102 protein-coding genes and 1 tRNA gene (1 of these 103 only partly in view) are annotated in these 115,343 nt (G+C 65.4%); 41 read left to right on the top strand and 62 right to left on the bottom strand.

Annotated elements, in window-relative coordinates; all coding sequences use genetic code 11:
- The 3 genes from IT430_06420 to IT430_06430 form a co-directional block, all read left to right on the top strand.
- Positions 1–1,046, top strand: the 3' portion of a protein-coding gene (locus IT430_06420) for a PRC-barrel domain-containing protein (GenBank protein MCC6907554.1). The gene continues 271 nt to the left of window position 1, outside the view; 1,046 of the gene's 1,317 nt are visible here — the last part of the coding sequence; the start codon falls outside the window, past its left edge; its stop codon occupies positions 1,044–1,046.
- 236 nt (positions 1,047–1,282) lie between these two features.
- Positions 1,283–1,399 carry an entericidin A/B family lipoprotein gene (locus IT430_06425; GenBank protein ID MCC6907555.1) on the top strand — a complete coding sequence of 39 codons (117 nt, stop codon included), beginning with the start codon at positions 1,283–1,285 and terminating at the stop codon, positions 1,397–1,399.
- Between the two features lie 636 nt (positions 1,400–2,035).
- On the top strand, positions 2,036–4,111 hold the full coding sequence (locus IT430_06430) for a site-2 protease family protein (protein ID MCC6907556.1): 2,076 nt from the start codon (positions 2,036–2,038) through the stop codon (positions 4,109–4,111).
- Positions 4,112–4,259: 148 nt separating this feature from the next.
- Here the strand turns inward: IT430_06430 and IT430_06435 are convergent, their stop codons facing one another.
- Positions 4,260–5,267, bottom strand: coding sequence for a hypothetical protein (locus IT430_06435; GenBank protein ID MCC6907557.1), 1,008 nt, complete (start codon positions 5,265–5,267; stop codon positions 4,260–4,262).
- Positions 5,268–5,676: 409 nt separating this feature from the next.
- Between IT430_06435 and IT430_06440 the strand changes: the two genes are divergently transcribed.
- The gene (locus tag IT430_06440) at positions 5,677–7,929 is read left to right on the top strand and encodes a DUF2092 domain-containing protein (GenBank protein ID MCC6907558.1); all 2,253 of its coding nucleotides are present in this window, start codon (positions 5,677–5,679) and stop codon (positions 7,927–7,929) included.
- Here IT430_06440 and secY read toward each other — a convergent pair whose 3' ends face one another.
- The 22 genes from secY to IT430_06550 form a co-directional block, all read right to left on the bottom strand.
- Positions 7,930–9,330: a preprotein translocase subunit SecY gene (secY, locus tag IT430_06445; GenBank protein ID MCC6907559.1), complete on the bottom strand. Its 1,401-nt coding sequence runs from the start codon at positions 9,328–9,330 to the stop codon at positions 7,930–7,932.
- 88 nt (positions 9,331–9,418) lie between these two features.
- Positions 9,419–9,916 carry a 50S ribosomal protein L15 gene (gene rplO / locus IT430_06450; protein ID MCC6907560.1) on the bottom strand — a complete coding sequence of 166 codons (498 nt, stop codon included), beginning with the start codon at positions 9,914–9,916 and terminating at the stop codon, positions 9,419–9,421.
- An 87-nt stretch (positions 9,917–10,003) separates the two neighbouring features.
- Positions 10,004–10,696, bottom strand: coding sequence for a 30S ribosomal protein S5 (gene rpsE / locus IT430_06455; protein MCC6907561.1), 693 nt, complete (start codon positions 10,694–10,696; stop codon positions 10,004–10,006).
- Between the two features lie 66 nt (positions 10,697–10,762).
- Positions 10,763–11,125, bottom strand: a complete 363-nt coding sequence (rplR, locus tag IT430_06460; protein MCC6907562.1) for a 50S ribosomal protein L18 — start codon at positions 11,123–11,125, stop codon at positions 10,763–10,765.
- Positions 11,126–11,176: 51 nt separating this feature from the next.
- Positions 11,177–11,731 (bottom strand): 50S ribosomal protein L6, encoded by a 555-nt coding sequence (gene rplF / locus IT430_06465; GenBank protein MCC6907563.1) that lies wholly within the window; start codon positions 11,729–11,731, stop codon positions 11,177–11,179.
- 66 nt (positions 11,732–11,797) lie between these two features.
- Positions 11,798–12,196, bottom strand: a complete 399-nt coding sequence (rpsH, locus tag IT430_06470) for a 30S ribosomal protein S8 (GenBank protein MCC6907564.1) — start codon at positions 12,194–12,196, stop codon at positions 11,798–11,800.
- A 75-nt stretch (positions 12,197–12,271) separates the two neighbouring features.
- Positions 12,272–12,457: a type Z 30S ribosomal protein S14 gene (locus IT430_06475; protein MCC6907565.1), complete on the bottom strand. Its 186-nt coding sequence runs from the start codon at positions 12,455–12,457 to the stop codon at positions 12,272–12,274.
- A gap of 51 nt (positions 12,458–12,508) precedes the next feature.
- Positions 12,509–13,102, bottom strand: a complete 594-nt coding sequence (gene rplE, locus IT430_06480) for a 50S ribosomal protein L5 (protein MCC6907566.1) — start codon at positions 13,100–13,102, stop codon at positions 12,509–12,511.
- Positions 13,103–13,157: 55 nt separating this feature from the next.
- A complete protein-coding gene (rplX, locus tag IT430_06485) occupies positions 13,158–13,649 on the bottom strand; it encodes a 50S ribosomal protein L24 (protein ID MCC6907567.1) in 492 nt (163 codons plus the stop codon).
- Positions 13,649–14,035 carry a 50S ribosomal protein L14 gene (gene rplN, locus IT430_06490; protein MCC6907568.1) on the bottom strand — a complete coding sequence of 129 codons (387 nt, stop codon included), beginning with the start codon at positions 14,033–14,035 and terminating at the stop codon, positions 13,649–13,651. The genes rplX and rplN overlap by 1 nt, the downstream gene beginning before the upstream one ends.
- A gap of 61 nt (positions 14,036–14,096) precedes the next feature.
- Entirely contained in the window at positions 14,097–14,417 is a 321-nt protein-coding gene (gene rpsQ / locus IT430_06495) for a 30S ribosomal protein S17 (GenBank protein MCC6907569.1), read from the bottom strand.
- The gene (rpmC, locus tag IT430_06500; GenBank protein MCC6907570.1) at positions 14,414–14,620 is read right to left on the bottom strand and encodes a 50S ribosomal protein L29; all 207 of its coding nucleotides are present in this window, start codon (positions 14,618–14,620) and stop codon (positions 14,414–14,416) included. Before rpmC ends, rpsQ begins: the two co-directional genes overlap by 4 nt.
- Before the next feature lie 51 nt (positions 14,621–14,671).
- A complete protein-coding gene (gene rplP / locus IT430_06505; GenBank protein MCC6907571.1) occupies positions 14,672–15,091 on the bottom strand; it encodes a 50S ribosomal protein L16 in 420 nt (139 codons plus the stop codon).
- Positions 15,092–15,165: 74 nt separating this feature from the next.
- Positions 15,166–15,864, bottom strand: a complete 699-nt coding sequence (gene rpsC, locus IT430_06510) for a 30S ribosomal protein S3 (GenBank protein ID MCC6907572.1) — start codon at positions 15,862–15,864, stop codon at positions 15,166–15,168.
- Between the two features lie 2 nt (positions 15,865–15,866).
- Complete coding sequence (gene rplV, locus IT430_06515; protein ID MCC6907573.1) at positions 15,867–16,352, bottom strand: 50S ribosomal protein L22; 486 nt, start codon at positions 16,350–16,352, stop codon at positions 15,867–15,869.
- A gap of 88 nt (positions 16,353–16,440) precedes the next feature.
- On the bottom strand, positions 16,441–16,731 hold the full coding sequence (rpsS, locus tag IT430_06520; GenBank protein MCC6907574.1) for a 30S ribosomal protein S19: 291 nt from the start codon (positions 16,729–16,731) through the stop codon (positions 16,441–16,443).
- Between the two features lie 11 nt (positions 16,732–16,742).
- A complete protein-coding gene (gene rplB, locus IT430_06525; GenBank protein MCC6907575.1) occupies positions 16,743–17,597 on the bottom strand; it encodes a 50S ribosomal protein L2 in 855 nt (284 codons plus the stop codon).
- Positions 17,598–17,645: 48 nt separating this feature from the next.
- Positions 17,646–17,921, bottom strand: a complete 276-nt coding sequence (gene rplW, locus IT430_06530) for a 50S ribosomal protein L23 (GenBank protein MCC6907576.1) — start codon at positions 17,919–17,921, stop codon at positions 17,646–17,648.
- Positions 17,922–18,596 carry a 50S ribosomal protein L4 gene (gene rplD, locus IT430_06535; protein MCC6907577.1) on the bottom strand — a complete coding sequence of 225 codons (675 nt, stop codon included), beginning with the start codon at positions 18,594–18,596 and terminating at the stop codon, positions 17,922–17,924.
- A gap of 205 nt (positions 18,597–18,801) precedes the next feature.
- Entirely contained in the window at positions 18,802–19,488 is a 687-nt protein-coding gene (gene rplC, locus IT430_06540) for a 50S ribosomal protein L3 (protein MCC6907578.1), read from the bottom strand.
- 186 nt (positions 19,489–19,674) lie between these two features.
- Positions 19,675–19,983 (bottom strand): 30S ribosomal protein S10, encoded by a 309-nt coding sequence (rpsJ, locus tag IT430_06545; protein ID MCC6907579.1) that lies wholly within the window; start codon positions 19,981–19,983, stop codon positions 19,675–19,677.
- Positions 19,984–20,207: 224 nt separating this feature from the next.
- Positions 20,208–20,585 carry a hypothetical protein gene (locus IT430_06550; GenBank protein ID MCC6907580.1) on the bottom strand — a complete coding sequence of 126 codons (378 nt, stop codon included), beginning with the start codon at positions 20,583–20,585 and terminating at the stop codon, positions 20,208–20,210.
- A 143-nt stretch (positions 20,586–20,728) separates the two neighbouring features.
- Here IT430_06550 and IT430_06555 point away from each other — a divergent pair, with 143 nt between their 5' ends.
- Both IT430_06555 and IT430_06560 read left to right on the top strand, forming a co-directional pair.
- Complete coding sequence (locus IT430_06555; GenBank protein MCC6907581.1) at positions 20,729–21,961, top strand: hypothetical protein; 1,233 nt, start codon at positions 20,729–20,731, stop codon at positions 21,959–21,961.
- A 526-nt stretch (positions 21,962–22,487) separates the two neighbouring features.
- Positions 22,488–22,871 (top strand): DUF302 domain-containing protein, encoded by a 384-nt coding sequence (locus IT430_06560; protein ID MCC6907582.1) that lies wholly within the window; start codon positions 22,488–22,490, stop codon positions 22,869–22,871.
- Between the two features lie 91 nt (positions 22,872–22,962).
- Here IT430_06560 and IT430_06565 read toward each other — a convergent pair whose 3' ends face one another.
- Entirely contained in the window at positions 22,963–23,832 is an 870-nt protein-coding gene (locus tag IT430_06565) for a hypothetical protein (GenBank protein MCC6907583.1), read from the bottom strand.
- A gap of 205 nt (positions 23,833–24,037) precedes the next feature.
- Positions 24,038–24,961, bottom strand: a complete 924-nt coding sequence (locus IT430_06570; protein MCC6907584.1) for a class I SAM-dependent methyltransferase — start codon at positions 24,959–24,961, stop codon at positions 24,038–24,040.
- A 173-nt stretch (positions 24,962–25,134) separates the two neighbouring features.
- On the opposite strand from IT430_06570, the gene IT430_06575 reads away from it, so the two are divergent.
- Complete coding sequence (locus IT430_06575; GenBank protein ID MCC6907585.1) at positions 25,135–26,607, top strand: hypothetical protein; 1,473 nt, start codon at positions 25,135–25,137, stop codon at positions 26,605–26,607.
- A 13-nt stretch (positions 26,608–26,620) separates the two neighbouring features.
- Here IT430_06575 and IT430_06580 read toward each other — a convergent pair whose 3' ends face one another.
- The 3 genes from IT430_06580 to IT430_06590 form a co-directional block, all read right to left on the bottom strand.
- The gene (locus tag IT430_06580) at positions 26,621–27,457 is read right to left on the bottom strand and encodes a DUF1573 domain-containing protein (GenBank protein ID MCC6907586.1); all 837 of its coding nucleotides are present in this window, start codon (positions 27,455–27,457) and stop codon (positions 26,621–26,623) included.
- A gap of 162 nt (positions 27,458–27,619) precedes the next feature.
- Entirely contained in the window at positions 27,620–28,795 is a 1,176-nt protein-coding gene (locus IT430_06585) for a hypothetical protein (protein MCC6907587.1), read from the bottom strand.
- Between the two features lie 94 nt (positions 28,796–28,889).
- Positions 28,890–29,291 (bottom strand): hypothetical protein, encoded by a 402-nt coding sequence (locus tag IT430_06590; GenBank protein MCC6907588.1) that lies wholly within the window; start codon positions 29,289–29,291, stop codon positions 28,890–28,892.
- Between the two features lie 327 nt (positions 29,292–29,618).
- Here IT430_06590 and IT430_06595 point away from each other — a divergent pair, with 327 nt between their 5' ends.
- Positions 29,619–30,395: a prepilin-type N-terminal cleavage/methylation domain-containing protein gene (locus IT430_06595; protein ID MCC6907589.1), complete on the top strand. Its 777-nt coding sequence runs from the start codon at positions 29,619–29,621 to the stop codon at positions 30,393–30,395.
- 193 nt (positions 30,396–30,588) lie between these two features.
- Here the strand turns inward: IT430_06595 and IT430_06600 are convergent, their stop codons facing one another.
- Both IT430_06600 and IT430_06605 read right to left on the bottom strand, forming a co-directional pair.
- Positions 30,589–31,767 (bottom strand): hypothetical protein, encoded by a 1,179-nt coding sequence (locus IT430_06600; GenBank protein ID MCC6907590.1) that lies wholly within the window; start codon positions 31,765–31,767, stop codon positions 30,589–30,591.
- 98 nt (positions 31,768–31,865) lie between these two features.
- Positions 31,866–32,228: a FliM/FliN family flagellar motor switch protein gene (locus IT430_06605; protein ID MCC6907591.1), complete on the bottom strand. Its 363-nt coding sequence runs from the start codon at positions 32,226–32,228 to the stop codon at positions 31,866–31,868.
- Between the two features lie 217 nt (positions 32,229–32,445).
- On the opposite strand from IT430_06605, the gene solA reads away from it, so the two are divergent.
- Positions 32,446–33,648 (top strand): N-methyl-L-tryptophan oxidase, encoded by a 1,203-nt coding sequence (gene solA / locus IT430_06610; GenBank protein ID MCC6907592.1) that lies wholly within the window; start codon positions 32,446–32,448, stop codon positions 33,646–33,648.
- 12 nt (positions 33,649–33,660) lie between these two features.
- Entirely contained in the window at positions 33,661–35,679 is a 2,019-nt protein-coding gene (locus IT430_06615) for a VWA domain-containing protein (protein ID MCC6907593.1), read from the top strand.
- A gap of 4 nt (positions 35,680–35,683) precedes the next feature.
- On the opposite strand, the gene surE is transcribed toward IT430_06615, so the two are convergent.
- Positions 35,684–36,499: a 5'/3'-nucleotidase SurE gene (gene surE, locus IT430_06620; protein ID MCC6907594.1), complete on the bottom strand. Its 816-nt coding sequence runs from the start codon at positions 36,497–36,499 to the stop codon at positions 35,684–35,686.
- A gap of 119 nt (positions 36,500–36,618) precedes the next feature.
- Here surE and IT430_06625 point away from each other — a divergent pair, with 119 nt between their 5' ends.
- From IT430_06625 to IT430_06635, 3 genes are all read left to right on the top strand, one after another.
- Entirely contained in the window at positions 36,619–37,083 is a 465-nt protein-coding gene (locus tag IT430_06625; GenBank protein ID MCC6907595.1) for a RidA family protein, read from the top strand.
- Positions 37,084–37,224: 141 nt separating this feature from the next.
- Entirely contained in the window at positions 37,225–37,560 is a 336-nt protein-coding gene (locus tag IT430_06630; protein ID MCC6907596.1) for a ferredoxin family protein, read from the top strand.
- A gap of 94 nt (positions 37,561–37,654) precedes the next feature.
- On the top strand, positions 37,655–38,038 hold the full coding sequence (locus IT430_06635; protein MCC6907597.1) for a hypothetical protein: 384 nt from the start codon (positions 37,655–37,657) through the stop codon (positions 38,036–38,038).
- A 71-nt stretch (positions 38,039–38,109) separates the two neighbouring features.
- On the opposite strand, the gene gap is transcribed toward IT430_06635, so the two are convergent.
- Positions 38,110–39,132, bottom strand: coding sequence for a type I glyceraldehyde-3-phosphate dehydrogenase (gene gap, locus IT430_06640; protein ID MCC6907598.1), 1,023 nt, complete (start codon positions 39,130–39,132; stop codon positions 38,110–38,112).
- Positions 39,133–39,302: 170 nt separating this feature from the next.
- Here gap and IT430_06645 point away from each other — a divergent pair, with 170 nt between their 5' ends.
- The 8 genes from IT430_06645 (at position 39,303) to IT430_06680 (ending at position 46,847) form a co-directional block, all read left to right on the top strand.
- On the top strand, positions 39,303–40,523 hold the full coding sequence (locus IT430_06645; protein MCC6907599.1) for a pyridoxal phosphate-dependent aminotransferase: 1,221 nt from the start codon (positions 39,303–39,305) through the stop codon (positions 40,521–40,523).
- A gap of 116 nt (positions 40,524–40,639) precedes the next feature.
- The gene (locus IT430_06650) at positions 40,640–41,233 is read left to right on the top strand and encodes a hypothetical protein (GenBank protein ID MCC6907600.1); all 594 of its coding nucleotides are present in this window, start codon (positions 40,640–40,642) and stop codon (positions 41,231–41,233) included.
- 109 nt (positions 41,234–41,342) lie between these two features.
- Positions 41,343–42,932 carry a DUF2330 domain-containing protein gene (locus IT430_06655; GenBank protein ID MCC6907601.1) on the top strand — a complete coding sequence of 530 codons (1,590 nt, stop codon included), beginning with the start codon at positions 41,343–41,345 and terminating at the stop codon, positions 42,930–42,932.
- Between the two features lie 207 nt (positions 42,933–43,139).
- Positions 43,140–43,850, top strand: a complete 711-nt coding sequence (locus tag IT430_06660) for an ATP-dependent Clp protease proteolytic subunit (protein ID MCC6907602.1) — start codon at positions 43,140–43,142, stop codon at positions 43,848–43,850.
- An 81-nt stretch (positions 43,851–43,931) separates the two neighbouring features.
- Complete coding sequence (locus IT430_06665) at positions 43,932–44,549, top strand: ATP-dependent Clp protease proteolytic subunit (GenBank protein ID MCC6907603.1); 618 nt, start codon at positions 43,932–43,934, stop codon at positions 44,547–44,549.
- 114 nt (positions 44,550–44,663) lie between these two features.
- A complete protein-coding gene (locus tag IT430_06670; GenBank protein ID MCC6907604.1) occupies positions 44,664–44,915 on the top strand; it encodes a hypothetical protein in 252 nt (83 codons plus the stop codon).
- Between the two features lie 163 nt (positions 44,916–45,078).
- Positions 45,079–45,741 (top strand): N-acetylmuramoyl-L-alanine amidase, encoded by a 663-nt coding sequence (locus IT430_06675; protein ID MCC6907605.1) that lies wholly within the window; start codon positions 45,079–45,081, stop codon positions 45,739–45,741.
- 236 nt (positions 45,742–45,977) lie between these two features.
- Positions 45,978–46,847, top strand: a complete 870-nt coding sequence (locus IT430_06680; GenBank protein MCC6907606.1) for a serine/threonine protein kinase — start codon at positions 45,978–45,980, stop codon at positions 46,845–46,847.
- Between the two features lie 70 nt (positions 46,848–46,917).
- On the opposite strand, the gene IT430_06685 is transcribed toward IT430_06680, so the two are convergent.
- On the bottom strand, positions 46,918–48,342 hold the full coding sequence (locus tag IT430_06685) for an undecaprenyl-phosphate glucose phosphotransferase (protein ID MCC6907607.1): 1,425 nt from the start codon (positions 48,340–48,342) through the stop codon (positions 46,918–46,920).
- A gap of 407 nt (positions 48,343–48,749) precedes the next feature.
- Between IT430_06685 and IT430_06690 the strand changes: the two genes are divergently transcribed.
- Complete coding sequence (locus tag IT430_06690) at positions 48,750–49,868, top strand: hypothetical protein (GenBank protein MCC6907608.1); 1,119 nt, start codon at positions 48,750–48,752, stop codon at positions 49,866–49,868.
- A 12-nt stretch (positions 49,869–49,880) separates the two neighbouring features.
- On the opposite strand, the gene IT430_06695 is transcribed toward IT430_06690, so the two are convergent.
- On the bottom strand, positions 49,881–51,566 hold the full coding sequence (locus tag IT430_06695; GenBank protein ID MCC6907609.1) for a hypothetical protein: 1,686 nt from the start codon (positions 51,564–51,566) through the stop codon (positions 49,881–49,883).
- Between IT430_06695 and IT430_06700 the strand changes: the two genes are divergently transcribed.
- The 3 genes from IT430_06700 to IT430_06710 are packed head-to-tail and all read left to right on the top strand — an operon-like array spanning position 51,565 to position 54,159.
- Positions 51,565–52,131, top strand: coding sequence for a zinc ribbon domain-containing protein (locus IT430_06700; protein MCC6907610.1), 567 nt, complete (start codon positions 51,565–51,567; stop codon positions 52,129–52,131). The genes IT430_06695 and IT430_06700 overlap by 2 nt on opposite strands.
- 2 nt (positions 52,132–52,133) lie before the next feature.
- Positions 52,134–53,552: a hypothetical protein gene (locus IT430_06705; GenBank protein ID MCC6907611.1), complete on the top strand. Its 1,419-nt coding sequence runs from the start codon at positions 52,134–52,136 to the stop codon at positions 53,550–53,552.
- Positions 53,553–53,586: 34 nt separating this feature from the next.
- The gene (locus IT430_06710; GenBank protein MCC6907612.1) at positions 53,587–54,159 is read left to right on the top strand and encodes a cob(I)yrinic acid a,c-diamide adenosyltransferase; all 573 of its coding nucleotides are present in this window, start codon (positions 53,587–53,589) and stop codon (positions 54,157–54,159) included.
- Positions 54,160–54,213: 54 nt separating this feature from the next.
- Here IT430_06710 and IT430_06715 read toward each other — a convergent pair whose 3' ends face one another.
- The 4 genes from IT430_06715 to IT430_06730 form a co-directional block, all read right to left on the bottom strand.
- Entirely contained in the window at positions 54,214–55,089 is an 876-nt protein-coding gene (locus IT430_06715; protein MCC6907613.1) for a tetratricopeptide repeat protein, read from the bottom strand.
- Positions 55,090–55,208: 119 nt separating this feature from the next.
- Entirely contained in the window at positions 55,209–57,659 is a 2,451-nt protein-coding gene (locus tag IT430_06720; protein ID MCC6907614.1) for a von Willebrand factor type A domain-containing protein, read from the bottom strand.
- 39 nt (positions 57,660–57,698) lie between these two features.
- The gene (locus IT430_06725; protein MCC6907615.1) at positions 57,699–58,280 is read right to left on the bottom strand and encodes a sigma-70 family RNA polymerase sigma factor; all 582 of its coding nucleotides are present in this window, start codon (positions 58,278–58,280) and stop codon (positions 57,699–57,701) included.
- A 226-nt stretch (positions 58,281–58,506) separates the two neighbouring features.
- Positions 58,507–60,474 (bottom strand): sodium:alanine symporter family protein, encoded by a 1,968-nt coding sequence (locus tag IT430_06730; GenBank protein MCC6907616.1) that lies wholly within the window; start codon positions 60,472–60,474, stop codon positions 58,507–58,509.
- Positions 60,475–60,687: 213 nt separating this feature from the next.
- Here IT430_06730 and IT430_06735 point away from each other — a divergent pair, with 213 nt between their 5' ends.
- Positions 60,688–62,457, top strand: a complete 1,770-nt coding sequence (locus tag IT430_06735) for a sodium-dependent transporter (protein MCC6907617.1) — start codon at positions 60,688–60,690, stop codon at positions 62,455–62,457.
- Between the two features lie 99 nt (positions 62,458–62,556).
- Here IT430_06735 and IT430_06740 read toward each other — a convergent pair whose 3' ends face one another.
- From IT430_06740 to IT430_06750, 3 genes are all read right to left on the bottom strand, one after another.
- Positions 62,557–63,441, bottom strand: a complete 885-nt coding sequence (locus IT430_06740) for a hypothetical protein (GenBank protein MCC6907618.1) — start codon at positions 63,439–63,441, stop codon at positions 62,557–62,559.
- 175 nt (positions 63,442–63,616) lie between these two features.
- Positions 63,617–64,513 (bottom strand): hypothetical protein, encoded by an 897-nt coding sequence (locus IT430_06745; GenBank protein ID MCC6907619.1) that lies wholly within the window; start codon positions 64,511–64,513, stop codon positions 63,617–63,619.
- Between the two features lie 151 nt (positions 64,514–64,664).
- A complete protein-coding gene (locus IT430_06750; protein ID MCC6907620.1) occupies positions 64,665–65,030 on the bottom strand; it encodes a 6-carboxytetrahydropterin synthase in 366 nt (121 codons plus the stop codon).
- A gap of 124 nt (positions 65,031–65,154) precedes the next feature.
- Between IT430_06750 and IT430_06755 the strand changes: the two genes are divergently transcribed.
- Both IT430_06755 and glmM read left to right on the top strand, forming a co-directional pair.
- The gene (locus tag IT430_06755) at positions 65,155–66,567 is read left to right on the top strand and encodes an HD domain-containing protein (protein ID MCC6907621.1); all 1,413 of its coding nucleotides are present in this window, start codon (positions 65,155–65,157) and stop codon (positions 66,565–66,567) included.
- Between the two features lie 42 nt (positions 66,568–66,609).
- Positions 66,610–67,995 carry a phosphoglucosamine mutase gene (gene glmM, locus IT430_06760; protein ID MCC6907622.1) on the top strand — a complete coding sequence of 462 codons (1,386 nt, stop codon included), beginning with the start codon at positions 66,610–66,612 and terminating at the stop codon, positions 67,993–67,995.
- Positions 67,996–67,999: 4 nt separating this feature from the next.
- Here the strand turns inward: glmM and IT430_06765 are convergent, their stop codons facing one another.
- The 3 genes from IT430_06765 to IT430_06775 all read right to left on the bottom strand — a co-directional run bounded on the left by IT430_06765 (position 68,000) and on the right by IT430_06775 (position 72,204).
- A complete protein-coding gene (locus IT430_06765; GenBank protein ID MCC6907623.1) occupies positions 68,000–69,439 on the bottom strand; it encodes a hypothetical protein in 1,440 nt (479 codons plus the stop codon).
- A 126-nt stretch (positions 69,440–69,565) separates the two neighbouring features.
- A complete protein-coding gene (locus IT430_06770; protein MCC6907624.1) occupies positions 69,566–71,431 on the bottom strand; it encodes a CRTAC1 family protein in 1,866 nt (621 codons plus the stop codon).
- Between the two features lie 11 nt (positions 71,432–71,442).
- Positions 71,443–72,204, bottom strand: a complete 762-nt coding sequence (locus IT430_06775) for a hypothetical protein (GenBank protein ID MCC6907625.1) — start codon at positions 72,202–72,204, stop codon at positions 71,443–71,445.
- A gap of 143 nt (positions 72,205–72,347) precedes the next feature.
- Between IT430_06775 and IT430_06780 the strand changes: the two genes are divergently transcribed.
- The 3 genes from IT430_06780 to IT430_06790 all read left to right on the top strand — a co-directional run bounded on the left by IT430_06780 (position 72,348) and on the right by IT430_06790 (position 76,822).
- Positions 72,348–74,156, top strand: a complete 1,809-nt coding sequence (locus IT430_06780) for a hypothetical protein (protein MCC6907626.1) — start codon at positions 72,348–72,350, stop codon at positions 74,154–74,156.
- Positions 74,157–74,280: 124 nt separating this feature from the next.
- Positions 74,281–76,095, top strand: a complete 1,815-nt coding sequence (locus IT430_06785) for a hypothetical protein (GenBank protein MCC6907627.1) — start codon at positions 74,281–74,283, stop codon at positions 76,093–76,095.
- 37 nt (positions 76,096–76,132) lie between these two features.
- Positions 76,133–76,822, top strand: coding sequence for a TrkA family potassium uptake protein (locus tag IT430_06790; protein MCC6907628.1), 690 nt, complete (start codon positions 76,133–76,135; stop codon positions 76,820–76,822).
- 25 nt (positions 76,823–76,847) lie between these two features.
- On the opposite strand, the gene IT430_06795 is transcribed toward IT430_06790, so the two are convergent.
- Together IT430_06795 and IT430_06800 are read right to left on the bottom strand one after the other, a co-directional pair.
- Entirely contained in the window at positions 76,848–78,725 is a 1,878-nt protein-coding gene (locus tag IT430_06795) for an ABC transporter ATP-binding protein (protein ID MCC6907629.1), read from the bottom strand.
- Positions 78,722–80,635 carry an ABC transporter ATP-binding protein gene (locus IT430_06800; GenBank protein MCC6907630.1) on the bottom strand — a complete coding sequence of 638 codons (1,914 nt, stop codon included), beginning with the start codon at positions 80,633–80,635 and terminating at the stop codon, positions 78,722–78,724. The genes IT430_06795 and IT430_06800 overlap by 4 nt, the downstream gene beginning before the upstream one ends.
- A 146-nt stretch (positions 80,636–80,781) precedes the next feature.
- Between IT430_06800 and IT430_06805 the strand changes: the two genes are divergently transcribed.
- On the top strand, positions 80,782–81,849 hold the full coding sequence (locus IT430_06805; protein MCC6907631.1) for an NAD-dependent epimerase/dehydratase family protein: 1,068 nt from the start codon (positions 80,782–80,784) through the stop codon (positions 81,847–81,849).
- Positions 81,850–82,324: 475 nt separating this feature from the next.
- On the opposite strand, the gene IT430_06810 is transcribed toward IT430_06805, so the two are convergent.
- From IT430_06810 to IT430_06825, 4 genes are read right to left on the bottom strand one after another with little or no spacing between them, the layout of a single operon-like run.
- Positions 82,325–82,513 (bottom strand): hypothetical protein, encoded by a 189-nt coding sequence (locus IT430_06810; GenBank protein ID MCC6907632.1) that lies wholly within the window; start codon positions 82,511–82,513, stop codon positions 82,325–82,327.
- A gap of 55 nt (positions 82,514–82,568) precedes the next feature.
- Positions 82,569–83,450 (bottom strand): metal ABC transporter permease, encoded by an 882-nt coding sequence (locus IT430_06815; GenBank protein ID MCC6907633.1) that lies wholly within the window; start codon positions 83,448–83,450, stop codon positions 82,569–82,571.
- On the bottom strand, positions 83,447–84,256 hold the full coding sequence (locus IT430_06820) for a metal ABC transporter ATP-binding protein (protein MCC6907634.1): 810 nt from the start codon (positions 84,254–84,256) through the stop codon (positions 83,447–83,449). The genes IT430_06815 and IT430_06820 overlap by 4 nt, the downstream gene beginning before the upstream one ends.
- Positions 84,249–85,250: a zinc ABC transporter substrate-binding protein gene (locus IT430_06825; GenBank protein ID MCC6907635.1), complete on the bottom strand. Its 1,002-nt coding sequence runs from the start codon at positions 85,248–85,250 to the stop codon at positions 84,249–84,251. The genes IT430_06820 and IT430_06825 overlap by 8 nt, the downstream gene beginning before the upstream one ends.
- A gap of 184 nt (positions 85,251–85,434) precedes the next feature.
- On the opposite strand from IT430_06825, the gene IT430_06830 reads away from it, so the two are divergent.
- The 4 genes from IT430_06830 (at position 85,435) to IT430_06845 (ending at position 89,505) form a co-directional block, all read left to right on the top strand.
- Positions 85,435–85,507 (top strand) — tRNA-Ala (locus tag IT430_06830).
- A 75-nt stretch (positions 85,508–85,582) separates the two neighbouring features.
- Positions 85,583–88,606: a proline dehydrogenase family protein gene (locus tag IT430_06835; GenBank protein MCC6907636.1), complete on the top strand. Its 3,024-nt coding sequence runs from the start codon at positions 85,583–85,585 to the stop codon at positions 88,604–88,606.
- Between the two features lie 18 nt (positions 88,607–88,624).
- Positions 88,625–88,957, top strand: a complete 333-nt coding sequence (locus IT430_06840) for a hypothetical protein (protein MCC6907637.1) — start codon at positions 88,625–88,627, stop codon at positions 88,955–88,957.
- 59 nt (positions 88,958–89,016) lie between these two features.
- Positions 89,017–89,505, top strand: coding sequence for a DUF1569 domain-containing protein (locus tag IT430_06845; GenBank protein MCC6907638.1), 489 nt, complete (start codon positions 89,017–89,019; stop codon positions 89,503–89,505).
- On the opposite strand, the gene IT430_06850 is transcribed toward IT430_06845, so the two are convergent.
- Positions 89,502–89,903 (bottom strand): SRPBCC family protein, encoded by a 402-nt coding sequence (locus tag IT430_06850; GenBank protein MCC6907639.1) that lies wholly within the window; start codon positions 89,901–89,903, stop codon positions 89,502–89,504. The two genes, IT430_06845 and IT430_06850, sit on opposite strands and share 4 nt — an antisense overlap.
- A 267-nt stretch (positions 89,904–90,170) precedes the next feature.
- Between IT430_06850 and IT430_06855 the strand changes: the two genes are divergently transcribed.
- Both IT430_06855 and IT430_06860 read left to right on the top strand, forming a co-directional pair.
- Positions 90,171–92,696: a S9 family peptidase gene (locus IT430_06855; protein MCC6907640.1), complete on the top strand. Its 2,526-nt coding sequence runs from the start codon at positions 90,171–90,173 to the stop codon at positions 92,694–92,696.
- Between the two features lie 45 nt (positions 92,697–92,741).
- On the top strand, positions 92,742–93,995 hold the full coding sequence (locus IT430_06860; protein MCC6907641.1) for a pyridoxal phosphate-dependent aminotransferase: 1,254 nt from the start codon (positions 92,742–92,744) through the stop codon (positions 93,993–93,995).
- 100 nt (positions 93,996–94,095) lie between these two features.
- Here IT430_06860 and IT430_06865 read toward each other — a convergent pair whose 3' ends face one another.
- On the bottom strand, positions 94,096–95,070 hold the full coding sequence (locus IT430_06865; GenBank protein MCC6907642.1) for a hypothetical protein: 975 nt from the start codon (positions 95,068–95,070) through the stop codon (positions 94,096–94,098).
- Positions 95,071–95,331: 261 nt separating this feature from the next.
- On the opposite strand from IT430_06865, the gene IT430_06870 reads away from it, so the two are divergent.
- From IT430_06870 to IT430_06880, 3 genes are read left to right on the top strand one after another with little or no spacing between them, the layout of a single operon-like run.
- Complete coding sequence (locus IT430_06870; protein ID MCC6907643.1) at positions 95,332–95,928, top strand: sigma-70 family RNA polymerase sigma factor; 597 nt, start codon at positions 95,332–95,334, stop codon at positions 95,926–95,928.
- Complete coding sequence (locus IT430_06875) at positions 95,925–97,538, top strand: serine/threonine protein kinase (protein ID MCC6907644.1); 1,614 nt, start codon at positions 95,925–95,927, stop codon at positions 97,536–97,538. The genes IT430_06870 and IT430_06875 overlap by 4 nt, the downstream gene beginning before the upstream one ends.
- Before the next feature lie 41 nt (positions 97,539–97,579).
- Positions 97,580–98,542: a nuclear transport factor 2 family protein gene (locus tag IT430_06880; GenBank protein ID MCC6907645.1), complete on the top strand. Its 963-nt coding sequence runs from the start codon at positions 97,580–97,582 to the stop codon at positions 98,540–98,542.
- Positions 98,543–98,556: 14 nt separating this feature from the next.
- Here IT430_06880 and IT430_06885 read toward each other — a convergent pair whose 3' ends face one another.
- The 10 genes from IT430_06885 to IT430_06930 form a co-directional block, all read right to left on the bottom strand.
- Complete coding sequence (locus IT430_06885; protein MCC6907646.1) at positions 98,557–99,552, bottom strand: sulfatase-like hydrolase/transferase; 996 nt, start codon at positions 99,550–99,552, stop codon at positions 98,557–98,559.
- Between the two features lie 259 nt (positions 99,553–99,811).
- On the bottom strand, positions 99,812–101,425 hold the full coding sequence (locus IT430_06890; GenBank protein MCC6907647.1) for a M28 family peptidase: 1,614 nt from the start codon (positions 101,423–101,425) through the stop codon (positions 99,812–99,814).
- Positions 101,426–101,432: 7 nt separating this feature from the next.
- Entirely contained in the window at positions 101,433–102,821 is a 1,389-nt protein-coding gene (locus IT430_06895) for an amidohydrolase family protein (protein ID MCC6907648.1), read from the bottom strand.
- An 11-nt stretch (positions 102,822–102,832) separates the two neighbouring features.
- Positions 102,833–104,179 (bottom strand): amidohydrolase family protein, encoded by a 1,347-nt coding sequence (locus tag IT430_06900; GenBank protein MCC6907649.1) that lies wholly within the window; start codon positions 104,177–104,179, stop codon positions 102,833–102,835.
- Between the two features lie 113 nt (positions 104,180–104,292).
- Positions 104,293–105,507, bottom strand: coding sequence for an amidohydrolase family protein (locus IT430_06905; protein ID MCC6907650.1), 1,215 nt, complete (start codon positions 105,505–105,507; stop codon positions 104,293–104,295).
- A gap of 110 nt (positions 105,508–105,617) precedes the next feature.
- Complete coding sequence (locus IT430_06910) at positions 105,618–108,422, bottom strand: amidohydrolase family protein (GenBank protein ID MCC6907651.1); 2,805 nt, start codon at positions 108,420–108,422, stop codon at positions 105,618–105,620.
- Positions 108,419–109,921, bottom strand: coding sequence for an amidohydrolase family protein (locus tag IT430_06915; protein ID MCC6907652.1), 1,503 nt, complete (start codon positions 109,919–109,921; stop codon positions 108,419–108,421). Before IT430_06915 ends, IT430_06910 begins: the two co-directional genes overlap by 4 nt.
- Before the next feature lie 43 nt (positions 109,922–109,964).
- Positions 109,965–111,023, bottom strand: a complete 1,059-nt coding sequence (locus IT430_06920) for an amidohydrolase family protein (protein MCC6907653.1) — start codon at positions 111,021–111,023, stop codon at positions 109,965–109,967.
- A gap of 607 nt (positions 111,024–111,630) precedes the next feature.
- The gene (locus tag IT430_06925) at positions 111,631–112,677 is read right to left on the bottom strand and encodes an amidohydrolase family protein (protein ID MCC6907654.1); all 1,047 of its coding nucleotides are present in this window, start codon (positions 112,675–112,677) and stop codon (positions 111,631–111,633) included.
- Between the two features lie 122 nt (positions 112,678–112,799).
- Positions 112,800–114,287, bottom strand: coding sequence for an amidohydrolase family protein (locus tag IT430_06930; GenBank protein MCC6907655.1), 1,488 nt, complete (start codon positions 114,285–114,287; stop codon positions 112,800–112,802).
- Between the last annotated feature and the right edge of the window lie 1,056 nt (positions 114,288–115,343).

The raw sequence follows: 115,343 nt of genomic DNA on the forward strand, positions 1-115,343 counted from the left end.
GCAACGGCCGTATCCTGTACGCCATCGTGGATACCAACGAGATTCTCGGCAGCGAGGACAAGATCGTGGCGCTGCCCTACGGCGCGCTGGCGTGGGACGCGGCAACGAAGACTTATCGCATCAACGCCAGCACCGCCCAACTTGCGGCTCTGCCCAACTTCGACGAGGACAACTGGAAGAACCTCCAGAGCGACTCGTGGTGGAGTTCGCTTCGTGGCGCCTTCGGCGATCGCAGCGAATTCCGGGACGCCCGGGACCAGAAGGGCGATGAGTACACCATGTTCTTCCATGATGGACGCGCCGAGACCATGAAGGGGCACGTGGTGTCCGTCGATCGCCAGATGCCCTCGACCCGCGATTCGAAATACTGCGCCGTGGTGCTTAGTTCGCCCGAGGATAATCAGCGCCACGTCGTGCTGTTGGCGCCGGTCGAATACCTCGACCAGCAGTCGGTCGCCTTGCCCAAGGAAGGCAGCGAGATCAACGTCACGACCATCAAGGGCTACAACGCCAAAGGCGAGCCGATCCGCGTGGCGCAGCGCGTCACCATCGACGGCAAGACCGTCGAGTTGCGCGATGACAAGGGCGTTCCCAAGTGGAAGGCAGTCAACGACCGCGGCCCGTTTTACCTCGAGCGTGTGAGCGCCCTGACGGACGGCTCGCTCATGATCGAGGGCGAAGAGTTCGGCGACGTGAACCAGGTCATCTTCGAGCCGCAGAGCGGTCAACTGGCGTTCTACATCATCTCGGTCGGCGGCGTGCTGGGCATTGATGACACGCTGTACCCCGTGCCGGACGATGCGGTAACCATCGGCCAGGAGGACAACCTGTACATCGACATGTCCAAGTCGAAGTTCCGCCTCGCGCCCAAGCTCTCGGGCAAGGGAACCGACGACCTCAACGTCGCCGCGTTCGCCTCGAGCGTCTACGACTACTACGGCGCGAAACGGCCCGACTTCGACCTGAAGCGCTCCGAGAAGTGGTGCGACGAAGACGAGAAGGCGCGGGACAAGGACGAAGATCACAACGAACACCCCGATCGCTGATTGATCACGATTACGCCGCACCGGAGCCTTATCGGTCGCCCCCTCGTCTCGAAAGCTCCGGCGCGGTATTTGAGCGTCTTGCCGCCTGACCGCGGCAGGACGCCTTCGGATGAAAGAAGTAGGTTTCAGTCGGCGCCACCCCGGCGCTGACTGGCAGTGTGGCGCCTGGATGACAACGAACCTGCTGGAAGGAGGACGTGAGGACGTCATGAGACGTTGCGCAGTGAACACAATGGCTGGCGCTCATCGCAGCCGCCGCGCACCTCATCCTGCTGGCCGGCTGCAACACGATCCACGGCGTTGGCGAAGACGTCGAAGCCGCAGGCGACGCCCTGCAGGATGCGGCAGATTGAACCCCGCAGTCATCCCAACTGAGCGAAGCGAGCATGACTTTCACTGCTTGAGGCCGTACTGGATGGAGACGGGCGCCTCACCGGCGATGCGCTCGATGCGAGCGCCGGAACATCCGAGGGAGGGTGAGTCAGCCTGCTGACTTGCCCATGAAATGGGCCGTACGGTGCCGGCCAGTCGGTGCCGCTCCGGCCGATCGAGTCCCGCTCAGTGATCATCCGGGCGGGATTCTTTTTGCGCAGGAGCGAAGCGACAGGAGCCGGAAGAAATGTGCAATGTTATCCACAATCATGCGGAGATAAGGCGAATTTCATCCGGCGTTTAAGTGGCATTCATACGTGCCGGTTACTGTCTTGGCGTTGACTCGGGCGAGTCGGCAAACCGGTCCACCACCTCCGCGCGGCGAGTCGTCCTCGCAGCCTCGAACTCGCCATTGAGCGGAGCCCATCGCGTTTCGTCGCCTCTAAGGCGGCGAAATGCTTTTTTCTGCTTCCGCGTCACGCCTCGGGCGGCTCCCTTCGCCGCGGCAAAAGGCCGTGGAGCACGTCCCGGCGAACTGCCGGTCCAGCGCGCGGCCTATCCTTGTCCGACGCCCGGGCTCCTCGACAGGGGCAAAACCGCCGATAATCTCCAATCACATGTCCACGTTCTTCGATTTTCTGCTTCTGCTGCTTGGCTTCAGCCTCGTGATCTTTGTGCACGAGCTGGGCCACTTTGCCGTCGCCAAGTGGGTCGGCATCAAAGTCGAGCAGTTCGCCATCGGCATGGGCCCGGCGGCACTGTCATGGCGCAAGGGCATCGGCTTCCGCTCGGGCAGCACGCAAGGGGCCTACGACGCGGCCCTGCGCAAGGGCGTACCCGCGTCGGAGTTGGGAGAGACGGAATACCGCCTGAACTACCTGCCTCTGGGCGGATACGTCAAGATGCTCGGCCAGGAAGATCTCGACATGGCCGCCATCGTCGATGATCCGCGCTCGTACAGCAGCCGGCCGGTGTGGGCCCGGATGTGCGTGGTCTCGGCGGGCGTGGTGATGAACCTCATCTTCGCAATGGTGCTGTTTGTCATCTGCTTCATGTGGGGCATCAAGACACCGCCGCCGATCGTCGGAGGCGTTCAGCCCGAGAGTCTCGCCGCCGTCACGATGCCGCAGAATGCGCAGGACCACGGCATCGTCACGCCGGGCATCCAGCCGGGGGACCGGGTGGTTTCGATCAACGGCGAGCCGGTCAAAACCTGGGAACAGGTGCTCATGTCGGCAGCGCTCGCCAAGCCCGGGCAGTCGTTGCGCGTCGTCGTCGATCGCGGCGGCGTGGAGTTGACCTTCGATCTCATGCCCCGCGAAGACCAGCAGACGCAGTTTCTCGCGCTGGGGCTGACGACCACGCAGAGCAACCGGATCATCGACTTCAAGCCCGGCTCGGAGTCGGCAGAAGTTGTGAGCGCGACCTTCAAGCGTGCCGGCCTCGACGACGTGCGCGTCGAGCCGGGCATGGTGCTGAGCGAAGTGAACGGCAGGCCGGTCGACGCTGTCTGGCAATTGAGCCAGGCCATCGACGAGTCGAACGGGCAAGACATTGGACTGACGTTTACGAGCACCGGCGGTGACGGCTCGCAGCACGCGTCGCTCCGGCCCGATCCTGATTTCATGATCGCCCAGGTGCAGCACGATTCGGCGTGGTACGCGCTGCGGCACGTGCTGGGGCTCGTGCCCGCACCGAGCATCATGGCCGCGGCGCCCGAGCGCGAAGGGAAGGCCGGCCCGCGCGCCGGCGACATCATCAAGCGCATCGGCGACATTCGCTGGCCGCGCGTTGACGAGGTCGGGCAGGTGCTCGTGCCTCATGCCGTGGCGCCGATGGTGGTGCTGCGCGGCGGCGAAGAAGTCACCTTCGAAGTCAGCGTGCGCCGCAATGGCGCTGTGGGCTTTCAGTCCAGTGACATGCCCGCCACGTCGCCTCCGATCGTGGCCGACACGCTGAGCACCCTCCCCGCCGGCGAGGGCGAGGCCGTGTCGGCTGCCCCCGCGGCGGCGCTCAATCTCATGCCCGGCACGCGGCTGGTATCGATCGATGGCGCCACGGTGCCAACCTGGCGCGACCTGTTCATTGCCCTGCGCGCCGCCGTCGATCCGGATGAGCCGACGACGATTTCGCTCACGTACGAGCTGCCCGTACCCGGCTCGCCGATCGAATCGACGAAGTGGACCATCAGCCCCGAGGCGGCGCGGTCGCTGTTGGCGCTGCAGTGGCACAGCCAACTCGCGGTGAACGTCTTCGAACCGATGCAGGAAGTGCAGAAGGCCGCCAACCCGATCGAAGCCGTGCAGATGGGCTTCGATCGAACGTGGAGCATGATCGTCACGACCTACCAGACGCTCGATCGGCTCGTGCGCGGCACGGTGGATGTGAAACAACTCAAAGGCCCGGTGGGGATTGCCGAGATCGGCACACAGTTCGCCGGACAGGGTTTACCTTACCTGTTGCTCTTCCTGGGAATCATCAACGTCAATCTCGCGGTGCTCAATTTCCTGCCCATCCCCATCGTCGACGGCGGGCTGATGGTCTTTCTGATCATCGAGAAGCTGAAAGGCTCGCCCGTCAGCGTGCAGGTGCAGAACGCGGCGACGGTGGTCGGCCTGCTGCTCATCGGCAGCTTGTTCCTCGTCACGTTCTACAACGACGTGCTGAACCTGATCGGGAACCTGGCAAGCTAATTAGAGCAGGCAGCAAGGCGGCGAGGCATCGAGGGGCACTTGCGGCCCTTGTGTGCCCGAGCGCGGCCCGGCTTATGGTCCAAGCACAGCGCCCCGCGATGGGGGTCGCGGGGCGCTGGCGTTGAGATTCAGTCAGTCGCGGTCGCGGTTACGGGATCTGACCGACGTTGCTGGTCGTGCACGGGTTGGCATCCACGACGACGAGTTGGAGGTAGCCGCCGCAGGCGCTGGTGCCAACGTTGCCGCTGACCGTGCCCATGCCGCTGCCGGTTGACATGGTGCGGACGAGTTGCAACTGCATTGTGCCCAGGCCGAGCATGGTGCCGGCGCACGGCCCGCCGCCGACGGTGAACGAGCCGGTGTTGAGGGCGAAGACGATGCCCATGGTGCTGCTGGGCGTGGCGTTGGACCAGTCGAGGTTGATCGTGCCCGGGCAGGCGCCCGAGACGCGAAGCCGGAACGAGCCACTGGCGCCCATGACATAGTTGAGGGCGTTGGCCATCATGACGGCGCCGTCGGTGTTCGCGTCCCAGAAGTCGCTGCGTGAGAGACTCGACGGGGCGTAAAAGTTCAGCCCGACGATCCCTGCCGCAAAGCCGGGCATCTCGACGACCAGCGGCCGACCGTTAGACCAGTCGGCGATGAGAATGGCGCCTGAGGAGATGCCGCCGGTGTTGTGGTAACTCGAAGTTCCGCCTGAGAAGTTCGACACGCCGGCCATAACGTCGTGGCTGGGGTCGTGCACGGTCCCGAGGGTGAGCGGCGTGCCTTGAGACTGGCTCGCGGTCTGCAGCGGCGAATAGCCGCCCGAGAACCATCGCCCGCCGGGACCGACGTTCCATGAGAACGTGGTCTGCACCACGCCGCCGCCAGAGTCCACGAAGTCAGCCAGAGCGTTGCCCCACGCGGTGGGGTCGATCGGACTGGCGTCGGTGAACGAGAGCACCGCGTCGTAGGCCGAAAGATCAGGCGTGCCGGTCGTGAGATTGAACACATCGACATTCTGCCCGCCGAGCAGGCCCGTAGCGACAATCGTGCTGCGGACCTCGTCGATCCACGTGCCGTTTGCAGCGCCGGCGATGAGAATGTCCGCCTGCGCGCCGCCTGCGCATGCCAGAACCGCGGCGCAGAAAGTTCCAAATCGAAGTGATGCCATGCTGGTCTCTCCTCTTCTTGCTCTGTTGGAGCGTTTTCGTCTCCCTCGCCGCCGACCTTCGACGGCGAACCACCTCTCAAGTCCACGCGGCGGCACACGGCGCCGAGTGGGGTGCAATCCCGCGGATTGCGGATGCGGGAACATCATACCAGAATCCTGCCCCGTTTTTGGGCACAACGAGGAGATTCGCAGGCGATAGAACGGATTGCCCGGCGTCCAGCGGGGCACCTGAGCGGAACCGGTGGGCGGTCGAAATGTCGCCCCAGGCCAGTTTCGGGACCTGCCGGAGCCGGGGGCCTGCCGTACCGTAATAGAAGCGGAGCCTTCCGACCTGAAGGCCGGAGGTCCGAGAACGGCGAGATCGTCGGGTCATCGGGTCACATTCGCAGCAGCGAGAAGGAGAGACATCATGTGGCAACGGATCGCAACGGGGTTCGTCGCGCTCGCGTCAAGCACCAGCATCGTTCTTTCCCAGCCACCTGATGCGGCTACGGGGGACGCGCGAGTGCAATGGCAGCGCATGATCGAGTATCTCGAGAGCCTTCCTGCGTATACATTCGATCTCACCTCGCGCAACGTCACGACTGCCGATGGGCTGCTCATGGACTACTCCATGCGCTACGCCGTCTCGATCGAGCGGCCGGGCCGCTACGCGCTGCGCTGGACGGGAGGGATGAAGGGTCCCGAGTACATCAGCGACGGCGCGAACCTCACGATCCACCTGCCGGTGGCCCAGCAGTACCAGGTGATCGACGCGCCGCCGAACGCCATCGACGCGCTCGATCCCGATCGGCTCGGATACCTCGGGGAGTTCTACGGCTCGTTCCTCGCCGACGCGCCGGGGATGCGCACGCTGCTGAGCGAGCTTCCAGCGGAATCAGCCGCGGCTCTCGCGGAGCAACTCGTCTACGTCGGCCTCGAGGCGATTGATGGCGTCGATGCCCATCACCTTCGAGTCGACAACTCAGCGCGGGCCCACGACGTGTGGATCGCTGCGGGCGATCCGCCGCGACCCGTGCGCTTCTCATTTGAGCCCGAGTCGCCGATGTGGGATGCATCGGACTACTGGGAAGAGCCGAAGAACGTGACCAGCATCACGCTGACCAACTGGAACGGTTCGCCGGTCCTCACGGATGAGTTGTTCGCGTTCGCGGCGCCGGAGGGAAGCGAGCAGGTGGACGATCTTTCGGAGGCGATGTTCAACATGGACATGGGTGAAACCGCAGGAGGCGAGGCCGAGCTGCTCGGCACGCCCGCGCCGGAATTCGAGCTCGAGTCGCTCGAAGGCACGAAGGTGCAGCTCGCCGGCCTGCGCGAGGGCGGCCGTATTGTCGTGCTCGATTTCTGGGCGACGTGGTGCCCGCCGTGTCGCGAGGGTCTGCCCGTCATCACCGAGACCATGGCGAACTACCCCGAGGACAAAGCCGTCTTCTACGCCATCAACGTCATGGAAGACGCCAAGACGGTCCGCACCTTCCTCGACGACCAGAAGCTCGATATCCACGTCCTGCTCGACAGCGAAGGCACGGTCGGCGACCTGTACGGCGTGACGGGCATTCCACAGACCGTCGTCATCGGCGCGGACGGCACCATCCAGTCGATCCACGTCGGTTTCATGCCGGGCGTGGGCGATCAACTCAAGGAAGAGATCGATACGCTGCTGGCGGGTGAATCACTCGTGGAAGCACGTGAGCGCCGCAGCGCCGAAGCGCTGGAGCTGGCGGACATGGAACAACTCTGGAGCGTGCCGGGCAACTGGCAGAGCGTGGCGGCAGATCCATCGGGCGTCGAGGTTGCGGTGGGATTCAAAGGCAATCGGCTGGCGAAGGTCAGCGCAGATGGCAAGGTGCTTTCCGAGGTGCCGGCTCAGTGCAGCGCGGGCGTGCTCCGCCTGGCCCGGCTTGTGCCCGGAGCAGTGGACCCGGCGGCAGTCGTGTTCAGCCAATGGGGTCAGACCGTCGAAGCGGTTGCCGCCGACGGCTCGTCGCTGTGGGACTACAACCTCGGCGACGGCGTGGATGACGTGTGGGCCGCCGATCTCGACGGCGACGACCTCGACGAAGTCATCATCGGCTACAACGGCTTCACCGGGCTGCACGTCCTCTCGAACGAAGGAGAACTCCGCTGGAAGAACACCAGCATCGGCAACGTATGGCACGTGACCGCTGCGGATGTGGACGGCGACGGACTGCCCGAAGTCATCACCACCTCGGCGGAGGGCAAGGTGCACATCTTCGACAAGGACGGCAAGCGCATGAAGAACTTCTCGCCCGGCGTCTACGCGAACATGGTCCGGGCCGTATCGCCGGGAAATGGCGCAGGCGGCGCCATTTATGTGGGCGGCTCGGCCCGGAATGGATCGGAGGCGGTCGTAAAGATGTCCATTGACGGGCAGCGGATGTGGTCGGTGGATCTGCCGGGAGAAACCTCGGCGTCGATCGACGCGATGGCCGTCAACGGCTCGGCGGCTCTGCTCGCGGTCACGACGCGAAGCGGGTCTCTTTACCTGCTCGACACGGACGCGGGAGAAATCCTGGCGCAGTATCCGGGCGTCGAACCGCTCAGCCAGATCGCGTGGATCAATGGCGACGGATCGCGGCCGACGCTGCTGCTGACATCGAGAACGGGGTTGACGGCGATCGCACGCAGCGTCGACGAGTGATCAGCCTCTTCGCCCGCGAATGCGATCTCCGCTGCCGCCGCCGAGGAAGCCGGAGTAGTTGCGCATGAGCAGGTTCGCCTCGATCCGCTGGACGAAGTCGAGCCCGACGCTCACGACGATGAGCAGGCCCGTACCGCCGAGGAAGCTCGAGACGACAAAGGGGATCTGCATCGAACTCGCCACGACCGAAGGGATGACGGCGATGATCGCAAGGAACCCGGCGCCGACGTAGGTGACGCGCTCGAGCACGGTTTCGAGGTACTCAGCCGTGCGCGGACCGGGTCGCAGGCCGGGGATGAACGAGCCGTGATCGCGCAGCTGCTCGCTCATCTCCTTGGGGTTGAACTGGACGGTGGTCCAGAAGTAACTGAAGAAGTAGATGAGGATGATCTCGCAGACGACGTAGGGGAACTTGCCCATCGTCATCGAGTCACCCAGGAATCGCGTGAAATTGATCCACCACGTCTGTTCGCTGCCCGAAGACATGTTGGCCAGGCTCGAGAAGCCCACCGAGGGGAAGATCATCAGCGACTGGGCGAAGATGATGGGCATGACGCCGCCGTGGTTGATGCGCAAGGGCAGGAAGGCCTTTTGCCCGCCGTACACCTTGCGGCCGCGGGTGTGCTTGGCCTGCTGTATGGGGATGCGGCGCTGGGCCACGGTGATGACGATGGCGCCGGCGGTGACCGCCATGAACGAACAGATGAGAAAGACGACCGCGAGCGGGCCGTAGCGGGCGTCGCTGGTGGCGTCGAGGCTGAAGTCCTGGGCGACGAGGTTCACCGCGGTGGGCATCTGCGCCAGGATGCCGGCCGTAATGATGAGCGACACGCCGTTGCCCAGGCCGTATTTGTCGATCTGCTCGCCGAGCCACATGAGAAAAGTCGTGCCCGCAACCAGCGCCAGCACGCCTTGGATGCGGAACGACCAGAGCAACCCGGTGTTGTTGGCGATCGTGGGATAGATGAACCCCTGCGACTGCATGTAGGTCATCCACGCGAAGCCCTGGACGACGCACAGCGCAATGGTGGCGTAGCGCGTCCACTCGGTGATCTTCTGGCGACCGGTGGGGCCTTCCTTCTGAAGATCCTGCAGCGGCTTCCACGCCGAGGCGAGGAGCTGGAAAATGATGGAGGCGGAGATGTAGGGCATCACGCCCAGGCCGAAGATCGTGGATTGGCCGAGGTCGCCGCCGGTGAACGTAGAAATGTAGAGAGCCAGCTTGGTCGCCGCGTTGCTGTCGGATTCCCTCTGACTGAAGAACTGCTCGAGTTGCGACTGATCCACGCCAGAGAGAGGAATCCAGAAACCGATCCGGTAGATCGCGAGCATCGCGATCGTGAAGAGCAGTTTGTTCCTCAGCTCGGGGATGCGAAAGACATTGATGAAGGCCTGGAACATGGTGAGCAAGCCAATCTGCGAGTCAATCCTGATCGGTCAGCAGAGCCGCCCGTCGGGCCCGGCGGCACGCGAGGCGCGAGCGAGGCGATTACTTCTTCTTCGACTTGGCGCCGGCGGCCGGCCGCTTCCACGTGGTCTTCATACTCAGTTCGATGCTGCCACCGGCCTGCTCGATCTTGGCGCGGGCCGTCTCGGAGACTTTGCCGGCCGAGATCGACAGCTTTTTGGTCAGATCACCGCTGCCGAGCACTTTCACGGGAAGTTCGGTGTCGCGAATGAGCCCCTTGGCGATGAGTGAATCGGCGTTGACGGTTTCGCCGGCGCTGAAGTGCTTCTCCAGGTCACGGACGTTGACGACGTAGAACGTCGTGGCGAAGGCCTTATTGGAGAAACCGCGCTTGGGGATTCGCCGGAAGTAGGCGAGTTGTCCGCCTTCGCGGGCGAGTTTTTCGCTCCAGCCGCTGCGGGACTTGGCGCCCTTGTGTCCGCGTCCGGAGGTCTTGCCGTGCCCCGAGCCACGACCGCGCCCGATGCGCTTGCGTGCTTTGTAGGGTTCGACGAGGCTTGTGATCTCGTGGATCATCATGATGCGAACTCTCTTTCGAACAGCCGGTCGCCATCGCGGCGGCCGCGTTGATCATTCCTGTTGCTCCGCGCGGATCGCGGAGCGAATTCAGCCTGCGGGCTGCTCGGTCTGGCCGCCGCCGTCGGTCGAGCCGGTGCCGGAAGACCGGCCGCGGCGCGGTCGGCCGCGACCTCCGCCATCTCCTCCGCCGCGCCGTCCGCCTCGGCCGCCGCCCTGTTGCTCGGTCTGCTTGGGTTCCTTGCGGACGTATTCGACTTCGGGTGCGTTGGCGGTGAATTCTTCGACGTGGGTGGTTTCGATGCTCACGCCGCGCAGTTCTTCGATCTTCTTCTTGGAGCGGAGTTGCTTGAGGCCTTCCATCGTGGCCTTGACGAGATTCTTCTTGTTGGTTGAGCCGTAGCACTTGGTCAGGCAGTCGCGCACGCCGGCAAGTTCCAGGACGGCGCGGACGGTGCCGCCGGCCACAACGCCGGTGCCGGGGCTGGCCGGCAGCATGCGCACTTCGCTGGCGCCGTAGCGGCCCAGAACGGTGTGCGGGATGGTGCCCTTGATGAGTTCGACCTTGGTCAGGCTGCGGCGGGCGTCCTTCTCGGCCTTCTCGATCGCCGGGGGCACTTCCTTGCCCTTGGCGTAGCCGTAGCCGACCCGGCCGCGCCGATCGCCGACCACGACGAGCGCGCCGAAACTGAAGCGGCGACCGCCCTTGACCGTGGCGGCCGTGCGGAACACGCCCACGGTGTTGGACTCAAAGCCTTGTGATTCGCTGGATTCGTCAATCATGTTCGTTGATCCGATTCTCTCAGCCGCGTGCGTCGCGGCGATTGGTTGCTTTCCTGTCCAGGCCGATCAGAACTGAAGCCCCGCTTCACGGGCGGCGTCGGCCAGGGCCTTGACCCGGCCATGGTAGCGAAGCCCGTTGCGATCGAACTGCACCTGCTTGACGCCGGCCTGGCCGGCGCGCTGCGCCAGCAGGGCGCCGACGGTCTTGGCCGCGTTGATGTCGCCAGTCGATTCACCCTTAAACTCGGCGTCGCGCGAGGAGGCGGCGGCGATGGTGCGGCCGGCCACGTCGTCGATCACCTGGGCGTAGAGGTAGCGCAGCGAGCGGTAGACCGAAAGGCGGGGCCGATCGGGCGTGCCGAAGATCCGCTTGCGCATGCCGCGCCTGCGGCGCTGGCGGCGGAGAACTCGATCCGATGTGCGACTCATGTCCGTATCCTCCCGGGACCTGGCCCGAGTGTGTCAACTCAGCCGTCGGCATCAGCGGCCGACGACGGTCTTGCCTTCCTTGCGGATGATCTGTTCATCCGTGTACTTCACTCCCTTGCCGTTGTACGGCTCGGGCTTGCGCTTGGCGCGGACGGTGGCGGCGAACTGGCCGACCAGTTGCTTGTCAGCCGACGAGAGCGTGATGATCTGCCGCTCAACACCGACCTTGAGCCCGGCGGGCACAGGCACTTCAACCGGCTTGGAGTAGCCGAGGTTGAGGACGAGTTTGTTGCCTTGCAGGTTGGCGTTCCAGCCCACGCCGACCACTTCGAGCTTCTTCTCGTAGCCCTTGGTCACGCCTTTGACCATGTTCTGGATGAGCGAGCGCGTGGTGCCCCAGTAGGCCTTGTAGGCCTGGTCGCGCATCCGGTTTTCCGGAATCGTGCAGACGACTTCGCGCTTGGTCGAATCCCACTCCACCGCGACTTCGGGGCGGTGGGTGAAACTGAGCTTTTTGTCGCCCTTTTCGATGGTGACGTCTCGATTGTTGATCGTGACGTTCACACCGGCGGGGACGGCGACTGGTTTTTTTCCGACTCGAGACATGATTCAGACTCCTGCTGGGCTTGGCCGTAACTGCAGCGCGCCAGGCGCTCTCTCCGGCGGCGCGGGTCAATCGACCGTGGCCAGCAATTCGCCTCCGACTTTGAATTCACGACACTTTCGATCGCTGAGCACGCCGCGGCTGGTGGACACGATGGAGATGCCCAGGCCGTCGAGCGGCCGCTTGAGGTTGTCCACTCCGGTGTAGACGCGCTTTCCGGGTTTGCTCTCGCGGCGGATGTTGTGCAGGATCGTCTCGCCGCGCGGGCCGTACTTCAGGTGCACGCGGATCAGGCCGCCAAGGCCGTTGTCGATCACGTCGTAACTCTGGATGTAGCCCTCGTCGCGCAGCACATCGCACACACCCCGGCAGACGCGGCTGTTGACGCAGTTGACGGTCGTCGATTGGTTGCGCAGACCGTTGCGGATGCGAGTGAGCAGATCGGAAACCGGGTCGTTGAATGACATCAGTCAAACCCTCGTGTAGTCGTTCCATCAGGGGCCGCCGCGCGCGCCTGGGCGCTCGGAAGCGGCCGGTGTGTATTACCAACTGGCCTTGCGCATGCCGGGAATGAGCCCCTGGTGCGCGAGTTCGCGCAGCATGATGCGACTCACTCGAAACTTACGGTACACCCCGCGCGCGCGGCCGGTGATTTCGCACCGCCGCACCTTGCGCGTTGAGAACTTCGGGGGCCGCTTCAGTCTTGCCATTTGCGCTTTGGTTGCCATCGTCGATTCCTTCGCGGTCGCAGCCGCGTGCGTTGCGGATACGGATCCTGTTTATGACTCTTCCCGCTTGAACGGCCAGCCGAGTTCGGCCAGAACGAATCGGCTGATCTCGGGCGTCGAGTTGCGGAAGGAGATGTTGATGTGCATGCCGTGCGAGAAGTTCACCTTGCCCATGTCGATCTCGGGAAAGACGGCCTGCTCGTTGAAGCCGAAAGAATAATTGCCTTGCCGGTCGAAGGACGTGTCCTTGAGGCCGCGGAAGTCCTTGACGCGAGGGATCGCCAGGTGAATGAGCCGCGAGAGCAGGCCCCACATCCGCTCGCGCCGCAGCGTGACCATGGCCGCCGAGGTCGCGCCCTCGCGCACCTTGAAGTTCGCCACCGACTTCTTGGCGGTGAGCAGCACGGCCTTCTGGCCGGAGATGGTCGAGAGCGTCGAGAGCACGGTGTCGCGCACTTCCGGCTTGAGTTTGTTGTTTTCGAGTTGTTTGCCGACGCCGGTGTTGATGACGACCTTCTCGATGCGCGGCAGCGCCATGGGATTGGTGATGCCGAACTTCTCGCTCACCTTGGGGAGAACTTCGCTTTCGAACTTCTCCTGCAGGGCGGTCTTTTTCGTCGCCGGGGCTGTTGCTGCTGGACTCATGGCGTGATTCCGATTCTCGATCAGGTGCGGGCGAACGACGGTCCGCCGCGATCAGTTATTTCTTGGCCGTCTTCTTCTTGCTCGTCCGAGTCGAGGCTTTCTTGGCGGGCTTAGCCGGCGCCTTCTTTGCGCTCTTGCCCGCGACCTTCTTCTTTGTCGTCTTCTTCTTGGTGGTCTTCTTGCTCTGCGCGGCTCGCGCCGGCTTGGCGACTGCTCCGTTACGCGGGCCGTGCACGGCGCCGAGTTCCTGCCCGCCGCGGGCTGCCACGCGCACCTTCGAGCCGTCGGGCTTGACGGCGAAGCGGACGCGGGTGGCGCGGCCATCGACGACGGGGCTCACGTTGGAGATGTGAATAGGCATCTCCTTGGTGATCACGCCGCCCTGCGGATTGGTCTGCGAGGGCTTGAGGTGCTTGGTGCGGGTGTTGAGGCCCTGCACGACGACCTGGCTCTTCTTGGGGATGACCTTGAGCACGGTGCCGGTGCGGCCCTTGTCGGACCCGGCCGTGACGATCACGGTGTCACCGCTGCGGACATGGGCTGGCATCAGAGCACCTCCGTGGCGAGCGAGACGATCTTGAGGTAGTTCTTCTCGCGCAGTTCGCGAGCGACGGCGCCGAAGATGCGCGTGCCCTTGGGATTGCCGTCGTCGTTGATGAGCACGACCGCGGTGTTGTCAAAGCGGATGACCGATCCGTCGGGGCGGCGGGTCGGATAGGCGGTGCGCACGACGACGGCCTTGACCTTGTCGCCGGCCTTGACGTCCCCGCCGGGCAGCGCCTTCTTGACCGAGCAGATGACGCGATCGCCCACGCCGGCGGTGCGGCGGGTAAAGCGACCCTTGGAGGTTGAGCCGCCGAGCACGCGGATCACGTAGGCGATCTTCGCGCCCGTGTTGTCCGCCACCTCGACTCGTGATTCCTGCTGTATCATGACTTGATCCGTTCACCTCTGGTCCGCGCCGGCCGGGGCCCCGCGGCAACGTGTGTCTGCTTCAGGCGACCGACGCCGGGCTCTCGTCGTGCAGCCGGACTTCTCCGACGGCCTTGGCGAGCACCTGAACCACCTTCCACTGCTTGGTCTTGCTGACCGGCCGGCAGGGCATGATCTGCACCTGGTCGCCCACGCCGCTGACGTTGTTCTCGTCGTGCACGGTCAGGTACGAGCGGCGCTTGATGAACTTGCCGTACTTGGGATGCCGCACCTGGAACTCGATGCGCACGCGGCGGGTCTTGTCGGTCGAAGCGCGATCGACGATGCCCACTTCAACGCGGCGGTTGCGCTGGCGCGGCTGACTGGTCGCTTGCGTGCTCATGCCTGGTTCTGCCTTTCGATCTCGCGGCGGCGGCGCTCCGTGAGCAGCCGGGCCACGTCCTTGCGGGTCTTGCCGAATTGCGATGAATCTTCGATCTTCTCGGTGACGGCCTGCGTGCGCAGGTCGAAGAGATGCCGGCGAATGCGGCTGACTTCGACATCCACTTCTTCGTCGCTGAGTTTGTGTACTTCTTTGGCCTTCATTTCATCATCCCATCTGCGGGCGGCCCGGAGCCGGACGCCGCGACTCGTTCATCAGACGCTCAGTCGCCTCGTGATCATGCGGCAGCGCACGGGCATCTTCATCGCCACGCGGGCCAGGGCGCCCTGGGCCGCGGCGTGCGGCACGCCGGCGATCTCGAAGAGCACCGTCCCGGGCTTGACGCGCGCTGCCCAGTAGTCCGTTTCCGCCTTGCCCTTACCCATTCGCGTTTCAATAGGCTTCTTTGAAATCGGCTTGTCGGGGAAGACGCGGATGAAGACCTTGCCTTCGCGCTGCAGGTAGTGAGCGCAGGCGACGCGGCCGGCCTCGAGCTGGCGAGCGCTCACCCACGCGGTCTCGAGCGCCTGCAGGCCGTAGTCGCCGTAGGCGACGTAGTTGCCCACCGTCGCGTTGCCGCGCATGCGGCCGCGCTGCTGCTTGCGGAACTTCATTCTCTTGGGCATCCGAGGCATCGGAATTCATCCTCTCGTTGCGACCCGCGACCCAGTGGCCGCGGCGAAACCACTCACGTCATCTGCCAACCAACTCAACGGCGTCCTCTGGCGCGGGCCCGTCCGCCGGCCGCGGTGGACTCGGCTTCTTCACCCGCTTCGTAGAGGCCCTTGTAGACCCACACCTTGACGCCGATCGTGCCGGATTTGGTGAAACTCGGTGCGAAGCCATACTCGACGTTGGCCTGCAGCGTCTGCAGCGGAATCGAGCCGAGGCTCACGGTGAGGCTGCGGCTCATTTCAGCGCCGCCCAGGCGACCGGAGACACTGATCTTCACGCCCTTGGCGCCGGCCTGCATCGCACCTTCGGCGCGCATCTTGAGGATGCGGCGGAAACTGGCGCGCTTCTTGAGCTGTTCAGCGATGCCCTCGGCAATCAGCTTCGCGTTCGTGTCGGGGCTCTTGATTTCGACGATTTTGATCGACACCTGCCGGCCAGTCATCGTCTGCAGGTCCTGCTGCAGCTTTTCGACTTCGGCGCCGCGCGGCCCGATGACCAGGCCCGGGCGAGCCGTCTTGAGCACGATCGAGAGTTCCTGGCGCGTGCGTTCGATGTGAATCTCGGAGACGGCGGCGAACGGCGGCGTGCGGTTAAGGCGCTTATCGACGTACTCGCGGATGCGGTAGTCTTCGACGAGCAGCTCGCCGTACAGCGCCTTGGGCGCGTACCACCGGCTGCGGTGCGGCTCGGTGATGCCGACGCGGAATCCAAGTGGATGAGTCTTCTGTCCCATGGTTACGCCACCTCCACCGCCACGCGAACGTGGCTGGATCGTTTCATAATCGGGTGCGCCCGCCCGCGGTCCTTGGGCTGGAAGCGCTTCATCGTCGGGCCTTCATCGACGCGCGACTCGCTCACGACCAGGCGGCTGATGTCCGCCTCGTTCTCTTCCGCACAAGCGATGGCCGACTCGAGCGCCTTGCGGACGAACACGGCGGCCCGCTTCTTGCTGAACTTGAGCATCGTCAGCGCCGTGTCGATGTCGCGGCCGCGGATGAGATCAGACACGAGCCTGATCTTGCGCGGCGAGATGCGGGCCCACTTGTGCGCGCCGTCGAAGCACACGATGTCGCTGACGGGCACGTTGAGCGCGGCGGCAAGCGATCGGAGGTCTTCGCGCCTGGGCGCGGGCTTGAAGTTGCCCTTGCTCCAGTTGCGCAGCGCCGAGGTCGCGTTGATGCCGGGCCGCTTGATCTCGGAGGCGAGATCTTCGGGCTTCATACCGGCCGCCTTGATCCGGGCATTGAACTTGGATGCATTGAGATTCATGGTGCGTCAACCTCTTGGCAAACCGCGGTGCGCGGGGTGCTCACCTCTTGGCGCCTGCCGAGATGCCTTCCTTCTTATTGGTGTGGCCGCGGAACATGCGCGTCGGGCTGAACTCACCCAATTTGTGTCCCACCATGTCCTCAGTGACGAACACGTCGAGGAACGAACGGCCGTTGTGCACCTTGAACGTGTGACCGACGAACTCGGGCACGATGGTGCAGCGGCGGGCCCAGGTCTTGATCGGCTCGCGCCGGCCGGTCTGGGACATCCGCTGAACTTTGACGAAGAGGTGCTCTTCGACGAACGGACCTTTTTTCAATGATCGGGCCATGATCAAAATCCTCAGAGAGTCAACTGGCCGTAACGCTTGCTGCGGCGACGGCGGATGATGCGCTTGTTGCTGGCGAGTTTGCGCTTGCGGGTGCGGCCGCCCTTGGCGAACACGCCGGTCTTGCCCGCCGGGGCGCGGCCGCCCTTGGACTTGCCTTCGCCGCCGCCCAGCGGATGGTCGTAGTGGTTGCGGACCATGCCGCGCGTCTTGGGCTTGCGCCCGCGGTGACGGCTGCGGCCGGCCTTGCCCAGGCGAATCTGCTGGTGGTCGGCATTGCCCACTTCGCCGATGGTGGCGCGGCACTCGACCGACACCTGCCGGATTTCGCCCGAAGGCATCACCAGCGTCGCCCACTTGTCTTCACGGTTGGTCAGGCGGGCTGACATGCCCGCGGCGCGACAGAACTGGCCGCCCTTGCCCGGCACCATCTCGACGCAATGCACGTTGAGACCGGTGGGGATGTACTTGAAGGGCATGCAGTTGCCGACCTTGGGCTCCACCCGGCCGCGACCGCTCATGAGCACGTCGCCGTCCTTGATGCCCTTGGGCGCGATGATGTAGCGTCGCTCGCCGTTTTCGTATTCGAGCAGCGCCAGGTGTGCAGACCGGTTCGGGTCGTACTCGACGCCGATGACCTTCGCGGAAATGTCATCGAGGTTGCGCTTCCAGTCGATGGCGCGATAGCGGCGCTTGTGCCCGCCGCCGCGACCCCAGACGGTGATCTTGCCCTGGTTGTTGCGCCCTGCCTTCTTGCTGTAAGGGCGCAGCAGCGTCTTCTCCGGGGCGGTCTTGGTTACCTCGGCGTGGATGTTGACGGAGGAGTTCCTCCGCCCCGCGCTCGTTCTCTTGTATACTCGAATCGGCATGATTCAATCCTCGCAGTCCGGACGCCGGCCGGGGGCCGACGCGCTCATTCAGAACAGTTCGATCCGATCGTCAGGATGCACGCGAACAACGGCCTTTCGCAGGTCGGGTGTTTGCGTGTAGCCGAACCGCGTGCGGCGGATCTTGCCGATGCGATTGCTCGTGTTGACGCTGATGACGCGCACCTTGTAGAGATCCTCGATGGCGCGCTTGATGTCGGGCTTGCTGGCGCGGCGATCGACTTCGAAGGCGTAGCGGTTCTGTTCGGCCGCAGCCGTGTTCTTCTCGGTGACCAGCGGCCGGCGGATGACGGTGGCGGATTCCATTTAGCGGCCTCCCTTGCTGCCCGCGGCGGCGCCGTTGCCGCCCGTGCAATGCTGACTGTCGATGAAGGCCTGGAGGTTGGCCTTTTCGATCACCAGGTAACGGTGGTTGAGCAGTTCGAACGCGTTCAACTGGTCCCAGCGGATCGTGTCCACGCTGTCGAGGTTGCGGGCCGAGAGGCGGGCGTTGACGTTGCCCGAGTCCAGCGCAACCAGACAGGTGCGATCGACGCCGACCTTGTCGAGCATCGTCTTGAACTCGCTGGTGCGGGGCGTCTTGAAGTCGATCTTGTCGATGACCTTGATTTCCTGGTCAACGGCCTTGGCCAGCAGCGCGTTGCGATTGGCCAGGCGGCGCATCTTGCGGGGCATGTCCTGGCGGAAGTCGGCACCCGTGCGGCGCTTGGCGAAAGCCACGCCGCCGCCCTTCATGATGTTGGTGCGCACGGGACCGCGGCGGGCGTTGCCCGTGCCTTTTTGCTTGAAGAGCTTTCTAGTGGAGCCTTCGACGGCGGCGCGATTTCTGGTGCGGGCCGAACCCTGGCGCCGGTTCGCGTGCGAGCGAACGTAGGCCTGCTTGAGCAGTGCGGGGCGGATCTCGCCGCCGAGGAGCGCTTCGTCGACTTTGAACGTGTCGACCTGCTTGCCTGTTGAATCGTAAATGGGCAGTTCAATCATGGTGCGTTTACCTTTCGCCTATCCTCCGCCGCCGTCTGTCAATGCTCTGGCGTGGCAGGAATCGACTCGGTTCTCTGATGCAGCGCCTGGCCGCACTCCTGAATCTGTCGTCGCCGGGCAGTTCCCATTGGAACGTCGGGCTTTCCCGGCCGAGGGGGCGGTTCGCCCCGCTCGCGTGTCTCCGTATCAACTCACCTCGTTGGGGTTATTTCTTCTTACTGCTGGCCGCGAGTTGCTTGGACCGGCCCAGCCGCGTCGAAGTGCGGACGAAGAGTAGGCCGCCGTTCGGGCCCGGGACAGCGCCTTTGACCAACAAAATGCTCTTCTCGGAAAGCACCTCGATCACGTCGAGGTTGCGGACGGTGACCTGCTCGTTGCCCATCTGGCCCGCCATGCGCTTGCCCTTCTTGGGCTTGGGGCCGGTGCCGCGGTTGGTGGCGTGCCCGGCGATGGAGCCCGGCGAGCGGTGCTTGCGTTCGGTACCGTGGCTGGCGGTGAGGCCCTTGAAGTTGTGCCGCTTCATGGTTCCCTGAAAGCCCTTGCCCTTACTGATGCCGATGACATCCACAAACTTCGTCTCGGCAAAGACTTCGACGGTCAGTTCCTGACCGGGGGCGAAGTCCTTGCCATCGTCCTCGAGCCGAACCTCGCGATGAAACTTCTTGGGTGAAACGCCGGCTTTGGCGTCGTGGCCGATGAGCGGCATGGTGGTGCGGCCGGCCTCGACGTCCTCAAAGCCGATCTGGATAGCGCTATAGCCGTGCGCATCCTTGTTCTTGACCTGCGTGACGAAGCAAGGTCCAGCCTGGATCACCGTTACGGGCACATTCTTGCCCTCTTCGGTGAAGTAGCGTGTCATGCCGATCTTGCGGCCCAGCAGTGCGGTGGTCATGGCGACTTGCTCCGTTCATGGTCAGAGGTCATCGGGGCGTGTCGGTGAACGTTCACCGCCGGTCTCCCGCGACGTGGCCGTTGCGAATCCTTGTTTTCAGGGACCTTTGGCGACCGGCATTCCGATCGCAGCCCCCACCAATGCAAACGGCCGCCCTTTCAGGTGGCCGCTACAAACTCTATCTCACTACGCCTTGATCTTAACGAACACGCCCGCGGGGACGACGAGGCGGTTGAGCGCTTCGACGGTGCGGGCGTTGGGTTCCTGGATGTCGATGATGCGTTTGTGGGTGCGGATTTCGAACTGCTCGCGCGACTTCTTGTCGATGTGCGGCCCGCGCAGCACCGTATAGCGCTCGATGCGGGTCGGCAGCGGGATCGGGCCGGACACGCGGGCGCCGGTGCGCTTGGCGTGATCAACGATCTCGCGGGCCGAGGCGTCCAGCGCCTGGTGGTCGTAGGCTTCCATTCGAATGCGGATCTTGGCTTCGGTCATTGAGTCACCTGGATCAGTTCAATCGTTCAATTGCGACACCCGAAACGACACGGTTTGTGCCGTCCCGCGGCCGCTGGCATGTACACCTGCTTGGCCCACCACCGACTTGTGTCGCCCGCCGCGTGGCGAGCGCGCGATGAAAAGCCCGTCAGTATATGGTTGGTCCTGAGCCGGTCAACTCAGGCAAAGTCCCGCTCGAGGCTCCCGGCGCTGCGTCGCTCCATTCAGGGCTCCAGCGGCAAGCCACATTCCGGGCACCGGCCGGGCGAGGCGGCGCCCTGGGGCGGCGCCACCGCGTAGCCGCACTGCGGACAGCCGGTGGGCGGCATGGCGACCACCCACGCGGCCAGGCGGCGCGACAGCGCCGCCAGCACGCCGCCGACGAGCATCATGGCAATCCCGCGGTACATCGATTGCTCTTCGCCGGTGCTCTGCCATGTCTGGAAGATCAACTGGAGGTCGAAGTTGTTGCCAACCCCGAGCGCCAGGCGCTTGAGTGAGAGATACGCGCCCGTCGCGATGAGAATCAGCGCCGCGGCGCGAATGGTCCAGGTGACGATGCCGCGCACCGCGTTGACCTGCTGCGTCGAAAGTCTGCTCACGAACATCGGACCTCCGCAGATTGGGCCGCTCGCACGGGAGCGGCGCCGCCGTCGGCCGGACAGCTTGCTGGATGAAGCGGGCCGACAGTTGTGTCTCGAAACGGTAAGATGCCAGCGACCATCGCTCGCACCGGAGGCCCACCATGCGTTCCAGGATCATCCTCGTTGCGTCCCTGCTGCTGGCCGTCGGATGTGCAGGCGACTCAGCCCAATGGTACAAGGGCAACACCCACACGCACACGCTCTGGAGCGATGGCGACGGCGCGCCCGAACTCGTCGCCCAGTGGTACGTCGAGCACGGCTACCACTTCCTCGTCCTTTCCGATCACAACGTCCTCTCGAACGCCGAGAAGTGGTTCCCCGTCATCGATGCGCCCAACAGCAGCCTGACAACCGAGCGCGTCGATGACCTCGTCGCCCGCTACGGCGCTGACCACGTCGAGACGCGCGACGTGGACGGCAAGCGACAGATGCGCCTGCACACGCTTGACGAACTTCGCGCCCGCTACGAGCAGCCCGGCGCCTTCATCTTCATCCAGGGCGAAGAGATCACCGACCAGTTCAACCGGCTGCCGGTGCACATCAACGGCATGAATCTCGTGGATCTCGTCAAGCCCCGCAGCGGAAAGAGCGTGCGCGAGGTGATGCAGAACAACATCGACGCCGTGATCGAGCACGGCCACGAGCACGACCGCCCCACTCTCGCCCACATCAATCATCCAAACTTCGGCTGGGGCCTGAGCGTCGAGGACATCGCCCACCTGCGCGGCGAGAACTTCTTCGAGGTCTACAACGGCCATCGCAGCGTGAACAACTACGGCGACACGACCCATCCCGGCACCGAGCAGATGTGGGACGCCGCGCTCACACAGCGACTGACTGATCTCGATCTCGGCCCGCTCTACGGCCTGGCCACCGACGATGCGCATAACTACCACCAGGCGCCCGAAGGCCACTCGAATCCCGGGCGAGGTTGGATCATGGTTCGCGCCAAATCGCTCGACGCCGAGTCGATCATCGACGCCATGCATCGCGGCGACTTCTACGCCAGCAGCGGCGTGATGATCGACCGCATCGAAAGCGGCAAGAAGAAACTAACGATCCACATCCGCGCCGAACCCGGCGTGGCGTACACGACGCGCTTCCTCGGCACGCGCTGGATGCCCGATGCGGACGGCGACGGGCAGCGCGAAGTGGGCCCGGCCGGCGAGGTGCTCGACCAGACCATGGACACCCCGGCGACGTACACGTTCACTGGCGATGAGGTCTATGTGCGGGCGGTGATCATCTCGTCAAAGCCGCATCCAAACCCGTTTGCGAAGGGCGATCTCGAAATGGCATGGGGCCAGCCGGTGGTGCCGGAAAAAGGGAAGTGAACAGAAGTCAGGTCGATGAGAGTGCTTGCTCAGGCAGCGGCGTCGAGTACTTCCCGGCGAGCCAGAGCATCAGTGCTGCCGCCCAGGCTACCAGCAGGAGTTCGGTCCACCCGGACGCATTGGGAGGTAGGAATCGAGGAGACCATAGAGCGACGCGAATGAACGCTGCTGGCGCTCTCACTCAGGTCATAGCCGCATCTAGCGCACTATGCGCGTGGACCGCAGGTTGGATCCGTGAGAGTCGCATCCGCTCCCTGACTGTCCATGAGCATCATCTCCCGGGCGTGACGGTATGTTATGCTGGTGCCCGCTCACTGCGCTCGGAGCGAGGATGCCTCGAAGCGTCTTTCATGCAGGCGAACTAAGCGAATCTTGCGATGGCCTGAGAGCTGCACCAAAACGGGGAGGAATCCCCGTGGTGCTCTGGTGCGCTCATCCCGCGGGGTTTACGTATTCTCCTGTTGGCGAGTGGGCGCGGCGTTGTGCGCGTAAATCGGACATCAAATGAACCACCATGGAGCCCGACATGCTCTACACCAGGGAATCCACGCGAACCGTCAAAGAAACCGGGGAGCGCATCGCCGCCGCGGCTGCAGACCACAAGTTCGGCGTACTCGGCGTCCACGATCTGCGCCAGAAGATGGCTGACAAAGGCGTCAGGTACGATCACGAGTGTCTCGTCTACGAAGTCTGCAGTCCGCAGCAGGCCAAGAAGGTGCTCGACGCCGAGCCATCGATCTCCACCGCTCTGCCCTGCCGCATCAGCGTCTACGAAGAGAACGGCAAGGTGCTGGTGGCAACGCTCAAACCGACCATGCTGTTGGAGATGTTCGGGCAGCCGTCGCTGGCGCCGGTGGCGCAGGAAGTCGAACAGGCGATTGAATCGATCATCGATACCGCCTGCGAGTGAAGCGCCGATTTCTTACGTGATGAAAGAAGCAGGCTCCCGGCACAGTCGTGCCGGGAGCCTGCAGAACTCAGTCGAACCTGATCTCGCGAGATCAGGGGATGTTGTCCACGTTACTCGTGTTGCACGAGCCGACTTCAACGAGTTGGAGATAATGGCCGCACGCGGCGGTGCCGGCGTTGCCGTTCCCCGAGCCGCTGCCGCCTCCGGTGCCGATGGTGTTGACGAGTTGCACGCCGCCCTGTACGCCCAGTTGGGTGCCGGCGCATGGTCCGCCGGGGATGATCGTCGTGCCTTGGTTCTGGCCGAAGACGATGCCTTGCTGGACGCTGGGCGTGGCGCCGCTCCACTGGACGGTGACGGTGCCGGGGCATGTGCCGCTGACACTCAGGCGATAGCCGCCGACGGCCTCGAAGCGGACGTCGTCCATGATGGTGATGTAGCCGTTCTCGACATCCATCAGGCGCATGTAGCCGATGCCGCCGGAGGCTTCGTAGCCGACGAACACCGCCTGCGCGCCGCCGGGCATCTGCACCTGGCCGGAGTCGATGAGGTTGTTCGACGGGCCGTAGATCTCGACGGTCCAGGTCGTCTGCACGCCGGTGGATAGCAGCATGCCCACTCGATTCGGATTGCCCGCGCCGGTGAGGTCATACTTCAGGTCCGACATGCCCCAACTGTCGGCCAGCGCGCGGCCCAGCGAGGCGCCGGGGATGTTGCTGAAATAGCTGCTCCAGTCGATGTTGCCGCGCCACCCGCCGAACCCGGTGCCGCCGCCGCTGTCGGTGACGGTAATGCCGCTGCCGATGTTGGCGGTGGGATGGCCGAGCGTCGTCATGTCCGTGGCATTGAAGTTGATGACGGTCTCGTTGCCCGAGAAGTCACCGATGCCAATAAACCCGTCGGCGAGAGCCGCCCCCGACAGCGCCAACACCGACGCACCTGCAAAAACAAACTGCTTCATCATTGCTCCCTCTCTTCCTTTCCTGCCTGTCCTTGCGGACCACGTTGGGCTTGAGCCGGTCGAAAAGCGACGGGACCCTCAGGATCGGCGACCGGCTCAGATCAGGCCGAACCCGCGGTGCGGACAGTCTACCACGTTTCGCCGCGCTGGCGGGGCAAAACCTCGCAAGTGCTGCACAAAAAACATCGGATTCACGCGCGCGGCATCAGAACGGCGCGAAAAAGTCCCATGGCGCCTGCCAGTCTTCCCCCTTGCGGAAGTAACGGTCCTGATGCTGGCGCAATCTCAGTCCGCGCGAGCGGCCGCGCAAAAGGCGGCCCAGCAGACGGGTGCGCCCGAGCCGGCCGTAGTTCACCGGCAGTCCGGCGTCGATCTCCTCGTACTTGCGGTGCGACTGCACGAAGCCGATGGTCTTGTCCACTCCCGCCATGCCGCAATCGTTGAAACCGACCACCCCGCCTACGGGCATCATCCGGTCGAGGTACCAGAAGTCGAGTAGCGCGTGGTCGAAGGTGTGCCAGCCGTCGATGTAGCCGAAATCGACGCGGAGTCCCAGGCGCAGCAGCGGCGGCAGGGCGAGGTAGTCGGGCTCGGCAATGAGTTCGTGATGCTCGCCGTAGCCGGCGCGTTCGACGGCGGCGCAACCCGCGCCGCGCCACTTCTCCTTCTGTTTGGGATCAATCGAGATGAGTTTGCCGCCCCCCGCCGCCTCGAGTCCGGCCAGAATTGCCAGAGCCGACGTGCCCAGCGCCATGCCGATTTCCACGCAGACCGCTGGCTTGAAACGGGCAACGGTGCGAAACAGCGCTTCGGCGTAGGCGGCGGGCAAGTGCGAGTGGATGGCCATCGGCGCGCCGTCCGCAGCCGTGGTTTCGCCGGCTTCGTACATCTTTGCCAGCACGGGGCAGGCCTGCAGGACGGTGGTCACGACATCTCCCCATTGCGGTCGCGAAGCGAAGTTCATGCTATCCGCGCCGCCTGCTCGCGCGAACAGATCCTCGGTGGGCTTCTTCGCTTCGGCACCGAAGCCTCGCCTCCTACCATTGGCCAGGGCTTCGCCGGAATCGCGCTGGGTCAGCGAACGATCGCGACGGGTAATCGTCACTGCGGTGATAATCGCAGTGCTCATGGTCGTGCTGGCGCTGGCCTGGTGGATGGTGGCCGCGCGAACCGGGTCGCCGCGGCAGGGTTTTTTTGACAAGGCTCCGGCGAGACTGGCCTCTGCGCCCGCAAGAGCGCCCCGCCTCTGGCCGATAAGACGCGAATCTCGCAGACTGATTGTAAGCGACAAGGAGAAGGGTGATGGGCAGATTTGAACCGATGATGCGTTGCGCCGCCGGTGCGGTCATGGCCGCGGTCATCTGCGGCGCGGCGGCGCAGAGCCGCGGGCAGGATCCCAAGCCGGCCGAGCCGGTGACCACGCTGAGCAGCACAATCTACGACGAAGAGAGCGTCGGCCTGACCATGCGCCTGCCCGAAGGCGTACGCCTGACGCGCAACCCGCAATCGACGCAGCGCGTGCTGGTCGAGACGTTTGACATGTCCTGGGTGGGAACGCTCGAGGTGATCCAGACCCGCGATGAGAACGAGACGATCAAGTCCGTCACCGACCGCGCCATCGAGGCGAACAAAGGGTCAACCGATCCCGAAAAGAGCCGCGTCAAGGAGTTCAAACTCGCCAGCCGCGAATCGCTCACCATCAACGGCCAGGCGGCCGAACAGTTCGTGATCGACATGACCTTTGAGACGCGCGGCGGGCTCATGCGCGAGGTGCGCATCTATACGATCTTCAAGCCGCTGCCCGGGACGTTTGTCATCTACAGCGTGCGCGGCGACGGCACGCAAAGCGAGGCGATCATCAAGGCGACCAAAGCCAGCGTGGACACGTTCACCTTTCGTGATCCCGCGGTCGTGGCGCGGGAAATCCAGGAAGGCATCGACGCCACGAACAAAGCGCTGTCGCGCCTCAGTGCCGATGCCTACAAGAAGATGCTCGTGACGGACGCATGGTACCGCGTCTACGGGAAAGGCGATGTTGCCGAGCGCGAGATCGCGTACTACCGGATCCAGGAAGACACCGGCCCGCGCGGCGCGCTGAGTTCGAGCCGCGATTCATCGAAGTTTTCCGCGGCCGAATCGGAGGAAGGCCTGCTCGTGAGCCAGTCGGCGCGGTTCATTGCGCCTTCGGAGACGTCGGCCGACGAGTTTATCTCCGAAGTCGAGAGCCTGGCGTGGATGGCCTTTGATCGCAAGACGGAGGTGTGGACCACGCAGCAGGTGACGTATCAGAAGACCCCTCGCGGCTATCGCGTGGCATCCCGCTCGTCCATCAGCGGCACGCGCGAGAACGGGCGCATCAATGTCATCGTGACCGTGGACGGCGCCAATGTCGCCACGCCATCGTTCGCCACGCCCGATGCGTACCTCTCGCAGGCAGAGCAGCACCTGATCTACCGCATCCTCAATCCCGGGCAAGCCGGATCGTACGAAATGTACCTCTTCCGGCCGCAGTCTTCGGACGTGAAGCGGCGCAGCGAGATCATCAAGGCCACGGAGAATCCGGATCGGTTCGCCGTCGAGTCGCGCCAGGACCCCTCGCAGCCGGCAACGATCAAGACGATCACCGCCAAGGGGGAGATCCTGCGCATGGTTTCGCCGGAGGGCCAGATCACCGAGCAGAGCAACCCCGCCGACCTGCAGCAACTCTGGCGCGCCAAGGGTCTGCCAACGGGACCAATCCGGCCCATAGTCGAACCCGCCCGGCCCGGCGGCTGAGCCGCAGGAGGCGTTACGGCCGCTCTGACTTCATTGTTTCGTCCGCATCGCCGCCGGGCGCATCATGCGCGATCTGGATCGGACCCGAAGTGGGCCGCCGCTGCCGGAGCTGCTGCTCGAACGAGCGCGCCAGCGCCGGCGTTCGGACGACCAGTTCGGTCGGCAGGACATCGGGCATGGCGGGCAGCGCGAACGAGGCACGGCCGATTTCGTCGATGGCGCCGGTGAGCTGGACGCTGACCCTTGCCGAGTAACGCGCCGCCAGGCCGCGCTGACGGTCGCCGGGCAGCACCTGCTGCCATGGTCCGATTTCAACGTCGAGCGCTGGCGATCCCTCCAGCGAGATCGCGCCGGGCTCCTCGCAGCGCTGATCGATGTAGGTCAGAATCAGTTCACGGTGCTCGCCCGGCTCGAGGTCGAGGCTCATCGCCGAGAGCGAAAGTTCGCGGCTGATGATCACGAATGCGCCGAGCAGGTACTGCGTCTGCTGCCCGGTTGACCAGTGCACGGTAACAAGAGTGGAGAACTGGCCGGATGCGTGGAGATTGGCGGTCGCTTCGAGCCAGCCGGTCTGGCCGGGCTCGAGGGTGCGGATCGGCGCTTCGATGGCCGTGCAGCCGCACGCGGGTTTGATGGCGGTGATTTCGATCGTCTGGTCGGTGTCGTTGATGTATTCGAAGCGGTGCTTGAGTTCGCCGGGCAGCATGACGAGTGTCTCGCCGGCGTCGAATCGCTGCTCGACGGCGTAACTCGGCGCCGGCGTCCCGCTGCGCTGGGTCATAAGGATGCACGTTCCCGCCAGCAGCGCCAGTGCTGCGACAGCGCCGAGTGTCTTCGTGAGTTGCTTCATCGATTCTCTCCCGTATGCCTGATCTGCCGCGCCGCTTCGACGCGGCGCCTCTCGCATGTCAACGGCGCGCCAAGTGCGCGCGAATTGCAAGTGCGGCCGCGCTTCCCGCGGCTGCAGGTGCTTGAGTTGTTCAGACCACCCTCGGGCGAACAGCCCGTTGAATTACCGCCCGCCAAAGCGGTGGCGGAAGAAGAGCACCGCCGCGCCCACGGCCCCGGCGGCGACCATGACATACCCCGTCAGGCGCATCCAGTCGCTAAGCGTCTTGGAGCCCGGCGTCTTTGAATCAGCCAGCGCGGGTTCGACGATCGGCGTCGCGCCCAGAGTGGCCTCGACGTACCGAGACGGGGCGATCGGCTCCTCGATGACGTGCGGAAGTTGATAGAGACGGCCGCCCATCAATACCACGTCTTCGCCCAGCCGGTAGGTGCCGCCCCAGCGGGCGTCGGCGATCTGGCTGTGAGGCGGAAGCGATGCAAGATCGACCGTGAAATCGGAGTCGGACCACTCCGGGTTCAGCTGGATCGAGGTGATGAGTGTCACCATGTTGAAGTCTTCCGAGTCGCTTTGGCCCGGTCGGAACGTGCTGTGGTTATCGAACCGGCCAGGCATCCACACCCCGTCCACCTGCGTGAACTCCGACGCCGTGATCCGCGAACGGAACAGCTGCGGCCCCTGTTCGAGCGGCTGGCCCTCGATAATGGTGTGGCCGAAGGTGTCGCGCTCGAGCAGCAGCCATTGCCGCGCGGGGTCGTACTTGAATACGAGAATGGCGGACGGCACAAACTCCGGCCCGACAATCTCCACTTCGACAACCGGTGTCCCGTCGAGCGTTGCATGACGGACTTCGGCATTGATGTCCGGATCAGCCAGGAGTTCGCCGACGGTGGACTGAGTCCGCCAGCAGCGGATGCCCAGGGATGGCCCGAGTTCGTCCGTCTCATCGAGAGGCGGGTACTGGTCGCTGACAACGACGTTCTGGCGATGCGTCGGCGGCGCGTCAGCGAAGACGAACTTCTGATACGCATTCTCCCCATCCCAGGTGTCGATCTGCACGACGCGCTGGGTCTCTCCGGCCGAAGGTGGCCGGGTCGTTTCCTGGTAGTATCGGCCGCGACCGTCCGCCAGGCGCCACACGTAGGTCCGCTGCGCCTCAGCCGGGCGCTGTCCGGCGCGGAACATCGGCTCATAGTCAACGCGAAGGCAGGCCCGCAACGCCTCGGCCTCGCGCAGAGCGCGTCCGACCTCGGACCGGCTGAGTTCCTGCCCGCGGGCTGATGCCCCGATCGCGGCAACAACCATCGCCAAGAGAATCGAACCGGTTCGGCCCTGCGTCATGATGTGCTCCCACTGAAGGCGAGGTGCGGGCGCGGAACCTCCGGCGCCGCTCCCCCATCATCGGCTCAAGACCGACGCCGCATTTTACGGCAATTCACGGATTGCCACCACCGCAATTGAGAATGCGGCACTTGTCGGGACTGGAAATGTCGCCGAAGCAGTACTGCGAGACGCAGATCCCGACGATCTTGGGGCCGCAATCGAACGGGATCTCGCTGTCGGGCGTGCAGGTAAAGTCCGTCCGCCGCACGCAGTTGGCCCTCCCCAGCACCGTGTAGGGGCAGCGGAAGCAGGACGTACCGTCTGGCTCGTTGTAGCACTGCGGGTAGTAGTTCACATTGCAGATGCGGTTGGTCGCAAACCAGCAGTCGTAGTCCTCGAGCGCTACCGGTGGCCTGGCTTGCGAACGGCCGGACACGGCGAGCAGTCCTGCCCCAACGAGCACGAGCATGGCCAGACCATAGCGGGTCAGCGGTCGTCTCTTCACGTTCGACATCAGTATCTCCCCCATCCCCTCCCGTTCCGGAGGGCGTCCGACAGACCGCACGCGCAGCCATGGCGCCCCGAAGTCACAATGCGGGGGTCAAGAGCGGTATCGCACCTTGACGTAAGGCGCTGCGCCAGATTCGCCGCAGCACCCGCGCCCGCCGCAAGTTGGCGGACGACGAATATGCAACAAGATACACCCGCTCGCGCGAATGTGAAGCCGCGATTTCGAAAATAGCATCAAATATCACCCTGGTCACTGGCCCGGTTCAGGTTATAGCGCATGCTGTATGCTGCGTCGGCGCCGCTGCGCCGCCGGATGGTCCGAGGCGCTTTCATGCGACACCACCACTCTCATATGCGTGCGTTCTCGCTGATCGAGTTATTGGTCGCGTTGTGCATAACCATGATGCTCGTCGGCCTGCTGCTGCCCGCCCTGGCCACCACGCGCGACGCCTCAATTGCAACCACATGCGCATCAAACCAGCATCAGATCGGACTCGCCGTTACCCAGTTTGCCGGCGATCACTTTGACCTGCTGCCGCGCGAGGGCATCTCTCCCTGGGCCGGCTCTCTTGCCGAGAGTAAATATATACCCTGGGTTAACGCAATACAATCTTATATCGCTCACCCCGGGGGCCGGACCGACCTCGCTTCGCCCATCCTGCTCGACCCCGCACATCCGAACCCGAACCACCAGATCCAATACGTGGTCAACGGCATTGGCTTTCCCAACCTGCCGCGCGGTCTCGACGTCGTCGGCTCCGATCGCCGCCCCGCGTCGCCGCTCTCGCTCCTGCACCGGCCGACCGAGATGATGTACCTGACGGCGTTTACAGAAGACGCCGATAACAGCATCGCACTCAACGCCCTGACCGGCGATCTCAACCAGGACGCCGGGCTCTATGACGTGTGGAATCTCGCGCACCTGCTCGGCCCGGACCATGGCTCCGACTCGATCGCGCGCAGCGTGCGGCGCGTCGGAATCAACCGGCACGGAAACGGCAACAACGTCCTCTTTGCCGACGGGCACGTGGACGCCCGGCCAACGGAGTTCATCCAGCGGCCGCACGAATGGTACGACGGCCTGACCTGGACGCCCGACGCGCCTTGAGCACCGCGTCCGCGCGGGACTGTTGCACAAGGTGCATCAGCACCGTCATGCCTGCGCAGGCAGGCATCCACGAGCGTGCAGGCGGGTGCGATTGGCGTCTGGTTGCGAATGATGCATCGTGGATTTCCGCCGCGGCCTTCGCTCGAGGCAAGCTCTGCGCGGGAATGACGGTTTGAGCAACAGACCCGCGCCGCTACGGCTCCTGCACTTCTTCGATGTCGATCGGCGGGGCGTCGTGCGCATCGCGCGCCGGCGGCGGCTCAGCCGGCGTTTCGGCCGGCATTTCGTCTTCCTCGTCAAGCCACTCGTCGAGTTCCACGTCCGCTTCATCATCCTGAAGATAACTCGGAAGCGGGAAGCGCTGCGGGTCAATCTTATAGAGTTCTTCGTCAAGTTGGCGCGTGCGCGACGCCATGCCGGGAATGATGTACCAGCGTTCACGATATTGAGTCGTTTCGCCGGGCGGGATTTCGGTGATCGGGCCGAGCATGGCCGCTTCGTGGCGCAACATGCCGAAGTTAACAGCCACTTCGACCGGTCCGTGGCCGGCTTCGGTCAGCGTCGTATCCGCCTCGGCGGTCCACGGCTCGCCGATGCGCACGAGCCAATAGCCGCGCCGGTGGATCGCAATGACCCGGTCCGAGGGAATCGTCGCCTTGAACGTGCCGCCCTTGCCCATCCAGTTGTAATAGCGCTTGGTCCGGATGAGCGTCCAGCGGCTGCGGGTGCGCGTGATGTTGTCCCACACCTCTTGCGCACCGGGGTGCGTGCTGAGCTTGATATCGCGATCGCCTTCGGGCGTGAGCACCGCGATGACGGAGCCGGGGATGGCGGCGGTGCTCAGCCAGACGCCGCCCCACTGCGGCTGATCAGTGGTGTTCTTCAGACCGTTGGTGATGAGTCCCCGCGGGCCGTAGGAATCCCGGCCGAGCTGAACGCTCTTGATCTCCTGCAGGCCGGACTCGAGGACGGGCCCGACCGCCTCGAACTCGTTGAGCCCGTGCAGCGTGGCGAGCGTCGGGCCGGCGTCCATGGCGACGGGCGGCGGCCACGGCTGGGCCTGGCCCTGCTCATCGGTCCACGCGCTTTGCGGGCTGACCCAGGAGTACATTCCGCCGAAGTAGGTGTAATCGTCTCCCTCCGCGGGCGCTTCATCGAGGTCGCGGACCCAAAGGAGATTGAAAATGGCCCGCGGCCCGAACCGCACCAGACGGTCGTGCGTCGTGTCGTACTCGGCGACCAGGCCCGAGCCGACGATGCGCTGGTTGATGCGCGGCTTGTACGGCCCGTAACAGCCTGCGGCGGTCAGCGCCAGCGCGGCGGTTGCGGCCAGTTTCACGGCGCGGCAATACGTCCTGCGAGACCCCTTCACGCTCGACTCCTCCCGCGATCGGCGCGCCGCGGCTGCGTCGGCAGCGTGGGCGGCGCCTTCGATTCAGTCTAGCACGCCGGGACAGGTTTCGGCGCAGGTCATCCCGCTTCGGTCGGCGCGGCGGCTTCTTCCGGATCCAGCGCCGGCACCCGAGCCGCCCCGGCCGGCTCGACGGCTTCCTCCTCCTCGAGGGGGCGGCCGGACATGGCGTCGATGCGCTCGCGCAGGTCGCCCACATAGGAGATGCGGATGCCGAAATTCTCAGTGATCTTCACCGCCGATCCCACGCCGATGGGCACGTTGTTGACGAGCAGCTCGAGTTCCTCGTCGGCGTTCTTGCCCATCTCGATGATCATGCCCGGCACCCACTGGACGACCTCATCCACGTGCATGGCCCGTTCGGCAATGCGGACAATCAGTGGGACCTCGAGCTTGAGAATGGACCGGATGTCGGACTTCATGGCTCTGTCTCTATCGGATAACCGGCCGCGGTACGCGAAGAAAAGGGGGGAGGCAAAAGCACCGAAGCGAGGGAGCAAGGCATCGAGGCTCAAGGCACCAAGGCTTGAGGCCGTAGCGTAGACGTCGGCGGAAGCCGACAGTTTCAGCAGGAGCCACCCAGCGCGACTCGCTACTGTCCATCGACACATACCTTCGCCGCGGGCTGCGAACCGGCTGATGGCTGAAAAGTTCGACATCATCGTCATCGGAGTGGGCAGCATGGGGGCGGCGGCGTGCTATGAGCTGCTGCGACGCGAGCCTTCGCTGCGCGTGCTCGGGCTGGAGCAGTTCGAGATTCCCAACGCCCGCGGGAGCCACCATGGTCATTGCCGCGCGTTTCGCACGGCGTACTTCGAGCACCCGGATTACGTGGCACTGCTGCGCCGCGCGCTTGAACTCTGGCGCGAGTTCGAGGCGGAGGCCGGGGCGAGCCTGCTGCATCTCACCGGCGGGCTGTACATGGGTCGGCCGGACAGCGCCCTGGTCCGTGATTCCATCAGTGCGGCCAGGCTGCACCACGTGCCGCACACGCTGCTCAGCCTCGCTGAACTCGCGGCCAGGTTTCCGCAGTTCTCCGTTGATGATGACGCCGTGGGCTTCTTCGAAGAGCACGCCGGGTACGTGCGGTGCGAGAAGGCCGTGCAGGCGTATGCGACCGCCGCGCGGCAGCGCGGGGCCGAACTTCACGAACGCGAGTGCGTGCAGTCGTGGAGGGCCGGATCGTCGGGAGTCTCGGTCAGCACCGATCGCGCCAACTACGACGCGGATCACTTGATCATCGCGGCCGGACCCTGGGCCGGGCGGATGGTGGCCGGCCTCGGCGTGGAACTCAAGGTGACAAGGCAGGTCGCAGGGTGGTTTCGGCCCGTCGCCGCCGAGCCGTTCGCGAGCGAGCGCTTTCCCGTCTGGAGCATCGATCCCGGCGTCGACGGTCGGCCCTGCGGAATCTGGTACGGCTTTCCGCCCGTGCCTGAGCGTCCGGGCCTGAAGATCGCCCACCACTGGCCCGGCGAGTTGTGCGATCCGGACACGGTCGATCGCAGTGTAACGCCTCAGGAGACAACCACGTTGCGCGAGGCGATGGGCCGCTACCTGCCGCAGGGCCGTGGCGAACTCCTCGCGGCGCAGGTGTGCCTCTACACGAACAGCCCCGACGGGCACTTCATCATCGACAGGCACCCGGATCCGGCGCTGCACCATCGGGTGACGATCGCGTGCGGCTTCAGCGGGCACGGGTTCAAGTTCGTCAGTGTCATCGGAAAGGCGCTCGCCGGACTGGCGCTGGAAGGCAAATCAAACGAGCCGATCGACTTCCTGGGGCTGGGGAGGTTCGGCGTCGGCGGCGATGCACGCCCCGCCGCTGAGCACACAGGGCGTTGATACACTCTGCCGGTGTCCCTGCTGAGCCCTTTCACAGCGCTGCTGGTGGCCGGGGTGGCTGTTCCCGCCCTGCTGCTGCTCTATTTTCTCAAACTGCGCCGCAAAGAAGTCTGGATCGGCTCGACGATGCTGTGGAGCAAGGTCGTCGAGGACCTGCAGGCGAACACCCCCTTCCAGCGGCTGCGGGCGTCCTGGCTGCTGTTTCTGCAATTGCTGCTGCTGCTGGCGCTTCTACTGGCCCTGGCCCGGCCCATCTTCGGCACCCGGCAAGGCGAGGGCGGCCAGCGCATCATTCTGCTCATCGACGTCAGTGCTTCGATGGGAGCGCGTGATGCGAAGGCTCAGGCAGCCTCTGCGGCGAACGACAACGCGGGCGGCCAATCGGCAACAAGACTGGATCGCGCCAAGGCAAGCGCGAACGAGATGCTCGACCGACTCAGGCGCAGCGGCGACGAAGTGCAGGTGATGGTCGTCGCATTCGCCACGCGGGCGCGGATCGCTCAAACCTTCACTTCGGACCTGCGCTTCGCCCGGGCGGCGATCGATGCGCTCGATGTCCTTGAAGAGCCGGGTCTTCTCGGGCCGGCGCTGCGTCTGGCCGAAACGTACGCGGGACCGGAGCAGGCTGGCGGCGGCGCAGCGCCGGTGCGAACCGTGCTGCTGGGCGACGGCCGCTTCGGCGATGACCAGACGCCCTCCTATGCGGCCGGCGAGGTCGAATTCATCTCCGTCGCCGCGCCAGGCGATGATTCCCCCGACCCTGACAACGTCGGAATCACGTTCCTCGCAGCGCGGCGCGACCTTCTCGACCCGTCGCAGGTCGATGTCCTCTGCGGCCTGCTCAGCACCGCCGCGCCCCTCAAGACGGTCCAGGTCGAGTTCGCGCTGGACGGCGAGCCGCTCGACACCCAGGCCATCGCGCTCGAAGCGCGCGATCCCAGGCGGCCGGCCGAGGGACTGGCTCGCCTGCGCTTCACCAACCTCGCCGGCGGCGTGCTGCGCATCAGCATTGCGCGCAGCGACGACTTGGCGACTGACAACACGGTCGGCCTGCTGCTGGCGCCGCCGACGACGGCGACGCTGCTCGTGGTCTACCCCATCAGTGACAGCGGGCCCGACGAGTATCTCATGAGCGTCGTGAACGAGTTGCCGCTCTACGAGGTAGAGACGTGGCCCGCTGATCGGTTCGAGGCGGCGCTCGCCGGCGGCGCGGTGCGGTCCGGCGATGAGCACGAGTTCAGCGCGATCATCTTTGATCGCGTGTCACCCGGCGCTGTGCCCGAAGCGCCCAGCCTGTCAATCGGTGCGCGGCCGCCGATGCCGGGCCTGAGCCTCGCGCCGTCGGAAGTGGAGAACCCGAGCCGGCGCGTGCTCAGCTGGAGCCGGCAGCACCCGATCATGGCCAGCGTGGGACTGGACACGATCGCCGTCGCCGATGGGCGGCGCATTTCGTTGCCGGATGAACACAGCGAAGCCCTCGCGCTGGCGGAGGGTGGACCGATCATCGGCGTGGTGGAGCCGCGGCGCGGGCGGCGGCACCTCATCGTGAGTTTCGATCTGCGGCAGAGCAATTGGCCGTTGCACGTGAGTTTCGCCATCTTCATCCAGAACGCCGTGGATTACCTCACGCAGCGCGGCAGCGCCGAAGCCGGGCAGATGATCCGCACGGGCGCGACGATGACGCTGCGCGCCGAGCCCGGCGCGTCGCAGGTAAGACTGACGGGGCCCGACGAGCGGACCATTCCGGTGCGCGAAGACGGCACGGTGACGATCGGGCCGCTCGATCGCGCGGGCGTCTATGAAGCGCAGGGACTGCCCGCCGAGAGCGAGCCGATCATCGCCAATCTGCTGAGCGAAACCGAGTCGAACCTGCTGCCGGTCGATGAAGTCGCGATCGGACATGACGCGGCGCCGGCGCAGGCGCTCGACCGCTCAACGCCGCGCGAATTGTGGCCGTGGCTCGTTGCGCTGGCGTTGGCCATTCTGGGCATCGAGTGGGCCGTGTATCTGCTGCGCGCGAGATGGCGGTGAGGGCTCATGGCCTCGCGCCGCGCAGACGGTCCTCCCACACGCACAGCAGCCCGTGGTCGGTGAGATCGAAATGCAGCGGAGTGATGGTGATGTTGCCGGCGAGCATGGCTTCGACGTCGCTGCCTGTGGCCGTGTCCGAGAAGTCCATGCCGTCGCCGACGCACCAGTAGTAAATCTGCCCGTTGGGCGCCACGCGACGTTCGTAGCGGTCGGTCATGCCGCCGAGGTTCATCGGCACGACCTTGATCGGCGGCAGCGGGCCATCGCTCGTCGTTGACGGGATGTTAATATTGAGAACCGATCGCGGCTGAAGCGGGCCGTGTTCAAGGCAGCGCTCGATCGCCTGGCGCGCGTGGCGGGCGGCCACGTCCCAGCGCACCTTCTCGTACGCGCGGCGGTTCAGTTCGCTCTCGACGAACAGACTCACCGCAATCGACGGCAGGCCCAGGAACGCCGCCTCGATCGCGGCGCCGACGGTGCCGGAGTAGATGACGTGAATGCCCACGTTGCAGCCCATGTTCATGCCCGACACGACGAGGTCGGGGCGCGGGTGGCCCGGGTGATGCTCGGGCCAGACGTTCTCGATGGCGAGCTTGACGCAGTCGGCGGGCCGGCCGTCGATGGCGAAGCCGGTCATGCGATCGTTGATGCGCATCTGCCGACCCATGAGCGGCACGTTGAACGTTACACTGTGGCTGGTGGCGGACTGCACCTGAAGCGGCGCAACGGTGAACACCTCGCCGAGGTGGAGCAGTTCGGCGTGCAGCGCCTCGATGCCCGGAGCCTGCAGGCCGTCGTCGTTGGTCAGAAGGATGCGCATGGGCCGCGATTCTAGCGCGATGCAGCGCCCGGCAGTCTGCTGAGACCTGGCGCAGAGGGGCGAGGCGCGCTATGGTGTCGCGCCGGCTGTGCACCGTCGCGCCGGTCAGGGAGGATCGCATGTCTGTCTACCAGCGTCTGGCCGAACTCGGCCTCGAACTGCCACCGGCGCCCAAGCCGGTGGCGGCGTACATCCCGTGGGTGCGCACGGGCAATCTCATCTATACGAGCGGGCAGGTGCCGCTGGTCGATGGCAAGCCACTGTGCGTGGGCGTCGTGCCCACCGAGATCCCGCCGGATAAGGCACAGGCCGCGGCAAGATTGTGCGCGCTCAACACGCTCGCCGTACTCCACGCCGCCACGGACGCGGCGCTCGACCGCGTCACGCGGGTCGTGCGCCTGGGCGTGTTCGTGGCGTCGAGCCCGGGATTCACGGGTCATGCGCAGGTCGCCAACGGAGCGAGCGAACTGATGGTCTCGGTGTTCGGCGAGGAGATCGGCCGGCACGCCCGCTCGACGGTCGGCTGCAGCAGCCTGCCGCTGGGGGTGCCCGTCGAGGTGGAGGGGCTCTTTGAGATCCGCTGATCGGGGCGGATTGCTGAATTGGCCCGGCCGGGATTGCCCGCGCGGCGCAGCCGTTTACAATGGGCGCGACTGTCAGCCATCGGTCCCGGCAAGGCCGCCCGAGCCGAACGAAACGCACGCCAACCGCGGAGAGTGCATCCCATGACTCATATCGTCGCCGAGCCCTGCATCAAGTGCAAGTACACCGACTGCGTGGATGTCTGCCCGGTGGACTGCTTCCACGAGGGCGTCAACTTCCTCGTCATCGATCCGGATGTTTGCATCGACTGCGGCCTGTGCGTTCCTGAATGCCCGACGCAGGCGATCTTCCCCGAAGAGGACCTGCCAGAGAAGTGGGCTGAGTACGTCGAGATCAACGCGCGGCTGGCGCCGGACTGGCCGGAGATCACCGCCAAGAAGGACGCCCTGCCCGAGGCGGAGGAGTTCAAGAGCGTCGAGAACAAGCGCAACCTGCTTGACGAGAGCGCCGGCGGCTGAGGCCGGCCCGACACAACCTGTGACCTGCTGATCGATTGCTCCGGGGAGGATGATCGTCCGTTCTGACCGCGCTGTGCGCCAGGAGATGACCATCATGACCAGCAGTCCCGCCGCTCCGCCGCGAATCCTCACCGACCAGGATCGGGCTCAACTCAACACCATCGCCAGGTGGCAGAAGTTCCTGCTGTGGGGCGTGCTGCTCAATCTTGCCACAATCGCACTGACGATGGCGGTGGACCCTGTGTTCGGACTCGTCAACCTTCTGGTCGGACTCGCGCTGATCGTATTGGTGGCCAATCTGGGAGCAGCCTTGGGCGATAACATAGTCTCCCGGATTCTCTACTGCATCGGCCTGCTCTTGCCGCTCATCAGCCTCATCATCCTCGTGGTTCTGAACCAGCGGGCCACGAGCATTCTCAAGGCGCACGGCATCCCCGTCGGCCTCATGGGCGCGAGGATTCCCAGAACTGCGGCGTGAAAAAACCCGCGCCCAATTGAGCGCGGGGCTGGCACTTCTCGAGTCTGTTTCAATCGATGGGCCCGGCGGGGTTACTTGATCCCGTCCTTGCCGGCCATGTACTTGATCATGTCGATGAGGCGATTGCAGTAGCCGACCTCATTGTCGTACCACGACACGATCTTGAAGAAGCGGTCGTTGAGTTCGATGCCGGCGCCGGCGTCGAAGATCGACGAACGCGGATCGCCGATGAAATCGCTCGACACGACTTCTTCCTCCGTGTAGCCCAGCACGCCCTTCATCGAGCCCTCGGCGGCCTCTTTCATCGCCGCGTTGATCGCCGCGAGCGAGGTGGACTTGCTCGTGCGGAAGGTGAGATCGACGGCGGAGACATCAGCCGTGGGCACGCGGAAACTCATGCCCGTCAGCCGCCCCTTGAGCGCGGGAATGCACAGCGTCACGGCTTTGGCCGCGCCGGTGCTCGCGGGGATGATGTTCATGTAGGCGTTGCGCCCGCCGCGCCAGTCCTTCTTGCTCGGGCCGTCCTGCGTCGGCTGCGTCGCGGTGACGGCGTGGATCGTGGTCATCAGGCCCTCTTCGAGCCCGAATGTCTCGTGAATGACCTTTGCCACCGGCGCCAGGCAGTTGGTCGTGCACGAGGCGTTGGAAATGACCTTGTCCTTGGCCGGGTCGTAGGTTTCGTGGTTGACCTTGTACGCCAGCGTCTTCACCTTGTCGGGCGACTTGGTCGGCGCGGAGATGATCACGCGCTTGGCGCCCGCGGAGAGGTGCTTGGCGGCGCTCTCGGCGTCGGTGAACAGCCCGGTCGATTCGACGACATAGTCGCAGCCCACGCTGCTCCACGGCAGGCTGGCCGGGTCGCGCTCGGCAAAGCACCTGGTGACCTTGCCGTTGACGGTGAACTGGCCCTCACCGGCCTGGACCGTGCCGTCGAAGCGGCCGTGCACCGTGTCGTGGCGCAGCAGGTAGGAGAGGTTGTCGGACGGGACGAGGTCGTTGACCGCGACGAACTCGATGCCCCCCTGCCGCAGCCCCGCGCGGAACATCAGGCGACCGATGCGACCGAACCCGTTGATGCCGACGCGAATGGCCATGTGGATACCTCCGATGGCGGCTGAGACTTTGAAGCGGAGGACCGGCGGGAAATCGCCGCCCAAGACCGGCCCGGGTACAACAGTAGGCGGCTGAGGAAACGTAACGGAGCAGGCTCAAACCGTCAATACAGGACTGTGCCGGATATCAAGCCGCGCATACGCTCTTGCCCATGCAACTGTCCGCTCGCGTCAACCGGCTCAAGCCCTCCAGCACGCTGGCAGTGAGCGCCCTGGCCAAGGAGCTGGCCTCGCGGGGCATCGACGTCATCGGCTTCGGCGCCGGCGAGCCCGACTTCACCACGCCGGGGCACATCCGCGACGCGGCGAAGCGCGCCCTCGACGCCGGGATGACGCACTACGGCCCCGTTCCCGGCGACCCGGCCGCGCGCGCCGCCGTCGCCCGCAAACTGGTCCGCGACAATCAACTCAACCACATCACGCCCGAGCACGTGCTCATCTCCGCAGGCGGAAAGCACTCGCTCTATCTGCTCACGCATTGCCTCTTCGACACCGGCTGCGGCCTCGAGATGATCCTGCCCACGCCGGCGTGGGTGAGTTATCGCCCCATCGCGGAGATGGCCGGCGCCAGCGTCGTCGAAATCCCGACGCGCGTCGAAGACGACTTCAAGATGACGCCGGCCATGCTCGCGGCAGCCCTCTCGCCGCGCTCGCGCCTGCTGCTGGTCAACTCGCCGAGCAACCCCTGCGGCACGATGTATAGCCCCGATGAACTCAAGGCCCTTGCCGCCGTCGTCACCGAGCACAACGCCGCAGGCGGCAACCTGCTCGTGGCCAGCGATGACATCTACGAGAAGATCGTCTACGCCGACACCCCGTTCGCCAGCATCTGCCGTTTTCTCGATCCGAAATGGTCGGTCACCCTCAACGGCCTGAGCAAGGCCTACGCGATGACGGGCTGGCGCATCGGCTACGCCGCGGGGCCGCTGGAACTCATCAAGGCCATGAGCAAGTTGCAGGGGCAGATGATCACCTGCATCGCCTCGTTCTGCTTTCCAGCGATCGTCGAAGCGCTCGACGCGGGCGAAGGCGACGTCGCCGAGATGCGCGAGCACTACCGCAGGCGGGCGGCGCTCATGCACGAGCACGTCAGCGCCTGGCCAGGCGTCCGCTGCCCCAGGCCCACCGGCGCGTTCTATCTCTTTCCCGACATTTCGGCGTGGTTCGGCCGCACGACCGCGGGCGGCGCGCTGCTCCGCACCAGTCTGGATGTGACCACCGCCCTGATCAACGAAGCCCACGTGGCCGTCGTGCCCGGCGACGAGTTCGGCGGCTGCGGGCCGCGGCACATCCGCATGAGTTTCGCCTGTTCCACCGAGCAGATCGAGACCGGGATGAGCCGAATGGCCTCGTTCGTCCGCGGCCTGTCGTGAATTCTCGCACTCGGCCGCCAGATGTTGCACCCAATCGCTCCCAGCTTGCGTCTTTTCTGGTAGACTGACTCGAGATCGAGAAGCGCCGGCCCGAGACGGTGCGGGAAGGAACTGCGATGAAGCGATGGCTGCTGGCAAGCCTGGCGATCGTCATTCTCATGCTCGTCGCGCTCGTGTTCGTGGTGCGGGCGTTCATCGAGACGCCGCCGCCCGCCGTCGAGGTTCTGTCCGATGCGCGCCTGGCGCTGCACATCAACGAGATCGATCTCGCAACGTCGGGCGTGATTCTCGTCAGCATCGACAACCTGACCCAGCGCGACATCGACATCAACGCGATGCAACTGGGCAGGGCAATCTCCCGCTCGCTGCGCCTGTTCGACCCGACTGGCAACGAATACCACTGGGTGGACAGCAAGGGCCGGGTCGTGCGCGACGCCATCGCTTCAGACGAATCGTGGCAGTGGACCTGGGGCGGGTCTTCAGGCGACCGCACGCGCATTGAGGCCGGCCGCACGGAGAACTTCACCCTGGTCGTAAATCCCGAGAACGGTCTCGCGGCGAGCGAGTGGGTAGCACGCCTTCGCCGCACCCCGCCCTGGCTCACCTACGTCATCGACTGCGAGATCCCCACGGTCGATCCGCAGACGGGCCAACCGGAGAACATCCGCACCACAGCCACCGGCGAAACCACCTACCTGCCCCGGCCGTAGCGGGCCGGCGAGGCGGTGATGCGTTGCAACCCCGCGGGCGATTGAGTCGAATACGCTGTCGGGCTCGCGACGGCATACTTCGACACGTCGCTGGCGACGGGAGGCTTGCATGCGAACACGGGCGCGACACTGGCTGGCGGTGCTGGTTGCGGCGGCGGCGGCGTGGGCGGCGTCGCCGGCGATGGGCGATGGCAAGTACTTCCGCACGCAGGTCGTGGCGCGCGACCCTTCGATCCCCCACCAGGCGGCGCTGATCTCGTACCGGGACGGCATTGAGACGCTCGTCGTGCAGTCCGCCGTGCAGGCCGAGGGCGAGCATGTCGCGTGGGTGCTGCCGCTGCCGGCGCAGCCGACGGCCATCGAAGCGGCAAGCCCGGGCACGATTGCGACGCTTCAACAACTCGTCCAGCCGCGGCTCGTGCTCGAGCGCAACGTGACGCCGTGGATATTTGTGGCGCTGGCGGCGCTGGCCTGCTGCGGCATGATGCTGGTGGTGTCGCGGGCGCTGAGCAAGCACTCGGCTTGGGCACGCATTCTCATCTACGTGATTGCGTTCCCTTGCGTGCTGCTGGCCACTTCAGTGGGCGTACTTTTTCCGACCCTCGTGGCGAAGCCGCGCAGCATGGCGGCGGCCAATGCACAGCCGCAGCGCGGCGTTTCGATTCTCACGGATGAAACCGTCGGCTCGTACACCGTGACCGTGATCGCCGCCGAGGCGGGCTCTGAAGTGCGCGACTGGCTCAGTGAGAACGGGTTTGCATGCGATGATGCTGCCGGCGTGGTCATCGATCGGTACGTCGCCGAGGGCTGGTGCTTTGCGACGGCGAAGATCCGCTGGTCGCCGGGGCAGACGCTCTCGCCGCACCCGCTCAAAGTCGTGTTTCCCGTCGACGAGGCCGTGTACCCGATGCGGCTGACGGGGGCAGGCGCCACGCAGCCGCTGGCGCTGGACCTGTTCATCATCGGCAGCGAGATGGCGGCAGCCCGCGATCTGAAGCAGTGGCGCTGCGAACGGCTCGTGCGCGATGCGGCTGCGAAGAACTGGTTTGACGAGGACGCGATCGTGTACGAAGGCGACCTAACGCAACTGCGCATCGGGCATCCGGTCATCGCGGCCTCGCTATGGGATGGCGCGACACTGACGCACTTGAGCGGGATGCTCTCACCGGCGCAGATGGCTCGCGATGATGTGCAACTTCGATGGGAGCCGGCTCGGCCCTACCACCGCACTTTCTTCATCGGCCAAGCTGCGACCCTGCTCGGGGGCGTGGTGGGGATCGGCTTGGCGGCGCTGGCGTTTCTCGCCGCATCGCTGGCGGCGCTGCGCACGTCCTGGCGATTTGGAGGCGTCTGCAGATGGACGCTCGCACCTGGCTTAGCCGTGGCGGCGTTTTGCGCCCCGGCGTTCGCGTTACTCGCGCCGTCGGTTGAGACGGCGACGGAGCCGCACCATCCCATCGATCGGAAGATGGCGCAAAATCACGTGATGTATGAGTGGGACGATCTGCGCGAGCGCGGGGCTCTTGAGCGCGAGCAGTTCATTGCCCGGCTCCGAACAGAGTGGCCCGAGCACCTCCCGCGTGGCGATGTGCCCATGGGCCTGGACATCCGCGAGGACGATTCAGGTTGGGACCTCATCTTCCACGACCGCGATGCAACGCCGACGGTGATGCGTCTCGACAGAGAACCGCCCGGCTGAACCGAACGGTTCGTGGTGCGCCCGGCACATCTTGGCGCAGAACGACTCGATGCACATCAAGCACCCGGGGCGGAGCAACGGGCTCATGCACCCCTTACGCTTTGGCCGACAATGCACGGGCGCGCGTATCATCGACTGGCGCGGCACCATGAACTATCGGACCGCCAGACACTGACAACAGTCCCACCTCGGGGAGGATGGCTCGAGATGACCTTCAATCCGTTCCGCAGTGCCTTCAATCCTGATCAGTTCGACCCGGCTCATCCGGCGTCGAGCGATCCGCAGATCGCCGCAGCGGCCGTGCAGGCCCTGCCGCACCTGACCAACTCCGTGCACTACCAGCGCACGCGCGAGATGACGATCGATGAACTGCTGCTCGAAAACCGCGTGGTCTTTCTCATCGGCGAGATCAACTACAGCAGCGCGGCCCGCGTCATGATGCAGATGCTCTATCTGGACAACCAGAAAAAGGGCCAGGACATCAACCTCTACGTCAACAGCCACGGCGGAACCGTGGATGACACCCTGGCGATCTACGACACCATGCAGTTCCTCTCGGCTGACGTGGCGACCTACTGCATCGGCCGGGCCTACTCGGGCGGGTCGATCATCCTCGCAGCCGGCACCAAGGACAAGCGCTACATCCTCCCCCACGCCAAGGTGATGATCCATCAGCCGCTGGGCGGCGTGGGCGGCCAGGCCGAGGATATCAAGATCCAGGCGGAGCAGATCATCAAGAGCAAGCGCATGCTCGCCGAAGTGCTCGCGAGCCACACCGGCCAGAGCGTCGAGCAGGTGCTCGCCGACTCGGAGCGCGACAAGTACTTCAGCGCCGAAGAGGCGAAGAACTACGGCCTCGTCGATGAAGTGCTCGCATTCGAACTCGACAAGGGCAAGAAGAAGGCGGCGTCGAGCTGACCGTCGCCGCGCGATCTCTCCCGCTTCACTGACCCACCCGCGGCAGCGCCCGCCGCGCCGCGATCACGCAAGGACCTGAACATGCCCAATCTCATTCCGATCGTCGTCGAACAGACCGGCCGCGGCGAACGCGCCTACGACATCTACTCGCGACTGCTCAAGGACCGCATCATCTTCCTCGGCGGAGGCGTCGATGACGAGGAAGCGAACGTGATCGTCGCGCAACTGCTCTTTCTCGCCAACGAAGACGCCAAGGCCGACATCCAGTTCTACATCAACTCGCCGGGCGGCAGCGTGACGGCGGGCCTGGGCATCCTCGACACGATGAACTACATCCCCTGCGACGTAGCGACGTACTGCGTCGGCCAGGCGGCGTCGATGGGCGCCGTGCTGCTCGCGGGCGGCACGCCGGGCAAGCGCTACTGCCTGCCCTCCAGCCGCGTGCTGCTCCACCAGCCGCTCATCGGCGGCGTCATGGAGGGCCAGGCAACGGACCTCGAGATCGAAGCTCGCGAGATGCTCCGGCTGCGCGAGATGCTCTACAAGGGACTGGCCAGAGCTACGGGTAAGAGTTTCGAGCAGATCGAAGCAGACTGCGACCGCAACAAGTGGCTCAGCGCCGACGAAGCAAAGCAGTACGGCCTGATCGACTCCGTGCTCACGCACACCGACATGGTGGGGACGAAGAAGGGCGAATGACTCGAGTCGGCGCCGCGCCTGATCGCACGGCGCACCTTCCGGCTCCGCGTGAGATGGTTTTCCTGCCGCACGATCGGCTCTGGCGGCCGAGGTGATCCACGATATACTTGCCGCATGGCGTGGACGGCTGGCAGGAATCGGGTGGCGTTCGGTGTGCGGCGCGCGGCGGCGCTGGCGGCAGCGGTGAGCGCGTGCGTCGCGATAACTTCGCTCACCACCGGCTGCACCAAGCCTCTGTTCCCCGATAATTACTCCCGGACCCAGTTCGACCAGTACGACCGCCTGCGCGGCGACTACGTCGAAGCGCGTCAGACGGACATGTACGGCAAGCCCGTGCCGGCGCTGAGGCAGCGGCTGCGACCGTAATCGCACCGGCGGCGGGAGCGAAGGTCCGATGAAACGGCGGGTTTGCCCGTGCGGCGCAAAATGGCCGGACCTTTCGCATTTTCGGAAAATCACAAAGTTTTTTCGTCGGCGGCGACGATAGTTCCTTGGCGACCTGCACTGGTGGGGTACACTGAACGTGTCCATGATTCCGACGAGCCGTTTCGACTTCGCATCCCGGCCGCACCGCCGCGCGCTGACGGTGTGGGCATCGTTCGTCGCGACCATGACGGTGCTCGGCGGCGTGCTGCTGCTCACCGATCAGGGCCCCCTGCCGCGCCTGGGTTCGAGCCAGCCGGCCTTGGGCGTCAACCTCGGCGCCCGCGCCATCGGCAGCGTGCTCGACACCGCGGCCCCGCTCAAGCAGGATCAGTGGCTCGAAATCGTGATCCACGATTCAGGCAGCCAGCACGGCTCGGTCGAGAGCCTCGCCCGCCAGGCCCGATCGCTCGGACTCAAGGGCCTGGGCTACCACTTCGTCATCGGCAACGGCAACGGCATGGGCGACGGCGAGCTGCACGTCGGCTACCGCTGGAACGAGCAGTTGGCTGGGGCTCACGTCGCCGGCCCCGATGCGGCGTGGCACAACGTGCACAGCGTGGCCATCTGCCTCGTGGGCAACGGGGAAGCCTCTCAATTCACCGACCGGCAGATGGCGCGTCTGGTCGATCTGGTGCGCGGTCTGCAGGAGCGGCTGAACATCGATCTCGACCATGTCCTGCTCAACTCGGCGATCACGGGCCAGTCCAGCCCCGGCCGACATTTCCCCGAGCAGCGATTTCGCGACCAACTTCGCTTGAACGGCTGAGAATCGTCGCCTCGATCACCGTATAATCGGCTGCGTGGTGAGAGAAAGGCGATCCCCCGGCACAGGGTCTACGCCCCGTAGAGGTTTGGCATCAAGTCGTACCCGGATGGGACCGATCCCAAGGGATGGGCGTGGAAGTATCAGTGTCGGCAGGCTTGACCGGGAAAGCAGTGCGGCGTTAATGCCCCAAGCAGGACTGAGACGTGAGTCAATCAGCGGTACAGCGAGAGTACACTGTGGCGCCCGGTACTGAGATTGCAGGCTTTCGCGTCCTCAAGGAACTCGGCACCGGCGCCGCCTCGTTCCTGTACCTCGTCCAGGACCCTCGCTCCAAGCAGATCTGGGCCCTCAAGCACGTCCGCAAAGAGACAGAGAAAGACCAGCGCTTCCTCGATCAAACCGAGATCGAGTACTCGGTCGGCACGCAGCTGCGCCACCCGCACATCCGCCGGATCGAGCGCCTCATCAAGAACCGCCGCGTCCTTCGCGTCAGCGAGATGTTCCTGCTTCTCGAACTCGTCGATGGCATCGCGCTCGACAAACAGCCGCCGACGACCTTCATCGAGGCCGCCGACATCTTCACGCAGGTGGCCGACGGCCTGCTCTACATGCACAGCCGCGGCTTCGTGCACGCGGACATGAAGCCCAACAACGTCATCGTCACCGACGCCGGGCAGGCGAAGATCATCGACTTGGGCCAGTCGTGCGCCGTGGGCACGATCAAAGATCGCATCCAGGGCACCATGGACTACATCGCGCCCGAGCAGGTCCACCGCCGCGCCATCACGCCCGCCACCGACGTGTACAACCTCGGCGCCACGATGTACTGGTGCGTGTGCGGCCGACACATCCCCACCGCCATGACCGATCGCACCGGTCTGGGCGTGGCCAAGGACGATCACCAGATCGACCGGCCGATTCCGCCCATCGAGATCAAGCCGAACATCAGCCAGGAGTTCAGCGATCTCATTCTCGACTGCGTCGATCCCGATCCGGATCGCCGTCCGACGATGGAAGCCGTGCGCAACCGGCTGCAGGTGATTCACCTCCGCCTCGAGACGGCCGAACGCCGGGCCAACGGGCTCATGCCGCCGACCGCAGACTGATCCGAAGCACCGTTCGATTGAAGTGATGTCGAAAGCCGATGGTCTCCCACCCTCTGCACACGACTCGCGGTCAATGCGCGTTCGGATGTCGGAATCCACGCAGGGCGGTCAGCCAGAGTATGCGCAGGTCGAACAGGACGGACCAGTTGCGGATGTAGTACAGGTCGTACTGGAGCCGCTTGCGGAGGCTCGTGTTGCCGCGCAGCCCGTTGACCTGGGCCCAGCCGGTCATGCCGGCCTTCACGTTCTGGCGGAGCATGTAGCCGCGCCAGTCTTCGCGGAAGTGTTCGAGCAGATCGAGCCGCTCGGGCCGGGGTCCGACGAGCGACATGTCGCTGCGAATGACGTTGAAGAGTTGTGGCAGCTCGTCGAGACTGGTATGGCGGAGCCAGGCGCCGATGCGCGTGATGCGCGCGTCGTCGCGCCGGGTCCACTCCTGCGTGCCGCGGCCGTTGACCGGCTCGACCGCGCCTGGCTGCATGGTCCGGAACTTGTAGATGCCAAAGGGACGCCCGCCCATGCTCGCGCGGTCCTGGCGGAAGAGCACCGGCCCGCCGTCTTCGAGCTTGACCAGCGCCGCGATGAGCAGCATGAGCGGCGCGAAGATGATCAGGGCCGCGAAGCCGATTCCCAGATCGACCAGCCGCTTGGCGACCGCCCCGTAGCCGCTCAGCGGGCTCTGGCGCACGCTGAGCACCGGCATGCCTTCGAGTTCTGAAATGGCCAGATTGATGGGCATGTAGCGCGGGCTGACGTCGGGGATGATCCTCACCTCGACCGGAAAGCGCGACAGTTTCATCAGCACGCTGGGCAGCAGGTGCGAGCGGCTCTGGGGCAGGGCGATGATCACACCGTCCACCGGCCGCTGCTCGAGTATCGATTCAAGCGCATCGAGCCCGCCGCGCACCGGCCGCTCGAGGCACTTCTCGCGTCGGGTGGTGTCGTGATGGCTGATGAAGTAGGCGCAACTGATGCCGGTCCAACTGTTGCGCAGGAACGTGTGGCAGGCGATCTGGCCAAGCCGGCCGGTGCCGATGATGGCCATGTGCCGCCGGTTCCAGCCGTGTTCGCGAAACGTCCGCAGCACGAGCCGGAACGAATAGCGGTGCACGGTCAGGCACGCCATGAGACACAGCGGCAGGGCGATGATCTCCAGCGTCGCCGTGTCGGCCTTGGCGTACGCGGGCAGGACGAGATTCCAGGCAAGAATGGTCAGCCCCCAGCCGACGAGCACGGCCTTGCCGATGTCAAGCAGTTCGCTGTCGAAACTGCGATCCCGACGCGGACGGTAAAGCCCGAACGCGGCCATGCACGCGAGCAGGATCGGCACGCCCGCCGTCAGCGCCAAGATCGACTGGCGGGAGAAGACGAGCACATGATCGCCCGACACCATCTTCCGGGCCAGCACGTGCGCGAGCGTGAAGCCGGCCACGAGGACGATAGTGTCAATCGCGCTGAGCAGTGAGACGAAGACGCGATGGCGTTCTTTGAGCATGTCTCTCCAACCCTGTCATCGGCGCGAGCGGCGCTCGGCGGCCAATGTTCGCCCTGCTGGGCTTGCGCGGATGCGCTCCGACGGCCCGGCTCGGATTGCACCTGGTTCTGCGGCCGAACGTGGCGCTCCGCAGGCGGCAAGCGTGCGGAGGTGCGGCCGGGGCGGGAAGGGGCGGCTGCCCACTCTCCCGTCTCAACAGCGCCGACTCGGTCGGCACTGCCGTGGCGAGGATAGCCCGCGGCGCCGCATCACTCCACCGACCGGTGATCAGGGAAAGCAACCTGAAGAAACGTTAATCTCCTCCTCCGGCAAGACATCGCGTCTAGACTGCATCGAACCGCGGCCGCCGCGAGCCTTCCAGCAAGACTGCGGCGGACTGCAAGTGAAAGAGATACGGGGAGAATGACATGGCGGCAATCCAAATCTGCTCGCGCGCGGCGCGAGCCATCGGGACACTTCTGCGCGACCGTCTCACGCCCGCTACCGCATGCGCGGCCCTGCTGGCGGCGACGGGTTCGGCGGCGGGGCAACTCTTTGTCGGCCTGGAGGGCTCCGCGCCGCCGACCCGCTCGACCGATCTCTCCGGCTTTCCAAATGTGGTGTGGGACGACCACTTCGCCTTTGACGTGAGCGGCGCCGCCGCGTCGCCCGATGGCACGCTCTACCTGTGCAACGGCGCCTTCACGACGAAGTTGTACACCTCGACCCTGAACGGGCCGCCGGTGCTCCGCGCCACGCTCGATACCGACATGCACGCCCTGGCCTTCGGCCGCGGCCGGCTTTATGGCTACTCCAACTTCGCCGCGATCAAGGGCATCTACGAAATCGACATCAACACGGGTGTCTGCACGCTGGTGCTCGACGTCTACACGAACACCGGCTTCCGGTACTTCGGCCTCGACTACAACCCCGCTGATGATCTTTTCTACGGCTACACCGAGTACGGCGACAGCGGGTTGTATTCGATCAACATCGACACGGGCGCACAGACGAAAGTCGTCGGACCGATCCCGGCGTCCAACTCGCAGGGCCGCGGCCTCGCCGTGGGCCGCAACACCGTTTACATCACCGCCACGCGCGGCGACGACGGCATCCCGCAATACGCCTACGACCTTTCGCAAGGGCCCAACGGCACCTGGGTCGCATTCACACAGCCGTACCCGAACGACCACGCCACAGGCGGCGCGGCGTATATCCCGCGAGCCGGGTACGACATCGCGCTGCATCTGACGGGCGAGTGCCCCGGCCAGTTGCGCGCCGCCGTCACCGGCGCCACGCCCGGCGGGCGCGTCGCGTTCATCTACGCGCGCGGAGCGGGCTCAGTGCGCATTCCGAACGGGCCCTGCACCGGCACGCAGCTGGGTCTCGATGCCAGCGCGACACTCGCGGCGCTGCTGACGGCCGATGGTGGCGGAAACGCGGCGCTGATGCGCAGCGTGGGGGCAAATCTCTGCGGCGGGGCCGTGCTGCTTCAGACGTTGGATGCCACTACCTGCACACCGTCGAACGTGGCGGCCACGCCGTAGCGCCTCGCGCGGCTACTGAGTGACTTCGATGGTGTGAGTGAGATCGACGGGGATGACGCGGATTTCATCGCCGGGCAGCACCGGCGTGTCATCGGCCTTCCAGTCCAGCGTGTATCCGAAACCGCTGGCGCTGGGCCGGATGACGATGAACGCCGTGAAGTGAATCGTGTGCCGGCCGGGCTTGTCCCACTTGAGAATCGCAACCGGCGGCACGCGGTCGTTCTGCGGGATGCCGACCAGACGGTCGCGCACCAGATAGCCGCGTATCCGCGTATCAAACTCGGTGTCCATCCTCCACTTGCCTTCCATTCCGTGGAAGGTCTCATGATCATCGGTGCGAAAGCCTGCGACGGCCACTTCGGCGCGCCACGACGACTTGCCGCTCAACCGGCGTGCGCCCTCGACGGCCACCGTGCACTCCTCGCCGACTCTTGCGCTTTCTGGCCCGTCGAGTCGAAGGGCCAGCGCTTCTCTGAAGAAGCGCTCCGTAAGTTCAGCCGGTAGGGTTCCGGCGCTGATCTGGCTTTCGATCCACGCCGCGCCGTCAGTGGCGGAGAAATACGACACTTCGAGCCGTTGATCGAGAAGCAACTCGGCCAGGCGGTCGCGCTGCTCGGGCGCCAGCGTGCGGTTGCCGAGTTCGACCCAGTCAGCGGCGCCGCCTGCGGTTGATGAGCCGAGGGTGGCAATCAGCGCTGAGGTTGGGGTCGCGCTCGCGAACCACGCGGATATCGGTCCGGTCTGCGAGGCCTGGAATCCGGACATTCCCAGCACGAGCAGGATGGCGCCGGCGACGAGCAGCGGCGGCTTGGAGGAGATCGTGCCGCGCACGGTTCCACCCGGGGCATTCCACGCAGCACCGCATTCAGGGCACAAGGATGTCGCGCTTTCCTGCGACACCGCCCGTTCGTACTCGCACCGGGCGCAGTGAGGCTCGCTTCCGCGGCGTTGCTTGCCGCCCAGCGCGAGGCAGATCGCGCCAGTGGCGACTATCCACATGAACGGCGCAAAGCGCAGCGCTTCCAGTCGATAAGAAGGGATCACCAGCGCCAGCACGCCGCAATACACCAGGGTCATCAGCAACGGCACAGTGGTAAAGGCAAGTACAGGATGGCGCTGGATCCACTCACGGTGCCGTCCCATGACGTCCCAACGCCGGCGCTCATGTCGTCGCCGTTGCTCGGCCAGCGTTCGCCACGAGGCCATGCGCGCGAGGCCGAATTGCTCCCAGAACTGCCGAAGTTCAGTGCGGGGCCAGACGGCGTGTCCCTTCGGGCATTGCACGTTGTCACCGCCTGCGTGCTCCATCGTGCTCAGGCACTTCGGGCACACCATGGCGTCGAACTCGGGCACGCGATGGAGAATCCGCCACTCGCGAAGCGCCTGTCGAATTGAAAAGATCGCGATTGCTCCGTTGAGCGCCACCGGGACGATCACCGACCATCGGATGGCTGAGAACATCCTGGATACGTCGCGCGGCTGCCCAGAGACGCCTGGCAACGAGTCCATCATGCGCGACGTCATGATGATCAGGAAGGCGACGAACAGGACGAGTGCGACGGTCAGCGCCGCCATGATCCAGGCGAGGCGCTTCTGCTTCTTGACCCACAAATTGTCCGTCCGGTCCCAGGCCATCGACCAACTGTAGAACGCCACTCCCGCCCGGCGTGGCTCGACGGCACCTAACATGGGACACATGGCCGATCGCCCTGCGCTGCAATCCTCTTCGCCGAACCTGCGCCAGCCGTGCCCGCATTGTGGCTACGACATTCCGCCGGGCGCGATGTTCTGCCCGCACTGCACGCGGCGGGTGCTGGCCTACGAGTATTGCTCGGAGTGCCGAGAGCCGGTGTCGATCGACGCGAAGTACTGCCCCTACTGCAGCCAGCGCATTCGCCACGCCCGACCCGATTCCGCCGCGCCGACCATCGATGCGAACATCGAAATCCGCGCTTCGCGCCTCGGGTGCTTTCTCACGACGGGGAGTCTGACGGCCCTGTTTCATCCGCCGGTCATTCACGCGGCCGGCGATCGCGTGCGGATGACGAGTTGGTCGATGCTCGGCCTGCGCATCCACGACCAGGAAATCCGCATCGAGCGCATCGCCTCGGTGCGCACGACCAAGGGCATCTTCTGGGATGCGCTGATCATCGAAACCTTCGGCGGCACGCTGGATGAGATCGGCCAGCGCGGCCTGCGCAAGAGCGACGCGAGGCGCTTGGCCTCCATCATCAAGGCCGCACTTACTGACGGAAGCAAGTAGTCATGCGAAACGAACACGTGTGTAATGCGACTCCTCGTGCCTCGGTGATCGCCATGGCGCTGAGCGCATCGACCATCGCAGCGCCCCCGCAGCGCGCGGAGACCACGCGCGGGCCGGTCGTATTGGCCGCCACGGAACTCTCGTCCCCGGCAGGTCCCGGCGCCATGGCCCCGCACGTCGCGGAAGATCCCGCCGGGGGAATCTGGCTCACCTGGCTCGAACCCATCGCCGCGCCGCCACCCGGGGAACCCGGCAGCGCCAAGCCTGAAGCAGCACCGGAACCTCAGCGGCTGTGGTCCCTGCGGACCGCCCACCTCGATGCGCACTCGAACTGGTCGCCGGCGTCAACCATCGCCGCGGGCAGCGAGTTTTTCGCCAACTGGGCCGACACGCCCGGCGTCACGCCCGCCCCCGGCGGCGCGCTCTACGCCCACTTCCTCGAACGCATCGACAGCAGTTCGCCCTACGCCTATGGCGTCGTCCTGATTCGCAGCGACGATCGCGGCGGCTCGTGGCTTCGCCTCGGAACGGCTCACACCGATCACCGCCCCGTCGAGCACGGTTTTGTCTCGACTCTCTCCGGCCCGGATCGGCTTTCCATGGTGTGGCTCGACGGCCGCGCCATGACGGGAGATGGACACGGCGAGGAGGCGGCCGGCGACATGGCGCTCATGGCGCGCACCATTGTGCCGGGGCAGGAACACCTCGTGGATGAAGTCCCCCTCGATCCGCGCACCTGCGAATGCTGCAACACCGGCATGGCGATGACCTCGCGCGGCCCCATCGTCGTCTACCGCGATCGCGGCGATGACGAGCGGCGCGACATCTCCTGCGTGCGCCTGGTTGACGGCAAGTGGACCGAACCGCGCGATGTCGCGCGCGATGGGTGGATTCTGCCAGGCTGCCCGGTCAACGGCCCGGCCGTCGCCGCCTCAGGCGGAACGGTCCTCGTGGCCTGGTACACGGCGGCCGACGGGGGAGCTCTCATCAAGGCGGCCCTCTCGACCGACTGCGGCGAGACGTTCCGCGAGCCGATCGTGATAGCGGATGAACTCGGAGCCGAGCGCCGTACGCCGCACGGCCGCGTCGCCGCGGTCATCGATCCCGATCGCCGCGCGGCGTATGTCCTGTGGCTCGGCGATGCGGGTCCTGACGAGGCGGCGGATCTGCCTCTGGCTGCGACACGCGATGCCGCGGAGCCGGGTTACGCGAAGACGCCAGCCGGGGCGCTGCGACTGACCGGCATCGACCTCGATACGCAGGCCGTCGGATCGTCGCGGACGATCGCGCTGGCCGACGCCTCGCGCAGCGGCGGCTTCCCGCGCATCGCCCGACTTGACTGGGACCGTTTGTTCACCGCGTGGACGGACACCACCTCGGGGCGCCAGGTGCGCACCGCCATAGTTTCTCTGGACGACTGATTCAGCACGATCGCCTTCGACTACGATTTACCGCATGAAACTCTACACCCGCACCGGCGACGATGGATCGACAGGGCTGCACGGCGGCGCCCGCGTGCCCAAGACCGACTCCCGCGTCGAGGCGTACGGGCAATGCGATGAACTCAATGCAGCGCTTGGCCTGGCGCGAAGCGCCGCTGATGCGATGCATTTCGGGTTGATCGTCGAGTGTCTCGAGGAGTTGCAGCGGCTGCTCTTTGAGATCGGCGCTGATCTCGCTACGCCCTGCGATTCATCAGCGCGGCGAAAGGTGAGCCCGGTCACCGATGCGGACATCACAAAGCTCGAGCGGTGGATCGATGCGGCCAGCGAGCAGTGCGAGCCGCAGAAGACGTTCGTCCTGCCCGGCGGAACCGAACTGGCGGCCCGGCTGCACCTCGCACGAACGATCTGCAGGCGCGTCGAGCGGCGCGTCATCGCGCTCGATGAAGCTCGCGGGGATCGGCCGGCGCCGGATCAGAACGTGATCTACCTCAACCGCGCGGGCGATCTCCTGTTCGCGCTGGCGCGGCTGGCGAACCACCTTGCGGGCGTTTCGGATGTGCCGTGGCATCCTCGCGGGAAGTAGCGGGTGTGACGGAACGCACCGCTCCGGGCGCGGTGTCTCCACTCGCACGCCGTGTCAGACACCGCCGAGTTCGGCAAGGCGATTGATGCGATCGGGCTCACTCTCGGCGAGCCAGGGTTCTTTCGAGAGTTCTGTGTGGGCTCTGGCGAACCACGGCTTGGCCTCTTCGGCGCGGCCGAGTTCGAGCAGACACTCGCCGAGTTCTTCGAAGACGTAGCCGCTGGTCGTGCCGCGCTGTTCCTGCTCGCGAAGCAGTTCGCGCTGGATGTTGAGCGCCTCATCGAGACGGCGCATGGAGCGCAGACAGCGCGCGACGCACCATCGGGCGATGCCGATCTGCTCCTCGTCCCGCTGTTCGATCCGAGCCGCCAAGGCTGCTTCAAAGTGAGCCAGAGCCTCGTCGTAACGACCCATGGGGTGGAGCGTCCAGCCGAGGTTGTTGTGCAGCGACCCGGCCCAGCGGCGAGCCCGGGAACAGGACGACGCCTCGGCCATGGCCAGAGCCTTGAGGTTCCACTGCATCGCCTCGTCGCCGTCGCAGGTGATCGCCACCATGTGCGCTGCATCCACCGCGAGATCGTCTTCATCATGGCGCGCGGCGAGTTCGCACGCCTGTTCGAAGAGTGGCCGGGCCCCTTCGCGCTTGCCCGATGAATTGAGCACCCGGCCGCGCTCGAGCAGCAAGCGCACGCGCACGAATGCCGGCAGGTCGCCCATCGCTTCGACTTCGTCGAGCGTCGCGTTGGCGTCATCAAAGCGGCGCTGCAGGCCCCGGGCTCGGGCGATCTGTGTCAGGAGCTCAGCCCGCGCGTGCGGGCTGGTCAGTCTGGTCAATTCCTCGACGAATCGCTGCTCGCTTGCTGCCGGATCGCCGAAGTTCCACATCGGCCGCCAGTCGCGCGAGAACGGGGCATGGTGCTGGTCGGTCATGATCAACTCGCCCGATTACGATCGTGAAGCGGCGCGCATTGGAACAGACACGAGCCGGACGGGGCATTCTACCCGTCCGGCTCGTGTGCCGGGTCTGCTCTCGCGCCGTATGGGCGGGATCATTCCGACTTCGGATCCATGATCTGCTGGGCGCGATCGACGAGTTGCACGAACTGCTGGCGATAGCCCTGCTTGTCGGCGCCTTCGCCGGCGCGGGCCCAGTCCATGACGGCGTTGAACGTCGCGCTGCCCTTGTACGCCGAGTCGCGCAGGATCATGCCGTAGGCCGCGACGGCCGCGGCGAACTTGAAGTCACCGCTGGCCGCATCCCACGATTTGCCTTGGTCGGCCACGGGAAACTCGACGAGCGTGCTCGTGTCGCCGTCGGGCTGCTTGTAGCGGAGTTTGACGGTCAGCAGCTCGCCGCTCGATGTCGCCAGATCGGTGAGCACCGCCGGCGCCTGGTAGCGCAGAGGATCGATTGTGGACTCCGCGTGGTCGGGCTGCTCAGCCTCCTGCTGCGCCGCGGCGCCGGCGCCCTCGGCGCTCTCCAGAGCGTGATCGGCGCCGCCGCGCGACGGCTCGGCCGGCGCGGCCAGCCCCGGCTCAGCCAGTGCCAGCGTTGCCGCTGGTTCAATCTCGTAGAGCGCCGTCACGCTGTGACCCGCGCCGATCTCGCCGGCGTCCTTGGTGTCATCATTGAAATCCTGCGCCGCCAGCGCGCGGTTCTCGTAGCCGAGCAGGCGGTACGACTTGACCACGGCCGGGTTGAACTCGACCTGGATCTTCACGTCCTTGGCGATGGTCACGAGCGAGCCGGACATCTGGTCGATCAGAACCTTCTGCGCCTCTTCGATGGTGTCGATGTAAGCGCACATGCCGTTGCCCTTGTCGGCGAGTTGCTCGAGCATGGCGTCGTTGAGGTTGCCCATGCCGAACCCGAGCGTGGTGAGGAACACGCCTGACTTGGCCTTGTCTTCGATGAGGCGGATGAGATCACCCTGGCTCGTGACGCCGACGTTGAAGTCGCCGTCGGTGGCGAGAATGACGCGGTTGACGCCGTCCTTGATGAAATGCTCCTGCGCCACCTGGTAGGCCAGTTCGATGCCGGCCCCGCCGTTGGTCGAGCCGCCGGCGCTGAGTCGATCGAGCGCGCCGAGGATGGTGTCCCGTTCGGAGACAAACGTCGAATCGAGCACCAGGCCCGACGCCCCGGCGTAGACGACGATCGCCACGCGATCATCGACGGTGAGGTTGTCAACGAGGCGCATCAGGCCTTGCTTGACCAGCGGCAACTTGCTCGGCTCGTTCATCGAGCCGGACACATCGAGCAGGAAGACGAGATTCGTCGCCGGCCGATCGTCGCGGGGAATCTCCATGCCCTTGATGCCGATGCGCACGAGGCGGTGCTCCGGCTGCCAGGGGCACGCGGCCACTTCGACGTTGGCGCGGAACGGGTGATCATCGCCCGGCGAAGGCGCCTCGTAGTCGTAGTCGAAGTAGTTGATCAACTCTTCGAGGCGCACCGAATCGGGCGAAGGCCGGCGGCCCTCGCGCAGCTGTCGCCGGACCATCGAGTAGGACGCCGTGTCCACGTCGATGGAGAAGGTGGAAAGCGGCGCATCGATCGGGGCGAGGAAGGTGTTCTCGACGATGGGATTGAAGCGGTCGCGCGAGGCGAGATCGCCGTCGAAGAAGTCTCGCTCGCCCTCCTGAACAGTGCGGCCATAGTAGAGCTGTTGAGACTCGTCATCATCTTCGCCCGCAAACCTTGCAGGCGCGAGGTTTTGAGTAAGACGTCGTTGGCGCACCTGCGCACGGCTCGTGCTATCGAGCAGCGAGATCGAGTTGGTCGATGGGCGCAGCGGCTGGTCGCGATTCAGATCACTCCATCGTTGCAGATCCTCAAGTTCCTCCCTCGCTTCAACATACCCGGCAATGTACAGCGCATCGTCCTTGGCCTTCTTGAGTTCGGAATCGGGCGCGCCGGCCTGCCAGGGAAACGCAGTCTCAGCCGGCGCATCGGTTGGCTTCACCTCGTCAACGATGGCGTGCAGTTCTTCGCTCTCGCGGCGGGCGGCCTCCAGTTGCGTACCAAGTTCATTGGACAGGTCGGGCCCCCGACTGTCGCCTGCCGCGCTCGTCGGCTCCGTCGGCGCGAGCGCATTGTCGCGCGACTCGATGGCGAGTTCGCCGCTGCGACCCCGGCCGCGCATCATCATCGGCAGGGCCACGCCAAGCAGCAGCACGGCCGCAGCGCCGCTCACGCCGGCGCGCCACCACCACGCGGCGGGCCGGAACGTGCGATCGTCTTCGCCCACGAGCCGCAACGATGGCGCATCCTGCGCCCTGGCCCGGATCGCATCGCGCTGCTTGCCCGAGAGCGCCGGGGCCGGCTCACTCATGAGTTCTTCGTGCAATTCGCCCGCGAGGCTGCGGATCGCATCCACCTCAGCGCGCAGGTCCTGGCGATCGGCTAGGAGCGACTCAAACTCCGCTCGCTCGGCGTCATCGAGTTCGCCAAGGGCATAAGCGGTCAGTCGCGGGTCGTTGTTGGTCATGTCGTTCATGGGAGAGTTCCTCAGAGCAGAGGCACAAGGCACTTGGGACTAGGCATTAGGGATAGAGGCGCTGCGCTTGGGGTCCGTCGAGCCCGTCATCCGCTGCCGAAGCGTTTGGATGCCGGTGTGAATGAGCACTCCGACGTGGCTCACCGTGAGGTCCATGATCTCGGCGATCTCGCGGTAACTCAGGTCGCCCTGGAACTTCAGACGCAGCACCTCGCGCTGCCGCTCGGGCAGGTCGGCCACCATCACCAGCAGACGCGATCGCGCCTCGGGCTGCTGCGCCTGCTCGCCGGGCTCTTCGCGGGCGCCGTCATCCGAGGCATGTCCGAGCCGGCCGTTGCGATCTGGTGCGTCAGGCAGTGAGGTCTGCATGCGTTGCTCCTTGCGTATCCGATCCAGCGCCCGGTTGCGGCACACCCGGTAGAGCCACGGCGCCAGATGCCCCTGTACCGACGATCGCTCCTGCTGGATGAGCCGGACGAAGGCGTCCTGCACGACGTCGCGGGCGGCTTCGAGGTCGCCGTTGAGCAGCCGCACGGTGTAGCGCAGCAGCGGACCTTCATACCGCTCCAGTGCGTCGCACACCCACTGCTTCTGAGCCGTCGCCGGACTGGAAGAGTCCATCGAGCCTCCGTTCGCCGCCGGGATCGGGCGGGGCGGGTCGTTTCGCCTCGCCGTGAGTAGAGACGCACGAGCCGCGCGGGTCTTAGTGCTTTCTGCAATTTCCCCGGCCCGGCAGCAGCGAATCGCATGGCGAGGGCGAGTGGGACCGAAAAAAACGCAGGCCCGGACACGCGTCCGGGCCTGCGGGAATCCTCATTGGCTCAAGACCTGATGCCTTTGAGCCGTCTTACTCGACATCCTTGCCTTCCATGACATCCTCGAGCGGCGGCGCCTTGTGCGGCCCCTCCATCTCGCCTCGCGCCATGCGGCCGAAGTAGTCCTTGAACGCCCGCATCGCCTGGTAGCCCATCGCCACAATGATCGGCACGTTGGCCAGCAGCATGACCCCGGTTCCGAGGTCGGCCAGGACGCCCAGTTGGGCATCGGTCTTGATGAACGCGGGTATGCTCGCTACGACCGCGAGGAGACAGAAGATGACCTTATACGTCAGCACCGCCCAGGTGCCAAAGAGAAACACCACGCCCTGCTCGCCGTAGTATGACCACGAAATCATCGTCGACAGCGCAAAGAGCCAGCAGGTCAGCGTAACGAGCCACTTGCCAAGGCCAGGGATTGCGCGATCAAAGGCATTGCCCGTCAGCGAAGCGCCGACAAGATCGCGATAAATACCGGTGCTGACCAGTCGCACTTCCGTGCCGTCAGGGGTAACCGGTTCACTCCAGTCCTTCGGGTTTAGCGTCAGACTTGACCACGACACGTAGAGATCATCCGTCTTGATCCCGGCTGCCTCGAGACTTTCCTTGAGTTCCCGATGCAAGCGTGCCTGCTTGGGCTTAAGGTCGGCCGGCGCCTCGCTGAAATCATCCTCGGTTGCCTTCTTGATCTCTCCACCGATGCGAATCCGATTCTGATGCGTGCTCTTGTTCTGGTTGTTCGGCACTTCCGCAAGCAGGAACAGTCGATTCCCCGGGAGCCAGGCGTCCGGCGCCGGCAGTACGGGAATCTGGTCGAGCCTCGGGGAGGCCTGAACGGTCCACTCCAGTTGCGTCTTGGCTTCACCGGCGTCGTCCAGCACTGGCTGGTCGTCGTCATCGAGCACGGGCGACACGGCCCTGATGAGTGAGAGGTCGCCGGCGTACTCGCCTTCCGCTTCACGATTCCAGGTGTTGGTCGAGAGAATGACCAGCGCGGTGAGTGTGCAGACCATGCAGGTATCAACGAAGGGCTCCAGTCCCGCCACGACGCCTTCGCGCACCGGCTCATCCGTCTTCGCAGCCGAGTGGGCGATAGGCGACGAACCCTGACCGGCTTCATTCGAGAACAGGGCGCGTCGCAGGCCGGTCGTCAGTCCAAACCACGCGGAAGCACCGAGGAACGCGCCGCCAGCCTCGGTCGGGCTGAAGGCGTCCTGCACGATAAAGAGGAGCATGCTCGGGACGTTCTTGCCCTGCATGAAGAGCACCACGATGCCCGCGATGATGTACATGCCGCACATGAACGGCACGAGTTTGCCGGCCACCGCGCCGATGCGCTTGATGCCGCCGATGATGACCATGGCTGTCAAACTCGCCAGAACGATCCCGGTCGCGATCTGCGGAATGCCGAAATACTGATTGGTGATATTGGCCACATTCCAGACCTGGAACATGTTGCCGCCGGTGACGGTCGAGATGAGCAGCGTCACGCAGAAGATCGCGCCGATGATCCACGCAATCGGCTTGGCCGCTCCGCCCACCCGGTCACCGAACCCGCGCTTGATGACCCACATCGCCCCGCCGTGCGGATTGTCCGGATCACTCGTATCCCGGTACAGCATCGCCAGCGTCACCTCGACGCTCTTGATCGCCATGCCCAGGAAGCCCACGACCCACATCCAGAAAACCGCGCCTGGCCCGCCGACGGCCACCGCCACGGCCACGCCGCCGATGTTGCCCAGTCCGACAGTCGCGGAAAGCGCCGCCGACAGAGCCTGAAAGTGGTTGATGGCGCCCGGATCGTTCTTGTCGTCGTACTTGCCGCGGATCACGGACACGCCGTGCGTGAGGGCCCGGAACTGGATGAACTTGCTCCAGATCGTGAACAGCAGGCCGACTCCCAGCAGCACCACAAACGTGTGCTGGCCCCAGAGAATCTCGTCCACGAAAGTCGGCACGTACCTGTTGTACAGATCGAGAAACGCCTGCAGTGGATTCATGCGATACTCCTTGACGACACGGACGCCTCAGGGACACGGGGGCGGTGTAGGGACACGGGGCGGTGTATGGTCTCCGACCCGCGCGGCCGAGTCAATCCCGATCGCCATTTGCAAAGCCCGACACGCCGCCTTGGCCGATACGCTTATAGTGCCGCCCAGCCCCGATCACGGCGCCTAATTCATCGTTCATCCATCGCGAGGAGTCAGCACGACATGGCAGAATCACGTGGCCAGTGGGGATCTCGATTCGGCTTCGTCCTCGCCGCCGCCGGCTCGGCCGTCGGGCTCGGGAACATCTGGAAGTTCCCCTACATCACCGGCGAAAACGGCGGCGGACTCTTCGTCCTCATCTACCTCATCTGCATCGCGCTGGTTGGCATACCCATCATGATGGCCGAAATCATGATCGGCCGGGCCGCGCAAAAGCAGCCCGTCGCCGCGTTCCATACGCTCCAGGGCGGCCGCAGCGCCTGGGCGGGCGTGGGCTGGCTGGGCCTGCTCGCCGGTTTCATCATCCTGTCCTACTACATCGTCGTCGCAGGCTGGGCGATGGACTTCACCCTCAAGGCCGCCGCCAACTTCACCCAGCCCATCAGCGAGGTCGCCAACCTCGAGGCGACCAGGTACCGCGTCGACACGCCCGTCGCTGAAATGCGCGACACGCTTGTGCAGCGCCGCGCGGCCGATCTCTCACGCGACCCCATCAGGACCATCCAGGCGGAACTCAGGCCTTCCGTATGGAAGACCTACGGCCTCTTCGAAGCCGTCGTCAAAGGGTCCGGCGATCCAGAGGCGGCTCGCGCGATCCTCCTCGAAGAGCCCGAATTCCGCGCGGCCGTCCGGGCGGTGGAGGAACTCAGCCCGGCAATTGACGAAGTCGAAAAGAAAGCCGAGCAGAGCGCGATCGATGAATACGCCGGCTCGACTGACACGCAGATCCGTGATCAAGCCGAGACCGTCAAACGCCGCGCCGTCGTCTTCGATCGGGTGCAGGCGGCGTTTCTCGACGTGGCGCAGGACGGCTGGACCAGCATGTTTTGGGCCGCCATCTTCATGCTCATCACCATCCTCATCGTCGCCGCCGGCGTCAGCGACGGCATCGAACGATCCTGCATGATCATGATGCCCGCCTTGCTGCTGCTCATCCTCGCCATGGTCCTCTACGGCATGACGACCGACGGGTTCGGCCAGGCCGTGAGCTTCATCTTCAAGCCCGACATTCACAAGCTCAAGCCCAGCGGCATCCTCGAAGCGCTCGGCCACTCCTTCTTCACTCTCTCGCTGGGCATGGGCGCCATGATCACTTACGGCTCATACCAGAGGACCAAAGGAGGACTGCTCGGTCAGTCCGTCGCCATTGCCGGCTTCGATACTCTCGTCGCCCTGCTTGCCTGCCTGATGATCTTCCCAATCACCTTTGCCTACGGCCAGGAGCCCAGCGCGGGACCCGGCCTGGTCTTCATGAGCATGCCACTGGCGTTTGCCGAGATCGGGCGCGGCGGCATGCTGCTGGCCATCATGTTCTTCTCGCTGCTCACCTTCGCCGCCCTCACCTCTTCCATCTCGCTGCTCGAAGTCGTCGCATCCTACTTCATCGACGAGCATGGCTGGAAGCGCCACCGTGCTGCGTGGACACTGGGCATCGTCATCTTTGCCTTCGGCGTGCCCTCTGCGTTTGCCATGTCTTCCAGCTTCCCCATGCACGGCTGGCAGCCGAGTTTCGGCAAGAACTTCTTCGACACCATGGATTACCTTGCGTCCAACTGGATGCTGCCCCTCGGCGGCCTGTTCATCGCCCTCTACGCAGGCTGGGTCATGCCCGCGCGATTGCGCGACGCGGAACTCACTGGTATGTCGACTGCCCTCGCCATGGGCTGGCTCATGCTCATCCGTGTGGTCGCCCCGCTGCTTGTCATCATCGTGCTCATGCAGAAAGTCGGCCTCCTCGACGCGGATGAGTTCTTTTACGGACTCGTGCATTGACGGCGAAGTGAACCGCTGTCAAGTCGGAAGACGACAAGGCCCCGGCACGGTGTGTCGGGGCTTTGGGCGGGTGTCGAACTCTGAATCGGCGCGCAATCGTCAGTTGAACGTGAAATCAACCAAGTTGCTCACCTTGCAACTCGACTGCTCAACCGCCTGCAGAAGCACGCGCCGACCGCTCGCGGCGGGCGGGACGAAGCGGGTGAGATCCGTGTCGCCGAACACGTCGGCCACTTGGCTGCCGGCGATGATCGGAGCGTTCATTCCCACGGTCACCCCTGGGCAGCCGGGAACGTTGGTCGATCCGCTTCGCAGCCCATAGATGAAGTGCACCCGCGCGCCCGGCGTGGCGCCGTGGGCTGAGAAGACGTTGTTCACCCCGGCCGTTCCCGGCGACGGTGCATCAAGCGCAAAAGTCCCAAGCCGGACTGTCACGGTGTCAATCAGGATGTACACCACATCATCGCCGCTGGGCCCGGCGGAAAGGAGCAGTTCATCGAACTCGGCTCCGCCCAGCGAAAGAAGATTGTGTCGCACGAATCCTCCCGTCGAAAGCGTCACAGTGTCGCTGGCGACGAGTTGGCCGCCGAGAAACGCTTCCAGCGTGAGGGTGCGGTTGTTGTGCAGGTTGCCGAAGTCGTACACGTGAATGCTCGCGGTGTCGGCGCGCCCGGAGACGGGTTCGATGTGCAGCGAACCGAACTGCCCGAATGACGCGGCGTTACCCGGCACCCACCCGCCGAACGCCAGCGCATTTGGAGCGCTGAAGCCCGGCTGACCCGCAAGCGTTCCGTCGGCACGGTCAGCCATCATCATGCTCGGCGGGGGCTCGCTGCGATTGTCGTACTCGAAGAACCGCATTCCCGCTTCGACGAACTCTTCGCCACCCGCCCCTTCCGGATAAGCATCAAACGTGGCGGTCTGTCCCATTGCGGCTGCAGAGCCCAGCAGCAGGGCTGCTGCAATCGAGATTCCCGACTTCATCCTGTTCCCCTTTCTCTGACGGAGGTGCGCCCGCGGCGAGGTCGCATCAAGCAAGTGTGCGCTCCAGAACTGGTTTCAACAACGGGGAAACGGCCGCGATTGCGCGAATCGAAAAGCCCCGGCACTCCGTGCCGGGGCTTTGGATCGATACCGAAATCTGAGCGGACCGGCGGCGTCAGTTGAACGTGAAATCAACCAGGTTGCTCACCGTGCAGCTCGACTGCTCCACCGCCTGGATCAGCACGCGCCGGCCGCTGGCGCCGCCGGGCACGAACTTGACGAGCACTGCATCTCCAGTGTTGCTCGCGATGGCGCTGCCGGCGATGGCCGGCGAGGCCATATCCACCGTCACGCCCGGGCAGCCGGGCACGTTGGTCGAACCCGTGCGCAGGCTGTAGACGAAGTGGACTCGGGCGCCGGGCGTGGCGTCGTGCGCCTCAAAGGTGTTGTTGACGCCGGCGTTTCCCGGCGCCGGCGGATCAAGGGAGAGTTCGCCGCCACCCTGGAAATTGACGGTGACGGTATCGACAAGGATGAACGCGACGTCCGTCGTGTTGGGCCCGGCGAACATCCGCAGGTGGTCAAACTCAGGGCCGTCGATGTTCAACTGGCTGTGCCGGATGGAAAACCCGCTGGGCAGGTTGATGGTATCGGTGCCCACGACGTTGCCGTTGAGCGTGGCTTCGAGGTTGAGCGTGATTCCCGGGTCGTTGCCGAACGAGTAGATGTTGACAATCGCCAGGTCGGCCGTGCCGCTGACGGGTTCGATCTCCATCGAGCCGAAGCGCGTGAACGCGGCGCCGTTGCCGGGCGAATAGCCGCCAAAGCCCAGCGTGTTGGGCGGGGTGAACTCCGGCTGGCCGGTGAGATTGCCGTCGGCCCACTCGGCGACCATCATGCTCGGCGGCGGATCGAGGCGGTTGTCGTACTGGTAGAAGCGGATCCCGCCGTCGGTGAAGTCGCGGCCGATGGCGCCCTCCGGAAACGAGTCGAAGTTGGCCACCTGCCCGAATGAAGCGCCGGCCGCAGCCAGAAGCGCAGCGAACGCCAGAGATGCCCTTGCCTTGATCATCTTTTTCTCCCTTTCCTTGGTGTGTGAGCGGAGCGAGCGGCCGGGCGCCTCTGCAGCGCCCGTCGCCAATGAAGAGAGTGTCGCCGATGCGCGACGCTTCGTCAATAGGAAAAGCAACTGAATCCCCGTTTCGCGCCGCCGATGGGAGAATTCAGCTGACCACGAACGTCGCTTCGCAGCCTGGCGCTTCGGTGACGCTGACGCGATCGAGCCGCACGCCCGCGGGCAGACCGGGCCGCAGCCGCTCGGCGATGTGCTGGGCGACGCGTTCGGCCGATGCGTTTCGCCCCCGAAAAGCCTCGGCGTCGTTGAGATTCGCATTCTGAAAGGGTGCGATGACGGCGTCAATGACCTCTTCCAGAGCGTGGAAGTCGCACAGCAAGCCGTCCGCGTCCAGACGATCGCCGGCGACGATGACCGTCACGCGCCAGTCGTGGCCGTGCAGGGGCTCGGCAGCGCCGCCGAGCGTCAGGGCGTGGGCGGCTGAAAACACCCGTTTCACACTGAGTTGGAACATGGGCGGATCGTAGCGCGGCAAAAAGCCGCTCTTTTGCGGCCGGCTTCCGAGTTGCCGCTCAATCGGGCCTCATTATCGGCCGATGGGCTGTGGGAAACGTCACCCCAGCGGGCGAGAAGACCAGATGCGAGAGATCACCATTCACAATCTGCGCGCGGGCAACGTGCTGCCGCTCGATCTGTACTCGATCTACGGCATCAAACTGCTGGCGCGCCGGACCACCATCACACCGGCGCTGCTCGAACACCTTTCGACAATTGGGCCTCGCTTTTACCTCGCCGACAACGCCCGGGCCTTCGCCCCGCTGGCCGTGCTGCGGGAAGTGCACCCGGCGGATCTGAAGCGCAACGACCGGGCCAGGAGCGATCTGGTCGGGCTCGGCGGGCGCGTCACGGCCCAGGCCGGCGCCGTGCTCGAGCCGCACCATCTCGATGCGCTCGCCTCCGGGGCCTTTGAAGTCGTGCGCAGCGAGCCCGAGCACATCGCGGCCTGGCGCCGCAAAGTGTCCAATGAGATTCTCGAGCGTCGACAGCACCAGTGGCTGACGCTCGATCAGAACGCGCCGGTGGAGGATGATGCGCTCGGCCTGGGCAAGAGCACCCAAGGGAGCTGGCCGGGCATCGAAGAAATCATCGCTTGGCGCGACGAGCGCGTGGACCTGCTGCGCGGACAGTACGCGCGCCTGCTGGCGGGGCTACCCGTGGAACTCGCGCTGCTCTACCGGATGGTCGATGAACTCATCGGCATGCTGCGTCGAAGCCCGAGCCACTATGCGCAGATCGCGCTGCTGTGCCCGCGCGCCGCCGACTACCTGCCCGACCACGCCCTGAGCACCGCGGCCCTGGCGATCAGCATTGCGGCGCGGCGGTCCTGGCCGGTTGAGCACATCCGCTTGGCCGGCCTCGCCGGCCTCGTGCACGACGTCGGCATGCTCCTGCTGCCTCAACGCCTGCGCACGGAAGCTGAAGACCTCGATGAGGTGGACCGCGCCCGGGTGCTGCGACATACGGCCTACTCGGTCGCCCTGCTCGACGACGTCATCGACCTGCCTGACGCAGTGGTCTGCGCTGCCTACCGGCATCACGAGCGCGACAATGGCAAGGGTTACCCCGAGGGCCTGCGGGCGCGCGGGATCGGCGATCTCGCCCGGCTGCTGGCCGTGGCCGACATGGCCGCCGCGCTCAATGAGCCTCGCCCCTTCCGCCCCCAGCCGCTGGCGCACGAGGCAATCCAGACGATGGTGCAGTACGGCGTGGATGGGTTCATCCACCGGCCGCTGGTCCGGGCTCTCGTCGAGACCGTCGGCCTGTATCCGATCGGCAGTTACGTGCGACTCTCGAGTGAGCGCCTGGCCCTGGTCGTGGGCATGCACATCGATGCCCCGGACCGGCCCATCGTGCGGCTGTGCGACGAGCACGGCTGCATGCACGGCGACGTGATCGACCTGACGCGCAACGAGCCGTGGGAACTGTTCGTTCTGGACGGCACGAAAGGTCCGGGCGAGGAGTTGGCGCGCCGGAACCGGCTGGCCGGCTGACCGGCTCACCGGCCAAACCTGCCCGCCTATGCTCCGCACGTCATGTCAGCGAACCTCGAAGCAGCATTGATGCTCTCCGTTTCCGGTGCGCGCGGCATCGTCGGCCGGTCGATGACGCCCGCGGTGGCGGCGCGGCTGACCCGCGCCTTTGCCCAGGATCTGATCGACCGCTCAGCACGCCGCGGAACCGTCGTCATCGGCCGGGATGGCCGGCCCTCGGGAGCCGATCTCGAAGCGGTGGCAGCGGCAACGCTGGACGCCATGGGCTTCCAGCCCGTTCGCCTGGGAGTCGCCACCACGCCCACCACCGCCATCATGGTCGCGCACCTCGGCGCCGTCGGTGGAATCGTCATCACGGCCAGCCACAACCCCATCGAGTGGAACGGCATCAAGTTCCTCACCGCGCGCGGCTCCGCGCCCGGCGCTATCGACGCTCAGCGCATTATCGATCGATTCAGAAACTTCGAGGGAGATGACGCAACGCCGCAGGCGGGCGCGAGCGCTGCTCGTGATGAGTCCGCCGCGCGCGTTCACGTCGAGCGCATCCTGGCGCACATCGAACCGGCGCCGATCGCGGCGCGGCGCTTCAAGGTCGTGCTCGATTCCGTGAATGCGTCAGGTGGCGCGGCGGGGCGTCTGCTGCTCGAGCGACTCGGCGCCCAGATCGTTCACCTCAACGGCGAGCCGACCGGCGTCTTCGCGCACACTCCGGAACCGATGCGCGAAAACCTGACCGACCTCGCGGCTCAGGTCGCCGCACATGAAGCCGACGTCGGTTTCGCCCAGGACCCGGATGCCGACCGCCTGGCCATCATTGACGAACGCGGTCGCTACATCGGCGAAGAGTACACATTCGTTCTGGCCGCTGAGCAAGTGCTGGCGCAGAGCGGTGGCGGAAAAAGCGTCGCGGTCAATCTTTCTTCGAGTCGCATGATCGACGACGTGGCGGCCAGCCACGGCTCGCGCGTCTTCCGGACTCCGGTAGGCGAGGCGAACGTCGTCGAGGCCATGGTGCGGCACGGCTGCGCCCTCGGCGGCGAAGGAAACGGCGGCGTGATCTGGCCCGAGATCTGCTTCGTGCGCGACAGCCTCAGCGGCATGGCGCTGGTCCTGTCGCTGCTGGCCCGGCGCGGCACGGCTCTGAGCGAGATCGTTTCCGCCATGCCGTCTTATGCCATCGAGAAGAGCAAGTGCGCCATTCGACCGGGTCTGGCGCAGCGAGCCATCGACGCCCTCGCCTCGCGCTACCGCGAAGCGCGGCAGGACACCCAGGACGGCCTGCGCCTCGACTGGCCTGACCGCGGCTCATGGCTGCACGTGCGCGCCAGCAACACCGAGCCGATTCTGCGGCTCATCGCCGAGGCGCGCGACCAGGCAAGCGCCTCGCAGCTCGTGCGCGAGGCCCAATCAATCGTCGCGTCGCTCTGAGCGGTCAGCGACCCGGATTGGCGCCCTCGCGTTCCTGCTCGGCCTCTCGCGCCATGTCCTCGCTGAATTGCATGGTCTGGCGGAGCATGCTGCGAATCTGCCGCAGCGCCTTCTGCTGCTCGGTTTCCTCCGGCACGTCGGGCTTGGGCGCCCGATCCTGCTGGGCCGGGTTGAGCACCGCGGCGATCTGTTCGATGGCCGCGACCACGTAGCCGCGCTTCTGGCGGTAGAGGTCATCCTGCTTCTGCTGCTGCTGCTCATCCATGAGCAGGTCCTTGGCGTCAAAAGGCATCTGCTCTGCGGAGACGGCTTCGTCGGCAAAGGCCGCCATGCCGCCGACCATCGCCAGCATCATGATGTCGCTCTGCTTGAGCGCCTTGTCGATGGAGTCTTCCTGCTCGCCCAGGAGCCGGGCCATCGCGTTGTTGGCGGTGGCGACTTCATCGCGGTAGATCGCGGCGATTCCCTCGATGCCCCGGCGCTGATCATCGCTGAGGTCTTCAAAGCCGAGCACCTGGCTGATGTATTCATCCGCCTGGGTCGGCGCGTAGATGCGCGGGTAGCAGGACTCGCGGAACGCGCGCGTGAGGCGGTCGCTGGCCGGGCCCGGCATGGCGGTGGCGACGACCTGCGCGTGCTTACGGTTGACGTCGCGGATCTGCCGGCGCACCGAGAGAATGCGTTCGAACTTCTCGAACATGTCTCCTTCAGCGCCGGCGTTCATGTAATCGATGTTGCGGACCTCCTCGGCGGCGCGGATGCGCTGCTGGAGCAGGCCGTCGAGTTCGGTCGCGTATGAATCGAGCAGGGGATCAACCCCGCCGCGCTGCTCCGGCTCCAGTTCCAGATCATCCACCAGTTCGATCACGTCAACGCTCTCGCCGGCGAAGAACGCGCCCACGTGCAGCAGCGTGCGGCGGCGGCGGTCGCGCTCGAAGCGAGCCCAGCCGGCCAGCTGCTCGGGCGTCAGCGTGGCCTTGACGTTCTCGAAGAAATCCTGCCCGACCTGCTGGCGCCGCTCCATCCACTGACGCTGGGCGGCCTGCATGTCCATGCCGATGCGGGCCATGTCCTCCATGTTGTCCCCGCCCATGTTGAAGCCGCCCAGTTCCTGCATCTCATCCATGAGCGCCTTGAGGCGGTCACGATGGGCCGTCGCGGCGTCGGTGAACTGCACGACGTAGCCCTGATGAAGCGCGGCGACGAGGTCGGTCTGCGACTGGTCCAGCCCCAGCGCCTTGGCGATCTCGCTGACCACCTGCGCCTTGATGAGCGGCGGCTCAACGGGGATCTCAAGCGTGTTCATCCGCTCGTTGAAATCGAACTCCTCATCCTGCCATGCCAGCGCCGCGCGCGGAGGCGCCAGCGTGCACAGCAAGACCGCACCGATGAGCGCCAGACGCATCGCGGACTGCCGGAGGAGATTGAGCGCCTTGGGCCACATGCATGCACCTTCTCTCGTAGTGATGTTCTCAAACAAGATTGAGATTCACTGTCATTATACGGAAAGCGGCCCGGCTGGAGGCGTCCGGTGAGGCGCAATCGCGGACACGTCGGCATTCCGGCCGGGCTACCGCAGCGGTTCGGGGATTCCGCCCTGTTCGAGGCGGTAGCGCCCGGACGCCACGTCGGCGAAGCTCTGCTGCGCACCTGCCGCACCGGGCCAGGTGATGATCACCTCATCGGCGCGCTCGGCCGGGCCCAGGCCCACGTGCACGAGCAGGTCGTGCTGCTTGCCGTTGTGGCCGCCGATGCCGATCAGTTGGCGCTGTATGAGCCGCTCGCCGATTCGCACCTGCACGATCGCGCCGAGCGCATCGCGATTCACACCCGCCTGCGGATCGCCTCGCAACCGGAGGTCGATCGAGTGTGCGTTTTCGCCAGGCAGCGATCGAAACAGCCGCAGGCGCGGCTCGCGGCCATGCCGCTGCTCGGGCGTGAAGCGATTGAACGTCTGCCCGACGAGCACGTCGAGCGAACCGTTGCCATCCACGTCGGCCAGCGAGATCTGCTGCGATCCGTCGTGGTCGAGGCCGACTTCGGCGGTCACGTCGCGCATCGCGCCATCTGTCTGCTGCAGGTACAGTCGCAGGCGCTGGTCATCGGGGTAGTCGCCCGACGAGAGCAGCAGATCGAGCCGGCCGTCGAGATCGAAGTCCGCCAGCTCGGCAAACAGATCGCCCTGGTTCCAATTGTCCACGCCCACGGGCACGCGATCCACGCTTCGCAGCGGATCGGCCTCGAACTTCGTCTCGCCGTCCTTCTTTCCGTTGTTGATCAGCAGCCGCGAGCGATCGGAAGATTCACCCGCCCAGCCGTGTGTGATTTCAGCCAGAAACACATCCCAGTCGCCGTCGCTGTCGATGTCTCCCACGGTGCAGTCAAAGGTGTTGCCGTTGGCGCGGAAGGGCCTTTCATCTTCGCGATCGAAGCGGGGATCGGTCTTGGCGCGTTCCTTGCGCCACTCGGGATAGCGGCCGTGGCGGATGGCGTCGCCGTCAAAGCCGATGCGCAGCGCGAGGTCGGTCCACAGCGGATACCTGACGCTCGGCGCGAGATCAGGCGGTGCCACGGAGAGTTCGAGCGGACTCCACTGATACAACCGGTTCCAGCGCCGGCCGTAGTTGAGTTCAAGAATCTCCGGCAGGGCGCGCTCGCAGCCGACGGGCGATGCAACGACTTCAGCGATCATCGCGCCGTACGTCGGGCGACCGCCGCGATCGGCCTCGTCCGCCTCGTCGAACGCAAATCCGTCGCTCGGCCAGGGCACGCGCTCGAAGCGGCCCGGCGCCGTCTGCAACAGCAGGTCGTTACCGAATCCGGCCAGCGAGGGGCCGTACTGCGTGTACCAGTTGCCCAGGTACAGATCGAGCCGACCGTCGCGATCCGCATCGCCGATGGCGATGGCCGCAGTGGTGGCGGGTCGCGCTGCGTCGATAATGCGCTCCGGGTCGAACGTCCCATCGCCGCGACCCGGTTGCCACGCGGCGCGCCGGCCGTGGTCGGTCCACTTCTCGTTGGCCGCGTCGATGTAGCGCGTGATGGCCGCGTCGGTGCGGCCGTCGTTGTCAAGATCGGCAAACACGAGACAGTCGCCGACATGGAGCAGAGGAAGGTTCGTCTGCACGGCCTCGACATAGTGAAAGCCAAGCGGACTCCCTTCGTCGGGCGTGTGGAGAAACAATCGCGGCCAGTGCGAGCCGGCGGGAATTTCGCCCGCCTCCGTTCCCGGCGGCGCGATGGTGGACTGGACAACGACATCGGGCTGATCATCGCCATTGACGTCGGCAAAGAGGCAGCGCGCAACGGTCGAGCCGACCACCTCCATGCCCAGGCCGACGCGGTCCGTGATGTCCTCATAGCGCAGAGACTGTTGCGCAAACGAGCCGGCGCCGGCGCAGCAGGCGGCAGCAACGGCAGCGAACCACTGGCGCATCAGGCGTGCGCTCATCGCTTCGGCCCGCGCGGGGACGACTGGCCGTTCTGTGCTTCTTCCGGCGCGGACGCGGCGGTAACCTGCACGTCAAAGCGAAACTCGACAAACGGGCCAATGAGCGGCGGGATGTCGAATGCGCCAGGTTCGGCCCGCGACTCGTTCGTGCGCACCTCAGGATTCAGCAGGCCGCGCAGCCGCACGAGATCGCCGTCCTCCAGGCGCGAGAGAATCGGGCGCAGTCGCGCCGGCCACTCGATGACGAATCTCGACCCGACCGGCTCGCGCGTGGCCGGATCGACGAGGCGCAGATCGACGTACGCCTCGCTCGCGTCGATCACATCGCGCGACACAATCTCGCAGAGCCACTCGACGCGGCGGCGGTGATCGCGATTCACTTTGTTGGACCACTGGCTCAGCAGGCGCAGGTGCTGGCGACGGGCCCGCTCATCACGCGGCGGCTCGGCCGGGAAGGCCTCTGCGTAGTCCGCCTTGAGCCGCTCGAGCAGTTCATCCGGGGTGGAAAGATCGGCCTGGCCGGGATGAGGGCCAGGGTTCTGGGACGGGTCCTGGGGCTTGCCTTCCAGCGCGGCCAGCTGCTCTTCGAGCTGGCTAATCCGGGTCTGGGCGGCGGCGAGTTGCTGCTCGAGTTCAGCCACGCGGGCTCGCAGAGCCGCGGCCTCGTCCGGCGGCTGCGGCTCCTGGCCGGCGCCCAGAGGCTGCAGCCAGCCGGAGAGAACGAGTACGATCGTGGAGACGAGGACATATCTGGACATTAAGAACCTCAATTCGGCAGCCCAAAAGTTTCCGGATTTGCGGCACCTGTGACACCTTTTCACCCGTTATCATAATAATCAGTGATGGGCCGGCGCCCCCGGTCCCGTCTGATCTTCGGGGCATCCCCGAGAGGAGCACAGCGATGGAAGACATCCGCACCGTACTCACCCACGCCGCACGCCGGCTTGGCTTCAAAGGCTTCCTGGATCGCGCCCACCTCGTCGCGATTGTCGCGGCGTCGCTGGCGCTGCTTCTGGTCGTGCTGAGCAAAGCGATGCCGGCGGTGAACGACGCGGTGAACTGGCTCTACATCGGACCCGCGCTGGCGCTGACTGCACTGGCGGGCGCGCTGGTGTGGTGGATGCCCAACCGCCCCTCGCCGCTGCACGTCGCCGTCGAGGTGGACCAGCGGCTGGAACTGCGCGAGAAGTTGAGCACCGCCATGCTCTGCCGCGGCCGCGAGGATGCGTTCGCGCAGGCCGCGATCGATGACGCCATCGCCGTGGCCAGGCGCCCCGAAACCTCGCGCAACGTGCGCAAGCGCTTTGCGGTGGCGGCTCCGCGGCAGTGGTGGATCACGCCGGTGCTGCTGGCGGCTGCGGTGCTCACTGGCGCGGCGGTGCCGGCCGGCGACTGGTTCGCCCGGCAGGAGGACGAACTCACCATCGAACAGCGCGAGCAGATCGACGAGATCCGCGAGCAGTATGAAGCGGCCATCAAGGAAGCCGCCGAAAAGGCCGGCAAAGATCCCAAGGAACTCAAGGAGATGCTCGCCGAGGCCGAGCACGATCTGAAAGAACCCGACGCCACCAAGCCGCCTGAAGAGTTCAAGCGCGAGGCGTTCAAGAAACTCAACTCGCTCGAGGACAAGTTGCGTGAGCAGACCGACACCGAGCAGGCGCGGGCGCTCGAAGCGCTGCAGAACAAGTTGAGCCAGCTGGACCCCTCCACTGACAGCGGCCCCACGGGCGATCTGAGCAAGTCACTGGCCAAGGGTGATTTCTCCTCGGCTAAGAAGGCGCTCGATGAACTTCAAAAGCAGATCGAAGGCGGCAACCTCTCCGACGATCAGAAGAAGGCGCTGGGCGATCTGGCCAAAGAACTCGACAAGCTCGCGCAGAACCAGGACGCGATCAAGGAGCAGCTCAAGCAGGCCGGCATCGACCCCAAGGCCATGGAGAACATGCAGGACCTCCAGCAGGCGATCGCCAACGCTCAGAACCTCACCGAAGAGCAGAAGCAGCAACTCGCGCAGGCGGCCCAGGCGGCCCAGCAGGCGGCGCAGGCAATGCAGTCTATGGCTGGAGCATGCCAGAGCATGGCCGGAATGCAGGGCATGCAGGGAATGCAGGGCATGCAGGGCGCCGAAGGCATGAACGGGCAGAACGGCATGCAGGGCGCGCAGAACATGGCCAATCAACTCTCGCAGATGGAGATGATGGCGCAGCAGCTGGCGAACATGAATGCCGCGTGCGAAGGCCTCGCAGGCCAGTGCCAGAGCATGGGCCAGGGCCTTGGGCAGTGCAACAGCCAGGGCATCAGCCAGGCCATGGCGCAGATACAGTGGATGCAGATGCAAAACGGCGGTCGCGGACCCGGCATGGGCAAGCGCGGCCAGGGCGCCGGCGGCAGCGGCTCGCGCCTCGCCACCAAAATGTCCTACACCGATGAAAAGCAAAAGGTCTACACCGACCCCAACAGCCAGATCATCGGGACGACCTTTATCGAGGGCAAGCAGATCATCAAGGGCCAGTCGCAGGTGAAGTTCAACGAACTCGTCCGCGCCGCCTCGAGCCGGGCCCGCGAGGACGTCGAAGAAAACCTTCTGCCGGCTCAGTACGAGCGGGCCATGAAGGTGTACTTCGGCGAGATGCAGAAGCGGGCCGAGATCGTCAGGGAAGCGCCGGCTGAGCAGCCCGCCGAAGCGCCTGCTGAACCCACCGAACCCTGATCCGGTCGCCGAATCTCAAAGTTCCCCGCGCAGCCGCCGGATTTCCGGCGGCTGCTTCGCTTCCCGGGCCGCGCGATTGGGGTCAACGCCGACTCTGCCGGCGTCCGATATGCTATAGACCCTCATGCAGCGGCGGCAGTACGTCAACACGACTCCCAAGGGCGCCGAATCGCTCGCCTGGCTGCTGCCGCGCGGGTTGCTCGCTGCAGCGCTGAGCATCACCTTCATCCTCGAAGTGGGCTTCATGGACCCGCTGCTGTCGGAGTGGGCGTTCCTGGCGATCAAGTCCGCCATCCTCCTGGGCCTCTGGGCCACGCACGCGACCGCGTACGCCCTGCGCCGCGACCGAAGCGACTGGCTGCGCCAGCGCGGCATCGAACTGCTGCTCCTGTCCGCCTCGACCGCGGTGATGTTCCTGCACGCGGGCGCTGCACACCTTCTGGGCGCGCTGCTCATCCTGTACATCCTGCTGCAGAATTACCTCGCGCTCGCGCAGCAGGTGATCCGCTACAGCCTGCTGTTCGTGGGCAGCTTTGCGGTGCTCATTGCGCTGGGGGCGCTGCTGCTCATGCTGCCGCGGGCCACGCCGCTTGGCAATCCGATCGATCCGCTCGATGCGCTGTTCACCTCGACAAGCGCGGTGTGCGTAACGGGACTGATCGTTCGCGATACCGCCACGGAGTTCACGCCCTTCGGCCAGATCATTATTCTCATCCTGATTCAACTGGGCGGGCTGGGCATCATCATCTTCGGCGCGCTGCTGGCGACGATGCTCTCGGGCTCCATCTCGGTGCGGCACGCCTCCAACCTCCAGGAAGCCGTCGCCTCGGTCGAAAGCGGCCCGGGCAACATCGAGCGCCTGGTGCGTTTCGTGATCGTCGCCACGCTGCTCACCGAGGCTGCCGGCGCGGCGATTCTCTATCTCGGCTGGGCGCCCTACGCGGCCAGCGATGCGCGCATCGGCGAGCACCTCGGCTTCCACAGCATCTTCATGTCCATCAGCGCCTTCTGCAACGCCGGGTTCTCGATCTACTCGGACAACCTCGAAGGTTTCCGCTACCACTGGACGAGCCACGCGGTCATCGCGCCGCTGATCGTCTGCGGCGGGCTCGGTTTCCCCGTGCTCTACAACATGTGGCAGGCGCTCGTGGCGCAGGTCAAACTCAGGTCCCGACGCGTCACCCAGCGGCAACTGAACCGCCAGGGCCTCACGCGGCTGAACCTGCACACGAAATTGGTCCTCGTGACCACCGCCGCCGTCTTCCTGCTCGGCGCCGCCGGCATCTTTGCCGGGCAGCTGGTCCCCTACTTCCAGCGCACTTCCACCACGGTGCCCTCGCTCGACGCCCAGCCGCTGGCGCCGCTGACGACGGGCGAAGTCGGCCGGCGCCTGCTCGACGCGACGTTCATGTCCACGACGGCGCGCACCGCCGGGTTCAACACCATGGACATGGAGGAACTGACCACCATGAGCCGGTTTGTGCTCATGATGCTCATGTGGATCGGCGGCTCGCCCGGCGGCACCGCAGGCGGGGTCAAAACCACCGTCGTGGCCGTGCTCCTGCTGACCATCCTCGCCACCCTGCGCAATCGAGATGAGACAGAGGTCTTCAACCGATCGGTGCCTGAAACGCTCGTGCGGCGGGCGGGAGCGCTGGTCATGCTTGGATTCGTCATCGTGGCCGGCACGACGCTGTGCCTGACCATCACCGAGTCCTATCGATTCTCGTTCCACCTGTTCGAGGCGGTCAGCGCGACTTCGACGGTCGGTCTCTCGCTCGGGCTGACTTCCGAACTGACCACGTTCGGGCGCGTCGTGATCATCGTGGCGATGTTCCTCGGCCGAGTCGGCCCGCTGGCGCTCCTCGGAGCCGTCGCGTTCGCCGGCGTCGAAAAGGTCCAGTACCGCTATCCATCCGAGCCGGTGATGCTCGGCTAGACTGAACACTCGGGCGGGTTCGCACGGAGCCGAAGGTATGGCATCAGAACGTTTCGTGGTCATCGGGCTGGGTCGATACGGCTCGCGTCTGGCCGTCAACCTTGCCCGCGCCGGCGCTGAGGTCATCGCCATCGATCGCGACCGGGAGGTCGTGGAGGAGATCCGCGACCGCGTGACGCTGGCCGTAGCCATGGACGCGACGGACGAACAGGCGCTGCGCCTGCAGGGCGTGGACAAAGTGGGCATCGCGGTCGTCGCCATCGGCCACGACTTCGAGGCCAACGCGCTCACGACGGTCATTCTCAAGCACATCGGCGTCAAGCGCGTCATCAGCCGCGCCGGCAACGCGATGCAGGTGCGCATCCTCAGCCGCATCGGCGCCGACTCGGTGGTGAACCCGGAAGACGAGACCGCCGACCGCTGGTCGCACAAACTGCTCGCGCCGTACCTCGTTGACCACATCGAACTGGCGGAGGGCTACGGGCTGGTGCAGATGCCCACGCCTCGCGCCTGGGTCAACAAGAGCCTGGCCGAACTCGACGTGCGCCGCACCTACAACGTCAACATCGTGGCGATCAAGAAGCGCGTCCTGACCTCGACGGAAACGGGCCAGGAGGAGTACGACGAGATGGTCATGGATACGCCCATGCCCACGAGCCGCCTCAACAGCGATGACATTCTCATCATCGCCGGCCGGGACGAAGACCTCGAAGACCTGCCGCAGTAGGGTCGGCGACGCGCTGGACGTCGGCTCAGGCCTTGCCTTCACTCAGTTTCACGAACTCGGCGTGCAGGCGCGGATAGACGGCTCCGCCCCGGAGCAACTCGGCGTGCGTCCCCTGCTCGACGAGCCGCCCGGCGTCGATGACCAGAATGCGGTCGGCGTTGCGGATCGTGCTCAGGCGGTGCGCGACCACGAAACTCGTCCGGCCCTCGAGCAGCCTCTCGAGCGACTGCTGCACGCGCGCTTCGGAGACCGTGTCGACGGCGCTGGTCGCCTCGTCGAGAATGAGCAGCCGCGGCCGAGCCATCAAGGCTCGCGCAAAGCAGATAAGTTGCCGCTGGCCCAGCGACAGCGCCGAGCCGCGCTCGCCGACCTGCGTGTGCAATCCCTGCGGCAGTTCCTCGATGACGTCCAGACACCCCAGGCGCCGGCAGACCTCGCGCACCTGTTCCTCGCTCGCCTCAGGTCGGGCAAAGCGGATGTTGTCGAGCACGCTGCCCGTGAAGAGGAAGTTCTCCTGCTGCACGATGCCGGTCTGGCTGTGCAGATCACCCGGGCTGATGTGCCGGATGTCGATGCCATCGAGCAAGATGCGCCCGCTGCCGTGCAGGTAGAACTTGGCGATGAGATTGATGATGGAGGTCTTGCCGCTTCCAGTGTGGCCTACGAGGGCGATGGTCTGTCCCGGCTGGGCGCTGAAGGTGATGTCGCGCAGCACCGGCCGGTCCGCCAGGTAGCCGAACGAGACGCCCTCGAAGTTGATGCGCATGCCTTCGTCGAGGCGCGGCAGCGATACGGCTTCGCCGGCCTCGGGTTCGAGGCGGGCCGGCGCGGTGTCGAGCAGGTGGAACACGCGCTCGGCCCCGGCCATGGCCTGCAGCACCACGTTGTACATGTCGCCGATAACGAGAATGGGCTGGAAAAATACGCCGGTCATCATCATGAACGCAAGCAGATCGGTCACCGTCATCGCTCCGCTGGCGATGCGCAGCCCGCCGACGAGCAGCGCAATGGCGATGAACACCTGGCTCGTGACATCCATCAGCGGCAGGTAGAGCCCCTGCGCCTTAGCCACCACGAGATGCCGGTCGCGGTGGAGGTGGCAGATGCTCCGGAACATGGCGCTGTTGCGATCTTCGCGCGTGAACGCCTGGGTGACGCGAATGCCGGCGATCGATTCAGCCAGGTTGGCCGTGAGCAGGCTGTAGGTCTCCTGCACGCGGCGGTAGGAGTTGGACAGCAGTTGCCGGAGGCGCCAGTTGGCCAGATACACGAACGGGGCTCCTGCCAGCACGACCGTCCCGAGCACAAGGTCGTAGGCAAGCATCACCGCCATCGCGTAGATCATCTGCACGACAGCTATGGTCAGGCGCGGCGCCACTTCGGCCAGGGCGCGGCGCAGCGCATCGATGTCGCTCGTGCCGCGCGCCAGGATGCGCCCGACCTTGGTGCGGTCATAGAAGTCCATGCCCAGCGCCTGCAGATGCGCGAAGATCTCGGATCGCAGGTCGCGCACGACGCGCTCGGCCAGCGTCGCTACCGCCACCTGTCGCACGCGCATGATGACATACCACAGCAGCGCCAGCGTCGTGAGGATGCTCACGCCGATGTAGAGCCACTGCGTGGGTGAGACGCCCAGCCGGTCGCGCCAACTCTCGGGGTGCTGTTCGATGGCGCCGCCGATGGTCTGCGCGACCAGCAGCGGGATCGTCCCGTTGAGCACCGCCAGCACGATGGCCAGCAGCAGTATCGACCAGAACAGGCCGGCGTAGCGCATCATCCGGCCGGCCACGCGACGCGTCATGGCCCAGTCGAACGGGCGGATGCGCTCGCCCGCGTCGTCGCTGGGCGAGGCGGCGGTGAGCACGTCTCCGGCCGTCAGGTTCGTCAGCCCAACCTGCGTCACGGCGCCACCTCCTGCGATGCAAGCGAGCCCGATTCCTCCTGCCGGTCGCGGTCGAGTTGCAACAGCGCCGCCTCGCGATAGTGATCGCTCTCGCGCATGAGCGTCTCATGCGTGCCTTGCGCGACGATGCGGCCGCGCTCGACGACCAGCACGCGGTCCGCCCGCCGCAGCGTGCTCAGGCGGTGGGCGATGAGCAGCGTCGTGCGGCCGCGCATGACGCGATCGAGATTCGCGGCGATGCGCACCTCGGTGCGCGCGTCCACGGACGCCATCGCGTCGTCGAGCAGCAGGATCGGCGCATCGGGCAGAATGGCGCGGGCAATGCTCAACCGCTGCCGCTCGCCGCCCGAGAGCGTCAGGCCGCGCTCGCCGATGATGGTCTCGTAGCCGTCCTTGGCCGCCGTGACGAATTCCTCAGCGATCGCATCGCGCACGGCGCGCTGCACTGCCTCGTCGGGCGCGTCGGGCACGCCGAATCGCACGTTGTTGGCGATCGTGTTCGAAAACAGGAACGGCTCCTGAAAGACGATGCTCACGGCCCGGCGTAGCGCCACGGGGTCCCACTGCCGCACATCCACGCCGTCCACGAGCACGCGGCCACTCGTGGCGTCGTAGAAGCGGCCGATGAGATCGAAGATCGTGCTCTTGCCGCCGCCCGCCGGGCCCACCATGGCGACCGACTCGCCGGGCTCCACCACGAACGAGACGTCTTCGAGCACCAGCGGCGTGTCAGGCCGATAGCGGAACGAGACGCGGTCGAACTCGATGCGGCCTCGGATCTCTTTGGGCGCGTATGCATCCGGCGGCGCGGCTATCTCAACGGGCGCATCGAGCAGTTCGAAAACGCGTGCCGCGCCGACAAGCGACTCGGGAATGCTCGAAGCGCTCGAGACGATCGTCTCAACCTGGCCGGCCAGTTGGCGCACGAGGCTGAAGAACACCCACAGCGTGCCCAGGGCGATGCCGCCCGCCGCCGGTCCGAGGTTCACCAGATGCCCGCCATAGAGCAGCAGGATCGCGATCTGCAGGAAGCCCAGCGTTGTGATCCACGGCAGCAGCGAAGCGTTGGTCTTCGTGATCGCCATGCGCGCTTCGTACGCGTCCGTGTTGCGAACTGCAAAGCGGCCCATGACCTGGCGCTCCTGGCCGAAGCCCTTGACCACCTTGACCCCGATGATGCACTCCTGCAGCGTCTGGATGAACCGGTCGAGCGCTTCGCGGTTCGTGCGCAGGCGGCGCTCGATGGAGCGGCTGTACCTGACGAGAATCCACGCCTGCACCGGAAACACCGCCAGCAGCGCCAGCGTAAGCCAGGCGTGCTCGCGGAACATGTAGAAGAGAAACAGCGTCAGCGCCGTGGCCGAGATGATCAGTTGCAACACCACGCCCTCGATGAACAGCCGCACCGAGCCGGCGTCGCCCGTCACACGGTTGATCAGCCCGCCCGAGTCGTGCGTGTCGAACCACGAGAAGCCCAGGCGCTGAAGTTTGTCGTACAGCGCCGTGCGCAGATCGACGGTGATGCGCTGGATGAGCGTCTCACTGCTCAGGCGCGTGCGGTAGCGGGCGTAGGTGCGCAGCAGCGTAATGACCAGAACCGCGCCCGAGGCCAGGCTCAGCGTCTTCCACAGCGGCCAGTCGGCCGGCGGCGCGAGGCCCAGCGGCCAGCGTGGCGGAGCGCTCGCCTCGGGCTGAGCCTGGTCGCGGAGGATGTCCAGCGCCAGACCGCTGTAGATGAAGCCGCACAGCGCCAGGGCCTCGACGCCCACGTCCCAGACCAGCGCGACGAGGCAGCCCCAGCGGTACCGCCACGTCAGGCCGAAGAGGCGACGGAAGTGGTCGGCCCGATTGGCGCTGGAACCGGCAGTTTCAGGGGGCGCAGCCTGCTGGGAGGACTCGAACAGCGACACACGCGATCATAGGCGCGGCCGCAAACCGCACATATGATTGCGGCCACGTCGTCAACCACGGCGCGCCCAGGTGGGTCTCGCGCTTCCCTGCGCGATGCCTTTGGGACGCCGCGCTACGTTCTGCCCTTTGTTCGTCGGAACCACCCATGACCTCACCCGATTCGACCACACCCACCTCCGGCGGCGCTTCGCGCCACGGCGGCACGCTCATCACCGGAGCCAACGGCGAGTTCGGCCACGGCCTGATCCGCACCCTCTACGACGCCGGCCATCGCGACATCATCGCCCTGGACGTGCGCGAGGTGGATGCGTCGCTCAAACCCATGTGCCGGGAGACGATCGTCGGCGACATCACCGACACCGCCCTGCTCAGCCGGCTGCACGCCAACTACGAGATCCGCTCGATCTTCCATCTCGCCGCGCTGCTCAGCACGCGCAGCGAGTTCAATCCCGAAGCGGCGCACCAGGTCAACGTCGTCGGCACCATGCACCTGCTCAAACTCGCGGTCGATGAAGCCATGTCGCATGGCTCGCCGGTGCGCTTTATGTTTCCCAGCAGCATCGCCGTCTACGGCGTGGACAGCCTCGACGCCAAGGCGCGGGCGGGCGCGGTCAGCGAAGACCAGTGCCTCGAGCCGACGACGATGTACGGCTGCAACAAACTCGCCTGCGAACACCTCGGCCGCTACTACGCCCGCCACTACCGCCAACTGGCCAAGGACCGGCCCAGCGGCGAGGCGCGGGTGGACTTCCGCTGCATCCGCTTCCCGGGAGTGATCTCCGCCTTCACGCTGCCGTCCGGCGGCACGAGCGACTACGCGCCCGAGATGATCCATGCCGCGGCGCGCGGCGAGCCGTACGCCTGCTTCGTGCGCGAAGATGCCCGCATCCCGTTCATCACCATGCCCGACGCGATCGAAGCGCTGCTCAGACTGCATGCCGCCGTGGCGACGCGGCTGACGCGCAGCGTCTACAACATCACCGCTTTCGCCCCCAGCGCGGGTGACATCGCGTCGATCGTGCGGTCGCACTTCCCCAAGGCCGAGATCACCTTCCGCCCCGACATCGAGCGGCAGGGCATCGTGGACTCCTGGCCGGAGGATACGAAGGACGCCGCGGCAAGAGCCGACTGGGGCTTCAAGCCGCAGCACGATCTGAGGACGGCGTTCGAGGAGTATCTCATTCCGAACATCCGGGCGCACTACGCGAAGTAGTCTCGCTTCGAAAAAAACAAACTCGACGGCTTTCGCCGTCGAGTTCGTTGTGCATATTGATCGTTGTATCAAGGCTGCACATTCGCGGGCTGCACATAGCGCAGAACCCGTCGGAACTGCCCTATGCGTGCAGCCCCTTGATACAGTCATTCAGGTTCGTCACTGGATCACCTCGCTTTCATATACGGGCCTCCCGGTCGCGGCGTCGACCCTCGGCGCACCGCTCCGGCCTTGACTTCCCCGCACCGTCATGCGGGGCACAACGCCCGTCGCATCCGGGCTCGCGTAGAGCCGCAGGCGACGCTCGTCGGGAGTCGATCCATCCGCGGCAGCCGGGTTCTCCGACGCTCTGGATTTCAGCCATCCCGATGCTCAAGAGTATCGTCGAAAACGGCGCATCGTCAAGAGAAATCTGCCCTCCCGGGCCAACGTCAGGCAGATTTTCTCTGGTCCGATCAAAGCGGCCTTTGCGGGCTCAAACGTCAATGTCTTGCGGTAAATTGCCCAGCCTCACCTGCTCGTCCAAGTAGGCCTGAAACTCGCCCATCTTGTAGCTGATAAAGCAGAACGCGTGCTCGAGCGTAACCCACTCGATGTCCGTCGGGTCCTTGTCCACGTCGTGGCGGAGGCGGTTGAGTTCGGCCAGCAGTTTCTCAGCCTTCACGGCACATCCTTCCCATTCGCCTGGATCGGAATTCGAATCGACCGCCCGATGGTAGTCACGCCCGGCTGGGCCGCAGGCGGTTCCACGCCAGGGCCGCGGCAAAGAGCATCGCGAGAATGAGCACGACCATCGGCCCCACCGGCAGGCGGCCACCCATGACGCCAAAGGCCGCGAGGTAGCCCCCCACCATCCCGATCTCGCCGAGCACCACGCTCGCGACGAGCACGGTGGCCAGGCGCCGGCTGATGAGCAGAGCCGCGGCGCCGGGCACAATGAGCAGCGCGTTGACGAGGATGAGACCGAGCAGTTTCATGCACAGCACGATGATGCCCGCGATCATGAGCAGCAGCAGGTAGTGCAGCAGCGTGGTGCGCACGCCAAAGACGCGGCTGACCGTCTCGTCGAACGCGAAGAAGACGATCTCTTTGTAGAGAAGCGCGAGCGCCGCGATGACCAGCAGCGAGCAGCCCGCCGCGAGCCAGACGTCCTGCGACCGCAGAAAGAGAATGTTGCCAAAGAGCACGACGTCCCACTGGGTGGGCGGCGTAACGCGGCCGGCCGTGAGCGCATCGTACCACCCGGCCCCGCGCAGGTGCAGGCGCATCTGGTCGAGCAGGAATCCGATGCCCATCGCCGCCACGAGCAGGATGCCGATGGCCGTGTCGATCATGACCTTGCGGCTGCGGCTGAGCAGGGCGATGATGATCGCCGTGCCGATGCAGAAGAGAAAGATGGTCAGGTCGCGCCACCAGCCGCTCAGCGCCAGAAACGCGGCCAGCCCGACGCCGCCAAAGCCGGCGTGCGTGATGCCCTGGCCGATGAAGGCCAGCCGCTTGAGGACGATCACCACGCTGAGCAGCGCGCACGCGGCGGTAAGAGCGATCCCGGCGAGCAGCGGTGCGAGGAAGCGCGGCTCAAATGCGTCCCAGATCGTCATGGCCCGGCGTCCCGCAGCGCGATCCCGGCGAGATTGTGGTTGAACACCTCGGCGAGCACTTCGCGCGTCAGCCCGGACGGTGCCGCATGGAAGTGCAACCGGCGGTTCAGGCACGCCACTTGGTCGCAGCCGGCGACGATGGCGCGCAGGTCATGGCTCACGATGAGCACCGTTAGCCGATACGAGCGGTGGATGGAGTCCATGAGTTGGGCAAACTTCGCCTGCCCGACCTCGTCGATGCCGACCATTGGCTCATCGAGCACGAGCAGCCGCGGCCGGCCCGCGAGAGCCCGGGCGAGAAAGACGCGCTGCTGCTGCCCGCCGGAGAGATCGCCTACGGGCTTGCCGGCCAGATCGGCGATGCCGACCTGTTCGAGCGCCTGGGCTGCGGCGTCGCGATCATCGGACGACGCCCGGCGGAACATGCCGGTCCGGCCGACGATTCCCTGCCGCACCACCTGGGAGACGCTGAGCGGAAATCGGATCTCCACGTCGTGCCGCTGGGGCACGTAGCCGACCAGGCTCGCAAGGCAGGCCTCTGCGGGCGTGCGGCCGAACACGCTGATGTCGCCCTCGGTGGGTTTGAGCAGGCCGAGAATGAGTTTGAGCAGCGTGGACTTACCCCCGCCGTTGGGCCCGACTATTCCAAGCCGTGTCCCCACCGGGATGTGCATGGTGATGTCGTCCAGCACGCGCACGCCCGGTACGTAGGAATAGCAGACGCGATCGACGCACACGGCGTCGCCGGCGTGATGCTGCTCCAGTTCGGCGGAGTGATCGTGTTGGCAGCAGTGCGCTTCAGCCACCGCCGTCCTTCGCCGCGACGTTGTCGCGCAGGCCTTGCACGAGGTTGTCCAGGTTCGTGCGCATCATGGCATCGTACGTCTCGTAGCCGCTGCGATTCGGATCGCCCAGCGGATCGAGCAGGCGCGGCCTGACGGCGCCGCCGAGGCCCTCGATCGCCCGCGAATCGAACTGCGGCTCAATGAACACGGCGCGGACACCCTGCTCATCGATGAAGCGGCGCACCTGCTGGAGGCGCGCGGGCGTCACATCGTGCGTCTCGAGGCTCAGCACCGTCGCCACGACGTTCAGCTCATACTCCTCGGCCAGCGGGTTGAACGCGTCGTGGAACGTGATGAGCCGGCGATCGGTGATCGGCTCCAACGCGTCCTCATACGCCACGTCGATCGCCGCGAGTTGCTCCTGCACTTCCGCTTCGCGCTGGCTGATGGCGGCGGCGCGATCGGGGTAGAGCGCCGCGAGTTCCTTCGCGAAAGCCGCGACAAGTTTGGAAGCGTGGCGCGGCACGAGCCAGACATGCGGATTGGCGCCGGCGAGGTCGTGGTGATCCTCGCCGTGTTCGGCGTGGTCGTGGCCTTCGTGGCCGTCGCCGGCCTCAAACTCGCCGAGTTCGCCGCCGAGGGTGGACATGAGGTGCACGAGCCGCAGGCCCTGGCCCGCTCGATCGCGATACGCCGGCGCCACCCAGTCGTCGATGCCGCCGCCGTTGGCCACGAGGAGCGCGGCGTAGTTGAGGGCATCCACATCGGCCGGCGAGGGTGTGTAGCCGTGGCTGCTCACGCCCGGCGGCAGGATCAGCGTGACTTTGACCTCGGGACCGGCCACCTGCCGGACGAGGTCGTAGAGCGGGAAGATGGTGACAACGACGCCGCCCCCTGCGGGCTTGCCCGAGCCGCCGCGGGAGCAGCCGGCCAGCGCGACCGCTCCGGCAGCCACGGCAACGAGCAGGAGGAGCACTGGCGCGAACCGGCGGTGCGTGAGCGACGTTTCAGGCATAGGAAGATTCTCCCCAATCGGCTCAGGTAATCCACTGCATTTAAACGGCCGGCGAGCCGATCTGCATACGGTACCGCGCCGGCCTGGACGAAGTTCGGCGGTTCTGGCTTCAATCTTGCCAGGGCGCCTCTTGGCGATTACAGTTGGTTTTCCCGTCTGCCGGCTGCGGCCGACGGGCGCACACGGGGTGGTAGCTCAATTGGGAGAGCGCTACGTTCGCAATGTAGAGGTTGTGAGTTCGATCCTCATCCACTCCACTTGAGCGCCCAGGCACAACCGTGCCTGGGCGTTGCACATCCAAAAGGGCTAGGCGATTCTGCTATGATGATGGCATGGCCATCTTTTCGCGCAACAAGAGTCGCACCGCTCCCGTAGCGGTTCCCGCCGCCCCGGTCCGCACCGCCCCCATCGCCGCCTCGCACGCCGGGCTGGATCGCAATCTCGAAGCCCAGATTCAGACGATCGGCCGCGCTTTTCTGGAAAAAGCTCGCGGCCAGAAAGCGGGGATGCTCAGCACCCAGTTCTGGTCCGACAGTCTCATGGAATGGTCCATGAAGGATCCGAACTTCAAGGTGCAACTGTTCCGCTTCGTTGACGCCTTCCCGATGCTCAAGACGCCCGAGCAGGTGCACGACCACCTCGTGGACTACCTCACCCAGCCCGGCGTCACGGCGCCCGCCGCCATCTCCCTGGGTCTCAAGGCCGGCGGCATCGCCAAGGGCCTGTTCACCTCGACGGTCACCCGGCAGATCACGGGCATGGCCAACAAGTTCATCGCCGGCACCGACGCCGCCTCCGCCCTGCCCGGCCTCAAGAAACTCTGGGATCACAACGTCGCCTTCTCCGTGGACCTGCTCGGCGAGGCGTGCGTTTCCGAGTCCGAAGCGCTCGCGTACCAGGCGAAGTACCTCGACCTCGTTGAGAATCTCACCAGCGAAGTCGGCTCGTGGAAAGCGAATCCCAAACTCGAGTCGGACTACCTCGGCGCCATTCCGCGCGTCAACGTCTCGATCAAGATCTCATCGCTCTACTCGATGACCGACCCGATCAACACGAGCGGCAGCATTCGCGCGCTGATCGACCGGCTTGAACCGATCCTCGTCGCCGCGCAGAAGCGCGGCGTGTTCATCAACTTCGACATGGAGCAGTTCGCGCTCAAAGACCTGACGCTCGAACTGTTCATGGCCTGCTGCGAGAAGTTTGACTTCCACGCGGGACTGGCGATGCAGGCGTATCTGCGGTCGGGCCCCGACGACGCGCGGCGCGTGATCGACTGGGCCAAACGCGCCGGCCGACAGGTCACGGTGCGCCTCGTCAAAGGCGCCTACTGGGACTACGAAACGATCCAGGCCGAACAGAAGGGCTGGCCGGTCCCCGTCTGGTCGCGCAAGAGCGACACAGATGCTTGCTTCGAAACCATGGCTGGCCTGTTCATTCAGAACATGCCGCGCAGTGCCGGCGAAGGCGGCGTCAAGCTCGCGCTTGGTTCGCACAACGTGCGTTCGATCGCCCACAGCCTCGCACTGCTGCGCAGCCTCGACCTGCCGGATACCGCGCTTGAACTGCAGATGCTCCATGGCATGGGCGACCAACTCAAGGCTGCGGCGGTTGAGACGGGTCTGCGCCTGCGCGAGTACGTACCGGTGGGCGAGATGCTCCCCGGCATGGCCTACCTGGTCCGACGCCTGCTCGAAAACACCAGCAATGAATCCTGGCTGAAGGCAGGCTTTGCGGATAACGCTTCAACCGAAGCCCTGCTTGCCAATCCGCGCAGCAAGTCCACCGGCCCCGATCCGGGCATCGAAGCCTTCAACTCGCTGCCCGAGCGGCACGCGCTGACGCCGGCGGTTGACGGCGTCGGCGACGGTCGGCCATTCTTCACCGACCCGCCGCGCGACTTCTCACAGAAATCGGTGCGCGAAGCGTTCAAGCGCGCGGTCGACGCGGCTGTCGTGCCAAGCGTCAAGGCGGACCGGACGGAAGAAGACGCCGAGCGGGCGCTCGCCGCCGCGCACGCCGCCCTGCCGCGCTGGCGCGCGACGCCGATCCGCGATCGGGCCAACGTCCTCTGCCGCGCCGCCGCGATCATGCGCAAGCGCCGCGATGAACTCTGCGGCATCATCATCCGCGAAGCCGGCAAGACCTGGCGCGAAGCCGATGGCGATGTGTGCGAGGCGATGGACTTCTGCGAGTATTACGCCCGCATGGCCGTGGCGCTCTTCGAGCACCAGCGCCTGGGCCGCTTCGTGGGCGAACTCGACCAGGTCGTCTACCAGCCGCGCGGCGTCGCGGTCGTCATCAGCCCGTGGAACTTCCCGCTGGCGATCCTCACTGGCATGACCACGGCCGCGATCGTGACGGGCAATCCGACGCTCATCAAGCCCGCGGGCCCGACGCTGGGCATCGCCCGGGCCTTCTACGACATCATGCTCGAAGCGGGTTGTCCGGCGGATGTCATCCATTTCATGGCCGGACCCGGCCGCACCGTCGGCGCCAAACTCGTGCGTGACAAGCGCGTCGCGCTCATCGCCTTCACCGGTTCGATGGAGGTCGGCCTGGACATCGTCGGCGCCGCCGGCCAGGTGCCCGAGGGCCAGGGCCACGTCAAGAAGGTTGTTTGCGAGATGGGCGGCAAGAACGCCATCATCGTCGACGCCTCGGCCGATCTCGACGAAGCCGTGCTCGGCGTGCGCTACAGCGCCTTCGGCTACCAGGGACAGAAGTGCTCCGCCTGCTCGCGGGCCATCGTCGTTGACACCAACTACGACCTCTTCGTCGAGCGCCTCATCGAGGCAACGCGCGCTTTGAAGATCGGCAACCCGGTCGATCCGAGCGTCGATCTCGGCCCGGTCATTGACGAACCGGCGTACAAGTCGATCATGAGTTACATCGAGATCGGCAAGAAAGAAGCGAGGCTCGGGCTCGCGATGGACCTGCCGCCGGCTGAACAACTCGTGCCGGGCCGGCATTATGTGCCGCCGCACATCTTTGTCGATGTGCCGCCGACGGCCCGCATCGCGCGTGAGGAGATCTTCGGGCCGGTGTTGTCGGTCATCAAGGTCAAGACGTTTGATGAGGCGCTCGAAATTGCCAACTCGTCGCATTACAAACTGACGGGCGGCGTCTTCAGCCGCAAGCCTTCGAATCTCGAGAAGGCGCGGGCCGAATTCCGCGTCGGAAATCTGTACCTGAACCGCGGATGCACGGCGGCGCTGGTCGGCCGCCAGCCGTTCGGCGGCTTCGGCATGTCCGGCGTGGGCACCAAGGCCGGCGGGCCGGACTACCTGCTCCACTTCGTCGAGCCGCGCACCATCTGCGAGAATACGATGCGAAGGGGATTCGCACCGGAGTTGTAATCGACCGAGCGTATCCGCATGACCGACCGTCTCGATATCGACGCGGCCAGAGAGCGGCTCAAGGAGCTCGAGTCGGAAATCGGTCGAGTCCGCGCGATGCTGCCGAAGGAGAAGCAGCCCAGATCGGCGCCGGCTATGCACTGCCCTTCGTGCGGCGCTGAAATGGAATCCGGGATCCTCGTCGTCAAGGAGACGCTCTGGGGCTTCCTGTTGGCCGGGCTTTCATATCAGCACCTCTTCTTTCGGAGCGATGACGCCGACAAGGATGAGTGTGTGTTGGCGTCGGGCGTGCCCAGCCACGGCCATCGCTGCCCGGCCTGCCATACCGTGCTGTTCCGAAGCAGGTCCTGATCTCAATTCGACGCTGGCATACGATTCCGCACACGCCGGGGGCTACGGAGTGTGACATCATGGCCACTGCAGCCGGACAGGTGGACACGAAAAAGGCCCAGCGGCGGCCGCTTCGCTTCAATTCACTCGACGAAGTGAGGGCCGAGATCAATCGGCTCGCGTCATGCGAAGTTCGATCGACGGGCAACTGGACGCCCGCTCAGGCCATCGATCATCTTGCTTCCATCATTGAGGGTTCACTCGACGGCATCCCGGCGCAGGCCCCGTGGTTCGTGCGGATGCTTGCGCCGACGTTTCGCAACAAGGCGTTGCACAAGGGCATTCAGCCCGGCATCAAGCTCAGCGGCGACATGCTCCGCGTCATGCCCGCCGACGACGTGACGCTCGACAAGGCCATGGCCCGGATCAACCGCATCTTTGAGCGGCTGGATCGGGGTGAGAAGATGCTCCAGCCCAGCCCGGTCTTCGGCAGGATGACGCACGAAGACTGGTGTAACCTCCACATGCGCCACGCCGAACTGCACCTGTCGTTCCAGCACCCGGCCTAATCGCGCGACTCGCCGAATCTCTCGCGCAGACACTGACATCGGTACCTGAAGATCGAACGAAGGTCGCGCCGGACGAACAGGGCGTTGGCGAGTGCGCCGCCGATCATGTCATAGACGACGTGATCGCCGCACAATGTTCCGCCGTCACACTCCCGGAACGAATGCTCGTGACGCCAGACCCGGTACGGCCCGTGCAACTGCTCATCGACAAACCGATGCGGCGGCTCCCAGGCGCTGATGAGGCTGCGCCACTTGATCGGAATGCCACGGATCTTTAGTCGGTAGTCAATCTGAGACCCATGCCGCATCTCGATGGGTCGGGGCGTGCGCACTTCGAACCGCAGCGAGTCCGGAGTAATGGCATCGAGGTTCGCGGCGTCGGAGAAGAATTCGAACACTTCTGCAACCGGCCGGGGCAACCACAACAGCGCCCGAAGCTCAAATCGCCCGTCCGGCCGGCGGGGGAATAAAACCACCCCCTGCTCGGTCGCGGCGCTGCGCTGATTCAGCTCGGTATTGCCGGATTCTGTTGCCGCCACGGTGTCAAAGATACTCAGATCGCCAGCGGCGGGTTCTCATGGGTTGACGATACCGGGGATTCTCCGTAGTCTGCTGACTCAGGCGGTTCGTCCGACCGAACGCCAAAGTGCACCGAAAGGACCACCATGACTCGATGCAGGCTGATTGTCTTCTTCCTGATCGCCCTCGCACTGACCCGTGGCCCGACCGGCCTGTCCCAGACGGCGCAGCCCGCCGCCGGCGGAGGCGCCGACGAGCCGATCACGCTCGAACTCATCATGTCGGACCCCGACTGGATCGGCAACGCACCGGAGAACGAATACTGGGCGGACGACAGCCAGAGCATCTACTACTCCCGCAAGCGCCCCGGCAGCGACGAACGCGACCTTCTCCAGATTGACCGCACCGGCAGCGTCCTGCGCACCGTCAGCGACGAGGAGATGCCCTTCATCGACACGCGCGGCGGGTCGTACAGCAGCGACTACTCGTGGAAGGTCTACACGCGCGGCGGCAACCTCTTCGTCAAGGACTTCGCCGACGGCAAGGTGACCCAACTCACGCGCACCAGCGAGAACATCAGCGGCGTCGAGGTGATGCACGGCGACAAGCGCATCATGTTCCGCCGCAACGGTAATCTCATCGTGCGCGAACTGCTGACGGGCATCGAGACCCAGCCCGCCGACTTGCGAGCGCAGGATGATCCCGACAAGCAGAAGGACGACAAGGACAAGCAGGACTACCTGACGGCGCAGCAGGAGCGTCTCTTCGAGAGCATTCGCGAGAACAAGTCGGAGCGCGAGGCGTCGCGTGAGCGGCGCAAACAGGAAACCGACGCCGACGCGACCCGGCTCAAACCGTGGTACCTCGGGCGCGGCATCGACATTCGAGGAACTGACCTCTCGCCCGACGGCCGCTGGATGCTCGTGCGCACGGCCCGGAGCGGCGCCAAATCCGGCCGCGGCGACACCATGGCCCAGTTCATCACCGAAGATGGATTTGTCGGCACTCGAACGGTGCGCGAAAAGGTCGGCACGAGTGAAGTCGTCGGCGAGAGCCTCCTGCTGCTTGATCTCGAAACGCACGAGCGGCATGACCTCGATCTCAGCGTCCTGCCGGGCATCACTGATGATCCGTTTGCCGATCTCGAGAAGGCAGGCGAGGGCGCAAGCGGGGACGGAGTCGGCGACGGCGACGAAGACGAGCAGGACGGATCGCCCGAGAAAAAAAAGGCGGAGCCGCGCCCCGTCTCGATCCGGCGCATCACGTGGAACAGGGACGGCAGCGCCGTGCTCATGCAGGTCTTCTCGCAGGACAGCAAGGACCGCTGGATCGCGTCGGTGGATTTCGACACGTTCCAACTCAAGCCGCAGCACCACCTGCACGATCCGGCGTGGATCAGTTGGGGCTTTGCCGACATAGGCTGGCTCGCGGATGGCCGCACGTTCTACTACCTGAGCGAAGAGGACGGCTATTCGCACCTCTACACCAAGAACCTCGACGACGCGCAGCCGCAGAAACTGACGCGCGGCAACTATGAAGTGTCACACGTGGAACTCAGCCGTGATCGCAACCGGCTGTTCTACACCGCCAACCAGTCCCACCCGGGCGTGTACGAAGCGTGGGTGCTCGACGTGGCGTCGGGGCGGCCCCGGCAACTCACGAGCCTGGGCGGCGTGAATGACTGGTCGCTTTCGCCCGACGAGACACACCTGCTCATCTCGCATTCGACAGCCACGCGGCCACCGGAGCTGTATGTGCAGTCGATCGAGCCGCTGGGCAAGCCCAAGCAAGTGACGTGGACGGTGAGCGATCGCTTCAGTTCCAAGCCGTGGGTCGAGCCGCGCGTGGTGGAAGTGCCGTCGAGCGAGGCGGGCCGGCCGATCTACTCGCGCCTGTACCTGCCGCCAGGCCGCACGGAGGCCCGCGCCAGGCGGCCGGCGGTCATCTTCATCCATGGCGCCGGCTACCTGCAGAACGCGCACCACGGCTGGTCGTACTACTTCCGCGAGTTCATGTTCCACACCTTGCTCGCCCGGCGCGGCTACGTCGTGCTCGACATGGATTACCGCGCCAGCGCCGGCTACGGCCGCGACTGGCGCACCGCGATCTACCGCCAGATGGGCACGCCCGAACTGGTCGATCTGCGCGACGGCGTCAACTGGCTCGCGGAGCACTGCAACGTCGATCCGCAGCGCGTGGGCACGTACGGCGGCTCGTACGGCGGGTTCCTCACGCTTATGGCCATGTTCCGTGAACCCGACCTCTTCGCCTGCGGCGCGGCGCTGCGCCCCGTCACCGACTGGGCCCACTACAACCACGGCTACACCGCCAACATCCTCGACACGCCCGCGATCGCGCCCGAGGCCTACGAACGAAGTTCGCCCATCGAGTTCGCCCAGGGCCTCAAGAACCCCCTGCTCATCTGCCACGGCATGCAGGATGACAACGTCCTGATGCTCGACACCATCCGCCTCTCGCAGCGCCTCATTGAACTGAAAAAGGAGAACTGGGAGGTCGCGTTGTATCCGGTCGAGCCGCACGCCTTCCGCGAACCCACCTCGTGGCTGGACGAATACCGGCGGATCTACAAACTGTTCGAGGAGAACCTCTGGCCGGCGCCGCAAGCGGGCGGTGTGTCGTCTACGATGCACGCTCCCGCGGGCGGCCGCTGAGCACGGGGCTCAGCCCGCCGCGCAACACGTCAAGGAGAGGTCGAGATGACCGGCATTGCAGAACCAATGAGCGCCTTTCGGCAACTGCCCTTCATGGGCGTCATTCGCGTGAACGAAGAAGCCATGAAGATCGGCTATCGCATGGGCGATCCGAACTGGTCGAACCTCGGTCAGGGCCAGCCGGAGATCGGGGTTCTCGAAGGCGCGCCGCCCCGTTACGACAACCTCACGATCGATCTGAACGACCACGGTTACGGCCCGGTCGAGGGCTTGCCCGAGCTGCGCCAGGCCGTCGCCGATCACTACAACCGCCTCTATCGCGCCGGCAAATCGTCGCAGTACACGATGGAAAACGTCGCGATCGCCGCCGGCGGCCGCCTCGCGCTGTCGCGCTGCGGCGCCACCATGGCCGACATCCGCCTGGGCTACTTCACGCCCGATTACACCGCCTACGAAGACCTCCTCACCACCTTCGACCATCTCGATCCGGAGTGGATCGAACTGACGGCGGACACCGCGTTCCGCATCGACCCAGGCGAACTTGAGGCCCGCGTCGAGCGCGACGGCGTGGGCGCGCTGCTCATCAGCAACCCGTGCAATCCGACGGGCGTGGTGATTCACGGCGAAGATCTCGACGCCTGGGTACAGATGTCCCGCCGGCGCAACTGCACGCTGCTCATGGATGAGTTCTACTCGCACTACGTCTACGGCAGCGCGTTTGACTGCCCCGTGAGCAGCGCCGCGTACATCGAAGACGTGAACGAAGACCCCGTCGTCATCTTCGACGGCTTGACAAAGTGCTTCCGATATCCGGGCTGGCGCGTCGGCTGGGTGCTGGCGCCGCGCGGCGTAATCCGTTCGCTCACCGCAGCCGGAAGTTTTCTCGATGGTGGACCGTGCCGGCCGATCCAGCGGGCCGCGATCGAGGTGCTCAAGCCGCAGCGAGCCGATCAGGAGACGCAGGCCGTTCGCAGGGAATTCACGATCAAGCAGCGCCTCACGATCGACAGCCTTACGAAACTCGGCATCGAATTCCCCGGCAAACCCGAAGGGACGTTTTACGCCTGGGGCAGCGTGCAGAACCTGCCCGCGCCGCTGAGCGATGGAATCGGTTTCATGCGCGAAGCGTTCAAGCACCGCGTGCTCACGGTGCCGGGCGAGTATTTCGACGTGAACCCCCACCGCCGCCGCACGGGCCGCTCGCCGCTGTCGGGCTTCGTGCGATTCTCGTTCGGCCCGCCGCGCGCGAATCTTCAGGCCGGACTGGACCGCCTTGGCGAGATGCTGTCGAAACGCTGACGCCGAGCGCGGCGACCATGAGCGGCAGGCCCCAAACCCTTGCGGGCTGAGGCCTGCCGTGCCGGATGATGCTCGTGTGGAGACCTGTTCGCCGAAGGTCTTACAGTCCGACAACTCGGGTGAGAATGCAGCGAGCCTGCTCAGAGGCCTGCAACTTGAGGCGGCCGCATGCGGCCCTCGGGGCATTGCCGCGGAAAATCGCCGTACCATTCAGGTCTGCGGGCAACTGGCCGACGATCGTCGCGTTGCGCAGACTGAACTGGACACCTGCACAGCCAGGCACCGGCGTACCGTTGCGATCGTCGGGCGAATAGGCGAGAATGACCGGTGAGCCGGGCCATGCGTTGGTCACGATCGCGGAGATGCGGCCGGGGCAGGTCCCTTCGATCGCCAGTTCGATTCCGGTGTCGATGGGAAGCAGCTCAAGACTCTGCCCACCGTCGGGATGGATGATCTCGATGCGAAGCGCCGTTTCAGGGTTGCCCAGCACATTGCCCAGCAGTTCGAGATGCCGGGGATCCATGGGGGTGCACTGAATGAGCGGCATTTCGTTTACAAGGTCGTAGAACGACGAGCAGAAGCCGGCGAACATCTGCGTTGTGAGTTCAGGTGTCGCGCCTCGCTGGGTCTGGAAAAAGCCCTCGCGGCGATCGATGCTCACGTAGACGAGCCCATCGCCGAATGCCTGGCCACCGGCGCACGACAGCACGGCACCACCGGTGTCGTCATGTTTGTCGCCGACGCGAGCACCGTCCTTTGTCCACCACCAGCCTTGCTTCTTGATGGTGATGTCGGGAGAACCGGAATCGAACTCGATCACAGCTTCATTGGGCGGACCGCCGACAGGTTCCTTGGCGACGGTGCCGTCTGAGAAGTCGTGCTTGCTGCCGCCGCTTACGCCGGAATCGCGCGTGAAGGGCGACTTGGAGGTGATCGTAACCCCTTGCTTGGTCTCGACGTGCAGGTCGTTGACGTCCTGACCGGTCTTGTTCTGGAATCGGATCTTGCGGCTGCCGGCCAGCGATAGGCTGGTCGCGCTGAGCAGGACCGAAGCGCCCAGAAGGGCGAGGACCATGGAATGCATGCGAGCGCAGCCGGCACTTGATGTAAGATGACGCGCCATGATTGTAACTCCTTTCAAGAGTGGTTTGTCTGGCTTGAGGGCCGTGTCGACCCTTTCAATACAGAACTCGTCGGAGCGGGCGATGGTGGGCAGCAGGCGCAGTCGTTTCGGACCTTGACCACTTCGCCGAGGGGGAAAAAGGACGCTGAAACCGCACAATTCACCGCACGCTCGCGTCAAATCGGCTATGCTGTAGGCGGCTGGAGGTGGCTTATGCCCGATCCGCAGACGACTCGAACGACCAAGCCCGTTGAAGTCAAGGCGCCCGCTCCAGAGGCGGGTGATGCCGCTGAGGCGGCAGCGCGCGTGCTGCCGGCCATTTACGATGAACTCCGCGCGCTCGCCGCGAGCTACATGTCCCGCCGGCGGCCGGACCAGACGCTGCAACCGACCGCTCTGGTGCACGAGGCATACATGCGCCTGGCCGAGGGCCACAAGGTGGATGTCAAGAGCCGCACGCATTTCTTCGCCATGGCCGCCCAGGCGATGCGCTGGGTCCTCGCCGATCACGCCCGGCAGCGCTGCGCCGACAAGCGCGGCGGCGCCTGGCGCCGGGTCACGCTCAACGAGTCGCTCACGCCGGACAAGGCGAACGCCGAACTTGACACCACGACGCTGCTGGATGTGCTCGATGCGCTCTCGAAGAAGGATGCTCGCGCCGCACGCATCGTCGAGTTGCGCTTCCTCGCCGGGTTGAGCATCGCCGAAACGGCGCAGGCGATGGAACTTTCCGAAGGCACGATCAAGAACGAGTGGCGCTGGGTGCGAGCGTGGCTCATCGAGCAACTCGCGCAGGAGCGGACTACGTGAACGATGGGGCCGGGTACGATCGCGCCAAGGAACTCTTCCTCGCGGCGTACGAACTTCCCGCCGCTCAGCGAGCTTCGCTTCTCGACCGCGAGTGCGCAGGCGATGCCCAGTTGCGGGCCCGCGTCGAGAACCTGCTGGCTCTCGATTCTGCGGCAACGGATGTCGGCGGAACGAGCGGATACGAGGGACCGAGCGCCTTCGAGCGGCCGCTGCCCGAGCGCATCGGGCCGTATCGCGTGACCGGCGTGATCGGTGAGGGCGGCATGGGAACGGTCTATGAGGCGGTGCAGCGCCGGCCGGAGCGGCGCGTCGCACTCAAGGTCATTCGAGGCGTACTTGCAACCACCCAGGCGATGCGGCGCTTCGAGCGGGAGGTCGAGCTGCTCGGGCGGCTCCGCCATCCGCAGATGGCCCAGATCTACGACGCCGGCGTGCATCACGAGGAAGGACTGCCGAGCCGGCCGCTGCCGTACTTTGCGCTTGAACTCGTCAACGGCAAGCCGATCACGGATTACGCCGCCGAAAAGGACCTCACGATCGAACAGCGCCTGCGGCTGATCATCCGCCTGTGCGATGCCGTGGGCTACGCGCACCGCAAGGGTGTGATTCACCTCGACCTCAAGCCCGGCAACATCCTCGTCGATTACGCCGGACACCCGAAGATTCTCGACTTTGGCATCGCGCGCGCGACGGAGCAGGAGCCTTCCGAAGGCGCCGACCCGGATCGGCCGCGGGTGGTCATGGGCACCGTGCCCTACATGAGCCCCGAACAGATTCGCGGCGAGCCCAACGAGATCGACACGCGCTCGGACATCTACGCGCTCGGGGCGGTCTGCTACGAACTGCTCGCCGGCTCCACGCCGCACGGCACCGAGCACTCTTCGCCCGGCGAGGCGGTGGATCGCGTGCTTCAGTGCGATCCCATGCCAATCAACCAGGTCGCTTCGCGATACATCCCGCGCGACCTGGAGCGCATCGTTCTCAAGGCGCTCCGCCGCTCGCGCGAGGATCGCTATCAGACGACGCAGGAACTGGCGCACGACCTCGAACGCTACCTGGCCGGCCTGCCCGTGTCCGTCACGCCCCACACGGCGTGGTATGTCACGCGGCTGTTCGCGGCGCGGCACCGGTTGGTTGTGGCCGCCGCCTCGCTGGCGGCTGTGCTGCTGCTGGCGCTGAGCGCACGACTGGCCGCGCTGAGCGTGTCAGCGCGCGACGTTCAAGCCCAGCGCGATGCGATGCGATCCATGATCGAGGCGATGATTCTCGATCCGCTCCCACCCGAGCGACCGCAGAGCCAACTCGACCGCCTCACGGCATGGCGCGATCAGGCGGCGGGGGTGCTCGAACCGGACGACCCGGTCATTGCGCTGCTCAACGTTTCGATCGGCCGGGCGATGCTGTTCTCAGGACAGGAAGCGACGGCGCGAGTCGTGCTCGAGTCGGCGGGAAACAACGTCCTGACGCTGCTGGGCTGGAACGATCCGAGATCAAAGGCCGCGGCGGCGATCATTGCCGACTGCCTCGATCGCCTCGGCGAAGCCGACGAAGCTAAGTGGTGGCGGGAAAGGGCCGGGTCGCCGCCACCCGACGCGAACCCGCCCGGCTAACGCCGCATCGCATTCGAACCCCACGTGGAAATGGAGTCCTCATGTTCGCCGCCGCTGTGCTGAGTCTGTCTTTGTCCATGACGGCCGACCTCCCCGCCTCGGGTGTCGTCGCTGATTCGTTTACCACGGTCTACGTCGTGCGCCACGCCGAGAAGAGCGCCGGCGACGGGCGCGAACGTGATCCCGGTCTCTCCGCAGCCGGCACAGCGCGGAGCGAAGCGCTCGCCCGGACTCTGGCGGATGCGCCGATCGCCGCAGCGTTCGCCACCGAATTCCGCCGCACGCAGCAGACCATCGAACCGACGGCAAAGAGCCACTCCATCGACGTCACCATCGCCGCAGCGCGCGACCCGGCGGCGCTGGCGGCGCGGATCGGCAGCGAATTTCGCGGCCGCAGCGTGCTTGTGGCCGGCCATTCGAACACGGTCCCCGCGCTGCTGGGCGCGCTGGGTGTGGCTGATCCTCCGGCGCTGACTGAGTCGGACTACGACGATCTGTTCGTGGTCACCTTGCGCGACGAAGCGCCGCCGCTGATGGTGCACTTGCACTACGGCGCATTGGACCCAAGCGAAGCGCTCCGCGATCAACTGGCTGACGAAGCCGCCGCATTGCTCGACGCCTTTCACGACGCCGCGGCAAAGGCGGATGAAGAGCGGTACTTCGCCTGCTTCGCAGAGGACGGCTTGTTTCTGGGTACGGATGCGACCGAGCGCTGGACGCTGGCGGAGTTCAAAGCCTTCGCCCTGCCGCACTTTCAAGGCGAGTCCGCGTGGGTGTATGCGCCGCGCAGCAGGATCGTGAACGTCTCAGATGACCTCGCCTGCGCGTGGTTTGACGAGCAATTGGAGAGCGAAAAGTACGGCCTTTGCCGGGGCACGGGCGTGCTGCGCCGGCTGGGCGGCCAGTGGCGCATCGTGCAATACCACCTGACGATGCCGATACCCAACGAACTCGCTGCGGAAACCGCAAGGCGCATCCGATCGCACACGGGCGGCGGCAAGTAGCCCCGCCAGCACGTTCAGGCGGGGACCTGAGGGTCGGTCTTCTGGCGCACGACCTCGACCATCGGCGGCTCTTTCTTCTCGCGCGGCCGCAGGTGCATGACCATCGGCACCTTCATCACCTTGTCGTGATAGAGACAGTGGCCCCACAGACCGTCCTCGCCGTGGCAGTCGCCGTGATCGGCGCACGCGACGATCGAGGCGCCCGCCTTCTGGAAGGCCTTGATAAGCGGCTCGATCTGTTTATCCACGAATTCCAGGCACCACGTCTGGCGGTCGCGGCACTCCTGGGCGTTGTTGTTGTGCTCGAGTTTGTTGGACACGCACGGGTTGTTGGTCGGCCACGGCGCGCCGCGGTGCCGATACGGCGTGTGCGTCTCGCCGATGTTCATGAACAGAAACAGCGGCCGCTTCGGATGGGCCGCCATCTGCGTCAACAGGAACTTCACCTGCGCTTCAACGTCGGTCGCCGTGTAGCGGAACTTCTGGAACTCCGAAGTCAACATGAAGCACGTGGGCACCTGCGGGTCGAACCAGCGCATCGCGCCAGTGCCGACCGTGACGTAGCCGAGTCGGTTGAATCCCTCGATGATGTTCTTGCCTTCGAGTTGCATGTAGTCGTCGGGCCTGCCCGGCGCGATGCGGTTCTGCAGGCGGAAGATGCGGCCGATGGTGGGGTTGAGCAGCGGCTCGCGCGACTGGCCGACGCGCGGCGTGATGCCGACGAACATCGCCGTGTGCGAAGGCAGCGTAAACGTCGCCGGGGCCTCGGCCTCGATCAGTGGCCCGATCGACTTGAGATTGGGGCATTCGGCGCGCACGAAGGTGTCGTAGCGGCATGAGTCGATGGTGATGAACAGGACCGACTCGGGATGAATGCCCCGCTGCTCGACGGTCGCCAGCGCCTGCTCGGGGTCGACCTGGCGCGCCTGTCGATTGGCCCACAGGCGGGCAAGTTCGCCTTTGTGCATGGCTCGTCGGGCGAGCCGAACGATTTTGCGAAGCTTGGGCACTTCGGCCGACCTCCTCAAGCGGCCGCCCCACGTCCCCCGGTTCCATTCGGGACAACTCGACCCAATGTTCCAGGTTCCATGAGGCTGGCACTCAGACAGCCCACTGGCAGACCCGGTGGAGAGGTTGGCGACTCGCACTGTGCTGCCCGATAGTAGAACCACTTTGGCTGGATGGGTAATCTGACCGGCCGCGTTTGGCCGGCCGCCCTTCGACCGGCCACTTGCGAGGCACGGCCGAGCCGCTTGTATATCGGACCCGTCAGGGCTGCTCGACGCCGTGCAGTTTCCGCCAGGCTTCCACGTATCCACCCGTGCGCGGGTGATCCTCGCGCCACGTGGGCGGCTCCGCGGCGTCCGCCAGCAAATACAGCCCCAGCGCCGTCATGCGGTTGATCCGGCTGAGGTTCTCGTAATCCACCTTCTCCCAGTGATCGCCCCGGGCGTGGTAGTCCGGGTACTCGTACGCGACGCACAGGGTATGCGCGGGAATGCCCCGGCCGGCGAAGACGATGTTGTCGCTGCGGCGGAAGAACGACTCGCTGTTGGCGGGATGGTTGAAGACCTCAATGCCCAAGGCGCGACCGGCCTCGACGAGCGTGTCCGCCACGGTCGAAAACGCGAAACCCGTCAGCGAAGCCCGGCTGACCTGCGGACCTTCGGTGCTGTCGGTGCGGCCAACCTGTTCAAGGTTCAGATTCGCGATGGACTTCTCAAGCGGCACGATCGGGTGGGCGGCGTAGTACTGCGAGCCGAGCATCCCCTTCTCTTCGCCGAAGACGGTCATGAACAGAATGCTTCGCGCGGGCCGATCCGCCTCGGGCAGCGACGCCAGCGCCCGCGCCAGGGCGATGACGCTGACGGTGCCGCTGCCGTCGTCGTTGGCGCCGTTGAAGATGCGGTCTCCATCAACCGGCGAATCGGCGCCGAGGTGGTCGTAATGCGCGGTCACGATGATGTACTCGTCGCGCAATGCGTGGTCGCTGCCGCGCAGCATGCCGACCACGTTGCGCAGCCGCACTGGTTCATCGCGCGGCGGCCCGAGCGTCAGGTCGATCGCGGCGTCGGCCGGCCCATTCTCCAGGCCGTCAAAAAGCGCTGCGACCGCGGGGTCGTGCGACCAGAGCAGGGGCGGCTGTTCGAAAAAGCCCCGGCCGCGCTGCTGAGGGGATTGCGGATCGATCAGCTCCCCGCTGCCAAAACCGCCGCCGTTCTCACTGGTGCGGTCGATGGAGATCACCGCGACGACGCCGGCTGAGGCCAGTTTCGGCAAGAGGGCCTGCATGGCGCGGAAGACATCGCCCCGCTGACGCGGATCGACGGTGCGGAAATTGGGCAGATCGGTGAGCACCACGGCGCCTTTGAGCGCCTCGGCGTTCAGCTGGTCCACCGCTTCTGGCGCGCCTGAGGCAATGCGCACCAGAGGCGCATCATCGAGACTGAATTCGTCATCCGTGAAGATCGTCGAGCGCTCGTACGCAAGTGCAATAGGGCGCCCCGCAGCGGTGATGCTGCCCGAGAATGCTTCGCCTCCTCGCGTGCGCACGACCCAGTTCGCCGTCTGGAAATACCCGTCGTCGCCGATTGGCTCAAGCCCCGCGCCGCGGAACTGAGCCGCGATGTAGTGGGCCGCCACTTCCTGGCCGCGCGACGGCGTGTCGCGGCCTTCGAGCAGGTCACTGGCGATGAACGACAGATCGCCGCAGAGCGACTGCGGTGTGATGCGATCGAGGGCAACCCGCAGCGACTCCGGCACGCGCTGCCACACATCCGCCGCCGCCGGCTCCTGGCCCAAGCCCGCAGTCGCTGCGCCGGCAAGCACAGCGCCGAGCGCGATGGCGCGCAGCGCGCCGAGCCAACGTGTTCGTTGCATCATGAGTCCCTCAAGGCTGCTCGGGCGACGGCGCGGCCTTGCGCCACTCGGCGCCGAGGCGGCGCGGCCAGTAGTCGTCCGGCGGCGGGGCATTCACGTCGCCGTCGGGCCGGATATGGCTGTAGATGCCTTCCTTTTCCTTGTCGTAGGCGACGCGGCCGTTGACGACCGTCCAGCGCGCCAGCGTCATGTAGTGCAGCAGATCGCCGTCGGTGATGACAAAGTCCGCGGCTTTGCCGACCTCGATCGAGCCGACCCGGTCGTCGATGCCCAGGATGCGCGCCGCATCGATGGTGACGGTGCGCACGGCGTCGTCGTTGCTCAGCCCGCCGCGCACGGCAAAGGCGGCTTCGAGCGCCAGGTGGAGCAGGTCGCGCCCCGCGAGCCCGCCAAGGCTGATGCTGTAGCCAGGCCCGAAGAGGCTGCCCACCGGCGTCACCGCCACGCGGATGCCGTGGTCATGCAGGATGCGCGCGTTCTCGATCGTCGATCCCGTCGGCCGGTTGAACTGCGGATCCTCATCGACGCGCTGGCGCGGCGTGATGATGGCCGCCATGCCGGCGCGCGACATCCGTGGCGCCACCGTCCACGCCTCGTACGCGCCGCGCACGACCATGCGAATGCCGTAGGTGTCGGCCAGTTCGCAATACTGCAGCAGTTCGTGCGAGTTGTTGGCGTCGATGACGGCGACCGCGTCGCCCTTGAGCAGTTTGAGATACGACTCGTACTGCCCGCGAATCCACTTGTTGTCGGGCTCTTTTGCCTCGGGGTTGCGGCGTTTCTCTTCTTCCCATGCCGCCACGTCGCGCAGGTACTGGCGGACGCGATCGAGGCCCTCGCGCACGCGCCGCTTGCCGCCCGGATCGCGCGACGACCACGAGAGCGACTCGAAGAGACTGCGGCGCACGATCATGTCGTCGAGCGTGCCGTAGGTGAGTTTGGCGGCTACGTCGCCGCTCACGGCCGTCGTGATGCCCGCCGCGAGCGCCAGCGACATGTTGAACGAATAGACATCGGTGCCGTCTTCCGGACTCGATCCGCTGTGGATTCCGCTGCTGCGCACGGCGACGAGGCCGGGGTAGACATGCAGACCGCTCGCGTCGATTGACTCGGCGTCCGGCGGGATCTGCAGGTTGTTGCCGATGGCGAAGATGTGGCCGTTGCGGCAGAGAATCGTCGCACCGTCGAGCACGGGGCCGGACACGGTGTGCACGGTGCCGCCGGTCACGGCAAACCAGCGCTCCTCTTCGACTTCCTCCTCTTGCGGCGGCGGCGCGGACTCGGCCTGCGGAGGCGCCGGCGGCGGCTGGTCGCGGCGGCCGCGGCGCGGCTGCGCCAGCGCCGGCGCGGCGACGACGCCGATCAGCAGACCGATGAAGACCTCTCGAAGCCGGACCATTCCCGTCGCCATCATCGATTCGCCTGCCTTTCGTCGCGCTCCCAGACCACTTCGCCACCCACCATGACGCGCTGCACGCGGGCCGCTGGGTCGAGCACGTCGCCGTCGAGGAAGATCAGGTCAGCCGTCTTGCCCTTCTCGATCGATCCGAACTTCCTTTCCATGCCGATGAACTTCCACGGGTTGATCGTGATCGCTTTGATCGCGTCCGCCCGGCTCAATCCGGATCGAACCTGATCCGCGAGACGCGTGCGGTACTGCTCGAGTTCGAAGGTGCTGTCCGAGCCGGGCGTGAGAGCGATCTCGCAGCCCTTTTCGATCAGCAGCGCGACGGGGTTGTTGCGGTTGACCGTCTGCGGAAGCCTGCCGATGAGTCCGTGCGCCAGCACAAAGGCTTTCTTCTCGCCGAGCTGCTCGGCGATGAGATGAAAGTCGGTCGAGATGCCCAGCCGCAGGTAGTAGTTGTGCGCGAGTTCCTTGTGGTCCTTGAGCACATCCTGAGCGTGCAGGTAATCCGAGGCGCTTCCGAGGATGATCAGCGCCTTGACGCCCGCCTTCTTCTGGATGAGATCGACGAGCGGCTGATGCGCAGGATCGATTTTGGGCGGCTCAAATTCCTTGGGCTTTTCCTCCTTGGGAGGCTCGCTCTTGCCCCCTTCGGCAGTTTTGGCTTCGCCGGGCGTGCCCTCGCCGGGCTTGGGCTGCGGAGGCTGGGGTTTGTCGCCCTCCTTCTTCTCGCCCTTTTCTTCCTCAGCCTTCTTCTTTGCCTCTTCGGCTTCTTTCTTCTGCTTCTCGTCCCACTCCTTGCGGGCCTTTTCGACCTTGTCGATCTCGGCCTGGGCCTGCTTGAGCGCGCCGCGCAGCGTGCCCTTGTCGCCCGAAGGATCCGTCATCCACACCACGAGGTAGTTCTGCGCGTCGAGCACGCGCTGGTCATCCGCCCCGGCCGTTCGATACACGCTCGCCACGCCGGGAATCCCGCCGCCTGGCGGGCACCACGCCACCGCGGTGTAGCCGTTGCTCACGAGCGGCTCGAAGTCGATTTCGCTGAGAATGACGTGGTCGGCGCCGGTGTAGTTGCCGTGCACGCCACTGCGGTTGTAGTTGGGCAGGCCGAAGCGGCTGAAGGCGTTGAGCAGCCCGGGCATGACGGTCTGGTCGGACGCGTCGATCACCGTGGCGCCCGCGGGATACTCGAGGCGCTTGCCGACGAGTTCAACTTTGCCGTCGCGAATGATGATGTCGCCGCCGTCGATCTCTTCGCCGGTGACGGTGATGATGTGCCCGGCCTTGATGACGACGATCTTTTCGTCGTCGATGCGCGCCTGCGCCGAACTCACCGTCAAAGCAACACCCATTGCCGCAAGAAGGCTCATAAAGCGCAAAAGGGGGTTGAATCGAACTCGTCCACTCAGATTCATCTGACTTCCTCTTTTGTGTCTCTTGTGCCTCTTCGCGGCCAGTGCCGCCTTCAGAACCGCCGCATGCCTTCACGGGCGTCGCGCACGATCTTGCCGTCAATAACCGTCATCCAGCAAATCGATCGCGGATCGATCGGGTCGCCGGACCAGATGGCGAAATCCGCATCCATGCCGGGCTTGAGCGAGCCGACGCGATCTTCGAGTTGCAGCGCTTCAGCGCCGATGCGCGTCAGGCCGCGGATCGCTTCGTACGTCGTCCAGCCGTAGTAGCACGCCATGGCGGCCTGGTAGGAGAGTTCCTCCTGCGGGATGACGGGCGAGTCGGTGTTGATGCCGAGTTTGGGAATGCCGCCCTGCCACCACCGGGCCGCGTTGCCGAAGATCTTGCGCTGCGTGCCGTCGAAGTAGAGCTGTCGCGGCCCGTTGATGGTAATGACATCCTGCCCTTCGATGACCAGCGGCGCGGTCTTGTAGCCGTCAAACGTGCTGTGGTCGAGGACGGTCTTGATGCCGAACTGCTTGTGCACCAGCATCAGTGTCATCATGACGACCTGGTACTGCTGCGTATGCATGGAGGCAATGAACTTGCCGCTGAACAGGTCGCGGAATGCATCGAAGGTGGGGCTGAAGAGCGGCTGCTCCTTGGTCTTACCCGCTTCGAAATCATCCCACGCCTGGTCGTAGTCCTTGCCTTCCTGAAGCGTCTGGCGCAGGTTGTAGTTCATGAACGAGCGGCCGACGCGGAACCAGTAGCGCTCGGGGTTGCCCGCCTGGGCGATCTTGATCGATGCCGGGAACTTGATGACGAGGTCTTCGACGAGCCCATCGCCGAATTTGACCGCGGTGCCCAGACCGCTCATGTTCGTGCCGCTGCCGGAGATGAGCAGAGCCGTCGTCACGCCGCCGGCCCGCGCGAGTTTGAAGTTCTCCGTGCCGGGGTTCACCGACTCGAGCGTGCGCAGATCGGGGTTGGTCAGGTAGACGTAGTCGTGCAGGTCGGTCGATGCACCGGCCTCGTGGCAATGCAGTTCGACAAAGCCAGGCACGAGCCAGCACTGGGGCAACTCAATGACCTCGACGCCCTCCGGAACGCTCACCTGCGATGCCTTGCCGACCTGCTGGATCTTGCCGTCCTTGACGAGCACGACCGCGTTGTTGATCACGCTGTCGCGATCATCCATCGTGATGACCTTGCCGACGCGATAGGCGCTGACTTCCTGTGCCTCGACAGCACGCACAAAGGGCGAGGCCGCCAGGAGGCTCACGATGCACAATCGCACAGCGGTGCTCCCTCGTACGGATGGCTGACAGAATTGAGTTCGCATAGAAGTCCTCCTTGCGCTTCCGGCGCCTCTTCGCGGCCAGTTGATGACTTTCACCGCTGCACCTCCTGGCCGTTGATGAACACTCGCTCCACGCGGGTGGCGGCGTCGAATGGGTATCCGGAGAAGATGACGAGATCGCCGTCTTTGCCCGCTTCAAGCGAGCCGACTCGATGGTCGATCTGGTACATCCTCGCCGCGCCGATGGTCATCGCCTCGAGCACATCCTCGGCCGACATGCCGCGCTCGATCGCGTAGAGGCCGACGGTGGGCAGGGTGCGGGCGCCGTCCTCGGCGTTGCTCTGGAATGCGACGGGGATTCCCTGCCGCCGGAGATCATCCCCCTGGTGATACGGCTGGCGCTTCTCGGTGCGCATCACACTCGTCGGCAGCACCACACCGGCCTTGCCCGCTTTGATCTTCTCGATGGTCAGCCTCGCATCTTCGGCTCCGAGCAGCACGATGTGCTCGATCTTGTACTGCTCGGTGAGCACCGCCAGAACCGCCTCGATCTCCGCGGCCGAACCGGCGGACACGAGCGCAGGAATCTTGCCCGTCAGCAGCGAACGGATCGGCTCGAGCGCTTCGTCGATTGGCGGCGGGAGCGGGCGGCCATCTTCGCCGGTCGTCTTGCGCCGCGTGCGCGTGACTTTGAACTGCGTGCTCTCCTTGTCGATGCGACGCATCTCGATCTCGACCTGGATCATGCCGCGCAGCCCGGCCGTGCCCTTGATGTGGTCCGGCTCGATGATCTCGCCTTCCCAGAACGGCGGGGCGGGAAGATCCACAGGCGCATCGATCTCGACCGTGCCCGACACCTTCGTGCCGCTGAGCGTGCCGGTGATGCGGTGCTCGACCTCGGTCGCTTCGGGCGGGTCGGTCATGCGCCCTTCGATCTGGCTGCCGTTGAGATTGAGCGCGACCTTGCCTTCAACGGGTTCGGGCATGGGGCCGCCGGAGGCGCGGACCGACCACGTGCCCGTGATCGGATCCTCTTCGGGCTTCTTGTCGGGTTCTTCAACGACCTCGGGCTGCTCGACGGGTTCGAGTTTGCCCTCGGCCTTCTTCTTTTCCCACTCGGCGAGGTCCTTCTCGTACTTCTCCCACTTCTCGAGGTACTTCTTGCCCGCTTCGAGCGGCTGCTTGAGCGCACCTTCGATCGACTCCGGATCGTTGCCGCGCACGTCAAACGCCACGGCCGCCGTCGGGCTGATGACGCGCTGCTCGCGCGAGTCGCCGGCGGTCTTGACGGCCGTAACCTGCGAGCCGCGATTGTGGAAGCGGTACGGCGCGGCGAGCACGGTCGTTACGCCCGCGGCGGCGACGCGCTGCTCGGCCACGTCAGTCACGCCATAGAGAGGCGCCAGCGAGAGATTCGGCGCCAGCGAGCCCGAGTCACCGTCGAGGCCGAGATGACCGAAGCCGTCGATGAGGCCCGGCGCGATGAACGAGTCCGGGCCGGCATCCACAACCTGCGCATCCACCGGCACAGGCACGCGCTTGCCCACGGCGACGATGCGGCCGTCTTCGATCAGCACCGACCCATCACTGAGCCAGTTGTCGGGGCCGAGCCAGAGCGTCCCGCCGCGCACCACGAGCGACTCGCGCGACGGAGTCCGCCACGCCGTTCGACCGCCCACGTAGACGCGCTGCACGTGCGTCGTCGTGTCAAGCGGGTGCCCGGTGAGCACGAGCATGTCGGCGTCGCGGCCGGGCGCGATCGAGCCCACACGATCTCCGACGCCGAGCAGTTCGGCCGGCACGCGCGTGATGGCTTCGAGTACCACCTTTTCACTCAGGCCGGATCTCCGGGCCATCGCCGCGCCCAGGCGCAGATCGACATCAGCGCCCGCGGCGCTCATCGCCAGCGCCAGTCGCACGCCTTCCAGGGCCGCCAGATCGGTCACCTCGGGCGAGAGCGCATCGGGATCGGAGCCGACGTTCGCGCCCGGCGAGTGCAGGTCCGCATCAATCGTGTAGACCAGCGGCACGCCTGACGAGCGAAGTTCATCCGCGACCGTGGACGACTCGAACCCGCCGACGAGGTAGCCGCCGCGACCGTTCGACTCGATGAAGCCGATGGCGCCGACGATATCTTCAGCCCGCTGCGCCTGCACGCGGAGCAGGCGCTTGTCCTTCCACAATCGACCGAGGATTTCGCTCTGGTAGTCGTACTCCTGGCCGGGCTGGCGCGGGCTCACCGCGGCGGCGATCGCCTCGCGCAGCGCGAGGTACTGGTCGATTCTCGACGACGGCCGCTGGCGCACCGCCGGCTCGATGAGATTGTCCGGCGAAGGCTTGGTGAGGAACTCGACGATGTTGGGTGGATTGAAAACCGATTCACCCAGCGTGATCGTGAGATCGCTCGAATCGACAAGCACGCGCGACGCCGCTGGTCCGGCCAGGCGGACGACGGCTCCCTGCCCGCCCACCAGGCGGTGCCAGCCGGGCGAGAGATGAACGGTGGTTACCCCACCTGCGAGAAGCGAGCGATAGTCGCCGTACACATCGAAGGCATCGACGGCGCGATATCCCGGCCCGATCGACTCATCGCCGCTGTGCGAGCCGGCGAGATCTGAAGCCGCGGCCACAAAGCCGGGCGTGATGGTTGCGTCGGGCAGGTGCGTCACCGGGACGTCGGCGGGAACATCGATATCATCTGCGCGCCCCACGGCGGTAATACGGCCGTCGATTACCAGAATCACGCCGTCTTCGATCACCCAATCAAGATCAGGCGACACCGGCATGACGCGGCCGGCGCGGAGCGCGAAACTCGGCCCGTCCGCGCGAGTCGTCTGCGGCAGCGCCATGAGCAAGGCCGTTGCGACCAGCGGCAGCAGCGTTCGGAGCGATCTCATTGGCCGTCTCCCCGGCGCCGGCGCTCACGGCCGCCCTCGGCGGGCGAGTCGCTGCCACCTTCGGCGGGTTTTGGCTCAGCGCCTTCACCGTTGCCGGGCTGCGGCTTGGGCTCGGTCTGCTCGGCTTCCTTCGCCTTGGCCGCCTCCTCAGCCTCCTTCTTTGCCTGCTCGGCCTTTCGCTGCACATCTTCGAGCCGGAGGATCTCGGCCAGCCGCGGATCATCATTGCGGTCGTACGCCATGATGCCGTCGATGTACACCTGCTCGACCCAGGAGTCGAAGTCGAGCGGATCGCCGCTGTAGATCACGAGGTTGGCGGTCTTTCCCGGCTCGATCGAGCCGAGTCGATCACCCATGCCGAGCATTTTCGCGGGATTGAGCGTGATCGACTCGAGAGCCGTCTGACGCGGGATGCCGTTGCGCACGCACAGCGCCGCCTGGTAGGTCAGGTAGCGCTCGGCCATCGACGAATTGGGATTCGGCTGGAGGGCGAACATGAGGCCCGCTTCGTGAACCTTGGCGGGAATGAACGTCTCGCTGATCTCACCGGTGATGGGATCGCGCTCTCGATAGAAGAGGTCCTCGGGCAGCACAACCGGCCGGCCGGCCTTCTTGAGTTCACCGATCGCCTTGAACGTCGCGTCTCCCAGCAGCAGGATGGTGTGTTCGAGGAAACCCTGCTCGGTCGCCAGCGCAATGGCGGGGGCGACATCCATCGGCGCGCCGACGTAGATCCACGCGTCAAAGTCGCCACGCTTGAGACGCATCAGATTGAGATGCGCATCGTCGTAGTCGGCGTCGGTGAGCTTCTCGCGGCCGCGCTTGGCTGCCTCGCTCGGGCCGACATCCACCTTCTTCTTGTCCTTCTCGAGTTCGTCCTCGTACTTCTTTTCCGCAATGGTGTCGATGTATTCCTGCAGTTCGCGAAAGGTCTCGCGGAATGTCGCCATCTGCTGCATGCGGTCGTAGCCGTTGCGCGGCGAGGCGCTCATCTTGATGGCGGTGTATAGATCAACCGTCATCTCGTCGGGCGTCAGGCCGATGGGCCGCACGACACGGCTCATGCCGGCAATAACGGTGTTGTGGCCCTGCATGACGTGAATGGACGTGATCCCGTCGCGAAGCGCATCTTCGAAGTACAGCCGCGACGGGTCCATCGCGTCGCCGACGTCGAGGAAGGGCGCGACGGGCAGGCTCTCGTTGGCGATGTCCAGGCCGCGCCACGATTGCGGTTCGATGAGCCCGGGCATGATCACCTTGCCCGTGCAGTCGATCTCCATCGCGTCGAAAGGAATTGGCACGTCAGTGCCGACCGCGGCGATCTTGCCGCGCTCGATGAGGATCGTGGCGCCGTCGATATCTGGTCCGACGACGGGGATGACGCGCGCGCCCGTGAGGGCGACTTTCTCAGGGGGAGCGGCCAAGGCGCGTGGCCGGCCGGAAGCAAGAAAGCACGTCGCAACGGCCACACCAATCAGGCCACAACGCAGAGGTTTCATCAACGATTGCTCCCGTCTACAGATTCAGACTCACTCGACCGCCTCAGCGGGCGTCGTAGACCAGTTTCCCATCCATCACCACCGCCACCGGGCGCGAGGTTGATGCAAACGGCGCGCCGTTCCACACCACCAGGTCGCCGCGCTTGCCGACTTCGATCGATCCGACTTCGTCGGCGATGCCGAGCATCTTCGCGGGCGTCAGCGTCACCGCCTTGAGCGCCTCGTCGAAGCTCAGGCCGGCGCGCATGGCGTACATCGCCTGCCGGGCCAGGCCGTCCTCTTCGCGCAGGTCCATGGCCGTGATCGCCGGCTCGAGCCCGGCGTCGAACAGCATCTTGATCGTGGACAGGCGCGACTCGCGAGTTTCCTCTGAAAACGCCCGCACGCCGGTCGGATCGACGTAGATCGGGCCGAAGATGACCGGCGCGTGATGCGCCGTGATAGCCGACATGCACTTGTACGCTTCCGTCGCTTCGACGAGCGTGAACTTCAGGCCGAACTCATCCGCCAGCCGGTACGCCGTCTCGATGTCGCGCTGCAGGCGGGCCTTGATGCGCAGCGGCATCTGTCCTTCGCGAACGGCGCTGAGCGATTCGAACGCCTCGACGGGAGGCTGGTCGGCGCCGGTTACAGGCTGGCCGGCCGCGTGCTTTTCGGCGTCGTAGAAGGCCTTGCGGAACACCCAGGCCACACCCATGCGCGAATTGGGCCGGCGGGTGCGGTTGGTCACGTAGGTGCCGAAGGGACTCTGGTTGCCGCCGCCGAATCGGAAGGAATCGGAGCCGAACGACGCGAGCACATCACCAGAATCCTGCATGACGCGGCTCTTGATCGGCCCGGCCGTGCGCACGACGGCGCCGCGAGGCCCGATGACCGCCGCCGAATCCGGCGCTGCAAACACCGTCGTCACGCCGCCTCGCACCAGCCGATCGAAGTCCGGCGAGCGGAAGTTGATCGAATCCACCACATAAGTATGCGGCACCACTTCGGATGACGACTCGACGAGCGAACTGCGCGGCGCCAGGCCGGAGGCATAGCGAAGCCGATCGATGCCCGACATGATGACCTGGCCGCACACGGGGCATACGTTGCCTTCGCCCATGCCTTCGTGCGACGCCGCCAGCGCGCATTCGCTGCCATCGCAGCACGACTCGCCATCCACGATGTTGTCTGGCTGGACCCACGTCAGTTCCGGCGCGGCCAGCGGATCGGCCTGGGCATCATCCTCGTGGTGCTCGTGACCTGCGGCGGCGAGTCGCGCCAGCACATCGGGACTCGGGACCGGCAACGGCTGGCGCGGCCGTCCGTTTCGCGCTTCGTCCGTGATCCGGTCGGTCGGTTCGAGCAGCGCGTGTGCGTCGATGAGGCCCGGCGTGATGGAGCCGCCCTCGACCTCAATCACCGTCGCATCGCCGGGCGCGGCGAGATTCATATCTCCCACGGCTGCAATGCGCCCGTTGCGGATGATCACCGTGCCCCTGTCGATGTCCTGCCCGCCATCGAAGCGGCCGTGGATCGACACGCCGCGAATGACCAGCACATCATCCGCCGCGCGGGCCGGCGCATTCGTGAGCCCGATGCACAGGGCCACAGCGGCAAGTAGCCGCCCCAGGAAACGAGCGGATGAGATTGAGAATCCAAACGTGCGCGGTGATTTCATGACTGCATCCTTTCCGTCCGAAGGCGCTGCCCTCGGGCCGCTGGCCGCCTCACCAGGCCTTCCACGCGTCTTCTTCTTCAGAGGACGCAGGCTGAGCATGGTGGACGCGACTTCCGCCGACCCACACTTCGAGGACTCGCGCATCGAGTCGCAGTGGATCGTCAGAGAAGATCACAATGTCTGCATCGGAACCCGGCGTGAGGGCGCCGACGCGATTTCCAAGTCCTGCCGCCCGCGCCGCGTTGATCGTCAGACCACGCCGCGCCGCCGCGGGATCGAGCCCGTAGCGCACGGCCAAGGCGGCGGTCACGCGGAGCGCATCCGCTTCAAGAAATGGCAGGCCGCCGCGGAACGCAACTTCGCAGCCGGCTTTGCCTGCCATCGCCGGCCCGCTGAGCAGCCGAATGTCCGATGAGAAAGTGTACGGGCCGACGACGACCACGCCGCCGCTTTCCGCCAGTTCATCGGCGGTTTCCACGAGGTCGGCATTGTGGTGAATCGTGGGCGTAACGCCAAACTGCCCCCACAGTTGAATCGCGGCATCGACATCTTCCGCCGTCTCGGCGTCCACGATCACGTCCAGTTCGCCGCGCGCGGCTCGCGCCAGGCGCGACGCCCCGCCGGCCGACCGCGCGCTGCGCAGTTCATCACGCAGTTGCTGCAACACGCCGGCCCGCGAGGACATGCCCAGTTCCGGGTCCCACGAACTCGAGCCCAACGTGATCGCCAGCGGCCCATCGGCGCGGATGATGCGCTCGACGCCCTGCGGCGCCGCAGTCCGCACCGTCGCGCACGCGCCCAAGATGAATCCGGCGCTCGGGGGCGCGATCATCACCGACGTCACGCCGCACCGGTTCGCCTCAAGCAGCGCCGGCGCGTAAGCATCAAGCGCTTCGACAACTGACATTTCCGGTTCGACAGCCGTTCGCTGCGTGCCGCTTGTGCCGGCGACGCCAAGCGTCGAAGCCAGATCGATCAGGCCCGGGCAGATCACGCCGGCTTCAAAGCGGTACTGCCGGTCCGTCTTCACTTCGGCCGGTCCCTGCACGACGCGTTCGATGCGGCCGTCGGCGATGACGACGGTGACATCCTTCATGAGCGAGCCATCGGGCCCGACGCCCCACGGCGCGCTGATCGCAATCCGATTTTGCGCCAGGGCCGGCGTAGAACACAGAACAGCCGCAGCGCAAAGCACACTCGCCAATCGCAGCGGGCATCTCATTGCTCACCCCCTTCGTCGGCACTCGACGACGCGTCGTCGCGATACACCAGCCGCCCGCCCACGTACACTCGCGACACGCGCGAGCCCGCCTCGAGCGGATGACCCGTCCAGACGACAACATCCGCCGCCCTGCGCGGCGCCAGGCGGCCGTAGCGATCGCCCACGCCGAGGAACTCCGCCGCATCGCGCGTCACCAGCGCCAGCGGGTTCACATCATCCGCGTGGGCCGCGAGCATCTGCGCATTGAGAAGCACAAAGCGGCCGCTCATGCCGTCCCGGGCACCCGAGCCGACCGCCCACTGCACGCCGGCATCAGTCAGAATCGCAGCGCCGTCGTCGGTCTGCCGGCGAGACGGGGTGTCCTGAAACACGCCCGGCCCCAGCAGTGAACCAAGCACGACGGGAATCTTCGCCGCGGCGAGTTCATCTGCAACCAGGTGCGCTTCCGCGCCGCCTTCGATGATCGCGTCGAGGTTGAACTCCTCCGCCAGCTGGATCGCGTTGAGAATGTCCGCGCTGCGATCGGCGACGATGCGGACTTTCATCTCCCGGTCGATCGCCTTGAGCACGATTTCGGCCCCGGCATCAGGCGACGGCTTTTTGGGCTTGGTGATCTCGTCCTTCTTCTCGTCAGTCTTTTCGCCTTCTCCCGGCTTGGCGCCGTCTTTGGGCGGCTCGGCGGGCTTGGGCTCTTCCTTGGGCTTCTCGCCCTCCGTTGGTTTGTCGCCTTCCTTGGCCTGCTTCTCGGCACGCTCCTTGATCTTCTGCTCGTACTCCTTCAGATCCTCTTCATAGGTTTCGAGCGACTCGCGGTAGGTTTTGGCGTCTTTGAACTGCCGCCGGATCGCGTCCAACGTCGAGAGCCGCCGCAGCGCGCTGTCGCCAGATCCAAGGTTGATGCACAGCGCCGCCTGCTCTTCGACGGCCTGCCCGGCCCAGCCGCCCGTCTCGCCCGGCGCCAGGCGCACGATGGCCCCCGTGCCGACGATGCCGCTTGAACCGGTCGCAGGCAGATAGAGCAGCGTCACGCCATTGCGGAACGCCTCACGGATCGAGTCGGAGTCGTAGCGGTCGAACGCATCCAGGGCCCGGCTCGCCGCGCTGCCGCTGCTGGTGCCCGTCATCCCGAGGCCGCTGCAGACATCGATGAGCCCGGGCGTGATGAAGGCGCCCGCGCAATCCACGCGCGTGGCCCGGCCCTCGACTTCGATGCTGCGGCCGACGTGCTCGATCACCTCGCCGCGCAGCACCACCATGGCGTCTTCAGTCAGCCCGCCGTCGGCGTGGAGCAGTATGGCGTGTTCGAGCACCGTGGCCCGCTGCTGGAGAAACGCCGGCTGGCCCAAGGCCGCCGCCGAGACCGCCAGATGGATCGCCAGAGTCCCACCCACGCCCGCCCGCAGGGCCAATCGACCGGCACGGCAAGCGTCACCAGGCGAAGCGCACCCCGCGCCGGCGTTTACACGATCAAACGTCGCGAGCATCGCGTTCCTTCTTCACCACCGCGACCGACCGGCCGCGACCCGTTGAATGTTGCCCAGCGCCCCATCGGCGCCACGCGTCAGCATAGCCGATCAGTCGTTGTAGCACAAACGCGAAGACGGGTTGCAGCGGCCGCAGTCGGGACAAGGTTCGGCGCGGGCCCGGCGCAGGCCGGGCGATCCGGATCCGGCAGCGTGCCCGTAGGTCGGGACAAGGCTTCGCGCAGGCCCGGCAATTCGGATCCGCCGGCACGCGCGTAGGTCGGGACAAGGCTTTGCGCAGGCCCGGCAATTCGGATCCGCCGGCGCGCGCGTAGGTCGGGACAAGGCTTTGTCGAAGAGCCTGAGGAAACCCGAAGGGCGCAGGCCCGGCAATTCGCCCTGCGATTGACTTGCGCACATGTCACGCGTTCGCCACGACCCGTCTTCGAGGCCGAAGGCCTCATCGCGAGTAGACGGGGGTCCAAGGAGCGGAGCGAGGGCGACCCCCGGTTGTGTCGCCGGCCATGGATCGCACCCTGAAGGGGTGCTCGTATCGTGAAGCACACGTCGCGCCGGCTGCGCGCCACACGCCACGAGAACTCCTTCAGAGTTCAGGAACAATCGCTTCGCCGTCCGGGGGTGGCGCTCGAAGACTCGCTCCACCGCCCCGGCTACTGACGATCACGCCTTCGGCGTAAGAGCCATCCGAACGGGCAGGCGAGATTGAGCACCGGGCGCGCCACGCCGGCCAAGCGAGTGCAAAACCGGGGTCCGATTCCCGCCTGCAGACCGACGCAACGCCTCGATTCTGATGTAGACTTGTCGTGAACGCGTCGCAAGGGGAGGCGGGGCATGGCGGTCCGAAACTCGATTCGACGCCTGGTCGTGTGCGGGTCCTTCGCCGCGCTCGCCGGTGTCGCGGTCGCGCAGCCGATCGGAGTGACCGGTTACGACCTCATCGAAATCCGACCCCTTTCTGGACACTTATCTTCAAGTGTGAGTGGCCTCGACAATCACGGGCGCGTGGTCGGCCGATCAAGCGCGACGCCGGGCACCGCGATCGTTTGGGTTAATGGC

Source organism: Phycisphaerales bacterium (assembly GCA_020852515.1).
In the GTDB taxonomy this organism is placed as follows: Bacteria; Planctomycetota; Phycisphaerae; order Phycisphaerales; family UBA5793; genus UBA5793.

Coding starts and splice junctions, on each gene's coding strand:
- IT430_06430 (MCC6907556.1), top strand. CDS start 2,036: ATGTCCACGTTCTTCGATTTTCTGCTTCTGCTGCTTGGCTTCAGCCTC.
- IT430_06435 (MCC6907557.1), bottom strand. CDS start 5,267: ATGGCATCACTTCGATTTGGAACTTTCTGCGCCGCGGTTCTGGCATGC.
- IT430_06440 (MCC6907558.1), top strand. CDS start 5,677: ATGTGGCAACGGATCGCAACGGGGTTCGTCGCGCTCGCGTCAAGCACC.
- secY (MCC6907559.1), bottom strand. CDS start 9,330: ATGTTCCAGGCCTTCATCAATGTCTTTCGCATCCCCGAGCTGAGGAAC.
- rplO (MCC6907560.1), bottom strand. CDS start 9,916: ATGATGATCCACGAGATCACAAGCCTCGTCGAACCCTACAAAGCACGC.
- rpsE (MCC6907561.1), bottom strand. CDS start 10,696: ATGATTGACGAATCCAGCGAATCACAAGGCTTTGAGTCCAACACCGTG.
- rplR (MCC6907562.1), bottom strand. CDS start 11,125: ATGAGTCGCACATCGGATCGAGTTCTCCGCCGCCAGCGCCGCAGGCGC.
- rplF (MCC6907563.1), bottom strand. CDS start 11,731: ATGTCTCGAGTCGGAAAAAAACCAGTCGCCGTCCCCGCCGGTGTGAAC.
- rpsH (MCC6907564.1), bottom strand. CDS start 12,196: ATGTCATTCAACGACCCGGTTTCCGATCTGCTCACTCGCATCCGCAAC.
- IT430_06475 (MCC6907565.1), bottom strand. CDS start 12,457: ATGGCAACCAAAGCGCAAATGGCAAGACTGAAGCGGCCCCCGAAGTTC.
- rplE (MCC6907566.1), bottom strand. CDS start 13,102: ATGAGTCCAGCAGCAACAGCCCCGGCGACGAAAAAGACCGCCCTGCAG.
- rplX (MCC6907567.1), bottom strand. CDS start 13,649: ATGCCAGCCCATGTCCGCAGCGGTGACACCGTGATCGTCACGGCCGGG.
- rplN (MCC6907568.1), bottom strand. CDS start 14,035: ATGATACAGCAGGAATCACGAGTCGAGGTGGCGGACAACACGGGCGCG.
- rpsQ (MCC6907569.1), bottom strand. CDS start 14,417: ATGAGCACGCAAGCGACCAGTCAGCCGCGCCAGCGCAACCGCCGCGTT.
- rpmC (MCC6907570.1), bottom strand. CDS start 14,620: ATGAAGGCCAAAGAAGTACACAAACTCAGCGACGAAGAAGTGGATGTC.
- rplP (MCC6907571.1), bottom strand. CDS start 15,091: ATGCCTCGGATGCCCAAGAGAATGAAGTTCCGCAAGCAGCAGCGCGGC.
- rpsC (MCC6907572.1), bottom strand. CDS start 15,864: ATGGGACAGAAGACTCATCCACTTGGATTCCGCGTCGGCATCACCGAG.
- rplV (MCC6907573.1), bottom strand. CDS start 16,352: ATGAAGCCCGAAGATCTCGCCTCCGAGATCAAGCGGCCCGGCATCAAC.
- rpsS (MCC6907574.1), bottom strand. CDS start 16,731: ATGGCCCGATCATTGAAAAAAGGTCCGTTCGTCGAAGAGCACCTCTTC.
- rplB (MCC6907575.1), bottom strand. CDS start 17,597: ATGCCGATTCGAGTATACAAGAGAACGAGCGCGGGGCGGAGGAACTCC.
- rplW (MCC6907576.1), bottom strand. CDS start 17,921: ATGGAATCCGCCACCGTCATCCGCCGGCCGCTGGTCACCGAGAAGAAC.
- rplD (MCC6907577.1), bottom strand. CDS start 18,596: ATGATTGAACTGCCCATTTACGATTCAACAGGCAAGCAGGTCGACACG.
- rplC (MCC6907578.1), bottom strand. CDS start 19,488: ATGACCACCGCACTGCTGGGCCGCAAGATCGGCATGACACGCTACTTC.
- rpsJ (MCC6907579.1), bottom strand. CDS start 19,983: ATGACCGAAGCCAAGATCCGCATTCGAATGGAAGCCTACGACCACCAG.
- IT430_06555 (MCC6907581.1), top strand. CDS start 20,729: ATGCGTTCCAGGATCATCCTCGTTGCGTCCCTGCTGCTGGCCGTCGGA.
- IT430_06560 (MCC6907582.1), top strand. CDS start 22,488: ATGCTCTACACCAGGGAATCCACGCGAACCGTCAAAGAAACCGGGGAG.
- IT430_06565 (MCC6907583.1), bottom strand. CDS start 23,832: ATGAAGCAGTTTGTTTTTGCAGGTGCGTCGGTGTTGGCGCTGTCGGGG.
- IT430_06570 (MCC6907584.1), bottom strand. CDS start 24,961: ATGAGCACTGCGATTATCACCGCAGTGACGATTACCCGTCGCGATCGT.
- IT430_06575 (MCC6907585.1), top strand. CDS start 25,135: ATGGGCAGATTTGAACCGATGATGCGTTGCGCCGCCGGTGCGGTCATG.
- IT430_06580 (MCC6907586.1), bottom strand. CDS start 27,457: ATGAAGCAACTCACGAAGACACTCGGCGCTGTCGCAGCACTGGCGCTG.
- IT430_06585 (MCC6907587.1), bottom strand. CDS start 28,795: ATGACGCAGGGCCGAACCGGTTCGATTCTCTTGGCGATGGTTGTTGCC.
- IT430_06590 (MCC6907588.1), bottom strand. CDS start 29,291: ATGTCGAACGTGAAGAGACGACCGCTGACCCGCTATGGTCTGGCCATG.
- IT430_06595 (MCC6907589.1), top strand. CDS start 29,619: ATGCGACACCACCACTCTCATATGCGTGCGTTCTCGCTGATCGAGTTA.
- IT430_06605 (MCC6907591.1), bottom strand. CDS start 32,228: ATGAAGTCCGACATCCGGTCCATTCTCAAGCTCGAGGTCCCACTGATT.
- solA (MCC6907592.1), top strand. CDS start 32,446: ATGGCTGAAAAGTTCGACATCATCGTCATCGGAGTGGGCAGCATGGGG.
- surE (MCC6907594.1), bottom strand. CDS start 36,499: ATGCGCATCCTTCTGACCAACGACGACGGCCTGCAGGCTCCGGGCATC.
- IT430_06625 (MCC6907595.1), top strand. CDS start 36,619: ATGTCTGTCTACCAGCGTCTGGCCGAACTCGGCCTCGAACTGCCACCG.
- IT430_06630 (MCC6907596.1), top strand. CDS start 37,225: ATGACTCATATCGTCGCCGAGCCCTGCATCAAGTGCAAGTACACCGAC.
- IT430_06635 (MCC6907597.1), top strand. CDS start 37,655: ATGACCAGCAGTCCCGCCGCTCCGCCGCGAATCCTCACCGACCAGGAT.
- gap (MCC6907598.1), bottom strand. CDS start 39,132: ATGGCCATTCGCGTCGGCATCAACGGGTTCGGTCGCATCGGTCGCCTG.
- IT430_06645 (MCC6907599.1), top strand. CDS start 39,303: ATGCAACTGTCCGCTCGCGTCAACCGGCTCAAGCCCTCCAGCACGCTG.
- IT430_06650 (MCC6907600.1), top strand. CDS start 40,640: ATGAAGCGATGGCTGCTGGCAAGCCTGGCGATCGTCATTCTCATGCTC.
- IT430_06655 (MCC6907601.1), top strand. CDS start 41,343: ATGCGAACACGGGCGCGACACTGGCTGGCGGTGCTGGTTGCGGCGGCG.
- IT430_06660 (MCC6907602.1), top strand. CDS start 43,140: ATGACCTTCAATCCGTTCCGCAGTGCCTTCAATCCTGATCAGTTCGAC.
- IT430_06665 (MCC6907603.1), top strand. CDS start 43,932: ATGCCCAATCTCATTCCGATCGTCGTCGAACAGACCGGCCGCGGCGAA.
- IT430_06670 (MCC6907604.1), top strand. CDS start 44,664: ATGGCGTGGACGGCTGGCAGGAATCGGGTGGCGTTCGGTGTGCGGCGC.
- IT430_06675 (MCC6907605.1), top strand. CDS start 45,079: ATGATTCCGACGAGCCGTTTCGACTTCGCATCCCGGCCGCACCGCCGC.
- IT430_06685 (MCC6907607.1), bottom strand. CDS start 48,342: ATGCTCAAAGAACGCCATCGCGTCTTCGTCTCACTGCTCAGCGCGATT.
- IT430_06690 (MCC6907608.1), top strand. CDS start 48,750: ATGGCGGCAATCCAAATCTGCTCGCGCGCGGCGCGAGCCATCGGGACA.
- IT430_06700 (MCC6907610.1), top strand. CDS start 51,565: ATGGCCGATCGCCCTGCGCTGCAATCCTCTTCGCCGAACCTGCGCCAG.
- IT430_06695 (MCC6907609.1), bottom strand. CDS start 51,566: ATGTGTCCCATGTTAGGTGCCGTCGAGCCACGCCGGGCGGGAGTGGCG.
- IT430_06705 (MCC6907611.1), top strand. CDS start 52,134: ATGCGAAACGAACACGTGTGTAATGCGACTCCTCGTGCCTCGGTGATC.
- IT430_06710 (MCC6907612.1), top strand. CDS start 53,587: ATGAAACTCTACACCCGCACCGGCGACGATGGATCGACAGGGCTGCAC.
- IT430_06715 (MCC6907613.1), bottom strand. CDS start 55,089: ATGACCGACCAGCACCATGCCCCGTTCTCGCGCGACTGGCGGCCGATG.
- IT430_06720 (MCC6907614.1), bottom strand. CDS start 57,659: ATGAACGACATGACCAACAACGACCCGCGACTGACCGCTTATGCCCTT.
- IT430_06725 (MCC6907615.1), bottom strand. CDS start 58,280: ATGGACTCTTCCAGTCCGGCGACGGCTCAGAAGCAGTGGGTGTGCGAC.
- IT430_06730 (MCC6907616.1), bottom strand. CDS start 60,474: ATGAATCCACTGCAGGCGTTTCTCGATCTGTACAACAGGTACGTGCCG.
- IT430_06735 (MCC6907617.1), top strand. CDS start 60,688: ATGGCAGAATCACGTGGCCAGTGGGGATCTCGATTCGGCTTCGTCCTC.
- IT430_06740 (MCC6907618.1), bottom strand. CDS start 63,441: ATGAAGTCGGGAATCTCGATTGCAGCAGCCCTGCTGCTGGGCTCTGCA.
- IT430_06745 (MCC6907619.1), bottom strand. CDS start 64,513: ATGATCAAGGCAAGGGCATCTCTGGCGTTCGCTGCGCTTCTGGCTGCG.
- IT430_06750 (MCC6907620.1), bottom strand. CDS start 65,030: ATGTTCCAACTCAGTGTGAAACGGGTGTTTTCAGCCGCCCACGCCCTG.
- IT430_06755 (MCC6907621.1), top strand. CDS start 65,155: ATGCGAGAGATCACCATTCACAATCTGCGCGCGGGCAACGTGCTGCCG.
- glmM (MCC6907622.1), top strand. CDS start 66,610: ATGTCAGCGAACCTCGAAGCAGCATTGATGCTCTCCGTTTCCGGTGCG.
- IT430_06765 (MCC6907623.1), bottom strand. CDS start 69,439: ATGTGGCCCAAGGCGCTCAATCTCCTCCGGCAGTCCGCGATGCGTCTG.
- IT430_06770 (MCC6907624.1), bottom strand. CDS start 71,431: ATGCGCCAGTGGTTCGCTGCCGTTGCTGCCGCCTGCTGCGCCGGCGCC.
- IT430_06775 (MCC6907625.1), bottom strand. CDS start 72,204: ATGTCCAGATATGTCCTCGTCTCCACGATCGTACTCGTTCTCTCCGGC.
- IT430_06780 (MCC6907626.1), top strand. CDS start 72,348: ATGGAAGACATCCGCACCGTACTCACCCACGCCGCACGCCGGCTTGGC.
- IT430_06785 (MCC6907627.1), top strand. CDS start 74,281: ATGCAGCGGCGGCAGTACGTCAACACGACTCCCAAGGGCGCCGAATCG.
- IT430_06790 (MCC6907628.1), top strand. CDS start 76,133: ATGGCATCAGAACGTTTCGTGGTCATCGGGCTGGGTCGATACGGCTCG.
- IT430_06805 (MCC6907631.1), top strand. CDS start 80,782: ATGACCTCACCCGATTCGACCACACCCACCTCCGGCGGCGCTTCGCGC.
- IT430_06815 (MCC6907633.1), bottom strand. CDS start 83,450: ATGACGATCTGGGACGCATTTGAGCCGCGCTTCCTCGCACCGCTGCTC.
- IT430_06825 (MCC6907635.1), bottom strand. CDS start 85,250: ATGCCTGAAACGTCGCTCACGCACCGCCGGTTCGCGCCAGTGCTCCTC.
- IT430_06835 (MCC6907636.1), top strand. CDS start 85,583: ATGGCCATCTTTTCGCGCAACAAGAGTCGCACCGCTCCCGTAGCGGTT.
- IT430_06840 (MCC6907637.1), top strand. CDS start 88,625: ATGACCGACCGTCTCGATATCGACGCGGCCAGAGAGCGGCTCAAGGAG.
- IT430_06845 (MCC6907638.1), top strand. CDS start 89,017: ATGGCCACTGCAGCCGGACAGGTGGACACGAAAAAGGCCCAGCGGCGG.
- IT430_06855 (MCC6907640.1), top strand. CDS start 90,171: ATGACTCGATGCAGGCTGATTGTCTTCTTCCTGATCGCCCTCGCACTG.
- IT430_06860 (MCC6907641.1), top strand. CDS start 92,742: ATGACCGGCATTGCAGAACCAATGAGCGCCTTTCGGCAACTGCCCTTC.
- IT430_06865 (MCC6907642.1), bottom strand. CDS start 95,070: ATGGTCCTCGCCCTTCTGGGCGCTTCGGTCCTGCTCAGCGCGACCAGC.
- IT430_06870 (MCC6907643.1), top strand. CDS start 95,332: ATGCCCGATCCGCAGACGACTCGAACGACCAAGCCCGTTGAAGTCAAG.
- IT430_06880 (MCC6907645.1), top strand. CDS start 97,580: ATGTTCGCCGCCGCTGTGCTGAGTCTGTCTTTGTCCATGACGGCCGAC.
- IT430_06890 (MCC6907647.1), bottom strand. CDS start 101,425: ATGATGCAACGAACACGTTGGCTCGGCGCGCTGCGCGCCATCGCGCTC.
- IT430_06895 (MCC6907648.1), bottom strand. CDS start 102,821: ATGGTCCGGCTTCGAGAGGTCTTCATCGGTCTGCTGATCGGCGTCGTC.
- IT430_06900 (MCC6907649.1), bottom strand. CDS start 104,179: ATGGGTGTTGCTTTGACGGTGAGTTCGGCGCAGGCGCGCATCGACGAC.
- IT430_06910 (MCC6907651.1), bottom strand. CDS start 108,422: ATGAGATCGCTCCGAACGCTGCTGCCGCTGGTCGCAACGGCCTTGCTC.
- IT430_06915 (MCC6907652.1), bottom strand. CDS start 109,921: ATGAAACCTCTGCGTTGTGGCCTGATTGGTGTGGCCGTTGCGACGTGC.
- IT430_06920 (MCC6907653.1), bottom strand. CDS start 111,023: ATGGGCGAAGGCAACGTATGCCCCGTGTGCGGCCAGGTCATCATGTCG.
- IT430_06925 (MCC6907654.1), bottom strand. CDS start 112,677: ATGAAGGATGTCACCGTCGTCATCGCCGACGGCCGCATCGAACGCGTC.
- IT430_06930 (MCC6907655.1), bottom strand. CDS start 114,287: ATGCTCGCGACGTTTGATCGTGTAAACGCCGGCGCGGGGTGCGCTTCG.